Source organism: Bosea sp. ANAM02 (assembly GCF_011764485.1).
GTDB lineage: Bacteria > Pseudomonadota > Alphaproteobacteria > Rhizobiales > Beijerinckiaceae > Allobosea.
The window spans coordinates 2572877-2686486 of sequence record NZ_AP022848.1 but is presented as its reverse complement, the minus strand read 5'-3'; the positions used below and the strand labels follow the sequence as shown (position 1 = coordinate 2686486).

Annotated in this window: 106 protein-coding genes and 1 pseudogene (2 of these 107 only partly in view); 75 read left to right on the top strand and 32 right to left on the bottom strand. The window is 67.3% G+C overall.

What is annotated here, in order from left to right; all coding sequences use genetic code 11:
* From OCUBac02_RS12975 to OCUBac02_RS12940, 8 genes are all read left to right on the top strand, one after another.
* A protein-coding gene (locus OCUBac02_RS12975) for a GAF domain-containing protein (protein ID WP_047576679.1) crosses the window boundary here: on the top strand, positions 1–18 show its 3' end. Its footprint begins 471 nt before the window's first position; the window shows 18 of its 489 coding nt (coding positions 472–489); its start codon lies beyond the left edge, outside the window; the stop codon is at positions 16–18.
* Between the two features lie 40 nt (positions 19–58).
* A complete protein-coding gene (locus OCUBac02_RS12970) occupies positions 59–1294 on the top strand; it encodes a metal-dependent hydrolase family protein (RefSeq protein ID WP_173046127.1) in 1236 nt (411 codons plus the stop codon).
* Positions 1295–1401: 107 nt separating this feature from the next.
* Complete coding sequence (locus tag OCUBac02_RS12965) at positions 1402–2055, top strand: hypothetical protein (protein ID WP_173046125.1); 654 nt, start codon at positions 1402–1404, stop codon at positions 2053–2055.
* On the top strand, positions 2055–3290 hold the full coding sequence (locus OCUBac02_RS12960; RefSeq protein WP_173046123.1) for a DUF4350 domain-containing protein: 1236 nt from the start codon (positions 2055–2057) through the stop codon (positions 3288–3290). The genes OCUBac02_RS12965 and OCUBac02_RS12960 overlap by 1 nt, the downstream gene beginning before the upstream one ends.
* Positions 3259–4215 (top strand): AAA family ATPase, encoded by a 957-nt coding sequence (locus OCUBac02_RS12955; RefSeq protein ID WP_047575463.1) that lies wholly within the window; start codon positions 3259–3261, stop codon positions 4213–4215. The genes OCUBac02_RS12960 and OCUBac02_RS12955 overlap by 32 nt, the downstream gene beginning before the upstream one ends.
* Entirely contained in the window at positions 4212–5525 is a 1314-nt protein-coding gene (locus OCUBac02_RS12950; RefSeq protein ID WP_173046121.1) for a DUF58 domain-containing protein, read from the top strand. The genes OCUBac02_RS12955 and OCUBac02_RS12950 overlap by 4 nt, the downstream gene beginning before the upstream one ends.
* Positions 5526–5572: 47 nt before the next feature.
* Positions 5573–6580 carry a stage II sporulation protein M gene (locus OCUBac02_RS12945; protein ID WP_244638915.1) on the top strand — a complete coding sequence of 336 codons (1008 nt, stop codon included), beginning with the start codon at positions 5573–5575 and terminating at the stop codon, positions 6578–6580.
* Positions 6564–7469, top strand: a complete 906-nt coding sequence (locus tag OCUBac02_RS12940; protein ID WP_173046115.1) for an RDD family protein — start codon at positions 6564–6566, stop codon at positions 7467–7469. The genes OCUBac02_RS12945 and OCUBac02_RS12940 overlap by 17 nt, the downstream gene beginning before the upstream one ends.
* Positions 7470–7497: 28 nt before the next feature.
* Here the strand turns inward: OCUBac02_RS12940 and OCUBac02_RS12935 are convergent, their stop codons facing one another.
* On the bottom strand, positions 7498–8244 hold the full coding sequence (locus OCUBac02_RS12935; protein WP_173046113.1) for a hypothetical protein: 747 nt from the start codon (positions 8242–8244) through the stop codon (positions 7498–7500).
* Between the two features lie 138 nt (positions 8245–8382).
* Between OCUBac02_RS12935 and OCUBac02_RS12930 the strand changes: the two genes are divergently transcribed.
* The 6 genes from OCUBac02_RS12930 to OCUBac02_RS12905 all read left to right on the top strand — a co-directional run bounded on the left by OCUBac02_RS12930 (position 8383) and on the right by OCUBac02_RS12905 (position 17759).
* The gene (locus OCUBac02_RS12930) at positions 8383–9759 is read left to right on the top strand and encodes an ABC transporter substrate-binding protein (RefSeq protein ID WP_244638913.1); all 1377 of its coding nucleotides are present in this window, start codon (positions 8383–8385) and stop codon (positions 9757–9759) included.
* Positions 9756–11696: an ATP-binding protein gene (locus tag OCUBac02_RS12925; RefSeq protein WP_173046112.1), complete on the top strand. Its 1941-nt coding sequence runs from the start codon at positions 9756–9758 to the stop codon at positions 11694–11696. Before OCUBac02_RS12930 ends, OCUBac02_RS12925 begins: the two co-directional genes overlap by 4 nt.
* Positions 11693–13048, top strand: coding sequence for a sigma-54-dependent transcriptional regulator (locus OCUBac02_RS12920; RefSeq protein WP_173046109.1), 1356 nt, complete (start codon positions 11693–11695; stop codon positions 13046–13048). Before OCUBac02_RS12925 ends, OCUBac02_RS12920 begins: the two co-directional genes overlap by 4 nt.
* Before the next feature lie 365 nt (positions 13049–13413).
* Positions 13414–14751, top strand: a complete 1338-nt coding sequence (locus OCUBac02_RS12915) for an ABC transporter substrate-binding protein (protein WP_173046107.1) — start codon at positions 13414–13416, stop codon at positions 14749–14751.
* A gap of 186 nt (positions 14752–14937) precedes the next feature.
* Entirely contained in the window at positions 14938–16659 is a 1722-nt protein-coding gene (locus OCUBac02_RS12910; RefSeq protein WP_173046106.1) for an ABC transporter permease, read from the top strand.
* A 2-nt stretch (positions 16660–16661) separates the two neighbouring features.
* Positions 16662–17759: an ABC transporter ATP-binding protein gene (locus OCUBac02_RS12905; RefSeq protein ID WP_173046104.1), complete on the top strand. Its 1098-nt coding sequence runs from the start codon at positions 16662–16664 to the stop codon at positions 17757–17759.
* A 221-nt stretch (positions 17760–17980) separates the two neighbouring features.
* Here the strand turns inward: OCUBac02_RS12905 and OCUBac02_RS12900 are convergent, their stop codons facing one another.
* From OCUBac02_RS12900 to OCUBac02_RS12885, 4 genes are all read right to left on the bottom strand, one after another.
* Complete coding sequence (locus tag OCUBac02_RS12900; RefSeq protein ID WP_173046102.1) at positions 17981–19585, bottom strand: hydantoinase B/oxoprolinase family protein; 1605 nt, start codon at positions 19583–19585, stop codon at positions 17981–17983.
* Entirely contained in the window at positions 19585–21636 is a 2052-nt protein-coding gene (locus OCUBac02_RS12895; protein WP_173046100.1) for a hydantoinase/oxoprolinase family protein, read from the bottom strand. Before OCUBac02_RS12895 ends, OCUBac02_RS12900 begins: the two co-directional genes overlap by 1 nt.
* Positions 21637–21651: 15 nt before the next feature.
* Positions 21652–22491 (bottom strand): PfkB family carbohydrate kinase, encoded by an 840-nt coding sequence (locus OCUBac02_RS12890; RefSeq protein WP_173046098.1) that lies wholly within the window; start codon positions 22489–22491, stop codon positions 21652–21654.
* A 210-nt stretch (positions 22492–22701) separates the two neighbouring features.
* Positions 22702–23715: an SIS domain-containing protein gene (locus tag OCUBac02_RS12885; protein WP_173046096.1), complete on the bottom strand. Its 1014-nt coding sequence runs from the start codon at positions 23713–23715 to the stop codon at positions 22702–22704.
* A gap of 86 nt (positions 23716–23801) precedes the next feature.
* Between OCUBac02_RS12885 and OCUBac02_RS12880 the strand changes: the two genes are divergently transcribed.
* Together OCUBac02_RS12880 and OCUBac02_RS12875 are read left to right on the top strand one after the other, a co-directional pair.
* Positions 23802–24677 (top strand): GntR family transcriptional regulator, encoded by an 876-nt coding sequence (locus tag OCUBac02_RS12880; RefSeq protein WP_173046094.1) that lies wholly within the window; start codon positions 23802–23804, stop codon positions 24675–24677.
* 55 nt (positions 24678–24732) lie between these two features.
* Complete coding sequence (locus tag OCUBac02_RS12875) at positions 24733–26058, top strand: NAD(P)/FAD-dependent oxidoreductase (protein WP_465247783.1); 1326 nt, start codon at positions 24733–24735, stop codon at positions 26056–26058.
* Between the two features lie 135 nt (positions 26059–26193).
* Here the strand turns inward: OCUBac02_RS12875 and OCUBac02_RS12870 are convergent, their stop codons facing one another.
* Positions 26194–27720 (bottom strand): ABC transporter substrate-binding protein, encoded by a 1527-nt coding sequence (locus OCUBac02_RS12870; RefSeq protein WP_173046090.1) that lies wholly within the window; start codon positions 27718–27720, stop codon positions 26194–26196.
* Positions 27721–28128: 408 nt separating this feature from the next.
* Here OCUBac02_RS12870 and OCUBac02_RS12865 point away from each other — a divergent pair, with 408 nt between their 5' ends.
* From OCUBac02_RS12865 to OCUBac02_RS12815, 11 genes are all read left to right on the top strand, one after another.
* The gene (locus tag OCUBac02_RS12865) at positions 28129–29001 is read left to right on the top strand and encodes a transporter substrate-binding domain-containing protein (RefSeq protein ID WP_173046088.1); all 873 of its coding nucleotides are present in this window, start codon (positions 28129–28131) and stop codon (positions 28999–29001) included.
* Between the two features lie 230 nt (positions 29002–29231).
* On the top strand, positions 29232–29900 hold the full coding sequence (locus tag OCUBac02_RS12860; RefSeq protein ID WP_047578998.1) for an amino acid ABC transporter permease: 669 nt from the start codon (positions 29232–29234) through the stop codon (positions 29898–29900).
* A gap of 4 nt (positions 29901–29904) precedes the next feature.
* Entirely contained in the window at positions 29905–30540 is a 636-nt protein-coding gene (locus OCUBac02_RS12855) for an amino acid ABC transporter permease (RefSeq protein ID WP_047579000.1), read from the top strand.
* Positions 30541–30552: 12 nt separating this feature from the next.
* On the top strand, positions 30553–31365 hold the full coding sequence (locus tag OCUBac02_RS12850; protein WP_173046086.1) for an amino acid ABC transporter ATP-binding protein: 813 nt from the start codon (positions 30553–30555) through the stop codon (positions 31363–31365).
* A 7-nt stretch (positions 31366–31372) separates the two neighbouring features.
* Positions 31373–31861: a RidA family protein gene (locus OCUBac02_RS12845; RefSeq protein ID WP_173046084.1), complete on the top strand. Its 489-nt coding sequence runs from the start codon at positions 31373–31375 to the stop codon at positions 31859–31861.
* A gap of 41 nt (positions 31862–31902) precedes the next feature.
* Positions 31903–33102: an aminotransferase class V-fold PLP-dependent enzyme gene (locus OCUBac02_RS12840; RefSeq protein ID WP_047579009.1), complete on the top strand. Its 1200-nt coding sequence runs from the start codon at positions 31903–31905 to the stop codon at positions 33100–33102.
* Positions 33103–33184: 82 nt separating this feature from the next.
* Positions 33185–34708, top strand: coding sequence for an ABC transporter substrate-binding protein (locus OCUBac02_RS12835; RefSeq protein ID WP_173046082.1), 1524 nt, complete (start codon positions 33185–33187; stop codon positions 34706–34708).
* A gap of 61 nt (positions 34709–34769) precedes the next feature.
* Entirely contained in the window at positions 34770–35711 is a 942-nt protein-coding gene (locus tag OCUBac02_RS12830; RefSeq protein WP_173046080.1) for an ABC transporter permease, read from the top strand.
* Positions 35711–36583 carry an ABC transporter permease gene (locus OCUBac02_RS12825; protein WP_173046078.1) on the top strand — a complete coding sequence of 291 codons (873 nt, stop codon included), beginning with the start codon at positions 35711–35713 and terminating at the stop codon, positions 36581–36583. Before OCUBac02_RS12830 ends, OCUBac02_RS12825 begins: the two co-directional genes overlap by 1 nt.
* Positions 36584–36585: 2 nt before the next feature.
* The gene (locus OCUBac02_RS12820) at positions 36586–37791 is read left to right on the top strand and encodes an amidohydrolase/deacetylase family metallohydrolase (RefSeq protein WP_173046076.1); all 1206 of its coding nucleotides are present in this window, start codon (positions 36586–36588) and stop codon (positions 37789–37791) included.
* 96 nt (positions 37792–37887) lie between these two features.
* Positions 37888–38730 (top strand): IclR family transcriptional regulator, encoded by an 843-nt coding sequence (locus OCUBac02_RS12815; protein ID WP_173046074.1) that lies wholly within the window; start codon positions 37888–37890, stop codon positions 38728–38730.
* A gap of 121 nt (positions 38731–38851) precedes the next feature.
* Here OCUBac02_RS12815 and OCUBac02_RS12810 read toward each other — a convergent pair whose 3' ends face one another.
* From OCUBac02_RS12810 to OCUBac02_RS12795, 4 genes are all read right to left on the bottom strand, one after another.
* Entirely contained in the window at positions 38852–40192 is a 1341-nt protein-coding gene (locus tag OCUBac02_RS12810) for an HlyD family type I secretion periplasmic adaptor subunit (protein WP_173046072.1), read from the bottom strand.
* A gap of 287 nt (positions 40193–40479) precedes the next feature.
* A complete protein-coding gene (locus tag OCUBac02_RS12805) occupies positions 40480–42561 on the bottom strand; it encodes a type I secretion system permease/ATPase (RefSeq protein WP_173046070.1) in 2082 nt (693 codons plus the stop codon).
* Between the two features lie 43 nt (positions 42562–42604).
* On the bottom strand, positions 42605–44602 hold the full coding sequence (locus tag OCUBac02_RS12800) for a hypothetical protein (RefSeq protein ID WP_173046068.1): 1998 nt from the start codon (positions 44600–44602) through the stop codon (positions 42605–42607).
* A 132-nt stretch (positions 44603–44734) separates the two neighbouring features.
* Positions 44735–45553, bottom strand: a complete 819-nt coding sequence (locus tag OCUBac02_RS12795; protein ID WP_173046066.1) for a hypothetical protein — start codon at positions 45551–45553, stop codon at positions 44735–44737.
* A 584-nt stretch (positions 45554–46137) separates the two neighbouring features.
* On the opposite strand from OCUBac02_RS12795, the pseudogene OCUBac02_RS27625 reads away from it, so the two are divergent.
* Together OCUBac02_RS27625 and OCUBac02_RS12790 are read left to right on the top strand one after the other, a co-directional pair.
* A pseudogene (locus tag OCUBac02_RS27625) lies at positions 46138–46296 on the top strand (transposase); the annotation flags it as partial.
* A 39-nt stretch (positions 46297–46335) separates the two neighbouring features.
* Positions 46336–46809: a hypothetical protein gene (locus tag OCUBac02_RS12790; protein WP_244638911.1), complete on the top strand. Its 474-nt coding sequence runs from the start codon at positions 46336–46338 to the stop codon at positions 46807–46809.
* A gap of 127 nt (positions 46810–46936) precedes the next feature.
* Here the strand turns inward: OCUBac02_RS12790 and OCUBac02_RS12785 are convergent, their stop codons facing one another.
* Positions 46937–47386 (bottom strand): hypothetical protein, encoded by a 450-nt coding sequence (locus tag OCUBac02_RS12785; protein ID WP_173046062.1) that lies wholly within the window; start codon positions 47384–47386, stop codon positions 46937–46939.
* A 44-nt stretch (positions 47387–47430) separates the two neighbouring features.
* On the opposite strand from OCUBac02_RS12785, the gene OCUBac02_RS12780 reads away from it, so the two are divergent.
* Positions 47431–48012 carry a hypothetical protein gene (locus tag OCUBac02_RS12780; protein ID WP_047581025.1) on the top strand — a complete coding sequence of 194 codons (582 nt, stop codon included), beginning with the start codon at positions 47431–47433 and terminating at the stop codon, positions 48010–48012.
* A gap of 81 nt (positions 48013–48093) precedes the next feature.
* Here the strand turns inward: OCUBac02_RS12780 and OCUBac02_RS12775 are convergent, their stop codons facing one another.
* Positions 48094–49404 carry an amidase family protein gene (locus OCUBac02_RS12775; RefSeq protein WP_173046060.1) on the bottom strand — a complete coding sequence of 437 codons (1311 nt, stop codon included), beginning with the start codon at positions 49402–49404 and terminating at the stop codon, positions 48094–48096.
* Positions 49405–49637: 233 nt separating this feature from the next.
* Here OCUBac02_RS12775 and OCUBac02_RS12770 point away from each other — a divergent pair, with 233 nt between their 5' ends.
* The 4 genes from OCUBac02_RS12770 (at position 49638) to purU (ending at position 55297) form a co-directional block, all read left to right on the top strand.
* Positions 49638–51098 (top strand): NAD-dependent succinate-semialdehyde dehydrogenase, encoded by a 1461-nt coding sequence (locus OCUBac02_RS12770; protein WP_173046059.1) that lies wholly within the window; start codon positions 49638–49640, stop codon positions 51096–51098.
* A 14-nt stretch (positions 51099–51112) separates the two neighbouring features.
* Complete coding sequence (locus OCUBac02_RS12765; RefSeq protein ID WP_173046057.1) at positions 51113–51883, top strand: DeoR/GlpR family DNA-binding transcription regulator; 771 nt, start codon at positions 51113–51115, stop codon at positions 51881–51883.
* 74 nt (positions 51884–51957) lie between these two features.
* The gene (locus OCUBac02_RS12760; RefSeq protein WP_173046055.1) at positions 51958–54375 is read left to right on the top strand and encodes a GcvT family protein; all 2418 of its coding nucleotides are present in this window, start codon (positions 51958–51960) and stop codon (positions 54373–54375) included.
* 16 nt (positions 54376–54391) lie between these two features.
* Positions 54392–55297: a formyltetrahydrofolate deformylase gene (gene purU / locus OCUBac02_RS12755; RefSeq protein ID WP_173046053.1), complete on the top strand. Its 906-nt coding sequence runs from the start codon at positions 54392–54394 to the stop codon at positions 55295–55297.
* A 97-nt stretch (positions 55298–55394) separates the two neighbouring features.
* Here purU and OCUBac02_RS12750 read toward each other — a convergent pair whose 3' ends face one another.
* Both OCUBac02_RS12750 and pbfA read right to left on the bottom strand, forming a co-directional pair.
* Entirely contained in the window at positions 55395–56405 is a 1011-nt protein-coding gene (locus tag OCUBac02_RS12750) for a 2-hydroxyacid dehydrogenase (RefSeq protein ID WP_173046051.1), read from the bottom strand.
* 11 nt (positions 56406–56416) lie between these two features.
* Positions 56417–57778, bottom strand: coding sequence for a (R)-1-hydroxy-2-aminoethylphosphonate ammonia-lyase (pbfA, locus tag OCUBac02_RS12745; protein WP_173046049.1), 1362 nt, complete (start codon positions 57776–57778; stop codon positions 56417–56419).
* Between the two features lie 143 nt (positions 57779–57921).
* Here pbfA and OCUBac02_RS12740 point away from each other — a divergent pair, with 143 nt between their 5' ends.
* Positions 57922–58791, top strand: coding sequence for a LysR substrate-binding domain-containing protein (locus OCUBac02_RS12740; RefSeq protein WP_173046047.1), 870 nt, complete (start codon positions 57922–57924; stop codon positions 58789–58791).
* Between the two features lie 185 nt (positions 58792–58976).
* Here OCUBac02_RS12740 and OCUBac02_RS12735 read toward each other — a convergent pair whose 3' ends face one another.
* The 7 genes from OCUBac02_RS12735 to OCUBac02_RS12705 all read right to left on the bottom strand — a co-directional run bounded on the left by OCUBac02_RS12735 (position 58977) and on the right by OCUBac02_RS12705 (position 67644).
* Positions 58977–59708: a metallophosphoesterase family protein gene (locus OCUBac02_RS12735; protein WP_173046045.1), complete on the bottom strand. Its 732-nt coding sequence runs from the start codon at positions 59706–59708 to the stop codon at positions 58977–58979.
* Positions 59709–59718: 10 nt separating this feature from the next.
* Positions 59719–61434 (bottom strand): putative 2-aminoethylphosphonate ABC transporter permease subunit, encoded by a 1716-nt coding sequence (locus OCUBac02_RS12730; protein WP_197933267.1) that lies wholly within the window; start codon positions 61432–61434, stop codon positions 59719–59721.
* The gene (locus tag OCUBac02_RS12725) at positions 61431–62576 is read right to left on the bottom strand and encodes a putative 2-aminoethylphosphonate ABC transporter ATP-binding protein (RefSeq protein ID WP_465247782.1); all 1146 of its coding nucleotides are present in this window, start codon (positions 62574–62576) and stop codon (positions 61431–61433) included. The genes OCUBac02_RS12730 and OCUBac02_RS12725 overlap by 4 nt, the downstream gene beginning before the upstream one ends.
* Before the next feature lie 78 nt (positions 62577–62654).
* Positions 62655–63674, bottom strand: a complete 1020-nt coding sequence (locus tag OCUBac02_RS12720; protein ID WP_197933266.1) for a putative 2-aminoethylphosphonate ABC transporter substrate-binding protein — start codon at positions 63672–63674, stop codon at positions 62655–62657.
* Between the two features lie 106 nt (positions 63675–63780).
* Positions 63781–65232, bottom strand: coding sequence for a phosphonoacetaldehyde dehydrogenase (gene phnY, locus OCUBac02_RS12715; RefSeq protein ID WP_173046043.1), 1452 nt, complete (start codon positions 65230–65232; stop codon positions 63781–63783).
* A 1-nt stretch (position 65233) separates the two neighbouring features.
* Complete coding sequence (gene phnA, locus OCUBac02_RS12710) at positions 65234–66481, bottom strand: phosphonoacetate hydrolase (RefSeq protein ID WP_173049541.1); 1248 nt, start codon at positions 66479–66481, stop codon at positions 65234–65236.
* A 17-nt stretch (positions 66482–66498) separates the two neighbouring features.
* Positions 66499–67644 (bottom strand): 2-aminoethylphosphonate--pyruvate transaminase, encoded by a 1146-nt coding sequence (locus tag OCUBac02_RS12705; RefSeq protein ID WP_173046041.1) that lies wholly within the window; start codon positions 67642–67644, stop codon positions 66499–66501.
* 108 nt (positions 67645–67752) lie between these two features.
* Between OCUBac02_RS12705 and OCUBac02_RS12700 the strand changes: the two genes are divergently transcribed.
* Positions 67753–68631 carry a LysR substrate-binding domain-containing protein gene (locus OCUBac02_RS12700; RefSeq protein ID WP_052232431.1) on the top strand — a complete coding sequence of 293 codons (879 nt, stop codon included), beginning with the start codon at positions 67753–67755 and terminating at the stop codon, positions 68629–68631.
* A 61-nt stretch (positions 68632–68692) separates the two neighbouring features.
* Here the strand turns inward: OCUBac02_RS12700 and OCUBac02_RS12695 are convergent, their stop codons facing one another.
* Together OCUBac02_RS12695 and OCUBac02_RS12690 are read right to left on the bottom strand one after the other, a co-directional pair.
* Positions 68693–69334: an NrsF family protein gene (locus OCUBac02_RS12695; RefSeq protein ID WP_173046040.1), complete on the bottom strand. Its 642-nt coding sequence runs from the start codon at positions 69332–69334 to the stop codon at positions 68693–68695.
* 85 nt (positions 69335–69419) lie between these two features.
* Positions 69420–69992: a sigma-70 family RNA polymerase sigma factor gene (locus OCUBac02_RS12690; protein WP_082009869.1), complete on the bottom strand. Its 573-nt coding sequence runs from the start codon at positions 69990–69992 to the stop codon at positions 69420–69422.
* Between the two features lie 155 nt (positions 69993–70147).
* Between OCUBac02_RS12690 and OCUBac02_RS12685 the strand changes: the two genes are divergently transcribed.
* The 17 genes from OCUBac02_RS12685 to OCUBac02_RS12605 all read left to right on the top strand — a co-directional run bounded on the left by OCUBac02_RS12685 (position 70148) and on the right by OCUBac02_RS12605 (position 87597).
* Positions 70148–71038, top strand: a complete 891-nt coding sequence (locus OCUBac02_RS12685; protein ID WP_173046038.1) for a CE1 family esterase — start codon at positions 70148–70150, stop codon at positions 71036–71038.
* A gap of 72 nt (positions 71039–71110) precedes the next feature.
* Entirely contained in the window at positions 71111–72760 is a 1650-nt protein-coding gene (locus tag OCUBac02_RS12680; RefSeq protein WP_173046036.1) for a thiamine pyrophosphate-binding protein, read from the top strand.
* The gene (locus tag OCUBac02_RS12675; RefSeq protein WP_173046034.1) at positions 72760–73956 is read left to right on the top strand and encodes an OpgC family protein; all 1197 of its coding nucleotides are present in this window, start codon (positions 72760–72762) and stop codon (positions 73954–73956) included. Before OCUBac02_RS12680 ends, OCUBac02_RS12675 begins: the two co-directional genes overlap by 1 nt.
* Positions 73957–74025: 69 nt before the next feature.
* Positions 74026–75423, top strand: coding sequence for a tetratricopeptide repeat protein (locus tag OCUBac02_RS12670; protein ID WP_173046032.1), 1398 nt, complete (start codon positions 74026–74028; stop codon positions 75421–75423).
* 20 nt (positions 75424–75443) lie between these two features.
* Complete coding sequence (locus OCUBac02_RS12665; RefSeq protein ID WP_173046030.1) at positions 75444–75929, top strand: hypothetical protein; 486 nt, start codon at positions 75444–75446, stop codon at positions 75927–75929.
* 12 nt (positions 75930–75941) lie between these two features.
* Positions 75942–76412 (top strand): YHS domain-containing (seleno)protein, encoded by a 471-nt coding sequence (locus tag OCUBac02_RS12660; protein WP_173046028.1) that lies wholly within the window; start codon positions 75942–75944, stop codon positions 76410–76412.
* Between the two features lie 286 nt (positions 76413–76698).
* The gene (locus OCUBac02_RS12655; RefSeq protein ID WP_173046026.1) at positions 76699–77787 is read left to right on the top strand and encodes a LacI family DNA-binding transcriptional regulator; all 1089 of its coding nucleotides are present in this window, start codon (positions 76699–76701) and stop codon (positions 77785–77787) included.
* Between the two features lie 153 nt (positions 77788–77940).
* Entirely contained in the window at positions 77941–78093 is a 153-nt protein-coding gene (locus OCUBac02_RS12650; protein WP_156134464.1) for a hypothetical protein, read from the top strand.
* 1 nt (position 78094) lies between these two features.
* Positions 78095–79750, top strand: a complete 1656-nt coding sequence (locus OCUBac02_RS12645; protein ID WP_173046024.1) for an FGGY-family carbohydrate kinase — start codon at positions 78095–78097, stop codon at positions 79748–79750.
* Entirely contained in the window at positions 79747–80475 is a 729-nt protein-coding gene (locus tag OCUBac02_RS12640; RefSeq protein WP_173046023.1) for an SDR family oxidoreductase, read from the top strand. The genes OCUBac02_RS12645 and OCUBac02_RS12640 overlap by 4 nt, the downstream gene beginning before the upstream one ends.
* A gap of 156 nt (positions 80476–80631) precedes the next feature.
* Positions 80632–81453 (top strand): metallophosphoesterase family protein, encoded by an 822-nt coding sequence (locus OCUBac02_RS12635; RefSeq protein WP_173046022.1) that lies wholly within the window; start codon positions 80632–80634, stop codon positions 81451–81453.
* 94 nt (positions 81454–81547) lie between these two features.
* Positions 81548–82735: an ABC transporter ATP-binding protein gene (locus tag OCUBac02_RS12630; RefSeq protein WP_173046021.1), complete on the top strand. Its 1188-nt coding sequence runs from the start codon at positions 81548–81550 to the stop codon at positions 82733–82735.
* Positions 82736–82737: 2 nt separating this feature from the next.
* Positions 82738–83661 (top strand): carbohydrate ABC transporter permease, encoded by a 924-nt coding sequence (locus OCUBac02_RS12625; RefSeq protein ID WP_047580221.1) that lies wholly within the window; start codon positions 82738–82740, stop codon positions 83659–83661.
* Between the two features lie 110 nt (positions 83662–83771).
* Positions 83772–84536 (top strand): carbohydrate ABC transporter permease, encoded by a 765-nt coding sequence (locus OCUBac02_RS12620; protein ID WP_465247781.1) that lies wholly within the window; start codon positions 83772–83774, stop codon positions 84534–84536.
* An 81-nt stretch (positions 84537–84617) separates the two neighbouring features.
* Positions 84618–85886 (top strand): ABC transporter substrate-binding protein, encoded by a 1269-nt coding sequence (locus tag OCUBac02_RS12615; RefSeq protein ID WP_173046019.1) that lies wholly within the window; start codon positions 84618–84620, stop codon positions 85884–85886.
* 80 nt (positions 85887–85966) lie between these two features.
* Entirely contained in the window at positions 85967–86809 is an 843-nt protein-coding gene (locus tag OCUBac02_RS12610; protein WP_173046018.1) for a phosphodiesterase, read from the top strand.
* Positions 86806–87597 carry an inositol monophosphatase family protein gene (locus tag OCUBac02_RS12605; RefSeq protein WP_173046016.1) on the top strand — a complete coding sequence of 264 codons (792 nt, stop codon included), beginning with the start codon at positions 86806–86808 and terminating at the stop codon, positions 87595–87597. The genes OCUBac02_RS12610 and OCUBac02_RS12605 overlap by 4 nt, the downstream gene beginning before the upstream one ends.
* Positions 87598–87608: 11 nt before the next feature.
* Here the strand turns inward: OCUBac02_RS12605 and OCUBac02_RS12600 are convergent, their stop codons facing one another.
* The gene (locus OCUBac02_RS12600) at positions 87609–88559 is read right to left on the bottom strand and encodes a sugar-binding transcriptional regulator (protein WP_173046014.1); all 951 of its coding nucleotides are present in this window, start codon (positions 88557–88559) and stop codon (positions 87609–87611) included.
* A gap of 195 nt (positions 88560–88754) precedes the next feature.
* Between OCUBac02_RS12600 and OCUBac02_RS12595 the strand changes: the two genes are divergently transcribed.
* Positions 88755–89822 carry a zinc-dependent alcohol dehydrogenase gene (locus OCUBac02_RS12595; RefSeq protein WP_173046012.1) on the top strand — a complete coding sequence of 356 codons (1068 nt, stop codon included), beginning with the start codon at positions 88755–88757 and terminating at the stop codon, positions 89820–89822.
* Positions 89819–90019, top strand: coding sequence for a hypothetical protein (locus tag OCUBac02_RS12590; RefSeq protein WP_173046010.1), 201 nt, complete (start codon positions 89819–89821; stop codon positions 90017–90019). The genes OCUBac02_RS12595 and OCUBac02_RS12590 overlap by 4 nt, the downstream gene beginning before the upstream one ends.
* Before the next feature lie 12 nt (positions 90020–90031).
* On the opposite strand, the gene ssb is transcribed toward OCUBac02_RS12590, so the two are convergent.
* From ssb to OCUBac02_RS12575, 3 genes are all read right to left on the bottom strand, one after another.
* Positions 90032–90580, bottom strand: coding sequence for a single-stranded DNA-binding protein (ssb, locus tag OCUBac02_RS12585; RefSeq protein WP_173046008.1), 549 nt, complete (start codon positions 90578–90580; stop codon positions 90032–90034).
* Between the two features lie 145 nt (positions 90581–90725).
* Positions 90726–91583, bottom strand: a complete 858-nt coding sequence (locus OCUBac02_RS12580) for an ABC transporter permease (RefSeq protein ID WP_244638908.1) — start codon at positions 91581–91583, stop codon at positions 90726–90728.
* Positions 91580–92575, bottom strand: coding sequence for an ABC transporter substrate-binding protein (locus tag OCUBac02_RS12575; RefSeq protein WP_173046004.1), 996 nt, complete (start codon positions 92573–92575; stop codon positions 91580–91582). Before OCUBac02_RS12575 ends, OCUBac02_RS12580 begins: the two co-directional genes overlap by 4 nt.
* Positions 92576–92845: 270 nt before the next feature.
* Between OCUBac02_RS12575 and rpiB the strand changes: the two genes are divergently transcribed.
* The 11 genes from rpiB to OCUBac02_RS12520 all read left to right on the top strand — a co-directional run bounded on the left by rpiB (position 92846) and on the right by OCUBac02_RS12520 (position 102666).
* Entirely contained in the window at positions 92846–93295 is a 450-nt protein-coding gene (gene rpiB, locus OCUBac02_RS12570) for a ribose 5-phosphate isomerase B (RefSeq protein ID WP_173046002.1), read from the top strand.
* Positions 93296–93352: 57 nt separating this feature from the next.
* Complete coding sequence (locus tag OCUBac02_RS12565) at positions 93353–93694, top strand: hypothetical protein (RefSeq protein ID WP_173046000.1); 342 nt, start codon at positions 93353–93355, stop codon at positions 93692–93694.
* An 87-nt stretch (positions 93695–93781) separates the two neighbouring features.
* On the top strand, positions 93782–94312 hold the full coding sequence (locus tag OCUBac02_RS12560) for an ureidoglycolate lyase (RefSeq protein WP_173045998.1): 531 nt from the start codon (positions 93782–93784) through the stop codon (positions 94310–94312).
* 718 nt (positions 94313–95030) lie between these two features.
* Positions 95031–95918, top strand: coding sequence for a LysR substrate-binding domain-containing protein (locus tag OCUBac02_RS12555; RefSeq protein WP_348521631.1), 888 nt, complete (start codon positions 95031–95033; stop codon positions 95916–95918).
* A 207-nt stretch (positions 95919–96125) separates the two neighbouring features.
* Complete coding sequence (locus OCUBac02_RS12550; RefSeq protein ID WP_173049539.1) at positions 96126–96842, top strand: amino acid ABC transporter ATP-binding protein; 717 nt, start codon at positions 96126–96128, stop codon at positions 96840–96842.
* Between the two features lie 32 nt (positions 96843–96874).
* On the top strand, positions 96875–97756 hold the full coding sequence (gene ehuB, locus OCUBac02_RS12545) for an ectoine/hydroxyectoine ABC transporter substrate-binding protein EhuB (protein WP_173045994.1): 882 nt from the start codon (positions 96875–96877) through the stop codon (positions 97754–97756).
* A gap of 17 nt (positions 97757–97773) precedes the next feature.
* Positions 97774–98433 carry an amino acid ABC transporter permease gene (locus OCUBac02_RS12540; RefSeq protein WP_173045992.1) on the top strand — a complete coding sequence of 220 codons (660 nt, stop codon included), beginning with the start codon at positions 97774–97776 and terminating at the stop codon, positions 98431–98433.
* A complete protein-coding gene (ehuD, locus tag OCUBac02_RS12535; RefSeq protein WP_047574534.1) occupies positions 98423–99082 on the top strand; it encodes an ectoine/hydroxyectoine ABC transporter permease subunit EhuD in 660 nt (219 codons plus the stop codon). Before OCUBac02_RS12540 ends, ehuD begins: the two co-directional genes overlap by 11 nt.
* 20 nt (positions 99083–99102) lie before the next feature.
* Positions 99103–100263, top strand: coding sequence for an amidohydrolase (locus OCUBac02_RS12530; RefSeq protein ID WP_173045990.1), 1161 nt, complete (start codon positions 99103–99105; stop codon positions 100261–100263).
* A gap of 84 nt (positions 100264–100347) precedes the next feature.
* Complete coding sequence (locus tag OCUBac02_RS12525) at positions 100348–101532, top strand: trans-sulfuration enzyme family protein (RefSeq protein WP_173045988.1); 1185 nt, start codon at positions 100348–100350, stop codon at positions 101530–101532.
* A 111-nt stretch (positions 101533–101643) separates the two neighbouring features.
* On the top strand, positions 101644–102666 hold the full coding sequence (locus OCUBac02_RS12520; protein ID WP_173045986.1) for an amino acid ABC transporter substrate-binding protein: 1023 nt from the start codon (positions 101644–101646) through the stop codon (positions 102664–102666).
* A 102-nt stretch (positions 102667–102768) separates the two neighbouring features.
* Here the strand turns inward: OCUBac02_RS12520 and OCUBac02_RS12515 are convergent, their stop codons facing one another.
* Both OCUBac02_RS12515 and OCUBac02_RS12510 read right to left on the bottom strand, forming a co-directional pair.
* A complete protein-coding gene (locus tag OCUBac02_RS12515) occupies positions 102769–104145 on the bottom strand; it encodes a PleD family two-component system response regulator (protein ID WP_173045984.1) in 1377 nt (458 codons plus the stop codon).
* An 18-nt stretch (positions 104146–104163) separates the two neighbouring features.
* Positions 104164–104532, bottom strand: a complete 369-nt coding sequence (locus OCUBac02_RS12510; protein WP_047574547.1) for a response regulator — start codon at positions 104530–104532, stop codon at positions 104164–104166.
* Positions 104533–104664: 132 nt separating this feature from the next.
* Here OCUBac02_RS12510 and OCUBac02_RS12505 point away from each other — a divergent pair, with 132 nt between their 5' ends.
* Both OCUBac02_RS12505 and OCUBac02_RS12500 read left to right on the top strand, forming a co-directional pair.
* Positions 104665–104955 (top strand): DUF3572 domain-containing protein, encoded by a 291-nt coding sequence (locus OCUBac02_RS12505; RefSeq protein ID WP_047574544.1) that lies wholly within the window; start codon positions 104665–104667, stop codon positions 104953–104955.
* Positions 104952–106301 (top strand): DNA polymerase IV, encoded by a 1350-nt coding sequence (locus OCUBac02_RS12500; RefSeq protein WP_173045982.1) that lies wholly within the window; start codon positions 104952–104954, stop codon positions 106299–106301. Before OCUBac02_RS12505 ends, OCUBac02_RS12500 begins: the two co-directional genes overlap by 4 nt.
* Here OCUBac02_RS12500 and OCUBac02_RS12495 read toward each other — a convergent pair.
* Entirely contained in the window at positions 106258–107103 is an 846-nt protein-coding gene (locus tag OCUBac02_RS12495) for a cell envelope integrity EipB family protein (RefSeq protein ID WP_047574551.1), read from the bottom strand. The two genes, OCUBac02_RS12500 and OCUBac02_RS12495, sit on opposite strands and share 44 nt — an antisense overlap.
* 194 nt (positions 107104–107297) lie before the next feature.
* Here OCUBac02_RS12495 and OCUBac02_RS12490 point away from each other — a divergent pair, with 194 nt between their 5' ends.
* From OCUBac02_RS12490 to OCUBac02_RS12460, 7 genes are all read left to right on the top strand, one after another.
* On the top strand, positions 107298–107771 hold the full coding sequence (locus OCUBac02_RS12490) for a RidA family protein (protein WP_047573584.1): 474 nt from the start codon (positions 107298–107300) through the stop codon (positions 107769–107771).
* A complete protein-coding gene (locus OCUBac02_RS12485) occupies positions 107771–108550 on the top strand; it encodes a glycerophosphodiester phosphodiesterase family protein (protein ID WP_173045981.1) in 780 nt (259 codons plus the stop codon). Before OCUBac02_RS12490 ends, OCUBac02_RS12485 begins: the two co-directional genes overlap by 1 nt.
* The gene (locus OCUBac02_RS12480; RefSeq protein WP_173045980.1) at positions 108547–109785 is read left to right on the top strand and encodes a GNAT family N-acetyltransferase; all 1239 of its coding nucleotides are present in this window, start codon (positions 108547–108549) and stop codon (positions 109783–109785) included. Before OCUBac02_RS12485 ends, OCUBac02_RS12480 begins: the two co-directional genes overlap by 4 nt.
* Positions 109778–110674 (top strand): 2'-5' RNA ligase family protein, encoded by an 897-nt coding sequence (locus tag OCUBac02_RS12475; RefSeq protein ID WP_244638906.1) that lies wholly within the window; start codon positions 109778–109780, stop codon positions 110672–110674. Before OCUBac02_RS12480 ends, OCUBac02_RS12475 begins: the two co-directional genes overlap by 8 nt.
* A gap of 89 nt (positions 110675–110763) precedes the next feature.
* A complete protein-coding gene (locus tag OCUBac02_RS12470) occupies positions 110764–111192 on the top strand; it encodes an HIT family protein (RefSeq protein ID WP_173045979.1) in 429 nt (142 codons plus the stop codon).
* 62 nt (positions 111193–111254) lie between these two features.
* Positions 111255–111725, top strand: coding sequence for a carboxymuconolactone decarboxylase family protein (locus OCUBac02_RS12465; protein WP_173045978.1), 471 nt, complete (start codon positions 111255–111257; stop codon positions 111723–111725).
* Positions 111726–111744: 19 nt separating this feature from the next.
* Positions 111745–112638 carry a sigma-70 family RNA polymerase sigma factor gene (locus OCUBac02_RS12460; protein ID WP_173045977.1) on the top strand — a complete coding sequence of 298 codons (894 nt, stop codon included), beginning with the start codon at positions 111745–111747 and terminating at the stop codon, positions 112636–112638.
* Positions 112639–112819: 181 nt separating this feature from the next.
* Here the strand turns inward: OCUBac02_RS12460 and OCUBac02_RS12455 are convergent, their stop codons facing one another.
* Together OCUBac02_RS12455 and OCUBac02_RS12450 are read right to left on the bottom strand one after the other, a co-directional pair.
* Positions 112820–113179 carry an AzlD domain-containing protein gene (locus tag OCUBac02_RS12455; RefSeq protein WP_052232616.1) on the bottom strand — a complete coding sequence of 120 codons (360 nt, stop codon included), beginning with the start codon at positions 113177–113179 and terminating at the stop codon, positions 112820–112822.
* Positions 113176–113610: the 3' portion of an AzlC family ABC transporter permease gene (locus OCUBac02_RS12450; RefSeq protein ID WP_173045976.1), read on the bottom strand. 288 nt of this gene lie beyond the right edge of the window; the window shows 435 of its 723 coding nt (coding positions 289–723); its start codon lies off the right edge, out of view; it ends in the stop codon at positions 113176–113178. Before OCUBac02_RS12450 ends, OCUBac02_RS12455 begins: the two co-directional genes overlap by 4 nt.

The following is a 113610-nucleotide window of genomic DNA, read 5'->3' as shown; positions in this document are numbered from 1 at the left end:
GCCAACAAGGCCGCCTGATCCCGTTTCCCCGACGCATCCTGACTGAAGGAACATGCAAGTGGCTTCCACCCTGTTCACCAATGCCCGCATCGTCGACGGCTCGGCGCCGGAAGCGGGCGCGCCCGTCAGCGTCCTCGTCGAGGGCAGCACCATCCGCGAGGTCGGCAAATCCGTAACCTCGGCCAAGGCCAAGGTCGTCGATCTCAAGGGCAGGACGCTGATGCCCGGCCTGATCGACGCCCATGTCCATGTCGTGGCCGGCGTCGCCGATCTCGGCGCCAATTCCCGCCTGCCGGATTCGCTGGTCACCGCCCGCTCCTTCGGGATCATGCGGGCGATGCTGATGCGCGGCTTCACCACGGTGCGCGATGTCGGCGGCGCCGATTTCGGCCTGAAGCAGGCGACGGAGGAAGGCGATTTCCCGACACCGCGCCTCGTCATCTCCGGCAAGGCGCTGAGCCAGACCGGCGGCCATGCCGATTTCCGCGGCCGCTATGACGACCGCCCGAGCGTGATCGAGCGCCATCGCCTCGGCGCGCTCGGCCGCATCTGCGACGGCGTCGACCAGGTCCGCCGCGCCGCGCGCGAGGAGCTGAAGGGCGGGGCCGACTTCATCAAGATCATGGCCAATGGCGGCTGCGCCTCGCCGACCGACCCGATCCATTTCCTCGGTTTCTCCGTCAGCGAACTCGAGGCCGTGGTCGAGGAAGCGAGGATGGCCGGCACCTATGTCTCGGCCCATGTCTATACCGACGACGCCATCCGCCGCTGCGTCGAGGCCGGCGTGCATTCGCTGGAGCATTGCAACCTGATCAAGGCCGAGACGGCGAAGCTCGCGGCCAGCAAGGGCGCCGTCGCGGTTCCGACGCTGGTGACCTATGACAAGCTGGTCTCGGACGGGCCGAAGCTCGGCTTCCCGCCGGATTCGGTCGCCAAGGTCGATGTCGTGCGCTCGGCCGGCATGGAATCGCTCGCCATCATGAAGAAGGCCGGCCTGACCATGGCCTATGGCAGCGACCTGCTCGGCGAGATGCACAAGTACCAGTCCGAGGAGTTCGTGATCCGCGGCCGCGCCCTGCCGGCCCACGAGGTCATCGCCTCGGCGACCCATGTCGCGGCCAAGCTCCTGAGGATGGAAGGCCTGATCGGCACGGTCGCGGCCGGCGCCCATGCCGACCTGATCGTCGTCGACGGCGATCCGCTGAAGGACCTCTCGCTGCTGACCCGACAGGGCCGGCACATGCCTGTCATCATGAAGGGCGGCACCTTCATGAAGCGCGCCAGCCTGAACTGACGGCACCAGGCCGGCGGGGCCCCTCGCCCCGCCGCGCATGCCCCGGCTATGGCGCGACGGATTTCTTCGCCATACTGGCTTTCGGCCGCATGCGGATTCGAAAGCCTGTGAAGCGATTGCCTGTCCCGCTCGTTGCATTCTGCGCCGTCGCGCTCGGCGGCGTGGCGCGGGCGGCCACCGATGCGGGCGAGATCGTCAGGCAGGCTGTCCGCCGCCACGACATCCAGACGCAGATGCCCGCCCCCGAGGCGAAGGCGGCGAGCTGGCTGGACTGGCTGAAGTTCGACATTTCGGCCGACATGGCGCGCCTCCTGCTCTGGGGCGCCGTCATCATCGGCGTGGCCGTGACGATCTGGTCCCTGCGCGACAGCCTGCCGGCCTTCAGCCGCTCGCGCCGGATCAGGGCGGCGGACCTCCCGGCCGGCTCGTCCGATGCCTCCGCCCGGATGAACGAAGCGCAGGTCGAAGCCGACGACCTCGCCAGCCGGGGGCATTATGGCGAGGCCATGCATGTGCTGCTGCTGAATAGCCTCGCCGAGATAAAACTCCGGCTCGGCACCAGCTTCGCGGTTTCGCTGACGAGCCGGGAGATCCTGCGCAAGGTCTCCCTGCCGCAGGCGGGAAGCGGCGCGCTCGGCGCCATCGTCCGGTCGGTCGAGCAGACCTATTTCGGCGGAAGGCCGGCGGGGCAGCAGGATTATCTCGGCTGCCGGCAGGAGTTCGAGACGCTGAAGCGCTCTCTGGCGACGGGAGCAGCCTGATGGCGGCAATGACCTTCCAACCGCGCGTCCTCGCAGCGCTCGCCGCGGCGCTCTGCACCCTCTTCGCGGCATCGCTGCTGCTGACGGGAATGGGCGGGCGCGAGGCGGCGGGCCTCGCATCCGGCGCCAACAGCTATTCCAATTCCGCCGTCGGCCATCTCGCCTTCCACGACCTGCTCGATGGCCTGGGCTACCGGACGCTGCGCGCCGAGGACCGGCCCCTGGAGGCGATCGGCGAGAGCGGCGTGCTCATCCTCGCCGAGCCGGCAGGCAGTCTCGCCAGCGACGAGAACCGCAACAAGCTCGGAACCGCCGGCCGCATCCTGCTCGTCCTGCCGAAATGGACCGTGCGCCCGGGCGAGCGGCGCAAGGACTGGATCGGCCACGCGGAGCTTGCGCCGGTGCTGCGTGTACAAGCCGCGCTCAGCGCGGCGGTCAGTGGCGGCGATATCGTCCGGACCAAGCCGCCTACGTCCTACAGCAAGGTGATCACCGCGGCTGACCCGACCGTGCAGGGCGAGCTCCAGCTCATCAAGGGCTCCAACCTCACGCCGCTGATCTCGACCCCGGACGGCATCCTGCTCGGCGAGTTGCGACAGGGCAATCGCCGGACGCTGGTGCTGGCCGATCCCGACCCGATCGAGAACCACGGCATCGGCAAGGGCCAGAATGCCGCCTTCGTACGCGACATGGTCGCAGCCTTGGCCGATGGCCGGAGCCGCACGCTGGTCTTCGACGAGACCATCCACGGCTTCCGAAGATCGCCACCCAACCTGCTGAAATTCCTCTATGAATTCCCGTTCAATCTCGTACTTGCCCAGATCGTCGCAGCGATCGCATTGCTGCTCTGGGCGGCGATGGGACGCTTCGGCGCGCCCCTGCCGGCGCCGCGCCGGCTCGATGCCGGCCGGCATGCCCTGATCGGCAATGCCGCAGCTCTCGTCGACTATGCCGGGCACCATGCCGCGATCCTGCAGCGCTATATCGCGATGACGCTGCAGGACGCCGCGCGGGTCTTGCGCGCGCCGGCCGGGCTCGAAGGCGCTGCGCTGACCGCATGGCTGGTGCAGGCGTCCGAGGCGCGCGGCATCGACCCGAAACCGCTCGCCGGGCTGGCCGACAACCCAGTGGCCGGCTCCCGCAATCTCGCCTCGCTGCTTGCCGCGGCGCAGGCGCTCCATCACTGGCGCAAGGACATGCCGCATGGAACTCCGCGACGTCTCGACGATCACTGAAGGGCTTCGCGGCGAAATCCGCAAAGCCGTCGTCGGCCAGGACGAGGTCGTCGAGCTGATGCTCGTCAGCCTGCTCTGCGGCGGGCATGTCCTGCTGGAGGGCGTGCCGGGCACGGCCAAGACGCTGCTGGCGCAAAGCTTCGCGGCCGGGCTTTCGCTGCGCTTCGGGCGCATCCAGTTCACGCCGGACATGATGCCGGGCGACCTGCTCGGCACCAATCTCTTCGATTTCCGCACCAGCAGCTTCAACCTGACGCGCGGCCCGATCTTCACCGACATCCTGCTTGCCGACGAGATCAACCGCACGCCCCCCAAGACGCAGGCCGCGCTGTTGCAGGCGATGAACGAGCGCAACGTCACCATCGACGGCACCACCCATCCGCTGGGCGAGGCCTTCATGGTGGTGGCGACCCAGAACCCGATCGAGCAGCAGGGCACCTATCCGCTACCCGAGGCGCAGCTCGACCGCTTCCTGTTCAAGATCAACCTCGCCTATCCCAGCCGCGAGGAGGAATTCGCCATCGTCGCGCGCCATGGGCACCGCGCCGCCATGCCGAAGCTCGCGGAGTTCGGCCTCGCCTCGGTGGTCTCGGAACAGCACTTGCTGGCGGCGCGCGCGCTGGTCGGCGGGATCGCGCTCGGCGAGCCGCTGGTCGGCTATATCGTCGATCTCATCCGCGCGACGCGCGAGCACCCGGCGATCGAGACCGGCGCCTCGCCGCGCGCCGCGACGATGCTGGCCTCGGCCAGCCGGGCGCGGGCTGCGACGCAAGGACGCGACTTCGTCATCCCCGACGACGTCAAGGGCATCGCCCTGCCCCTGCTGCGTCACCGGATCGTGCTCGCGCCCAATGCCGAGATCGACGGCCTGGTCGCCGACAAGGTCATTCTCGAACTGATCGACCAGGTCGCCGTGCCGCGATGATCAGGCCGACACCGCGCGCCGTCCTGCTCTTCGGGGCGACCGTGCCGGTCGCCATCGGCCTGCTGATCCATGACCCGGCGCTCTGGCCAATCGCGCTCGATCTCGGCCTGTTCGTGCTGGCGCTGATCGGGCTCGACGCCCTGCTCTGCGTCCGGCCGTCGCGATTGGCGCTCACGGTCGATGCCCCGCCGCGATTATATATCGGCAGCGAAGAGCAATTGAGCGTGAGCGCCGGCATCGAGGGCGCATCAAGGGCGGTCGCGATCCAGGTCCTGCCCGAACAGAGCGGCGATACCGCGCCGCCCGAACCTGCCCGGCTGGAGGTTCCGCCGGGAACGGTGGGCATGGTCACGCTGCCGATCCGGCCGCTCCGGCGCGGACGGATTGTCATCGAGGCGCTCTGGCTGCGCTGGCACGGGCCGCTCGGCCTCGCCGGCCGGAGCCAGCGCCGGCCGCAGGCGCTCACGATCGATGTCGTGCCCGATATCCGCGGCATCGCCTCGGCCGCCGTGCAGTTCTTCAGCCGCGATGCCATCGATGGCATCAAGGTCCAGCGCCAGAAGGGCGAAGGCACCGAGTTCGAGGCCCTGCGCGACCATGTCCAGGGGCTCGACAACCGCTTCATCGACTGGAAGCACTCGGCCAAGCATCTCAAGCTGCTGTCGAAGGAATTCCGGATCGAGCGCAACCACCAGATCGTGCTCGCCTTCGACACCGGCTACCTGATGGCGGAGCCGATCGACGGCCTGCCGCGCCTCGACCACGCGATCCATGCCGGGCTGTTGCTCGGCTGGGTCGCATTGCGCAGCGGCGACCATGTCGGTTCGTTCGGCTTCGATGCACGCATCCGGCAATATCTCCAGCCCTCGCCTGGCCGCAGCGCCTTCGCCCGGCTCCAGAACGCATCGAGCCAGCTCGGTTATCGGGCCGAGGAGACCAATTTCACGCTGGGCCTGGCCGAGCTGAACGCTCGCCTGAAGCGCCGGGCGCTGGTCGTCCTGTTCACCGAGTTCATCGACACCACGACGGCGGGGCTCCTGCTCGAAAGCCTCCAGCGCATGGCCAATCGCCACGCCGTGATCTTCGTCACGCTGCGCGACCCGCTCTTGGCCGATATCGTCGAGGCCGAGCCCGCGGGCTTCCGGCCGGTCGCCGAGGCGGTCGTCGCGCGCGACCTGCAGCGCGAGCGCGCGGTGGTGCTGGAGCGACTGGCGCGGATGGGCGTGCATTGCCTGGAGATTCCGCCGCGCGGCCTCGCCGTCGGCCTGGTCAACCGCTACCTCACCATCAAGCAGAGGGGGCTGCTATAGAACCGAACAGCGCCTCGACGGCGGCTCCGCCGCCCCCGGTCGCGACCGTGACGCTGCGCAGCGCCGAGTTCCGCCGCAACCGCGAGACGGCTTGGCGCGTGCTCGACGATCTCGTCTCGCGCGTCGAGAAGAAGGGCCTGTCGCGTCTCTCGGCCGCCGAATTGCAGGAACTCCCCCTGCTCTACCGGACAGCCGCCTCCTCGCTCTCCGTCGCCCGCTCGATCGCATTAGACCGCAACCTGATCCTCTATCTCGAAGGACTGGTGCTGCGCGCCTTCTTCGTCGTCTACGGCCCGCGCATCGGCGTCCTCGAAGCGCTCGGAGGCTTCCTGAAACACGGCTTCCCGCAGGCCGTCCGCGGCGCGGGCTGGCATATCCTGCTGGCGACGCTCGCCATCGCGGCCGGCATCGCCATCGGCTACCTGATGGTGTTGCCGAACGAAGCCTGGTTCAGCCTGCTCGTGCCCGAGAGCATGGCCGGCGGGCGCGGGCCGGCCAGCACCGCCGAGCAGTTGCGCCGGACCGAAATTTTCGCACCCTGGCCGGGCTTCGTCGATTCCTTCGTGGTCTTCGCCAATTTCCTGTTCCGCCATAACGCCACGATCGGGATCATGACCTTCGGGCTCGGCGTCTTCGGCGGCGTGCCGACGCTGCTGCTGCTCGGCTACCAGGGCGTCGTGCTCGGGGCCTTTTTCGCACTGCACTCCAATCGCGGCCTGCTCGTCGACTTCATCGGCTGGGTCTCGATCCATGGCGTGACCGAGATCGGCGCGCTGATCCTGTGCGGCGCCGGCGGGCTCGTCATCGCCGAGAAGATCCTGTTTCCCGGGCGCTACAATCGCCTCGACAGCCTCGCCATGGCCGGCAAGGCGGCGGCCGGGCTCGCGGGCGGGGCCGTGCTGATGCTCTTCGTCGCGGGACTCATCGAAGGCGGCCTGCGCCAGCTCATCGCCTCGACGCCCTGGCGGCTCGCGATCGGCGCTGCGACGGGCGCGCTATGGGCCGCCTATTTCCTCTCCAGCGGCAGACGCGGACGCCATGGCCCAGCGACTTGACCGCATCAACCGTCTGCTTGACGGCATCACCCGCAACCGCCGCGAGATCACCACGCCGGAGGGCGTGACGCTGGAGGTCGATGTCGCCAACCACGGCGAGCGACTCGTCGCCTTCCTGATCGACTTCCTGTTCTGGATGCTGGCGACCGTCCTGCTCTTCCTCGTGCTCGGCCTGACGCTGCTGCACGGCGTCACCGGCTCGGTCACGGTCACGGTCGTGCTGTTCCTGTCATTCCTGCTCAGGAACCTCTACTTCATCCATTTCGAGCTGCAGAGCCAGGGCGCGACGCCCGGCAAGCGCATCGTCAACCTCAAGGTGATCGACCGCAGCGGCGGCCCGCTCCTGCCCGGCGCGATCGTCGCCCGCAACCTGACGCGCGAGGTCGAGATCTTCCTGCCGCTCGGGCTGTTCTTCGCCGTGCCGAAGATCGGGGTTGGAGCGGAATTCTGGACGGCGGCGAGCTATTTCGGCTGGGCGGTCGCGCTCTCTGCCCTGCCGTTCTTCAACCGCGACCACCTGCGTGCCGGCGATCTGATCGCCGGGACCATGGTCATCTCCGTGCCGCGCCGGGCGCTGCTCGCCGAGCTCGCGGAGGCGCAGAGCCGCTTCGTCTTCAACCGCAAGCAGCTCGACGCCTATGGCGCCTTCGAATTGCAGGTTCTGGAGGAATTGCTGCGCAGGCCGCCCTCGCCCGACACGCAGATGATGCAGGACCAAGTCTGCGAGAAGATCCGCCGCAAGATCGGCTGGGAAGAAGCTATCCCGCCGGCCGAGACGCTCGATTTCCTGAAGGCGTTCTACACGGCCGAGCGCGCGCATCTCGAACGCGAGCAGCAGTTCGGCCGCTACCGCGCCGACAAGAACGAGCCGGCCGCCACCGGCCCGTGAGGACCGATGGCGGCACGGCCGGTTGCGGTCAGTCGAAGACGCTCGTCAGCGTGTCGAGGTCGATGCCTTCCTTCGCCACCCGCAGATCGTGATAGATCACCGCCGCCAGCACTGCGCCGAAGGCAGTCGAGACGACTTGCCAGGCGAAGCTCAGAGTCTGCCCGACGAAGCCGGCGCCGCCGATCCGCGCGAGCACGAGCACGCCGACCAGCGAAATCACGACGACGAGCAGGAACAGTCCGAAGATCTGCCAGCGATAGCCCCTGGTCAGCGCGACGCTGCGCTTGATGCTCGCGCTCACGCCCATCTTCTCGATGACGCATGCGGGAATGGCGACATAAAGCATACAGCCGATGATGACGCCCGGCACCACGAACAGCAGGAAGCCGAGACCGGTCGCAAGGCCGACCAGAATGCCGACGCCGATCACGGGAATGGCGCGTGCCAGCCCGATCCGCAGGGAGTCGCCGATGGTGAAGGGCTGCTGGCGCATTTCCTGGAAGGCGCCGTAAAGGCTCGTCGCCTGTGCCACGGTCTGGAGCACGAAGGTCAGCAATCCCGTCAGCATCGCGCCGAAGGCGATGCCCGACGGCGCGGGCGCGCTCGACGACAGCGCACCCAGCGTCAGCAGGAAGATGGGGATCATCGGGACGAGCGCCAGCAGGACGAACTTGCCGAACTGGCGCCGGAGGACCGCGAAGGTCTTGTTCATCACCGGGCCGATGCGAAACTGGCCCGGTGCAGCGGAAAATCCGCCGGTCGATGTGCTGCTCATGAGGAACCCCGCCGCGAATGAGGCCGAACTGTGGCACGCCCGGCGCAGAGGCACAATCGACGGGAACGAGGGGTGCGGGCTGTTCGCATGCGACCCACCAGCCTAGCCGGGCCGCCAAGCCGGCTATATGACGGTCGGATGGGTCGTTACGCCGTCACGATCAGGTTCGTCCTCCTCGCCGTGCTGGCCTTCGGCTGGCCCGCCGGCGGCATGGCCGAGGGCCGGCGCGTCCAGATCATCACCTCGTTCCCGCCCTCCTTCTTCGAGCCGTTCCGCAGCGCCTTCCGGAAACGGCATCCCGACATCGCCGTCGAGGTGGTGCAGCGCAAGACGACGGCGGCGGTAATCGACATCCGCACGCGCAAGCGGCCGGAGGCCGATCTGTTCTGGGCCTCGGCGCCCGACGCCTTCGAGCTGTTGAAGCAGGCGAACCTGCTGGCCCCGGTGCGGCCGCGCCGGACCGGCGCGCCGGAAACCATCGCCGGCTACCCGGTCAACGATCCCGGCGGGCGCTATCTCGGCTTCGCCGTCTCCGGCTACGGGCTGGTCTACAACCCGGCCTATCTGGAGGCGCGCGGCCTGCCGGTGCCGCGCAACTGGGCCGATCTCGCAGCACCCGTCTATGCCGGCCATATCGGCCTGACCTCGCCTGCCCGCTCCGGCACCACGCATCTGATGGTCGAGGCCCTCCTGCAATCGCTCGGCTGGGAGCGCGGCTGGGCGCTGTGGTCGGCGATCGGCGGCAATCTCGCGACGATCACAGCGCGCAGCTTCGGCGTGAATGCCGGCGTTGCCCGCGGGCGCTTCGGCATCGGCATCTCCATCGATTTCCTGACCGAAGCCAATGCGGCGGAGGGCGAAGGCAACCGCTTCGTCCTGCCCGGCGAGACGCTGTTCGCGCCGGCCAGCATCGCCAGGCTCGCAACCTCGCCCAATCCGAAGGAGGCCGAACTCTTCATCGATTTCGTGCTCTCGCCGGAAGGCCAGAGGATGCTGCGCGAGCCCCGGATCGGGCGCCTCGCCGTCTCGCCCTCGGCCTATGGCCCGGACGAGACGCCGCCCCATCTCGCGGCGACGGATGGCTTCTTCAACCACGCCGGCTTCGATGCCGGGCTCTCGGCCGGGCGCTACGAGCTGGTCAACCTGATCTTCGACGAGTGGATCACCTTCCGCCGCACCGATCAGGCCAGGCTCTGGCGCAGCCTGCAGACGATGGAAGCGGCGCTGCTCACGCGCCCCGACGCGCAGGCCGCCAGCTTGCTGACACAGGCACGGGCGGCGCTGACGCAGCCGCCGGTCTCGGTCGCGGAACTTGGAGAGCCCGGGCGGTTCCGCAACCTCGTCCGCGTGCCGCGCGGCCTGCCCCTGCCCGAGGACCAGGCGCGGGTCGAGGCCGATATCCGCAACGCGATCGCGGCTCGCGCCGCAGAGGCGAGCGACAGCCTGCGGCAGGCGGCCGAGCGGCTTGCGGCCCTGGGCTGGCGCGACGAGAGCCTGACCGGGACCCGCCCATGACGCCTGCCCTGCCCAGGCGCCGCTTCGGCATCGGCGGCCGGTTGATCGCGGCCTTCCTCGGCGTCGGCCTCTTCGCGGTCGGCGCCGGTGTCGTCGGCGTCATCTCCTATGAGCGGCTCAGCAAGGAACTGGCGGCGATCGCCCGCGAGCATCTGCCGGGCCTCGCCTCCGCCGCCAGGCTCGCCGAAGCCAGCGCGCGCGTCATCGCCGGCATGCCTGAACTGGCCAGTGCCGAACGTCGCGACGGCTACGAGCGCGGAAGGCGCGTGGTCGACGAGCGCCTGAGCGAACTCGACAAGGTGCTGTCGGAGCGGGCCGGCGCCGGCTTCGATGCGCGGTCGCTGACCGCCGTCGCGGCCGAGATCAGGCGCAATCTCGGAGCGATCGACGACGTTTCGGGGCGGCGCTTCACATTGGCCGAGCGCATTCGCGGCGTCAGCGAGGAACTGCGCTGGCTCCAGGCCGACCTGATCGACGAGATCGAGCCGCTGACCGACGATGCCCGCTTCAACATCGACACCGCACTCGGCCGGAGCGGCAGCGAAGCGGCAGCCGCCAAGCCCAACACGATCCGCGAGGAGACCCGCAAGAGCGAAGCGCTGATGACGCTCAACGCCCAGGCCAATCTGATCGTCGGCCTGTTCGGGAGGCTTGGCGCCGTTCAGACCCGCGAGGACATGGAGCAGACCGGCCATGTCATCGGCGAGGCGGTCGACCAGCTCGAGATCGAGGCCAAGGCGCTCGCCGGCTGGCCGGACACGATCACGGTCAGGCAGATCACGCAGCGCCTGGTCGGGCTCGCCGACACCACGACGGGCCTGCCCGGTCTCAAGCGCTCCGAGCTTGCTGCGCTCGCCGACGCGCAGCGGCTGATCTCTGAAAGCCGCCGCCTCGTCACGCAGCTGGGCACGCTGGTCTCGCAGGAGGTGCAGCGGACCGAAGCGATCGCGAAGGAGGCCGCCGACCGGTCGGCGCAGGCGATCCGGCTCGGCCGGAACCTGCTGCTCGCCATCGCCGCGGCGTCGCTGCTGGGGGCTCTGCTGATCGGCTGGTTCTATGTCCGGCGCCATCTGGTGGCGCGCCTGCGCATCCTGACCGAGGCGGCGACCAGCATCGCCAGCGGCCAGTCCTCGGCGCTGCTGCCGAAGGCGGGCAATGACGAGCTCGGCGACCTCGCCCGGGCGCTCGCCGTCTTCCGGCAGACCCGCGACGACCTGATCCAGGCGGCCAAGCTCGCCGCGCTCGGGCAGATGGCGGCGGGTCTCAGCCACGAGCTCAACCAGCCGCTCGCCGCGATCCGCTCCCACGCCCATAACGGCGCGCTGCTGCTGGAGCGCGGCCGGCCCGAGGAGGCGCAGAAGGCGATCGGCCGTATCCAGGCGCTGACGACGCGCGCGGCCGACCTGATCGCGCATCTCAGGCGGTTCGCCCGCAAGCCCGGCGTGGTTCTAAACCCGGTCTCGGTCGGCGATGTGATCGAGACCGCCCTTTCGCTGTTCGAACCGCGTTTCGAAGCCGAGCGCGTCACGCTCACGCGGGAGCTGCCGGCCGGACGCCTCCATGTCCATGCCGAGGAAATCCGGCTGGAGCAGGTGCTGGTCAATTTGATCGCCAATGCGCTTGACGCCATCGCCGGCATGGAGGGCGCCGCCATCGCGATCGGTGCACGCCGGAATGGCCACAGGGTCGAGATCTGGGTCGCCGATAGCGGCCCCGGCATCGATCGGGCGCATCTGGAACGCATCTTCGATCCGTTCTTCACCACCAAGCCGGTCGGCTCGGGGCTCGGCCTCGGCCTTTCGCTGTCCTACAACATCATCAAGGATCTCGGCGGCACGCTCGCGGTCGCCGAAACCGGCCCTGCCGGCACCCGCTTCCTGATCACGCTCGAAGGGACGACAGCCCACGTCATGGCCCCGCTGGAAATCGACGCATGAGCGCTCCCAAGATCGTCCTCGTCGATGACGATGCCGAGGTGCTGGAAGCCTGGCGGCTGACGCTGGAACTCGAAGGCTTCGCGGTCATTGGCAGACGCTCCGCCGATGCCGCGCTCGTAGAACTCGGGCGGGACGCTTCCGTCGTGCTGGTCAGCGATGTCCGCATGCCCGGCCGCGACGGTTTCGGGCTGCTCGCGGCCGTGACCGCGATCGATGCCGAGATCCCGGTCGTGCTGATCACCGGCCATGCCGATGTTCCCATGGCGGTGAAGGCGATCCGCGAAGGAGCCTGGGATTTCGTCGAAAAGCCGGCCGATCCGGTCCGCCTGATCGAGACGATCCGGCGCGCCAGCGAATACCGCCGGCTGATCATCGAGAACCGCTTGCTCAGGGCCGGCGCCCACACCGAAGACCCGTGGGCCGCCCGCGTCGTCGGGCATTCGCCGGCGGTCGCGCGCCTGCGCAGCCGGCTCGCCCTGCTCGCCGATGCCGATACCGACGTGCTGCTCTTCGGCGAGACGGGCACCGGCAAGGAGGTCGCGGCCCGCGCGCTGCATGACCTCGGAAATCGCCGCGCCGGGCGCTTCGTCGCCGTGAATTGCGGGGCGATCCCCGAAACGATGATCGAGAGCGAATTGTTCGGGCACGAGGCCGGTGCCTTCACCGGCGCGCGCGACCGGCGGATCGGCAAGATCGAGCATGCCAGCGGCGGCACGCTCTTCCTCGACGAGATCGAGTCGATGCCGATGGCGGCGCAGGTCCGTCTCCTACGCGCCCTGCAGGAGCGGCGGATCGAGCGCCTCGGCTCCAACAAGGAGATCGCGGTCGATATCCGCATCGTCGCCGCGACCAAGACCGACCTCGCCGCGCTCGCCAGGACCGGTGGCTTCCGCGAGGACCTGGTCTATCGGCTCAACGTCGTGACGCTGCGCCTGCCGCCCTTGCGCGACCGGCGCGAGGACATTCCCCTGCTGTTCCAGCACTTCCTCGCGCTTGCCGCCGCGCGCGTCGGCCGCTCGGCCCCGCCGCTCGGGCGCGACCTGCTCCAGCGCCTGACGCGGCAGGACTGGCCGGGCAATGTCCGCGAATTGCGCAACGCCGCCGAGCGCAGCCTGCTCGGCATGGACGAGGATTTCGAGGACGCCGTTGCCGGTGCCACGGCAGCCGATGTCGCCGAGCGCACGCTGGAGGAGCTGGTCGCCATCGCCGAGGCGGAGGGCATCGGAGCCGCACTGAAGCGCCACAACGGGCGCATCGGTGTCACCGCCGCGGCACTCGGAATCACCCGCAAGACGCTCTACCTCAAGATGCGCCGCTACGGTTTGAGTGGCGCCGCGGCGCTCGCGGACTGAAAGTTGAAAGCTTGCGTTTGGGGGATTTTCCTCGGAGCCACGCGGGTCATCCCGGGCTTGACCCGGGATCCATTCCGGAGCGCTTCCGATCAAGGTTCCGGAATGGATCCCGGATCTCCGCTGCGCTCCGTCCGGGATGACCCGCGTCTTATGTTCGGTACGTCCTCGACGTCACCGGATGTTACCGTAATGACCCATCGGGGGTTCGAGCAGGTTACCGCTGCGCCCCCGAAATGGGGTATCTGACGACCCCTCCTCCCGAATTCCGCAAGGAAATCAACGCCGCCGACACTTGGCATCACCGTTGCTGAGACAAGGGCATCGACCTCGACGTCGACCCAAAAAATCCGCTTCGGGAGGAAGCCATGTTGAATCGTCGGACCGCGCTTGCGGCCACTCTCGGCCTGTCGCTGAGCGCCTCGTTTACGGCCATCGCTCTGGCACAGGCGCCGGCCGGCAAGGTCACGGTGGTGACCTCCTTCTCCAAGGACGTCACCGATCCCATCAAGAAGGCCTTCGAGAAGGCCGTTCCGGGCGTCACGCTCGAAGTGCAGAACCGCAACACCAATGCCGGCGTGAAATATGTCGAGGAGACCAAGGCAAACAACCAGGTCGACCTGTTCTGGGCCTCGGCGCCAGACGCTTTCGAGGTGCTGAAGGGCAAGAAGCTGCTCACCGCCTACAAGCCCAAGGCGACCGGCATACCCGAGAAGATCGGTTCCTATCCGATCAACGATCCGCAGGGCTTCTATTTCGGCTTCGCCGCCTCCGGCTATGGCATCATGTGGAACGACCGCTATGCCAAGGCCAACAAGCTGCCCGAGCCCAAGGAGTGGCAGGACCTCGCCAAGCCGGTCTTCTACGACCATGTCGCGATCGCGGCGCCGTCGCGCTCCGGCACGACCCATCTGACGATCGAGACGATCCTGCAGGGCGAGGGCTGGGACAAGGGCTGGCGTACCATCAAGGAAATGGCCGGCAATTTCCGCGCCATCAGCGAACGCTCCTTCGGCGTGCCGGAGCAGGTCAATTCCGGGCAGGTCGGCGTCGGCATCGTCATCGACTTCTTCGCCTTCTCGGCCCAGGCCTCGGGCTTCCCGGTCAAGTTCGTCTATCCGAGCGTGACCACCGTGGTCCCGGCCAATGTCGGCATCGTCGCCAACCCGCCGAACAAGGCCGCGGCCGAAGCCTTCATCGAGTTCCTGCTCTCGCCGACCGGCCAGGAGGTGCTGCTCGAGCCCGGCATCCGCCGCCTGCCGGTGAACCCCACCGTCTACGCCAAGGCCGGCGCCGACTATCCGAACCCCTTCACCGATCCGCGCTTCCAGAAGATGATCGGCTTCGACGTCGACAAGTCGGAAGGCCGCAGCGCGGTCGTCGACACGCTGTTCGACCAGCTCATCTCCTTCCAGCTCGACGGGCTGAAGGGCGTCAACAAGGTGCTGCACGAGGTCGATGCGGCGCTCGCCAAGAAGCCGAACGACAAGGCCAAGGCGCTGGCCGAGGAAGCCCGCGTGCTCGTCGCCGCCATGCCGGTGAGCGAGGCGCAGGCCGCGAGCGCGGAGCTGCGCGGCGCCTTCACCGGCGGCAAACAGAAGGGCGCCCGCCAGGCCGAGGTCGAGGCGCAATGGGCGAGCTTCGCCCGCGACCACTACGCCAAGGCCAAGGCCAAGGCCGAAGAGGCGCTCCAGGCGGCGAAGTAAGCTCGCGCGTGTCATCCCGTGCGCGCTGCAGCGTGAAGCGCTGCGGCGCAGACACGGGACCACGCGACCAGCAGGCGCCTTCTTCTGAAGTGCGACCAGCAGGCGCCTTTTCCTGAAAACGGTCCCGTGTCTGCGCAGCGGCATCTGCATGCCGCGGCGCGCACGGGATGACACCCGGCACCCACCATGACAGCCATCCCGACCGCAACGGCCTCGCGCCGCCCCCGTCGCATCGCCGGCACGCCCGGCCAGATCGCGCTGGCGCTGGCGATCGCCGCCTTCCTCCTGATGTTCCTGGTGCTGCCGGTGGCGACGGTGATCTATGTCGCCTTCACCGAGAAAGGCACATCGACCTTCACGCTGGTGAACTTCTACGATTTCGTCCGCACCGAGCTGTTCATGCGCTCGTTGTGGAACTCGTTCTATGTCTCGGCGATGTCTGTGGTCTGGGCTTCCGTCTTCGCCCTGCCGCTGGCCTATCTGACGACGCGCTTCGTCTTCCGCGGCGCGGCGATCGTCCAGACGCTCGGCTTCCTGCCGCTGATCATGCCGCCCTTCGTCGGCGCGGTGGCGATGCAGCTCTTCTTCGGCCGCAACGGCTCGGTCAACCTGCTGCTCGACGACTGGTTCGGCTTCAAGATCGACTTCATGGAGGGACTGAACGGCGTCATCTTCGTCCAGTCGGTCCATTATTTCCCGTTTATCCTGATCAACCTCTCGGCGGCGCTCCGCAATGTCGACCGCGCCATGGAGGAGGCCGCGCAGAATCTCGGCTCGTCGGGCTTCCGGCTGTTCCGGCGCATCGTCTTCCCGCTGGCGATGCCAGGCTATCTCGCCGGCGCCTCGCTCGTCTTCGTCAAGGTCTTCGACGATCTCGCGACGCCGCTCCTGCTCAACGTCAAGGACATGCTGGCCCCGCAGGCCTATCTGCGGGTGACCTCGATCGGCATCGCCGACCCGATGGGCTATGTCATCTCGGTCGTGCTGATCGTCGCTTCCGTGCTGGCGATGTGGCTCTCGGCGCGGGCGCTGAAGGGCCGTGACTACGCCACGACGCAGCGCGGCGGCGGCGGCCTCGCCAAGCGGGTGATGACGCCGATGGAGGCCGTGTTCGGCTATGGCATCGTCATCCTGATCCTGGGGCTGGTGCTGGCGCCGCATCTGGGCCTGCTGCTGCTCTCCTTCGCGACGATCTGGTCGTTCTCGCCGCTGCCAGACGCCTATACGGTCGCGCATTACGGCCGCGTCTTCGGCGAGAGCTCGGTCTATATCAAGAACACGCTGATCTACGCGACGATCGCGGGCGGCATCGACGTCGTGCTCGGCGTGGCCATCGCCTATCTGGTGCTGCGGACCAGGCTGGTCGGCCGCGAGTGGCTCGACTGGATGGCAACCGCGGCGCTCGCCATCCCCGGCGTGGTGCTCGGCATCGGCTATCTCCGAACCTTCTACGGCATCACCCTGCCGGACGGGACGCCACTTGCCGCGCTCTGGATCACCATTGTGCTGGCGCTGGCGATCCGGCGCCTGCCCTATGCCCTGCGCGCCTGCTATGCGGCGCTCCAGCAGATCTCGGTCTCGCTCGAGGAGGCGGCCGAAAACCTCGGGGCCACCAAGGCGCGCACGGTCCGGCGCATCGTCGTGCCGCTGATGGCGGGCGGCATCCTTGCCGGCTTCGTCACCTCGTTCTCGACGGCCGCCGTCGAGCTCTCGGCGACATTGATGCTGGTGCAGTCCAACTCGGACGCGCCATTGGCCTACGGGCTCTACGTCTTCATGCAGTCGGCGGCGGGGCGCGGCCCCGGCGCCGCGCTCGGCGTCGTCGCGGTGATCCTCGTCGCGGCCTGCACCTTCCTCTCCCATCTCATCATCGAACGCAGCCAGAAGGCCAAGGGAATGGGCCACTGATCATGAACGCGACCGTCTCCCTGACCACGCCCGCCGTCGCCGTCGACATTGAAGGCGTCAACCTGTCCTACGGCACCAACCATGTGCTCAAGACCATCGATCTGGCGATCAAGCCCGGCGAGTTCTTCGCCTTCCTCGGGCCGTCCGGCTGCGGCAAGACCACGCTGCTGCGCCTGATCGCCGGTTTCAACCATGCCGATACGGGCGAGGTCCGGATCGGCGGCAAGCCGATCACCGACCTGCCGCCTTGGAAGCGCGATGTCGGCATGGTCTTCCAGTCCTATGCGCTCTGGCCGCATATGACGGTGCGCCGCAACGTCGCCTTCGGACTGGAAGAGCGCGGCGTAAAGCGCGCCGAAGTCGAGCGGCGCGTCGAGGCGGCTTTGGGCCTCGTCGGCCTCGCCCATCTCGCGGAACGGCGGCCCTCGCAGCTCTCGGGCGGACAGCAGCAGCGCGTCGCGGTGGCGCGCACCGTCGCGGTCGAACCCAAGGTGCTGCTGCTCGACGAGCCGCTCTCCAATCTCGACGCCAAGATGCGCGTGCAGGTGCGCCGCGAATTGCGCGACCTGCAGCAGCGCCTCGGCCTGACCACGATCTTCGTGACCCATGACCAGGAGGAGGCGAACACGATCTGCGACCGCATCGCCGTGATGAACGACGGCGTCGTCCAGCAGGTCGGCACGCCGATGGAGCTCTATGAGCGGCCGGCGAACCTGTTCGTCGCCGGTTTCCTCGGTACGGCCAATATCCTCGGCGGCAAGCTGACCGGCAGCGGCGGGACCCGGGTCTTCGAGATCGAGGGCGGGACGCGGGTTCCGGTCCCGGCTGAAGCGAATGTTCCAGAGGGCGCCAAGCTGGTCTTCCGGCCGCAGCATGCCAGCCTCGGCGATGCGGGCGCGGCGGGGGATGGGATGCTCGCCCTGCCCTGCACCGTCGCCAATCGCGAGTTCCTCGGCGCCAGCGTGCGCTATGGCGTCCGCATCGGCACGACGGAGGTCGCGGTCGACGTACCTTTCCAGTCCGGCAGCGGCTTGTTCGAGGTCGGCAGCGGGGCGACGCTCAGGCTTTCGTCGCATGCGTTGCTGTGGCTAGCGGCTTAGAGGCTGCTGATTTTGTGCGGAACCTCGGCGTCATTCCGGGGCAGGCCGCAGGCCTGAGCCCGGAATCCAGAACCGACGCCCTTAGATAACTGGGTTCGCGGGTTCGGCGCCTTTCGCATCAACCGCATCGGTTCTGGATTCCGGGCTCAAGCGCTACGCGCTTGCCCCGGAATGACGGCGTGCCTCTTCCGGAACGGGGATGACGTTGGGAGCTCCCAACTTCACCCCCGCTGCTCGGCCTTGTCTCTGGCCCGCGCCTCGGCGCTGCGCTCGGCCGCCGGGCCGTAGCCGCCGGCGCCGGGCGTGATGATCTCGACGATCTGGCCCTTCTCCAGCGTGCCGTCGCCCTTAAAGAAAGGCACGACGCCCTCACTGAACGAGAACGAGCCGCCCTGCCCCTCGCCACCGCCGGCCAATCCCCAGGGCCGCGAGGTCAGGCGCGAATTGTCGACGCTCAGCCGGCACGGCGCCTCGGCCCGGTAGACGCGGCGCAGGCCCATGCCGCCGCGCTGGCGGCCGTCCCCGCCGGAACCATCAACCAGCTCGTAGCGCAGCAGGGTCAGCGGATATTCCAGTTCCAGCGCCTCGACCGGCAGGTTCGAGGTGTTGGTCATATGGACATGGACGCCGTGGAGCCCGTCCTTGTTGGTGCGGGCGCCGGAGCCGCCGCCGATCGTCTCCAGATAGACCCAGAGCTCGCCGCTGCCGGGCTGCTCGCCGGCGAAGGTCGCGGAAGCGACCGCGCCCGAACAGGCGGCGATCACCCGATCCGGCACCGCCTGCGCAAGCGCGCCATGGATCAGGTCGACCACGCGCTGGCAGGCCGCGATGCGGCCGTTGACGGCGGCCGGATGGACGCAGTTCAGAACCGTGCCTTCCGTCGCGGTGACGGTGAGCGGTCGCGCCAGCCCCGCATTGGGCGGAATGGTCGGGTCGGCCACGGTCTTGACCGCGTAATACACGGTCGAGAGCAGCGCGGTGTATACCATGTTGAAGCCCGCGCGCATCTGCGGCGGCGAGTCGAAGGCGAGCGTCATCTCCTCGCCCGCGACGGTGATCGCGACGGAGAAGGTCAGCGGCTCGTCGATCTCGGGATTGTCGAAGGAATCGGAGAAGCGATAGGTGCCGTCGGGAATCGAGGCGATGCCGGCGCGCATCTTGCGCTCGGCATAGTCCTGCAAGGCCTTGCCGGCGGCGAGCACGGTATCGCGGCCATATTTGTCGCAGAGCGCGCGCAGGCGCTCGACGCCAAGGCGGTTCGCCGCCATCTGGGCGCGGAGATCGGAAAGGCGCTCACGCGGGACCTGGCAGTTGAGCAGGATCAACTCCTGCACGTCCTTCATCAGCACGCCGCCGTCATAGAGGCGGATCGGCGGGATACGCAGGCCCTCCTGGTAGATATGGGCGTGACCGCGATCGGCGAAGTCCGAGTGGTGCGCGGTGTTGACCGCCCAGGCGATCATCACGCCCTCGTGGAAGACCGGCTCGGCCAGCACGATATCGGGAAGATGCGTGCCGCCACCCTCATAGGCGTCGTTGCCGATGAAGACGTCGCCCGGCCTCATATCCGCCACCGGATGACGCTTGAGGATATGCGGGATGATGCCGATGAACGAGCCGAGATGCATCGGGATATGCTCGGCCTGGCAGAGCGTCCGGCCCTCGACATCGAAAAGCGCGGTCGAGCAGTCGCGGCGCTCCTTGATGTTGGTGGAATAGCTCGCCTTGACCAGGGCCTCGCCCATCTCCTCGGCGATGGAGGCGAAGGAGGAGCCGATGACCTCGACGGTGATCGGATCGACGCTGACGGATGCGGTCGCGGTCATCACGGCATCTCCAGGATCAGGTTGAGATAGGGCTCGACCGTCGCGGTCATGCCCGGCAGCAGCACGGTGGTCGAATCCATCTGCTCGACGATGGCCGGCCCGGCGAAGCGGTTACCGGATTTGAGCTTGTCACGGTCGTAGATCGGGCAGGCGACGAAGCCGCCGGCCTCGGGGAACCAGACCTCGCGGCTGCCGACGATGGCGTGCGAGGCGTCAGGCCCGGCATCGGGCTGCGGCCGGAAGGCGGCCTTGGGCACGAGGCCGACCGCCTCGACACGATAGGTCACGAGCTGGACCGCCTCGCCTTCGGCGACGAAGCCGTAGAGGCGCTTGTGGGCGGCGGCGAAGCCCTCGGCCAGCGCGCTAGTGGTCGCGGGCGTGATCGGCCCGTCCGGCACGTCGATGGCGAGCTCGTAGTTCTGGCCGTGATAGCGCAGGTCGGCCGTGCGCTTCAGCCGGCGGTCGGCCGAGGCGACGCCCTCCTCCGCGAACCAGTGATCGGCCTGTTCCTGCAAGGCGACGAAGATCTCCGCCATGTCAGGCACGAGCGCCTCGGAAAGTGTCGCAAGCCGCGTCGTGGCGAAATTGGCGCGCAGGTCGGTGAGCAGCAGGCCGAGCGCGCAGCCGATGCCGGGATTGCGGGGCACGACGATGCGCTTCATGTCGAGTTCGCGCGCGAGCCGCGCGGCGTGCAGCGGCCCTGCCCCGCCGAAGGCGACCAGCGCATAGTCGCGCGGATCATGGCCGCGCTGGACGCTGATGACGCGGATCGCCTTGGCCATGTTGGCGGTGACGACGGATATGATACCCTGCGCCGTCGCCATCAGGTCGAGGCCGAGTTCATCTGCCAGCCGGCCGATCGCCTGTTTCGACAGGCTCTGGTCGATCGGCATGCGGCCGCCGAGCAGATGCGTGGGGTTCAGGGTCTGGAGCACGACATTGGCGTCGGTGACGGCGGGCTCGGTCGCGCCGCGTCCGTAGCAGACCGGGCCGGGATCGGCACCGGCCGAGCGCGGTCCGACCTTGAGCAGCCCGCCGGAATCGATTGCGGCGAGCGAGCCGCCGCCGGCACCGACCGTATGGATGTCGAGCATCGGCGCCTTGATCGGGTAGCCGTGAACATTGGCCTCCGAGGCGAGCTTGGCCTCGCCGTCGTCGAGCAGGGCGACGTCCGAGGAGGTGCCGCCCATGTCGAAGGTGATCAGGTTGGGGATACCGATCATCGCCCCGATCGCCTGCGCCGCGACCACGCCGGTCGAGGGGCCGGACAGAACCGTCCGCACGGGCAGGCGCGCCGCCATGTCGAAGCCGATGACGCCGCCATTCGACTGCGTCAGATGCGGAACTGCCTTGAGGCCGAGGTCCTTCAGGCGGTCGGCGAGGCGGCGGATATAGCCCTGCATGACCGGGCCTAGATAGGCGTTGACCACGGCGGTCGAGATGCGTTCGTACTCGCGGAATTCGGGCGCGACCTCATGCGAGGCGCAGATGAAGGCCTCGGGGAATTCCTCGCTGACGATGCGCTTGGCCGCCTCCTCATGCTCCGGCCGGACGAAGCCGTAGAGGAAGCCGATGGCGACTGCCTTGACGCCTTCCCCCTTCAGCGCCCGCGCGGCCTGACGCACGGCCGCTTCGTCCAGCGGCGTCTCGACCGTGCCGTCATGGCGGACACGCTCGGCGACGCCGAAGCGCAGGTCGCGGGTGACCAGCGGCGGCGCCTTGTCCGCCTGGAGATCGTAGAGATCCGGCCGCTTCTGCCGGCCGATCTCGATCAGGTCGCGGAAGCCTTCGGTGGTGATCAGCCCTGTCTTCACGCCGCGATGCTGGATCAGGGCATTGGTGCCGACCGTGGTGCCATGGCCGAAATAGGCGATATCGGCAGGGCTGGCGCCGACGCGCTCGACCCCTTCCTGCGTGCCGCGCGCAATGGCGCGGGAGGGATCGTCGGGCGTCGACGGCACTTTCCAGACCGCGACCATGCCGGTCGCATCCTCGAACAGGCAGATATCGGTAAATGTGCCCCCGGAATCGATTCCGATCCGCCACGCCATCTCTGTCTTCCTCCCTCAGATCACCGGCACCTCGGCAGCAGGCGCCCACGCGACGCCATGACCGAAGCCGCCCTGATAGCCGCAGACCTGCGCCGCCTGTTCGGCACCCGCCGCAAGCGCCGCGGCGATGCCGGCTCCGTCGAGTATGGCCAGCAGGCAGGCGGCGATGAAACCGTCACCGGCGCCGAGCGTATCCACCACGGATGCAGAGCTGGCCGGCTGTTCGTGGAGGCGGCCGTCGGCGAGCGCGAGAGCGCCCTTCACACCGCGCGTCGCCACGACCATCCCTGCACCCCAGCCGGAGCAGCGCTCCATCAGTGTGCGACACTCCGCGTCGGAAGCTGACGGGTGCGACAGGAAGGCGATGTCGACGCTCGGCAGCGTCGCGGCGAGGTTCTCGTCGCTCCAGCGTTCGGAGAAGTCGTAGGAGAGACTCCGGGCCGCAGCCCGGACGATCGGCAGGGCATCGCCGAGTTCGCTGTAGATGCTGGAATGGACGAGGTCGAAGCTGGCGATATAGGCACGGTCCGCGGCGTCGATGGCGCCCCATTCGCCGCGCACCCCGCGCTCGGAGCGCAGGAAGCGCCGGTCCTGCCCGTCATGGCCGATGAAGGCGCGGGCATTGGAGCCCGGCCTGATGCGACAGCGAGCGGTGTCGACACCTTCCGACCGCAGGGCGTCGACGATATGCATGCCGGCTTCGTCCGAGCCCAGGCAGCCGAGATAGCCCGTCTGCGCCCCGAGCCGCCTTGCCTGCACCGCGACATTGACCGCGTTGCCGCCGGGAAACTGAAGACCGCGGTCGACATAAGTGTCGACCGTGTTGTCGCCGAGGCCGAGCAGGCGGTGCTTCATCAGGCCCAATCCCCCATCGCCGAGAAGGATACCGAGCCCTCATCCTGAGGAGGCCCGCAGGGGCGTCTCGAAGGATGTTCCAGATGGTTCGGGAGCCTTCTGGAGCATCCTTCGAGACGCCATTCCCAAGGGAATGGCTCCTCAGGATGAGGGCTCGAAAGATGTCCAGTCAGACACTTGGCACGAGGGCGGGAGGGGGTCACGGGCGCCTCAATACGCCACCTTCCACATGTAGCGGCGGGTGGTCAGGGGCTGGTTGCGCAGCACGGATAGATGCGCCGAGAAGCGCTTGAGCGCCGCCTGCAGGATATAGGGCGCGACGATCGGGCGGATATCCGGGTCGATGCCCTTCATCGCGAAGGCGCGGGAATCGTAGTTCATCACGCGCCCGGCATAGGTATCGCAGAACGTGACGACCCGCTCCATCAGGGGCCGGCTCGGATCCTCGCCGGTGATCAGGATCAGCGGCGTCTGCTTGTCGACGATCTCGAAGGGGCCGTGGAAGAACTCGGCCGCCTCGATCGGGTAGCTGTGCAGCCAGAGCATCTCCATGAGGATGCAGACGCCGAAGACATAGGCCGTGGTAAAGCCCGGCCCCGACGCGACATGGTAGATGCGGTCGTCTCCGGCATAGGTCACGGCGTCCGCTGCGGCGCGAGCCTCGTTCTGCTGGGCCGCGTCGCACATCGCCGCCGGCAATGCGTCGAGCGAGGACAGCAGCTTGTCGCCGAGCGGCCAGCCTTCCTTGGCGGCCATCAGGCCACCGATCAGCGCCTGCATCAGCATGAACATCGCGGCAAAGGACTCGCTGGTATCGCCGACGAGGAAATGGCGCGGCACAGCCTGGGCCAGCGGCTTCTCGCCATACTGGCTGAAGGCGACGACCCGGCAGGGCTTGCCGTTGAGGAAATGCGCGGCGGTGACGGTCTCCGGCGTCGTGCCGGACTTGGAGGCCAGCAGGATCAGCGTCCGCTCATTCAGGCGCGGCGGATCGATCGCCATGAACTCGGCCGGGAAATAGCGCCGGACCTCGATGCCCGGCGAATAGCGCTCCAGCCAGTACTGGATGCCGAGCATCGCCCGGTTCGCCGAGCCGCAGGCGATGAGAAAGATGCGGTCGATCTTCGGGGCCAGTTCCTGCCCCAGCGCATAGGCCTGCGGCAGCGCGGCGCGGGTCGGCTCCAGCCCGGACAGAACGGCGTCACGGTCGAAGGCGAGGGACATGGACGGGCTCCCGAGCGGGCTTTAAACTGGGCAGCAGAATTGGTATACACCAATTCCATATACCAATCACTGTCAAGCCTGTTGAGATGCCGACCAAACGCCCCTCCCGCCCTGCAGCGCTCCGCGACCGCTTCGCCCTCAAGACGAAGAAGGCGCCGCGGCTCGGCCTCCGACAGGGACGGACGTCGAAAGGCATGGCGACCGACGCGCAAGGCCAGCCCAACCTGCTGAGGGGGGTGAAGCCGATCTATGTCGAGGTGCAGGACTACCTCCTCGACCTCATCGGCGGGCCGGATTACGGCCCCGGCGATCGCATCCCCTCCGAGCGGACGCTGGCCGACGCGCTCGGCATCAATCGGATGACCGTGCGCAAGGCGATCGACCGACTGGTCGAGCGCAATGTGCTGGAGCGCAACGGCACCAGCGGCACGCGCATCCCGCTGGTGCAGGTGTCGCGGCCGATCGATGCGTCCGCCTCGCTCGGTATCACCCGCATCATCCGCAATGCCGGCGGCGAGCCCGGCAGCAAGCTCCTGCATTTCGGCGAGGAAGGCGCGAGCGAGAGCATCGCCCAGCGCCTTGAACTGGCGCCCGGCAGCACGCTGATCATGGCGCGGCGCCTGCGCAGCGTGAACGACGAGGCCTTCTGCATCGAAACCAGCTATCTGCCGGCCGGCAGCGTGCCCGGCCTGTCGGCCGAGGACCTCGTCTCCGGCCAGTCGCTCTATGAGTTGCTGCGACAGCGCTACGGCATCGAGATCAGCATCCGCGACCGCGAGATCAGCGTCGGCACCGCGACCGAGCAGGAAGCGCGGCTGCTGGCGCTGGCGCCGGGCTCGCCGACCCTGGTGCTGCGGATCGTTGCGCGCGACGGTGAAGGGCGGCCCGTCGAGTACATGCGCTCGGTCAATCACCCCCATCACGTCGTCTTCCGCAGTTCCGCGCCGCCTGTCCCCGCCTGAGCTGAGCCCCCCATCACCAGCCTTCCCGCCTCTCCCTCCCGCCGCCGGAGCCATCCTGATGGGCATCACCATCGAGACCATCGAACCGGACCCGACCCTGCCCGCTTCCAGCGACGTCGTGGTCATCGGCGGCGGCATCATCGGCATCAGCACCGCTCTTTTCCTGGCGCGCGAAGGCGTTTCGGTCACCGTCTGCGAGAAGGGCGAGGTCGGACACGAGCAGTCCGGCCGCAACTGGGGTTGGGTTCGCGTCATGGGGCGCGACCCCGGCGAGATCCCGCTCGGCCTCGAAAGCATGCGGCTCTGGGAGGATATGGACCGGCTCGTCGGCGGCGATACCGGCTTCACCCGCTCCGGCATCGTCTATGTCGCCGACACGCCCGCCAGGCATGCCGAACAGGAGGCCTGGCTCGAGCATGCGAAGACCTACCAGCTCGATACGCGCCTCCTGAGCACGCGCGAGATCGATACGGTCCTGCCCGGGGGAAAGCGCGCCTATGCAGGCGCGATGTTCACACCGAGCGATGCCCGGGCCGAGCCGCAGAAGGCTGTGCCGGCGATGGCGCGGGCGCTGCGCCGCCATGGCGGCACCGTTCTGACGCGCTGTGCCGTACGCGGCATCGAGACGGCAGGCGGGCGCGTCGGCGCCGTCGTCACCGAGCGCGGCCGGATCGCCTGCCAGCGCGTCGTGCTGGCGGGCGGCGCCTGGTCGCGCCTGTTCCTCGGCAATCTCGGCATCGACCTGCCGGCGCTCAAGGTGCTGGGCTCGGTGTTCCGGACCGAACCGCTCGACGGGCCGCCAAGCCATGCCGTCGGCGCTTCCGACTTCGCCTTCCGCAAGCGGCAGGATGGCGGCTACACCATTGCCCATCGCGGCGCGAGCGTGGCCGAGATCGTGCCGGATAGTTTCCGCCTGCTGTTCGATTTCCTGCCGTCGCTGGTGAAGCAGCGCCACGAATTGCGGCTGAGCCTCGGCGAACGCTTCCTTGAGGAGGTGCGCAGGCCGAGGAGCTGGTCGCTCGATCAGGAAACGCCGTTCGAGCGCAACCGCATCCTCGATCCCAAGCCGTCCGAGGCGATCCTGCGGGAAGCGCAGCACAATCTCGTCGCAGCCTTCCCGGCCTTCGCAGGCCTCAGGATCAGGGAGAGTTGGGGCGGGCTGATCGATGCCACGCCAGACGCCGTGCCCGTCATCGGCGAGGTGCCGCGCCTGCCGGGCTTCTTCCTCGCCACCGGCTTCTCGGGCCACGGCTTCGGCATCGGCCCCGGCGCCGGGCGCCTGATCGCCGATCTCGTCAGCGGCCGCACGCCGGTGATCGATCCCCGGCCCTTCCGGCTGGAGCGTTTCGCCCGGCTGGAGCGGACGACGCGGGCGGGGTGAGTGTTTCGTCGCTGCTGAAGCGCGCCGTCATGCTCGGGCTTGACCCGAGCATCTCATGTCGCGGAGGCTCTCGCGCCTCTTCCGGGAAGAGATTTTCGGGTCAAGCCCGAGAACGACGCGCTTTGCCGCAGGCAGCTATGCCAGCGCCGCCTCGTCCAGCGAATAGGCCGAGAAGAAATTCGTCCCGCCCGGATAGCATTTGAAGCCCTCGAGCCCCTTGACCATGGCGTAGCCCTGCGAGCGCCAGGCGAGGCCGACCATCGGCGCCTGCTCCAGGGCGACCTTCTCCAGCTCGGCATAGATCGCCTTGCGCTTCACCGGGTCGAACTCGGCGCGGCCCTTGGCGAAGAGCGCGTGAATCTCGGGCGTCGGGATCTGCCAGCTCCGGGCCATGCTCGGCGGCAGCTCGCCGTCGAGCAGCGGCGCGAGGCCGTCGGGGTCGTTATTGTCGGGAGTCGTGCCCTGGATCATGAAGTCGTAGCGGCCCTTGCCGGCGAGATCGACGCGCGCGGCCCAGTCCGGCAGGTTCAGCGTCACCTGGATGCCGATCTCGGCGAGATTGGCCTGCACGACCTCGGCGGTCGACTTGTGCATGCCGTATTGCGCGGTCGAGAGCAGCGTGCAGGCGAAGCCGTTCGCCATGCCGGCCTCGGCCATCAGCTTCTTCGCCTTGGCCGGGTCGTAGTTCCAGAACTGCGAGCGGCCCTTGTCGAAATAGGGACTGCTCGACGGGATCGGGATGCCTTCGAGCTTGCTGCCACGGCCGAAGAAGGCGGCTTGGACGATGTCCTCGCGCCGGACCGCATGGGCCACCGCCTGGCGCAAACGCACGTCCTTGAACGGCCCGGCGCCGCCATTGAAGTTCAGCCCCATGAAGGGGCCGTCGGCCGCGACGAGCCGCAGGCGGGCATCCTTCTCGATCGTGGCCATCGACTGCCACGGCACATATTCGATCAGATCGACATCGCCGGCCTGGAGCGCGGCGACGCGCAGGTTCTCGTCGGCATAGGCGACGAGCTTGACACCGTCGAGCTTCGGCAGGCCGGGCTTGTAGTACTTGTCGAATTTCGCGACCTCGATCGAGGCGCCGCGCTCCTGCGCCTTCAGCACGAAGGGGCCGGCGCCGACGCCGAGCCCGGCTCGGCCCTCGATCGAGTCCTTGGCGATGATCGGCATATGCGGGCTCGCGAGCCAGACCGGCAGCGTGACCGTCGGCTGCTTCATGACGATGCGGACCGTGCGCGTATCGGGCGTCTCGATGCGCTCGACGCCGCCGAACTCGGCCTTGAGGAAGGCGGTGGAATTGGGCGCGGCGACCTGCTCCAGCGTCCATTTCACATCCTCGGCCGTCACCGGCTTGCCGTTCTGGAACGTGGCCTCGCGGAGCTTGAAGACCCAGGTGGTGTCGCCCTCGCGGGCCCAGGATTCCGCAAGCTCCGGCCGGACCTCACCCTTCTCGTCGAAGCCTGTCAGGCCGCGGAAGATCAGGAGCTTCACCGTCAGCGCCGCCGTGCCGGTATGGAGCCAGGGCTGCAGGCTCGGCGGGAAGCTCGACAGGCCGAAGCGCAGCACCTTGCCCGCGGCTTGAGCACGGGCCCTGAGGCCCAGGAGAGGCAGGGCTGCACCGGCGGCGAGCACAGTACGGCGAGAGACCGGCACCATCGAATACCCCTCCCAATTCTGGCGGCTTGAATGGCCGAGAGGGCAGAATGATTTGGTATATACCAGATTGTCAATGCTTCCCACGGATCGCATCGCGAGGGCATGACCATTCGGCAGTTGCAGGCGCTGCTGCCCGTTGGAACCGACGCGAGGCAATCAGGATCGTTCTGCCGCAATGCGAAAAAACGTGCCGCCCTGCAACGCCACCGGATTCAGGCCCGACGGTTGCCCGGAGACATCGCCGCGCCACGCCGGCTGCGATGAGCGGCGCGCCTGGTATACACCAAAATTCGGAGCCTCGTTCCGCTGCCCTGGCGCTTGACTTCGAGGCGAAAGCCTCACTAGCATCCCTTACTACAAGATACATTCTGTAATTATGGATTAATCTTGCAAAGAGGGGTATCGCCAATGAGCGACACGGATGAAGGCAAGAGGCTTCTGCTGAAGGGTGGACTGGTCGGCGGCCTCGCATTGGCCGCGGCGGCGAGCACGGCGCGGGAGGCCGCGGCGCAATCCGCGCCGAACAGCCTGCTGCGCACGGTGCTCGATCGCGGCAAGCTGATCGTCGGCACGGGCTCCACCAATGCGCCCTGGCACTTCGAGGACGAGAAGGGCCAACTCGTCGGCATGGACATCACCATGGGCCGGATCCTGGCCAAGGGCCTGTTCGACGACGCCAGCAAGGTCGAGTTCGTCCGGCAGGACGCGGCCCAGCGCATCCCCAACATCAATACCGGCAAGGTCGACATCGTCATCCAGTTCATGACCATGTCCCCGGCGCGCGCCCAGCTCATCGCGTTCTCGCGCCCCTATTATGTCGAGGGCATCGCCTTGCTGACCCGCCCGGACAGCGACAAGAAGAGCTTCGACGCGCTGCTCAAGGCCGGCTCCTCGGCCCGTGTCTCCATCCTGCAGAATGTCGATGCCGAGGCCTCGGTCAAGAAGGTTCTGCCGCAGGCGACGGTGATGCAGCTCGACAGCCAGGCCAACGTCATCCTGGCGCTGGATTCCAAGCGGGCGGACGCGGCCGCGGTCGATCTCTCCACCGTCTGGTGGCTCGCCAAGCGCCATCCCGACAAATATGCCGATGCCGGCAAGTCCTGGAACACGATGCTCTACGGCGCCGGCATGAAGCAGGGCGACCCGGACTGGGTGCGCTTCGTCAACACCACCTTCGACATCGCGATCTTCGGCCACCAGAACGAGCTCTACGACGCGGCGGTGAAGGAGTATTTCGGCGCCGAACCGCCGCAGCGCCAGCCCGGCCTGCCGCGCTTCTGATCGTCCCATGCTTCGTAGACGGAAGGGCGCGCCCGCGCCCTTCCTTCCCGGCGCTAGAGCCTATCTTGTTGTGCTGGAAACGCGGGTCATCCCGGACGCAGCGAAGCGGAGATCCGGGATCCATTCCGGAACGCTTTCGATCTAGGTTCAGGCATGGATCCCGGGTCAAGCCCGGGATGACCGCGTGTTTCCATCAGAACCTGAATTGATCCAGGCGGATCCTCGGGACCATGGCGAACTACCATTTCAACTTCGCGATCGTCTGGCGCTATGCCGGCAAGCTGTTCGAGGGGCTGCTGCTCAGCCTCGAACTGGCGGCGGTGAGCATCGCGATCGGCATGGCGATCGGCCTCGTGCTCGCGCTGATCAGTCTCGACGGCCCGAAATGGGCGCGCCCGCTGATCGCGGCCTATGTCGAATTCGTCCGCAACGTGCCGCTGCTGCTGCTGGTCTATCTCGTCTTCTACGGCATCCCCAGCGCCATCGACCTGCAATATGACGCCGTGACCTCCTTCGTCGCCACGCTCTCGATCTATTCCGGCGCCTATCTCGTCGAGGTCATGCGGGCGGGGCTGGAGGCCGTGCCGCGCGGGCTGGTCGAGGCCGGCAAGTCGATCGGGCTCACCCCGATGAAGGTGCTCTGGCATGTGCGCCTGCCGACCGCGATGCGCATCGCCCTGCCCTCGCTCTCCAACACCTATGTCTCGCTGTTCAAGGACACCTCGATCGCCTCCGCCATCGCCGTGCCGGAGCTCGCCTATGGCATGCGCTGGATCGAGACCCAGACCTTCCGCACGGTCGAGGTCTATCTGCTGGCGACGCCGATCTACCTGATCACCAGCTACGCCATCCTGCTGCTACTGCGCCTGGCCGAACGGCGCTACGCGATCGCGCGGTGACGGCATGGCGACGCTGATCCAGACCCTGCCCTTCCTCGTCGACGGCCTGCTGACGACCCTGCTGGTCTCGGCCTGCGTGATCGTGCTGTCGCTGATCGTCGGCCTGCCGCTCGGCTGCGTGCTCGCCTTCGGGCCGCTCTGGGCGCGTGCGCCGATCCGGCTCTATGCCGATTTCGTGCGCGGCGTGCCGATCCTCGTGCTGCTCTATTTCGTCTATTACGGCCTGCCGGCGATCAAGGTGAATCTGCCGAGCCTGCTCGCAGCGATCGTCGCGCTGACGGCGTTCAAATCGGCGCAGATCATCGAGATCACCCGCGGCTCGTTCCAGTCGATCCCGACCGGCCAGACGGAAGCCGCCAAGGCGATCGGGCTCACCCTGTTCGACCGCTTCACGCATGTGCTGGCGCCGCAGGCCGTGCGCCGTTTCCTCCCGCCCTTCGTCAACAGCGTCGTCGACACCGTGAAGGGATCCTCGCTGGTCTCGCTACTGGGGATCGTCGACCTGATGCTGTCGCTGCAGCAGGTGATCGGGCGCACCCATGTGGCGCTGCCGCTCTATCTCATCGGCGCGCTGATGTATTTCGCCATCAACTTCCCGCTCTCGGCGCTCAGCCGCCGGCTCGAGAAGCGCTTCGTCTGAAAGGAGGCATCCATGGCCGAGACGGATGCCCGTGCTTCCGCCGCGACGCCGGTGATCGCGATCGAGGGGCTGACCAAGTCCTTCGGCGCCAATCAGGTGCTGAAGGGTGTCGATCTCACCGTCGGCAAAGGCGAGGTCGTCGCGATCATCGGCCCCTCCGGCAGCGGCAAGACCACGCTGCTGCGCTGCATCAACTTCCTGGAGGAATATGACGGCGGCTCGGTCCGGATCGACGGCACCGAGGTCGGCTATCGCGACGGCGAGGGCGCCCGCAGGCGCCGCAACGATCGCGAACTCGCCGCGATCCGCGTCGATGCGGCGATGGTGTTCCAGCAGTTCAACCTGTTCCCGCATCTCACCGCCGCGCAGAACATCATGCTCGGCCTGATGAAGTCGCGGGGGCGCTCCAAAGCCGAGGCGCGCGCCATCGCCGAGAAATGGCTCGCCCGTGTCGGGCTTGCGGCCAAGGTCGATGCCATGCCCTCGCAGATGTCGGGCGGCCAGCAGCAGCGCGTCGGCATCGCCCGCGCCGTCGCGATGGAGCCGAAGGTGCTGCTGCTCGACGAGATCACCTCCGCGCTCGACCCCGAGCTCGTCGGCGAGGTGCTCGCGGTGGTGCAGGAACTCGCCGCCGAGGGCCGCACCATGATCCTCGTCACCCATGAGATGGCCTTCGCGCGGGACGTCGCCGACCGCGTCGTCTTCACCGACCAGGGCCGGATCGTCATCGACGCGCCGCCCGCAAAGGTCTTCGGAGAGCAGCCGCATGAGCGGCTGCGCTCCTTCCTGTCACGTTTCGCCGGGTTCCGTCCCGATTCGGCCTGAGGAACCCATGAACGCTGTCCTGTCCACCCTCCCCGACACCACGCCCTACCAGCGGCTGGCGAAGCTCGGCCTCGCGCTGCCGGAGCTGCCGCGGCCGATCGGGAATTTCGCCACCCATGTCCAGGAAGGCGGCCTGATCTACCTCTCCGGCCAGGGGCCGACGCATGAGGACGGCCGGCTCCATACCGGCAAGGTCGGCCGCGACGTCAGCGTCGCCGAGGCCTATGAGCATGCCCGGCTGACCGGGCTCAACCTGCTCGCCGTGCTGCATGAAGCGCTCGGCGATCTCGGCCGCGTCAGGCGTGTCGTCAAGCTGCTCGGCATGGTCAACGCCACCCCAGAATTCAGCGACCATCCCGCCGTCATCAACGGCTGCTCCGACCTTTTCGTCGCCGTGTTCGGCGAGGCCGGAAAGCACGCCCGTTCGGCCGTCGGCTTCGGCTCGCTGCCCCGCCAGATCACCGTCGAGATCGAGGCGATCGTCGCCGTTTCATGATCGGGGCCCAAGCCCCACTGCCCGTTTTCCAGGAGAACACCATGTCTGCTTCCGATATCCGCCCGTCGCTGGGCCTGCGCCCCGTCATCAACGTCTCGGGAACGATGACCTCGCTCGGCGCCTCGATCGTCGTGCCCGAGGCGATCGCGGCGATGACGGCGATCCTGCCGCAATTCGTCGAGATCGACGATCTCCAGCGCAAGGCCAGCGCCGTGATCGCGCGGCTCTGCGGCAGCGAGGCCGGCTTCGTCACCGCCTCCTGCTCGGCCGGGATCACGCTCGCGATCGCCGGCGCCATGACCGGCGACGATCTCTATGCCGTCGAGCAGTTGCCGGATGCCAGCAACCTTCAGGACGAGGTCGTGATCATGATGGGCCATATGGTCGGCTATGGGGCGCCCGTCGATCAGGCGATCCGGCTCGCCGGCGCAACGCCGGTCGTCGTCGGACAGGCCACCAGCGCCCGTGCCTACCAGCTCGCCGGCGCGATCACGGAGCGGACGGCTGCGGCGCTCTATGTCGTCTCGCATCACACGGTGCAGTATGGGCTCATGCCGCTCGACGAGTTCGCGGCGGTCTGTCACGAGCATGGCGTGCCGGTGATCGTCGACGCGGCCTCCGAATACGATCTGCGCGGCTTCCTCGAAGCCGGCGCCGACATCGTGCTGTATTCCTCCCACAAGTTCCTGGGCGGGCCGACCGGCGGCATCGTCGCCGGCCGCAAGGACCTCGTCCGCGCCGCCTTCATCCAGAATGGCGGCATCGGCCGCGGCATGAAGATCGGCAAGGAAAGCGTGCTCGGCACGATGGCCGCGCTGGAGGCCTGGGAGAAGCGCGACCATGCCGGCATCAGGGCCCGCGAGCAGCGCGCGCTCGATCTCTGGCTCGCCCGCTTCACCGAGCGGCCCGGCGTCACCGCCGTGATCGAGCCCGACCCGACCCATAACCCGCTCGACCGGATGAAGCTCTCGATCGATCCCGAGCAGGCGCATATCACCGCCTGGGACCTCGCCGATGCGCTGGCCCGCGGTGACCAGCCGGTGATCGTCCGGGATCACGAGGTCGAGCACGGCTATTTCTACCTCGACCCCTGCAACCTGCATCCGGGCCAGGAGGAGATCGTCGCCGAGCGCATCGTTTCCGAACTGGAGACGGCGCGGCGCAGCAACACGATCATTTCAAGCCCGCTGATCGAACGCCGCAACCGGCGCGCCGCCTCGCTGGCGAAATGGCCTGACTGATCGGCACCAACGTTGACGTTTACCGCCCAGTAATATTCTGTTATTGGGAACTCTAATACATAATAAGAGAATGTGAGGGACTATGAAACGCCTGCTCGGATGCCTGCTCGCCTGCAGCCTGCTCACCGCTCCGTCCCTGGCCACGGCTCAGGAGGCGGGCGGGATCGCCACGATCGCGACCGTCGGCGAGCCGCCGACCATGGACCCGATGGTCTCGACCGCCGACCTGGTCGGGACGATCACCCAGCATGTCTTCGAGACGCTCTACACCTTCGACAAGAGCTGGAAGGTGACGCCGCTGCTCGCGGACGCGCTGCCCACCATCAGCGCGGACGGCAAGCAGTATACGATCGCGCTCAGGGCGGGCGTGAAGTTCCATGACGGCTCGGACCTCACCGCCGAGGACGCCGTCGCCTCGCTGAAGCGCTGGATGAAGCTCGCCTCGCGCGGCAAGCAGGCGGCGGGCTTCATCGAGAGCGTCGAGGCCGCCGGGCCGAGCTCGCTCAAGATCACGCTGAAGCAGCCCTATGCGCCGCTGATGTCTCTGCTCGCCTTCAACAACTCCGCGGCGATCATCATCCCCGCGAAGAAGCAGGACGAGCCGATGAAGGACTTCATCGGGACCGGCCCCTACATGCTCAAGGAGCGCAAGCCCGACCAGTATATCCAGCTTGTCCGCTTCGCCGGCTACAAGCCGCGCGAGGGCGCCGGCGACGGCTATGGCGGGGCGCGGAAGCCTCTGCTCGACGAGGTCCGCTTCGTGCCGGTTCCGGATGCCAATACCCGCATCGAGGCGGCGGTCTCCGGCCAGTATTCCTATGTCGATTCGCTTCCGGTGGAATCCTTCGACCGGCTGAAGGGCGCAGCCTCGCAGCCCGTGGTCCTGAAGCCCTTCGGCTACCCCGTCTTCGTCTTCAATACCGCCGAGGGCGCGGCCAAGAACCTGGCCGTTCGCAAGGCGATCCGTACCGCGCTGAGCATGGAGGACATGCTGGCGGCGGCGTTCGGAACCAAGGAATTCTACGCGCTCGACGGCAATATCTATCCGCCCGGCTATGTCTGGAACACGGATGCCGGCGTCGCCGGCAACTACAACCTCGCCGATGCCGACAAGGCCAAGGCCGCGGCGAAGGCCGCCGGCTACAAGGGCGAGCCGATCCGCATCCTGACCAGCCGCCAGTACGAATTCCACTACAAGATGGCGCAGGTCGCGGCCGAATATCTCAAGCTCGCCGGCTTCACCGTCGATCTGCAGGTCGTCGACTGGGCGACGCTGACCCAGCGGCGCACCGACAAGGCGCTCTGGGAGATCTACATCACCCACAGCCCGTTCCTGCCGGAGCCGGCGCTGATCGGCTCGCTGTCGACCAGCTCGCCCGGCTGGTGGGACACCCCCGCCCGCAAGGCCGCCGTCGATGCCTTCACCTCGGAGGCGGATCCGGCCAAGCGCGCCGCGCTCTGGGCCAATGTGCAGAAGACGATTTATGACGAGGTGCCCTTCATCAAGATCGGCGACTTCAACGCCCTCTCGGCGAAATCCACCAAGCTCGACGGCGTCGTGCCGGCGCCCTGGCCCTATTTCTGGAACGTCACCCTCAAGAAATGATCCCCCTCGCCACCCGGCCGCCTGATCGCGGGCGGGTGGCGGGCAACGAGACGGTCAGGTCATGCTCGGCTACATCCTTCAACGCCTCTCCGGCATGATCGCGGTCATGCTGCTCGTCGTCACGATCGTCTTCGTGATCGTGCGCGTCACGCCGGGCGATCCCGCCGCGGTGATGCTCGGCCCCGAAGCGACCGCGCAGGACGTCGCCGACCTGCGCACGCGACTTGGCCTCGATCGCTCGATCCTCTCGCAATACGTGATCTATGTCGGGCAGTTGCTGCGCGGCGATCTCGGCCAGTCGATCTTCCTCAACATGCCGGTGACCGCGGCGCTGATGGATCGGGCGGAGCCGACCTTCTTCCTGACGCTGCTTTCGCTGGCGATCGCGAGCGTCATCGCCCTGCCGGTCGGCATCTATGCCGCCTACCGGCGCGGCTCCTTCGTCGACCAGGCTGCGACGACGCTAGCCATGCTCGGCGCCAGCATCCCCGGCTTCTGGCTCGGCCTCATCCTGATGCAGGTCTTCGCGGTGCGCCTGGGCCTGCTGCCGGTCTCCGGCTATGGCGGCCCCGATACCAGCCTGCTCGAACGCATCAGGCACCTGATCCTGCCGGCGGTGGCGCTCGGGCTCGTCTCCTCGGCGCTGATCATGCGCTTCACCCGCGCCTCGATGCTCGACGTGCTCGGCGACGACTATATCCGCACCGCCCGCGCCAAGGGCCTGGGCGAACAGAAGGTCGTTCTCAAGCATGCGCTGAAGAACGCGCTGATCCCGATCCTGACCGTGCTCGGCCTCACCGCCGCCGTGCTGATCTCCGGCGCGGTCGTGACCGAGACCGTGTTCGGCCTGCCCGGCGTCGGCAACCTCGTGGTCTCGGCCGTGCTCCGGCGCGACTATCCGGTGATCCAGGGTGCGCTGCTCGTGATCGCCGGCCTGTATGTCCTGATCAATTTCGCGATCGACATGCTCTACCTGCTGGTCGATCCAAGGGTGCGCTACTGATGACCGACCTCGCTCCCGACGCACCGGCGCCGAACCGCGGCCGGACCTTCCTGCGCGATCTGCTGAAGCGCCGCATGGTGGCGATCGGCCTCGCGATCCTGATCGTCTTCGTGCTGCTGGCGGCGCTGGCGCCGCTGCTCGCGCCCTATGCGCCGGGCAAGCTCTCGATCGTCAACCGGCTGAAGCCGCCCTCCGGCGTCTACTGGTTCGGCACGGACGAGTTCGGCCGCGACATCTTCTCGCGCATGCTCTATGCGGGCCGGCTGTCGCTCTCGGTCGGCGCCGCCGTGGTCGTGCTGTCCTCGCTGATCGGCGTGACGCTCGGCCTGATCGCCGGCTTCTTCAAGCGGCTGGATACGCCGATCGCGCGCCTGATCGACGCGATGATGGCCTTCCCCGACATTCTGCTGGCGATCGCGCTGGTCGCGGCGCTCGGCCCCTCGCTGATGACGGTCATCATCGCGCTCTCGATCGTCTATGCGCCGAGGCTCGCGCGCATCGTGCGGGCCGCGACGCTGGTGATCCGCGAATTGCCCTATGTCGAGGCGGCGCGCGCCTTCGGCAATTCGACCGCGCGGATCATGGTCCGGCATGTCCTGCCGAACATCGTCTCGCCGATCACGGTGCAGGCCACCTTCATCTTCGCCAGCGCCATGCTGGCCGAGGCCGGGCTCTCCTTCCTCGGGCTCGGCGTCAGCCCGGACATCCCGACTTGGGGCACGATGATCTCGTCCGGCCGGCAATATATCGGCCAGGCCGACTGGATGACCTATTTCCCCGGTCTCGCCATCGTGCTCGCCGTGCTCTCCCTGCAGATGGTGGGCGACGGCCTGCGCGACCTGCTCGATCCGCGCCTGCGGAAGGACCTCTGAACATGAAGACCGCCACGCGGCAGCCGCAGCTGATCGCCAATGTGAAGCCGGTCGCCTTCGGGCCGGCGATCCCGGCCACGGCCACCGACATTCTGGTCGGCGGCGACGGCAGGATCGCCGCGATCGGCGCAGGCCTGGCGGCGCCGGCCGATGCCGGGCGGATCGACGGCAAGGGCGCCTTCGTCTCGCCGGGCTGGATCGACCTTCACGTCCATGTCTGGCATGGCGGAACCGACATCTCGCTCCGGCCGAGCGATTGCGGGGCCGAGCGCGGCGTCACCACCATGGTCGACGCGGGCTCGGCCGGCGAAGCCAATTTCCACGGCTTCCGCGAATATGTCATCGAGCCGGCGCGCGAGCGGATCAAGGCCTTCCTCAATCTCGGCTCGATCGGGCTCGTCGCCTGCAACCGCGTGCCGGAACTGCGCGACATTGGGGATATCGACCTCGACCGCATCATCGAATGCTATGAGGAGAACAGCGAACATATTGTCGGCCTCAAGGTGCGGGCAAGCCATGTCATCACCGGCTCCTGGGGCGTGACGCCGGTCAAGCTCGGCAAGAAGATCGCGAAGATTCTCAAGCTGCCGATGATGGTCCATGTCGGCGAGCCGCCCGCCCTCTACGACGAGGTGCTGGAGATTCTCGGGCCGGGCGACGTCGTCACCCATTGCTTCAACGGCAAGGCCGGGTCGAGCATCCTGGAGGACGAGGACCTGTTCAAGCTGGCGGAGCGCTGCGCGAGCGAAGGCGTGCGGCTCGATATCGGCCATGGCGGCGCCTCCTTCTCCTTCAAGGTGGCGGAAGCCGCGATCCAGCGCGGGCTGATGCCGTTCTCGATCTCGACCGATCTGCACAACCGCTGCATGAACTTCCCGGTCTGGGACCTGGCGACGACGATGTCGAAGCTGCTGTCGGTCGGCATGCCCTTCGACGCGATCATCCAGGCCGTGACCCATGCGCCGGCCTCGGTGATCAAGCTCGACATGACCGACCGGCTGACCGTCGGCGAGCGCGCCGATTTCACGATCTTCGACCTGATCGACGGCGATCTCGAAGCGACCGATTCCAATGGCGACGTCTCGCGCCTGACCCGGCTGTTCGAGCCGCGCCACGCGGTGATCGGCGCGGAGGCGATCGCTTCCAGCCGCTATGTGCCGCGTCCGCGCCGGCTCGTCCGGCACAGCCACGGCCTGTCCTGGCGTTGACGAAACGCCCGGCAAGGGAGAGAGGTTGGCCCCGATGGAAACCGAAGCGGGGCGATGCCGTTTGAAACGGTACGCGGCAGGCATGAAAGCCCGGAAATGAGCAAAGCCACGACGATGCCAGTCAAGGGAAGCGAGGCGGAGGCCGCAACGCCGCGGCGCTCGCGCGTCAGCGGCATCGACCGCGCCGTGCAGATCCTCGACCATCTCCAGCAGGAGGGCCGGGCCCAGACCGCCTACGAGGTCGCCCGCGCGATCGGCGCACCGCTCTCGACGGTCTATGCCATCGTCGAGGACCTTCTCGACAAGAATCTGCTGGCGCGCTCCGGCGATGGCGGCGTCTGGCTCGGGCCGCGGCTCTACCATTACGGCCTCGCCTATGCGCGCGATCTCCAGGTCATCAATGTCGCGACGCACGAGATGCATGTGCTGGCGCGCGAGGTCGGCGAGACCGTGCAGATCTGCGGCCGCGACGGCGGCATGATGGTGGTCGAGGCGATGGCCGAAGGCCCCGGCCATTTCGTCATCACCTCCCGCGTCGGCACGCGCGTGCCCCTGAACTGGACGGCTTCCGGCCGATTGCTCGTCGCCGGGCTCGACGAGGCCGAGCGGACCGCCCTCTTCCGCAAGAGCGCCAAGGCCTCGCCGACCGGACGCGCCGTCACGGACACGGCGCTTCTGCTGGATCAATCACGCGAGGCCCTCGCCACGGGCGTGTGGATCCAGGCCGGTGAATCGGACTACGCGGTCGCCTGTATCGCAGCGCCCGTGCTGGACGAGGCCGGCGCCTGCCCGATCACCGTGTCGATCGTGCTGCCGGAGTTCCGCGTGACCGAGGAGCATGCGAATTTCGTCGAGGCGGTGAAGGACGCCGCCCGGCGCATCGAGGACAAGCTCGGCTGGCGTCCCGGCCATCTCACCGCGGGCCGCAAATATGGCTAGCTGCCGCGCGATGGAAACGCGGCGGCTCGGACGGCGCACAGTTTCCCTGGCGCGGGGAGCACCAGGGAAACCGCCGTCCCGACCGGCCTGAGGGCGATCATGCCGGTCGACGCGCCGGACATCAGGTCTCGCGGAAGGCGCGGGCCATGCTGTCCTTCAGCGGCTGCATCAGATACTCGAAGAACGTGCGCTCATGCGTCTGGATATAGACGTCGGCGGGCATTCCCGGCGTCGGCTGGAAGTCGGGGATGGCGGCCACGCCATTTGGATCGAGACGGGCGCGCACGACATAGAGATCGGGAACGCCGGGATAGGCGCGCTGCTTCTCGTCGGGCAGCGCATCGGCCGAGATGTAGATGACGCGCCCGCTGACCATGGGCGTGACGCGCTGGTTGAGCGCGGTCAGCCGCACGCTGGCGAGCTGGCTGTGCTTGATCTTGTCTATGTCCTGCGGGCGCACGCGCGCCTCGATGATGAGCTCGTCCTGCAGCGAGACGATCTCCATGATGTTCTTGCCGGCTTCGATCACGCCGCCGGAGGTATGATAGCGCAGCTTCACCACCGTGCCCTTGACCGGAGCCGTGATGCTGGATCGGTCGAGCACGCCCTTCACCGTGTGGATACGCTCCCGCACGTCGTTGAGCTCCGCGCTGACTTCCTGGAACTGGTCCGAGGCGAGCTTCTGCGCGTTCTTGCGGACGCCGTCGATCTGCTCGACGGAACGTGCGATGCGCTCGCGGGCGTCGCCGATGTCGCCGGTGATGCGCCCCGCCTCGCCGGCGAGATTGGCCGCCAGGCGCTGCAGCGAGAGCACTTCCGGCTTGCGGATATAACCGCGCTGCAGCAGCGCCTGCTTGCCCTCCAGTTCCTCCTTCAGCAACTGCGACTGCTTCTCGACGCCGGCGAGCTGCACCTTGCTGCCGGCGATCTTCTCTTCGAGCGCGTCGATGCTTTTCTGATGGGCCGCGATCTCGCTGGCCAGATTGTTGCGCCGCGCATGGAAAGCCAGGCGCTGTGACTCGAACAGGGCGGCGATGTCGGGGTCGTCCCGTTGTGCGACCAGATGCTGCGGCCGGGTGAAGTCGTTGAGGCCGACGATCTCCGCCTTGAGCCGCGCCTCGATCATCTCGAGGCGGTAGAGCTTGAGCTCATGGCGCCGCAACTCGGCGCGGGCCGAGGTATCGTCCAGTTTCACCAGCGGCTGGCCGGGTGAGACGACATCGCCCTCGCGCACGAGGATCTCGCGGATCACGCCGCCTTCCAGATGCTGGATCGTCTTGTTCTGGCCGGTGGTCACGAAAACGCCGGTGGCGATCACCGCGCCGGCGATCGGCGCCGTGTTGCCCCAGACCCCGAACCCCATCACGGTGATGCCCATGATGACCAGGCCGCCGATCGTCGCCGATCGCGTGCTGCGCGGCACATCGGCGTACCAGGGCTGCGACATGGGCTGAACGCTCATTTCCCCACTCCCCTCGCTAAGAGCCCCTAACAAAACCCGGAGGGGTCTCGACGCCGGCAATTCGTCCGCTCCGCCAGAAGCGGGGTGCAGCCGATACCGTTGGTATCGGCAAGCGCCGCGACGCCGCGGGCGGTCGAATTCCCGGCGCCGAAGGTGGGCTTTGGAGGGCCGCCTGCGGCGTCGGAGCGACTTGCCGATATCGATGGATATCGGCTGCGCGCTCCTTATGGCATTCGGCTCCTCCAAGGCCCATCGAGACCACTCCGGGTTTTGTTAGGGGCTCTTACTCACTGCGGCCGCGGCGCACCGCCGTCGATGCTGCGCTGACCGACGATCATCGGCAGGATCTCGTCGCGGGCGCCGATCGCCTGCACCGCGCCGTCCTTGATCATCATGATCTTGTCGACGCTGCGCAGCAGTGCCGGACGCTGCGTGACGGCGATCACGGTCATGCCGCGGTTCTTCGCGCGCTGGAAAGCGCGGGCGAGAGCAGCCTCGCCCAGCACGTCGAGATTGGAGTTCGGCTCGTCGAGCACGACCAGCCGGGGATTGCCGTAGAAGGCCCGCGCCAGGCCGAGTCGCTGCTTCTGCCCGCCCGAAAGCGGAGCACCGTCGATGCCGATCTGCGTCTCGTAGCCATGGGTGAACTGCGCGACCATCTCATGGATATCGGCGATCTCGGCCGCCTCGAAGACATCGGCGTCGCAGGCATCCTCCCGCATGCGGGCGATGTTGGCCTTGATCGAGGCCGGAAAGAGCTGCACGTCCTGCGGGAGATAGCCGACATTCTCGCCGAACTGGCGCGGGTCCCAGTTGCGCTGCTCCATCTTGTCGAGGCGCACGGTGCCGGCGGTCGGCGCGATCGAGCCGACGAGCATGCGGGCGAGGGTCGACTTCCCGCAGCCGGAGGCGCCGACGATGGCGAGCGAGTCGCCGGGCTCGAGACTGAAGCTGATGCCGTTCAGGATGACCTTCTTGTTCGGCGGCGGCACATAGAGGATGCGCTCGACGTCGAGACGCCCCTTCGGGCTCGGCAGCTTCAACCGGTCGAGATTGAGCGGCGACGCCTGCAACAGCGCCTTGACTCGCTGGAAGGCGGCTCGCGCATGGATGAAGCTGCGCCAGCCCTCGATCGTGCCCTCCATCGGAGCCAACGCACGACCGGCGACGACCGAAGAGGCAATGACCATGCCGCCGGTCAGCTGGCCTTCGAGCGAGAGCATGGCGCCCCAGCCGAGCATCGCGACCTGCGTGCCCAGGCGGAAGAATTTCGAGACGCCGGTCATGAGGATGTTTCGGTCCTGAGCGCTGACCTGCGCCTTGAGGGATTCCGCCGTCTCGCGGCCCCACATCAGCACGCCTTCGGGAATCATGCCCATGGCGTTGATCACCTGCGCGTTGCGTGACATCGCCTCCGATTGCAGGTTCGCGCGCGTCGTGAAGGCGCTGGAGCGCGCAAAGGGCACGGCGGTGAACTGCTGGTTGAAATAGGCGATGACGAAGAGAACGATCGCCGCAACCGTGACGATGTAACCCAGATGCGGGTGGATCAGGAAAACAGCCAGCAGATAGATCGGCGCCGTCGGCGCGTCGAGCATCGTCAGGATCACGGGGCCCGTCAGGAAGCTGCGGATCTGCTGGAGATCGGCCAGCGTCTGGAATTCGCGGTTGGAGCCGGTCTGCGCGGCCTTGGCCGCGGCGGCGAGCACCGGGCCGCCGAGCCGGCTTTCGACATCGACCGCCACGCGCATCAGGATGAAGCGGCGCACCATGTCGAGCAGCACATGCGCGCCGATCGCGACCATGACGATCAGCGACAGCATCATCAGGGTATCGAGGCTGCGGCTGGTCAGCACACGATCCGACATCTGGAAAAGATAGACCGGCACGGCGAGCACCAGCGTGTTCACCACGACGGAGAACACCGCCACGATCGCCAGATTGTGCCGGGCGCCCGCAAGGCCAGGGCCGAGAACCTGCTTGAAGTCGCGATCGCCGAGGCGCTGCTCAATCGGCGTGCCGCGCCCCGAGCCACCACCGCCGCCTCCCCCGCCGCCACCACGGCCCTTGCCGCCGCGATCACCGTCATGAGCGGTCTTGGGCGGCTCGGATTCCGGCCTCGGGCGCAGCGGAACCGGCTCGGGCGGTGACTGGCTGTCGCCGCGCGCATCGGCGCGGGTGGTGGTGGCGCCTGCCGAAGACGGGGGCGGATCGACTGGCGGCAGGGCGACGCGGCTGTTGCTGTTGGCCGTTGCCGCGGGCGCGACGCTCGCCAGCCCGACGGCCTGCGGCAGACCATGCAGGCGCAGTGGCGTGGAGCCGGCTGGAGCCGGTCTGACTGGCGGTGTTGCTTCGCTCTTCTCGCTCATGCCCCGTCCCCGTCTTTGTCTTGCCGCGTCTTTTTCTTGCGCTTCAAACCATGATGCTCGACGTCAGGTGATCCTGCTGGGGATCGACGGTCTGCACGGGCGGGCAATCCGGCTCCGGCTCCTGTGCGGCGTTCTGGGCGAAGGCGACGAGCTCCGGCACCAGCGTGGTCGTGTCATGGATCGTGACGGTGTCGCTGTCGGTGACGATGTTGGTCTGGATCAGCACGGCCTCTTCGTAAGCGTCGCCGCCGAGATAGTTGGAGGTCGAGAGGAGACCGGGATCGACGATGACCGCTTCGTTGAGCGCGCTGTTGCCGCCGGCCGCGACGCCCTGCTCGGTGCCTTCTTTGGCACTGGCCTGGATGCTCTGGTCGCCATCGATCAGGAAGTTCACCTGCGTGATGACGTTGACGTCGTAATAGTCGCCGGAAACGTAAAGGATATTCAGCGTGCCCGAGGCGCTGCCGTAGAGCTGCCAGTCGGCATCGGGAATGAGGATGGTCGCGCCATCCGCCAGCAGGTCCATCAGGTCGTGATGGGCACCGAGCATCGGCTTGAAGGCCGGCGCATCGTAGGTTTCGATGGTGGCCTTGTTGGTCAGGCTGTTGAGACCGGTCGTGACCGTCGTCTCGCTGCCGTCGCCGCCGGTGCTGAAGAGCTTGGCGGAATCGGGGTCGAGCATGATGTTGTACTGGTAGATCCAGTCCGCCCGGTGATAGTTTCCGCCGATGATGATGATGTCGTAACTGTCGACCCCGAAGACCTTGGCCAGGTTGATCTGCAGGTTCGAACCCGTCCCAAGGTTGAAATAGGTTCCGCCCTCTGCCTGCACCGTCCGGTCGTTGTCGTCGAGCCCGTTGAACTGGACGATCGACTTCACGTCGTAGAAGTCCCCGGACATCACGTCGACGACCCAGTGTGGTGTGCCCGTGGCGCCGCGCACAGAGATCGTCGATTCATGCGTGATGAACTCGGCGATGTTGTGGACCTCGTTGCCTGCGGTCTTCGCGAGCGGCGAAAGATCGCCGGCGACGGCGATGTCGACATGGTCGTTGTCGACCAGGATGTTCACCTGGACGATGCCGCGGCTGTAGAAATAGTCACCGCCGACCATCATCGAGCCGACGGCCTCGTTGGCGTCGACGATGACTGCGGCATTCACCTGTGCATTCAGGCCGGTTTCGGCGATCGTCGCGACGCCTCCCGTCGGAGCGGCGAGATCGAGCTTCGCCTCCACCGCGTGCTCGACCGGCGCATCGTCGGGCGTCTCCTGCGGCCGCCACGGCGCGATGTCGAGCGATGTCGGCGCGTAAGGGTCGGGAGCGTTGGCGACACCGTCGACGATGCGCCCTTCCGGCGCCGTGCCCGTCGCGCGGCCGTCAGGATAGGGGCTGCCGGTTTCGGCCCAGGCCGCGTCGCGGCCGGAAACCATCGCGACGACGCTCTCGGTCCCGAACTGGAGGGCCGTAGTCATATCGGGAATGCCATCCGGCACGACATCGTTCGCTTCGCCGATCAGCGCGGCGAAGCGATCGGCAAGCTGCCATTCCTCGGGAACCACGACGCTGCCATCGGCATAGCGGATATCGTCCGAGGTGATCAGATCGCGGTCGCTCGCGACATTGGCCTGGCGGATCTGAATCAGGTTCTCGACGCCGCCGTCCTTGTATTCGACCGAGATCACACGCGACGGCGCGCGCAGGCCGATGCCATGCTCTTCGACTTGAAACGGGACGGGCTTCAGCGGCGGCGGCAGGGACGGCAAGGCCCGGCCCGGAAGACCGAACCCGGCCGGCGACAAGGCCTGGCCCAGGCTCGACTGCGGATGGGCCGCCAGCGGCTGCGGGCTGGCAGTCGGAAGCGAGACCAGCTCGTCGAAAGCAAGGCCTCGAAGCGGCTCGCGCATAAAATCGGGCGCGTCGAGCGGGAGCGCCGGAGGCGGATCGCCATCATAGAAGACGGGCGCGCGCGCCACAGTGTCAGCGAGATGCAGATAGCCGATGAAATGCCAGATGGTCTCGGTAATGCCGCCAGCTTGCATGGCACGATCCTCCGCTGCGTCCGGCTCGCGCCGGGCGGGAGAAGTCCATACGCATGTCGCGCATGAGAAACGGAATGCCAGAGCGAAGACCGCGCGGGGGGAGCCCGCGCGGTCCGCTTGTCTGGCCAGGTCTTACAGGGAGTCGTACGCGTCCCCGGCGACCATCGTCACATCGACCGAGTTGAACTGGATGTTCGCACCCTGGACGATCGACTGGGTGAAGGCTTCCTGGTTGACGCTGGCGGAAGCCGTGGCCGCAGCAGCGCCACCGAAGTCGCCGTCATCGCCGCTGAGCGAGCCGATGCTGGCGGTCGCGTTGCCACCCGTCGCGCCGGCAGTCATCGTGAAGTCGCCGACCGAATTCGGATCGGAGCCGCAGGGATCCCAGCAGCACGCATCCGACAGGCCGCCCGCACTGTAGCTCACGCTCGGGCTGGACAGAACATCATTATCGGTCAGGTTGTTGACCTGGTCGAGATTGAACGCGTTGCCCGTCGAGACCGACTGATAGACGACGTCGGGCATGATGATCGAGTTGCTGATCTGGCTGATCGTCTCGATGTCGATCGTGTCAGGATCGATCGGGCCGGCGGGGGCCGGCGGCTCGCTGGCCGCATCGACATCGACCTTCACATTCACGTCGACACAGGTATTGACGTGATTGTCGATCTCGTTGCCGATCTCGTTGTAGTTGACGTTGCCATTGGCATTGAGATTGCCGTTGCCGTTCAGGTTGCCGTTACCGTTCAGGTTGCCATTGGCGTTCCAGACGTCGGTCTCGACGGCCTGCCCGGCGTACTGGCCGGCATATTGCGACTGGCCCTGGGACTGACCCTGACCCTGACCCTGGCCTTGACCCTGCAACTGGGCCTGGAGTTCGGCCTGACCCTGAAGCTGGCCCTGAGCCTGGTTGCCGTTGTTGTGCTGAGGCTGCTGCTGAGGATGACCCATGATACGCTCCTGTTGCTCAGGAGACATCGCTGCTTGCCGGTTCCGCGCCTCTCTTCTGCGCTGCGCGTACCGTCATGAACGACGTCGATTGAATGAAAACGCATTGATTTTCGGAGTCTGGCAGCGCCGATGCGGCGAGGCCCCCTCCACGCTCCGAGGCTGGCCCGGAGCGAAGCTGACTAAATCATTGGCCTTCCTCCCATTGCTCTCAGTGGAACATCTGTTCCGGCCGAGCCCTGGCATTATGTTCTTGTTCCAAAGCCAGCGAACGGAACGAATGTCGAAACTGTAGATATGTCGCGCTATCCTTGGTCAACTCTTCGCGTTGACAACAATAATCGCAACAATACTCCTTCGAGACCGGCAACGATCCCGCCATACTTCACTGCCCAAAGGCAGCCATTAAGGATTTTTAACCTGTTGCTACCTTGGGTGATCTTTTTGTTCCCAAGAGCGCAACCTGTTGCTATAAACAGCCACGACGCACCCGATGCGTCAACATGAAGAAAATTTACCCTGCGTTAACACTTTATTGACTTTTATCGACCCAGGGTTACCCCGCTGCTGAGCGCCGGAGACTGGCTATGCCGTGTACCGTCCGCCTGCATGACGAAAGAGCGGCCTTCCGCTCGCTGGAAACGCTGATCTGGCGTGATGGGCCGGTTTGTCCCCATTGCGGGGAAAGCTCCCGTCTCGGCCGGCTGAGCGGTTCAAGCAGTTCGGTCGGCACCTGGAAATGCTATGCCTGCCGCAAGCCCTTCACGGTGAGGCACGGCACGCTCTTGCAGAACAGTCATGTTCCGCTGCATGTCTGGCTGCAGGGGATCTATCTTCTCGTATCGAGCCGGCAGCGCCTGAGCTCCCAGAAACTCGGGCAGATCCTCGGCATTTCCTCCCGCGCGGCATGGACGCTCAAAGGCAAGGTCGCGGCAAGGCTCGACACGGCGGACGAGCCCGCCGAGACGCTGCAGGCGAAGACCTGGCCGCCGCTGGATCTGACAGCGCCGCAGGAGGAGACATCGCCGTCTCTGCCTGGGCAAGCGACGTGCCGGGCGCGCTACGAGCGCTTTCTGGAGGCTCTCGACAATCTGTCCTCACCTTGCAGCGATGTGGCGTTCTTCCATGCCCTGCACCATTTGCTGTCATCCACATCTTCCCCGCGCGCGGCGGGCGGCGCGAACGCCGAAGGCCAGCAGCTCGAGCTCAGCCTGTTCGAGGGGCCGAAGCGGCAGATGGGAGGCTGCGGCGGGCGCTGACGCAAGACTACGGCGCTCTCTCGCCCATCCGGTCACCAGCGCGCTCCAACGCTTCGCCAAGGCTCGAACCATGCGTCCATGCTCTTGCTTCGCCGAATTCCCGATACCCGTTTCGGTCGTGACCCCGTCAGGGCCTGTCCCGAGCACGCGCGAGCAGATGGCCGACATGCTCGTCCCAGAGCGAGACGAGCACCGGGTCCGCCGCCGCGCCGCCATCCGGGTCGCCGGCCTGGCCCGACATCGCCTCCAGGAATGCGGCAGCGCCGCCGACGCCGGCAGCGAAAGCCGGATCGTCACGGCTGCTCCACAGGCAGATTTCCTCGCCGATCAGCTCAGGGCCGATCCCGGTCACCCCATTCAGGACATCCGCCTGCACCGCCGCGAGCGCATGGCTGCGCATCGGCCCGCAGGCGCGTTGCGCGACCAGGGTGACAAGTGTCGCGAGGAAGCCGATGATCTGCGGATGAAGCCAGTCGCCCGCCTGCAGTCCGTCGCCGCCCGGCACTTCGCGCAGAAACGGATCGAGGGTGGCCTGAGCCAGCCTCCGTGCCCTGCGGATCTTGAGCAGCTCGAACATGGCGTCTCTGCCTGCTCCGAAACCTCGCCCTGAAGGGGGTGCCCATGCGCAGGCCCGCCAAGGGATCATCGGTCCTGCCGCCCCGCCCGGATTTCGACGCGCTGGGCCTCGTCTCCACGCGGCGCTCCTCTCCGCGCAGGCTAACCTTCATGACCCTGGCAGGCGACCTGAATCTTGCATGGTCGAACGACGAGAGCCTGTTCATCTACCTGCTGATGCTGCTGCTGCGCACGGACGAGCGGGCGGCCGCCATCGTCTTCGCCACGCTGAACACGACGCGCGCGCGGCTCGACCTGGTTCAGCGCCTCGCCAAGATCGCGCCGCTCGAAAAGGCGGTGCGCGGCGAGCTCAACGACATCGTCGAGCGCTTCTCGGCCGCGACGCGGCTGCGCAACGATCTCAGCCACGCGACCTTCGTTATCGATGCCGAGGGCGAGATCACCCATACACAGCACATGAAGGTCGAGGAGAGCCGCGGCAACCTGCGCTTCGGCCTGCGCAAACCCGTCGACGACGATCGGCTGGAGGAGATCGCCCGCATGATTCAGGACCTGCACGCGCTGAACCGGCGGATCTGGGACCTGATGCCAGTCCTGGAAGCGGCAATGACCAGCCCGGAGAAATAGGTCGCGGAATCCGTACGGCGGTCGGGACGTCATTCCAGCGGAACCGGAGAGGCCGGATATCCGACCTCCCCCGTTCAACCCTCACGTACTGGCGAGCGCCGCCTCGACGCTCGCGGCCATCGCGAGCAGCGCATGGTCGGCGCCGCGCCGGCCGATGAGCATCATCCCGACCGGCAAAGCGCCGGCCGGGACCGGCAATGGCAGCGACAACGACGGCGTGTCGAGCAGGTTGCCGACACGCGGATTGCGCAGCACAAGGCCATTGGCATGGTGGAAGCCGGCATCGTCCGCGACCGATGCGAGGAGCGGCGCCCGGATCGGGGTGGTCGGCAGGAGATAGACGGTATCGTCGGTCATCGCAGCTTCGAAGACCGCGACCGCCGCGGCGCGCCGGCGCTGCATGCGGACATAGTCGACGCCGAGGATGCCGGCCCCGAGTTCGATGCGGGCGCGCGTCTTGGGGTCGACCTCTTCGAGGCTGGTGACGCCGAGATCGCGCAGGGTCGCGCCAAGCTCGATCGACGGAAAACCGCCGATCCCGTCGAGCGCCGCCAGGGCATCGAGGCTCGCGTCGAGCGAGCCGTCCTCAACCGCGAGCCCGGCGCGGCGCAGCCGCTCCAGCCCGGCCTCGAAAGCCTCGGCGACCTCGCTCTCCATCGCATCGAACAGGCGCCCGCGCGCGACCACGAAGCGGGCCTGAGGCCGGGACGCCAGCGGTGCCGGCGCCTCTCCCGCCAGAACGGCGTCGGTCAGGGCGCAATCGGCGACGCTACGGGCGATCGGACCGACCGTATCGAGCGTGCTGGAGAGCGAGAAGGCGCCGGTCGTCGGAACACGGCCGGAGGTCGGCTTGAAGCCCACCGCGCCGGTGAGGGCCGCGGGGATGCGGATCGAGCCGCCGGTGTCGCTGCCGATCGCGATCTCCGCCATGCCGTCGACCACCGAGACGACGGCGCCCGAGGACGAGCCACCCGGCGCGCGGCTGCGATCATGCGGATTGCCGGCGACCGGATCATGCGAATTGGTGCCGAGCGCCGAGAAGGCGAATTCCGTCATCTGCGTCTTGCCGACGATGACGGCACCGGCGGCGCGCAGACGCTGGACGATCGGCGCATCGGCCTTCGCCGGCGGCTGGCGGCGCAGGACGGCCGCGCCGGCACGCGTGGTCTCGCCCGCGACGTCGAACAGGTCCTTGATCGAGACGATCCTCCCGTCCAGCGGCCCCAGCGGCTTGCCGGCCTTGATACGGTCGTCCGATGCATCGGCCTCGCGCCGCGCCGACGCTTCATAGAGCGCCGTGAAGACCCTCCCGCCTTCAAGCCCGGGGGCGCGGATCAGGGCAAGCGCCTGGTCGAGGCGCGCCGCGGCGGAGGGGCGGGAGCTTTCGGTCATCGGAACACCTTTCTCGAGCCACGACGCCGACGATCAAGAACCTGCGATCAGCACCGGGCGGAATCGGTGCGAGCGTATCTGCTGCAACCGCGCCGTAAATGGCTCTTGTTCACATTGCGTCGATCGGCAGCTAGAACTGATCCGCGAGATTCCACAGGCGGAACCTCGCGACTTTGGCGTGTCTTGCGGCAAGGCACGCAGCCGTGCCTCCCGCATTTCCGAAAGGCTGAACCATGTCCCAGTGGAGCGATTTCAAGCGCGACGCGATCCTCGTCGGCGGGCGCTGGCTGGACAAGGCGTCGGGCGGGACGATCGACGTCACCGATCCGGCGACCGGCAAGTCCATCGGCACGGTTCCCTCGGCCGGGGTCGAGGAGACGCGCGCCGCGATCGAGGCCGCGCATGCCGCCTTCCCGGGCTGGGCCGCCAAGACCGCGCAGGAGCGCGCCGTGCTGCTGCGCAGGCTCGCCGACGAAATCCTCGCCAACCAGGACGCGCTCGCCGAGCTCCTGACCCGCGAGCAGGGCAAGCCGCTGGCCGAGGCCAGGGGCGAGGTCGGCATGAGCGCGGCCTATGTGCTCTGGTTCGCCGAGGAGGCACGGCGCGTCTATGGCGACGTCATCCCCTCGCCCTGGGCCGACCGGCGCATCATCGTGACCAAGCAGCCGCTCGGCGTGGTCGGCGCGATCACGCCCTGGAACTTCCCCTCCTCGATGCTGGCCCGCAAGATCGGCCCGGCTTTGGCCGCCGGCTGCACCGTCGTCGCCAAGCCCGCCTCGCAGACGCCCTATTCGGCCCTTGCCTGGGGCATCCTCGCCGAGAAGGCGGGCATCCCGGCCGGCGTCGTCAATGTCGTGACCGGTGATGCTCGCACCGTCGGCGGCGAGCTCACCGGCAATCCCCTCGTGCGCAAGATCACCTTCACCGGCTCGACCCCGGTCGGCAAGGTGCTGCTCAAGCAGGCAGCCGAGACGGTCAAGAAGGTCTCGATGGAGCTCGGCGGCAACGCGCCCTTCATCGTCTTCGACGATGCCGATCTCGACCGCGCGGTCGAAGGCGCGATCGCGGCCAAGTTCCGCAATTCCGGCCAGACCTGCGTCTGCACCAACCGCTTCTATGCGCAGGCCGGCATCTACGACGCTTTCGTCGAAAAGCTCGCGGCCGCGACCCGCAAGCTCAAGCTCGGCTCGGGCCTGGAGGCCGGCGTGACGCAAGGCCCGCTGATCGACGAGAAGGCGCTCGCCAAGGTCGAGGAGATGGTGGCAGACGCCAGGGCCAAGGGCGGCACTGTCGCGACCGGCGGCAAGCGTTCCGAGCTGGGCCTCAGCTTCTACGAGCCGACCGTGATCGCGGGGGCGACCGGCGCCATGCAGTTCGCGCGCGAGGAGATCTTCGGCCCTGTCGCCCCGGTCTTCCGCTTCGAGACCGAGGAAGAGGCGCTGCGCCTCGCCAACGACACCGAATACGGGCTCGCCTGCTATTTCTACACGCGCGATCTCGGCCGCACCTTCCGGGTCTCGGAAGCGCTGCAATACGGCATCGTCGGCGTGAACGAGGGGCTGGTGACCACCGAGGTCGCACCCTTCGGCGGCGTCAAGGAATCCGGCCTTGGCTCCGAGGGCTCGAAATACGGCCTGCAGGATTATCTCGACGTGAAATACACCTGCATCGGCGGGATCGGGGCCACGGCCTAGCCGGTCCCGCCGCCATGACACGCGACATCGCAGCGCGGCGGCACAATGCCATCCTGGCGCAGCTCGACGAGACGGGCTCCGTCACGGTGGAGGAGCTGGCGCAGGCGCTCGACGTCTCGCGCGAGACGATCAGGCGCGATCTCAAGGCGCTGTCGGCCGGGAGCCTGCTCTCCATCGTCCATGGCGGCGCGATCCGCAACGAGCGCTCGGAAGCCTCCTTCGCCAGCCGCCGCACCGTGAACCGCACCGGTAAGGAGACGATCGCCGCTCTCGCGGTCTCGCTGATCGGCGACGGCATGACGGTCCTGCTCGATTCCGGCACGACGACCGAGGCGCTGGCCCGTGCCTTGGCCCGGTCCGACCGCAAGCGCCTGATCGTGCATACCACTTCTTTGGAGAATGCCCGGCTCGTCAGCCGGTTGGGTGGCGCCCGCGTCTTCCTGATCGGCGGCGAGTTCGATCGCAACGAGGACGCGACCACCGGCCCGCAGACGCTCAGGGCAATCGCGCGGCTCTCCGCCGATTTCGCCTTCGTCAGCGTCGGCGGCGTCGATCCGGACGGGCACCTCACCGATTATACCCGCGCCGGCGCCGCGACCCGGACCGCCCTGCTGAATGCGGCGGAGCAAGGCTTCCTCATGGCCGACAGCAGCAAGTTCGGGCTCGTCCTGCCCAGCCGCATCGGCGGCGACAAGCCTTGCGCCGGGCTTCTGGTCGATCAGGCTCCGCCCGCTGCGCTCGCGGCGAAACTGGCCGAACAAGGGGTTCGGATTCACATCGGATAATTTGCCCGATTTTGTGGTTTTTTGTTGTTTTACGATTTAGCCACGCTAAGCTGCCTTCCATCGCGGAGGCGCTCATGTCCATCCCCACCCAATCCCGTGTCGTCATCATCGGCGGCGGCATCATCGGCTGCTCGGTCGCCTATCACCTGACCAAGCTCGGCTGGCGCGACGTGCTGCTGCTGGAACAGGGGCGCCTCTCCTCCGGCACGACCTGGCATGCGGCCGGCCTCGTCGGACAGCTCCGCAGCCAGTCCAGCATGACGCGCCTGATCCGCTACTCGACAGAGCTCTACGCTTCGCTGGAGAACGAAACCGGCTTGGCGACGGGCTGGAAGCGCTGCGGCTCGGTCTCGGTCGCGCGCACCGAGGAGCGCATGACGCAGCTCCGCCGAACGATCTCGGCAGCGCGCGCGCAGGGCGTCGAAATCGAGGAGCTGAGCCCGCAGGAGGCCGGCGATAAATGGCCGGTGATGCGCGCGGACGATCTGGTCGGCGGCGTCTGGCTGCCCGGCGACGGCAAGGCCAACCCCTCCGACATCACGCAGGCGCTGGCGCGCGGCGCCCGCAGCGGCGGCGCGACGGTGCGCGAAGGCATCCGCGTCACCGGCATCGAGACGGATAAGGGCCGGGTCAAGGCGGTGCAGACCGATCAGGGCCGGGTCGAATGCGAGGTTCTGGTGATCTGCGCCGGGCAGTGGTCGCGCACCATCGGCCAGATGTGCGGCGTCTCGGTGCCGCTGCATTCGGCCGAGCATATGTATATCGTCACCGGCAAGATCGCCGGCGTCTCTCCCGACCTGCCGGTGATGCGCGATCCCGACGGCTATATCTATTTCAAGGAGGAGGTCGGCGGGCTCGTCATGGGCGGGTTCGAGCCGGACGCCAAGCCCTGGGGCATGGACGGCATCCCCTACCCGTTCGAGTTCCAGCTCCTGCCAGACGACTGGGACCAGTTCGGCATCCTGATGGAGAACGCGCTCCAGCGCGTGCCGGCGCTGGAAACCGCCGAGATCAAGACCTTCCTCAACGGCCCCGAGAGCTTCACACCGGACAACAACTTCCTGCTCGGCGAGGCGCCGGAGGTGGCCGGCGTCTATGTCGGCGCCGGCTTCAACTCGATGGGCATCGCATCCGCCGGCGGCGCCGGCCGGGCGCTGGCCGAATGGGTCGTCGCGGGCGAGGCGACGAGCGACCTCTGGCCGGTCGATATCCGCCGCTTCGCCGATTTCAACAACAACCCGGCCTGGCTGAAGGACCGCATCAAGGAAACGCTAGGGCTGCATTACGCCATGCCCTGGCCGAACCGCGAGCTCGATACCGCCCGGCCCTTCCGGCGCTCGCCGCTTTATGACCGGCTGGCGGCCAAGGGCGCCGTCTTCGGCTCGAAGATGGGCTGGGAACGCGCGAACTATTTCGCCCGGACCGAAGACGAGCGCACGATCGGCTATTCCTTCGGCCCGCAGAACTGGTTCGAAACGGTAGCAGTCGAGCATCGCGCCTGCCGCGAGGCGGCCGGGCTCGTCGACATGTCGAGCTTCGCCAAGTTCCTGCTGCAGGGCCCGCAGGCCGAAGCCGCCCTGCAGCGCCTCGCCGCCAACGACGTCGCCGTGCCCGTCGGCACCTCCGTCTACACCGCGCTGCTCAATGCGCGCGGCACCTTCGAAAGCGATCTCACTGCCGCCCGGATCGCGCCCGATACCTATCTCCTGCTCACCGGCACGGCACAGGCGACGCGCGATGCGCACTGGATCAGACGCCAGTTGCCCGAAGGCGTGATGCTAACGGACGTAACCGCTTCCTATGCGGTGCTCTCGCTCGCCGGGCCGAAGGTCCCCGAGATTCTGGCCCGCCTCTCGCCGACCTCCTTCGACTTCGCCGATTTCCCGACCAATGCGATCCGCAAGGTCACGATCGGCTATGCCACGACCTGGGCCTGCCGCCGCTCCTATCTCGGCGACGGCTTCGAGCTCTATGCGCCCGTCGAGTTCACCGCGGCGATCTATGACGCGCTGCACGAGGCCGGGGCCGATCTCGGGCTGGTGGATGCCGGCTACTACGCCGTCGACTCGCTGCGCATCGAGAAGGGTTTTCGCGCCTGGGGCCGCGAACTGACGCCGGACGTCAATCCTTACGAGGCCGGGCTCGGCTTCGCGGTGAAGCTCGGCAAGGGCGAGTTCCTCGGCCGCGAGGCGCTGGTCGCCGCCAAAGCGGCGCCGCGCACCAAACGCCTGATCGCTCTTGTCGGGCCGCGCCCGAACGGGCAAATGGCCTGGGGCGGCGAAGCGATCCTGGCGGATGGCAAGCCGGTCGGCGAAATCACCTCGGCGGCCTTCGGTGCGAGCCTCGACGGCATCGTGGCGCTGGGCTGGGCTTCGGGCGACCAGCCGATCGATCAGGCCTGGCTCGATGCCAGGAGCTGGTCTATCGACCTCGCCGGCACCACAGTTCCGGTCAGCGCGAGCCTCGCGGCGCCGCTCGACCGCAAGGCATGAGCAAGACGACGAGACCATGACCGAGGCCCATTCCGCGCATGCCCCCGCCCTCGGGCGGGACTTCAGGGTGCAGAAGCCCGACCGCATCCTGACCTTGTCCTGCGAGGACCGGCCGGGCATCGTCCATGCCGTCAGTGGCGTGCTCTACCGCCATGGCTGCAACATCCTGGAAAGCGCGCAATTCAGCGATCCGCGCGACGGCCGCTTCTTCATGCGCGTCGCCTTCGCGGCCGGCGAGCGCTTCGACGAAGCCGCGTTCAAGCGCGAGTTCGATGGCGTCGCCGGCACCTTCCGCATGGACTGGGACGCGATCGACGCCGCCGCGCCGGCGCGCGTCCTGCTGATGGTTTCGCGCTTCGGCCATTGCCTGAACGACCTGCTGTTCCGGCAGGCGACCGGCAATCTCAACATCGAAATCCCGGCCATCGTCTCCAATCACCGTGATTTCGAGGCGCTGGCCAAGAGTTACGGCATCCCGTTCCACCACCTGCCGGTGACGCCCGCGACCAAGGCCGAGCAGGAGGCGCGCCTGCTCGAGATCGTCGCCGAGACCAATTCCTCGCTGGTCGTGCTCGCCCGGTACATGCAGGTTCTATCGAACGACCTCTGCCGGGCGCTGGACGGGCGGGCGATCAATATTCACCACTCCTTCCTGCCGAGCTTCAAGGGCGCCAAGCCCTATCATCAGGCCTATGATCGCGGCGTGAAGCTGATCGGCGCGACCGCGCATTACGTCACGCCCGATCTCGACGAAGGCCCGATCATCGATCAGGATGTCGGCCGCGCCGATCACTCGCTGGCGCCGGACGACCTGGTCAGCGCCGGGCGCGATATCGAGGCGGTGGTACTGGCGCGGGCGCTCCGGCTGCATATCGAGCGCCGCGTGATGCTGGCCGGCCGCCGGACGGTGATCTTCCGGTAAGACCTGACCGCTAAACGGACCCGTTCCGTCATTCTGGGGCAGGCCGAAGGCCTGAGCCCGGAATGACGGCGAGGTTCTCTCCGAACATCCCCGGCCCTCAGGCGAAAATAACGTTCCGCGTCTGCGCCCGCAGGCGCGGATCATGCGAGCGGATCTGGACCGGCTTGCCGTCTAGGATCTCGAAGCAGCGCGCCAGCGTGTCGTCGGAGAGGCGCCGCATCGCCTCGACCGTGAAGAAGGTCAGGTGCGGAAACAGGATCACGTCGTCGCGGCCGAAGAGCGGGCTGAGCGGATGCCCGTAACGGGCGAGCGGCTCCTGGCTGTAGACGTCGAGCCCGACGCCTCCGAGCCTCCCCGCCAGCACGGCCTCGACCAGCGCCGCCTCGTCGATCAGCGCACCGCGCGAGACGTTGACGAGGATCGCGTCCGGTTTGAGGCAGGCGAGTTCGGCCCGGCCGATGATGTGACGGGTCGCCTCGTTCAGGACGCTGTGCAGCGAGATCAGATCGCATTGCCCAAGCATGGCGTGGAGGTCATCGACCTTCTCGATTCCGGCCGCCGCCATGGTCGCGGCATCGACATGCGGATCGTTGCCGAGGACCCGTGCGCGGAACCCCTGCCCTGCCATCCGCGCCATGCTGCGCCCGATCTTGCCGGTGCCGACCAAGCCCAGCGTCGCGCCGGCGATGTCACGGCCGAGCCAGCGCTGAGCCGGCCAAATCCAGCCCTCGCGACCCATGGTGTGGCCGATCTCCGGCAGGCGCTTGGCGAGCGCTATCATCAGGGCGAAGGCGCCCTCGGCGACCGTCTCCTCGGCATATTCGGGCACGTTGACGACGGGGATGCCGCGCGCAATCGCGGCCGGAATGTCGATCGCGTCGATGCCGACGCCGTATTTGACGATGCCCCTGAGTTTGGGCGACGCTGCGATCACCCGCGCGGTGACCGGCGTGTAGCACATCAGCAGCAGGTCGGCGTCGGCGACCTCCCGCATCAGCGCCTCCTCGGAAATCCCGTCGGGAAGCGTGACGAGCTCGACGCCGCGGGCGCGAAGCCCGGCATCGATCTCCGGGCATTCCAGCTCCCGGTCGGTGCGGACAGCCTTCATCATTGCCTCCGTCAGCCGGCCAGGATCGCCTGCTCGACGATGCCGAGCGCGCGTTCGAGATCGGCCCGCGCGATCACCATCGGCGGCGACAGGGTCAGCACGTTGCCCTGGCTGATCTTGAAGCTCAGGCCCCCTTCCAGGCAGCGGTAATAGACCCGCTCGGCCAAGGCATTGTCTGGTGTCCAGGCATCGCGATCGGAGACCAGCTCGATCCCAAAGAGCAGGCCGCGCCCGCGCACGTCGCCGACGGCCGGGCAGCTTGCGCCGAAATTCCGCAAACGCTCCATCGCATAGGCGCCGAGTTCGGCGGCGCGCTCCGTCAGCCCCTCCTCGCGGATGATGTTGATGGTCGTGAGCGCCGCGCGGGTCGTGACCGGGTTCTTTTCGTGGGTGTAGTGGCCGATCGCATAGCCGCCGGCGACATCGAGATCGCGCCGCGCCACCACGGCCGCAATCGGCAGGATGCCACCGCCCAGCGCCTTGCCGAGCACGACCATATCGGGCTGCACCTCGTCATGCTCATGGGCGAAGAAGCACCCGGTCTTGCCGAGCCCGGTCGGGATCTCGTCGAAGATCAGCAGCGTGCCGTGCCGGTCGCAGGCCTCGCGCACGCTCTTCCAGAAGCCGGGCGCCGGCGGATAGGGCGTCGCCCGCATCGGCTCGGCGACGACCGCCGCGACATCCCCTTCCCGCGCCAGCACATAGGAGATCATGCGGGCGCAGGCGCGCGCCGAATCCGCCAGATTGTCATGGCCATAGGCGCAGTTGCGGCTGCCCCAGGGCGCGACATGCTCGGCGCCCGGCAACAGCGGCCCCGCAATGCCTGAACGGAAGGTCGCCTCGCCGCCGACGCTGGAGGCGCCGAATCCGGCGCCATGGAACGCGTCCCAGAACGACAGGGTCTTGAAGCGGCCGGTCGCGGCGCGGGCGAGCCTGAGCGCCACCTCGATCGCATCCGAGCCGCCGGTGGTGAAAAGCACCTTGCCGAGATCGCCCGGCGCCATCCGCCCGAGCGTCTCGGCCAGTTCGACCGCCGGCTCGCAGGTGAAGCGGCGCGGCGCGAAGCAGAGCTCGTCGATCTGCGCCTTGATCGCCTCCTTCAGGCGCGGATGGCCATAGCCGATATGGTGGACGCTGTTGCCATGGAAATCCATGTAGCGGCGCCCCATCGTGTCCTCGATCCAGATACCCTCCGCTTTGGCGATCGCAGTGAGGCACGGACTCGACAGGCTCTGATGCAGGAAGGCGGCGGAGTCGCGCGCCAGCAATGCGCGGGTTCCGGCGTCGCCGATCCCGGCCGACCAGCCGCTGCGCGCCGCGGAGGTATTGGATTCGCCTTCGGTATGGACGATGGCTGCGGTTTCGGCGCGCATGGCAGGGCCTCGGTTCGCGCCGGCTGGGCGCTGTCGAGGCTCACAATGGCCGCGGCCGATCGATCTGAAAAATCGCTATTTCATATCCAAGTATAAATTTCGGCGATATCATTCCGGATCGACTTTTCGAGGCTTCGTTCGCCATGCGTCATGTCCAGCTCCGCGCCTTCCATCAGGTCGCGCTGTCCGGCGGCTTCTCGAAGGCGGCGCTCGCGCTCAATCTCACCCAGCCGGCGATTTCGGACCAGGTCCGCAAGCTGGAGGAGGAATACGACGTCGCGCTGTTCAGCCGCCGCCATCGTCAGGTCGTCCTGACGCCGGCCGGCCAGAGGCTGCTCGCCGTCACGCATCGCCTGTTCGGAGCCGAAAGCGAGGCGCTGGAGCTGCTGCAGGAAGAGCGCTCGCTGCGGACGGGGACGCTCCGGATCGTCGCCGATTCCGTGCATCACGTGCTCGACGTGCTCACCGCCTTCCGCGCGCGCCATCCCGGCATCCAGGTTTCGATCGCGCAGGGCAATACCGGCAGCATCGTCGAGACGCTGATCGGCTACGATGCCGAGATCGGCGTGCTCGGCGAACTCGCCGACGAGCGGCCTTTCGAGGTACTGCCCCTCAACGTCTCGCCGATCATCGCCTTTGCCGCGAGGAGCCATCCGGCGGCGGCGCGTCCGGCGCTTTCATTGCAAGACCTGGCGGCTTGGCCGCTGGTCATGCGCGAGCGCGGCTCGCGCACGCGGCAATTGCTGGAACAGCAAGCAGTGGAACAAGGCCTTGCGCTGAGCTACGCGGTCGAGGCCGAGGGGCGCGAGGCAGTGCGCGCCATCGTGACGGCGGGCGGCGGCATCGGCTTCGTCTCGGCGGCGGAGTTCGGCGAGGACGATCCGCGGCTTACCCGCATCCCGCTCGACGGGCCGCCGCTCCCGATGCACGAGAAGCTGATCTGCCTGCACGAGCGCCGCAACAGCAAGGCCATCCAGGCCTTCTTCGCGCTGGCGCGGTCCCTGCGCGGGTAGCAGTCAGCTCTCTTCACCTCTTTGGAACAGCCCTCATCCTGAGGAGCAGCCGAAGGCTGCGTCTCGAAGGATGTTCCAGGAGGCTCCAAGACATCTGGAACATCCTTCGAGACGCCGTTCCCCCGGGAACGGCTCCTCAGGATGAGGGCTGCGAGGAGGCACAGTGTCTCGGCGTCGCGTTGGTTCTATGGAAGCGCCCTTCCCGTCCGCAATGCATGCGCCCAGTCGGCGCGCCCATTCTGCTCGGCACGACGCGCCGCTTGAGCCCAGTCGTAGGCAACGAGGTGATGCTCGATCGCGATCTCCGCGCCGAGCGTGACCACGGCAAAGCGGGCATGCGGCATGCCGCTCTCGGAGACATGGACCGGGTTCGTGTCGCGATAAGCCGGATTGCCGACGCTGCCGGGATTGAGCACGATCGCGCCCGATGCAAGCCGCGCCGCGCGCGGCAGATGGCTGTGCCCGCAAAGCATCAGGGGCGCCGCCCGCCCGGCGAGGCGCTGCTCGATCGTCGCGATCGGCGACGGCACGAGATGGCCGTCATGCACCTCTTCCATCAGGTAGGTTTCGTCATGGTCCGGCGTGGCGTGAAAGCAGAGCGCGCCTTCCACGGTGATCTCGACCGGCAGGCCGGCGAGCCAGGCGCGGGCTTCCCGATCGAGCGCCTGCCAGGCGTAGCTGTCCGACTCGCCGAGTCCCAGGGCCGAGGCCGCACCCAGCGCCCGGTCGTGATTGCCCCTGACATGGCTCATGCCGCGCGACCGCAGCAAGGCTACCGCTTCGGCCGGCCAGAGCGGGCCGGAGGCACAGTCGCCGAGATTGACGATGCGGTCCGGCGTGAGCGCATCGAGCCTCGCGAGCACGGCTTCGAGCGCCGGCAGATTGCCATGAATGTCGGCGATCACGCCCAGGCGCATACGCGGTCTCCTAGCGCTGGCGCCATTGCTGCAGGCGGCCGAAGACCAGATGATCGAGGCCGACATGGATGAGCTTCACGGCGATGGCCGTCGCCATGATGACGCTCGCCATGCCGGCGGCCGAGGCCATCGCGCCGGCCTCGTCCATATGGACGATCGCGATCGAGGCGAGCTTGGTGTCGGCGCCGTAGAGGAAGATCACGGCGGAGACCGTGGTCAGCGCGTTGACGAAGACATAGACCGCGATGTCGAGGATCGCCGGCAGGCAGATCGGCGCCGTCACGCGGCGGAACGTCGACCAGAACGGCACCTTGAGCGAGGCCGAGACCGACTCGAACTCGCCGTCGAGCTGCTTCAGGCTGGTCAGCGCCGTGATATGGCCGACCGTGTAGAAATGCGCGACGGTATTGATCACCAGGATCGCCAGCGTCCCATAGAGGAAGCCGAGCGGGTTCCAGCCGGCATTGTAGAAGAAGACGTAGCCGAGGCCGAGCACGAGACCGGGCACCGCCATCGGCAGCATCGCCAGGAACTGGGCGAAGGCGCGCAGACGCGGGAACAGCTTCACCTTCTCGATTAGATAGGCTCCGGTGAAGATCAGCGCGGTGCCGATCACCGCCGTCAGCGAAGCCAGCAGCAGCGAATTGCGATAGGGCCCCCAGCCATCCGGCTCGACCGTGGAGAAGTCGTAGTTGCCGAGCGTCAGCGAGAGGTTATAGGGCCAGTATCTGACGAAGGAGCCCCAGAAGGCGACGGCATAGGGGCCGACCATGGCGAGCGCGATCAGGCTGACGAAGCCGAGCAGCGCGAGGTCGCGGCGGCGATCCGGCCTGGGGATGTAAGGCACGGCGCGGGCCGAGAGCATGGCGCTCTGCCGCCGCTGCACGATTCGATCGACGAAGAAGGCGATCACGGCCGGCACAAGCAGGATGATGCCGACGACGGCGCCCATCGGGAAATTCTGCTGGCCGACGACCTGCCGGTAAGCATCCGTCGCCAGAACGCTGAACTGCCCGCCGATCACCTTGGGGATGCCGAAATCGGTGATGACCAGCGTGAAGACGACGAAGGTCGCGCTGATCACGCCGTAACGTGCGCCCGGCAGGGTGATGGTGTGGAAGATGCGCCAGCGCGAGGTGCCCATGGCGTCCGCCGCCTCGCGCAGGCGTCCGTCCGAGAGCGCCAGCGCCGTGACGAGGATCAGCATCGCATGCGGGAAGCTGTAGAGCGCCTCCGCCGCGATGATGCCGACCGGGCCGTAGAGCGACGCGCCCATCATCCAGGATTTCAGGATGCCCTGGTTGCCGAAGAGATAGATCAGCGCGAGGCCCGAGAGCAGCGAGGGCGCGAAGACCGGGATCATCGCCGCGGCATAGAAGGCGCCCTTCGCCGGAATGCAGCTGCGGCGCAAGGCATAGGCGTAGAGGAAAGCCAGAGGCACCACGATCGCCGTGGTCGCGCTGGCGACGAGCAGGCTGTTCAGCAGCGAATGGAACAGCGCGGGCGTCGTCGCGTAGCTGACGAAATTGGCGAGGCCGACGAATGTCCCGTCCGTATCCTCCAGGCTCTTGGAGAGCAGAGCCCAGAGCGGCAGCGCGATGATCAGCACCAGCACCGCGCAGAGCGCCAGGATAAGCGCGCCGGCGACATGGCGTTCGCTGATCCGGACCGGCGCGGCTTTCGCGGAAGCGTCGGTCATCGGCAGGGGCTGCGCGAGATCGCTCATCGTCCATCCCCGGCAAAGACATGCAGGGCCTCGGGCGGAAAGGCGACGGCGCGTACCTGCCCCGGGACGATGCCGAGATCGCGCATGGCATTGGTCGAGAAATCGGCGGCGATGCGGGTCGCGCGCGAGCCGGTCGGCTGGAGATCCGCACGGCAATAGGAGCCGAGGAAGGCCAGTTCCCCGATCGTGGCCTCGAACCGGTTCGGGGTGTCATCGCCGATGCTGCGGGTGCGGACTTCCTCGGGGCGCATCGCGAGCCTCACCGGCGTGCCGACGGCGAAGGGCGCGGCATTGGCGACGACGAGGTCGAGCTCATCGACCCGCACTTTGCCAGGACCGGTCACGATCGCGTCCATGAAGGTCATGTGCCCGACGAAATCGGCGACGAAGGGTGTCGCCGGGCGGCGGTAGATCTCCTCGGGCGAGCCGACCTGCTCGACGGCGCCGTCACGCATCACCACGATGCGGTCGGCCATGGCCAGCGCCTCCTCCTGGTCATGCGTCACCATGATCGTGGTCACGCCGAGGCGCTGCTGCAGCGCGCGCATCTCGTCGCGCAGCCGCACGCGGACCTTGGCATCGAGCGCCGAAAGCGGCTCGTCGAGCAGGAGCAATTCCGGCGCGGTGGCGAGCGCGCGCGCCAATGCCACGCGCTGCTGCTGTCCGCCCGAAAGCTGGACCGGATATTTCCTGCCCTGGTCAGGCAGGCCGACGAGCGTCAGCAGCTCGTTCACGCGATTGGCGATTTCGCCACGGGAACGGCGCCGGTTGACCAGCCCATAGCCGACATTGTCGGCCACGGTGAGATTGGGAAAAAGTGCATAGGACTGGAAGACGATGCCGAAATCCCGCTCGGACGGGCTGGCATGCGACACATCGCGACCGCCCATATGGATCGTACCGCTATCCTGAAGATCGAGCCCGGCGATCGCGCGCAGCAGCGTGGTCTTGCCGCAACCGGAGGGGCCGAGGAAGCAGACGAACTCGCCGCGATGGATGTCGAGATCGATGTCGCGCAGAGCCCGGAACGCGCCGAAATTCTTGGCGACCTGGCGGATCGAGAGAAATGGGGTCGCTGGGGACATCGTGGTCTTGGACATCGTGCCGGCCTTCATCTGAACGGGCAGAGACCCGACCCGCAGCAGCAGCGGGACGTCGCGTTGCGTCTTGCACAGACCATGCCGCCGACCTCTCTGACGGGCCGGCGGCATGGCGTAGGCTCAGTTCTTCGGCGCGGCCTTGGACTCGTAGCGCTTCGACCATTCGGCGAGCACGCGGTCGCGGTTGTCGGCCATCCAGCCGAGATCGTTCTTGATCATGCCGGCCTCGGCATTGGCGGGGTAGTTCGCCGGCTTGGTGCCGACGCCGGGCGCGGCGACGACCGCATAGGTCTTGGAGTAGAGCTCGTTGGCGCCCTTGGTCGTGGACCAGTCGGCGATCTTCTTGGCGAGCGCGAGGTTCTTGGAGCCCTTGACGATGGCGCTGGCTTCCATCTCCCAGCCCACGCCCTCCTTCGGGATCACGACCTCGATCGGCGCGCCCTTGGTCTTCTCGGAAGCGCCGCGCATGTCGAGGGCCAGCCCGATCGTGCGCTCGCCGCGCGCAGCCTGGACGCAGGGCGCCGAGCCGGAATGCAGATAGGCACCGATATTCTCGTGCAGCCCGTCCATGAACTTCCAGCCCTCGGCCTCGCCCATGCTCTGCAGCCAGCCGGCGACCATCAGGTAGCCAGTGCCCGACGACGCCGGATGCGGCATCACGATCTTGCCCTTGAAGGCCGGATTCAAGAGGTCCTTCCAGGAACTGGGAACGGCCACGCCCTTGGCTTCGGCGGTATTGTAGCAGACGACGCCGAGATAAGCGTCCATGCCGGTCCAGGTATAGGGCTCCTTGCCGTCGCGGAAGACCGGCTTCAGCGCGTCGGCGCCGGCGGGCTTGTAGGTTTCGAGGAGGCCCGCCTTCTCGAACATCAGCAGGCTCGACGCCGCCAGACCCATCACCATGTCGGCACGGGGATTGTCCTTTTCGGCCAGGAAGCGCGCGGTGATAACGCCGGTGGAATCGCGGACCCAGACGACTTCAGCTTCCGGTACGGCCTTCTCGATCGAGGCCTTGAATGGCGCGAGCTGGTCGTTCTCGAGGGCGGTGTAGACGGTCACCTTCGTCTTCTGCGCCTGGGCGACGCCCGGAAGCGCGAGCGCCATGGCGCCGATGACGCAGGAAGCAAGCCAGTTCTTCATGTTCTCATCCCCTCTTTTGTGATCGGTTTGAACGCTCTTTCGACGTTTCTTCCCCTGACAGACAAAACGCAGGCGGATCGCTCCGCCTGCGTTGGCTTTTCTTGTTTCACGCGGTCCAGGGCATCGACCACGTCTTGACGTTGGTGAAGGATTTCATGGCCTCGACGACGCCCTCCTTGTAGCCGAGGCCGGAATCCTTGATGCCGCCGAAGGGAGACATCTCGATCCGGTAACCCGGCACCTCCCAGAGATTGACCGTGCCGACTTCCAGATCGGCGACGAAGCGCTGGATGTAATCGTAGCGGTTGGTGCAGATGCCGGAAGAGAGACCATAGGCGGTGGAGTTCGAGATCCGGATCACCTCGGCGATGTCGTCGGGCACGCGGATGATCGGGATCACCGGGCCGAAGGTCTCCTCATGCACCAGCTCGCAGGTGTAGGGGATCCTGTCGACCACGGTCGGGTGGAACAGAGCCCCTTCCGCCCGCTTGCCGTAGAGCACCTCGGCGCCCTTGGTGACGGCGTCGTCGACGCGGGCCTGGAAGAGCGCGGCCGAACGGGCGTTGATGACGCAGCCGACATCGGTTTCCGGGTCCATCGGATCGCCGCATTTCAGCTTCTTCGCCTTCGCGACGACGAGCTTGGAGAAGGCGTCGGCGACGCTCTCAACCACCAGGATCCGCTTCACCGCCGTGCAGCGCTGGCCAGAGTTCTTGGTCGCGCCGGTGACGGCGAGCTCGGCCGCCTTGTCGAGATCGGCATCCTCCATGACGATCAGCGGGTCGTTGCCGCCAAGTTCGAGCACGATCCGCTTGTAGCCTGCCTTGTCGGCGATGTGCTTGCCGACGCGGACCGAGCCGGTGAAGGTCACCAGATCCGCGTCGGGATCGGTGATCATCGCATCGCCCATGGTCGAGGGGTTGCCGGTCACGACCGAGAGCATCTCCGGCGGCAGCCCGGCCTCGTAGAGCACATCGGCCAGCGCCAGCGCGGTCAGCGGCGTCAGCTCCGTCGGCTTGAGGACGAGGCGGTTATTGGTCGCGATCGCCGGGGCCAGCTTGTGGCTGACCATGTTGAGCGGGTGGTTGAACGGGGTGATCGCCGAGATCACGCCGAGAAGCGGCTGGCGCGTCGTGAAGATCTTGCGTGCCTTGCCGTTCGGCGAGATGTCGCAGGAGAACATCTCGCCATCGTCCTTGATGGTGAGCTGCGCCGCGAAGGACCAGACGTCATAGGCGCGGCTGGCCTCATAGAGCGAGTCCTTCCAGCACAGGCCGGCTTCCGCCGTGATCAGCTTGGCGAAGAGCTCCTTGCGGTCGCGCAGCAATTCCGCCGTCTTCTGCAGGATCTGCTGGCGCTCGTAGCGCGAGAGCTTCGGCTTGAACGCCTTGGCCTTGGCGAAGGCCTCGCGCACATGCTCGGGCCGGGCGGCCGGGATCAGGCCGACGACGCTGTTGTCGTAGGGATTGTGGACCTCGACCATGTCGTCGGTCGTGACCAGCTTGCCGGCGATGCGCATCGCCTCGCGCCGCACCGGCGGCTTCACCGTCGCGTTCATCTCAGTTCACCAGGTTCAGGGCGACGTCGAAGACGTCGAAATTGCGGAGCGTGCGGCCCTGCGGCACCGTGATCGGCCGGTTGGCGATCATCGGCACGCGCTGCTCGGTGATGCCGCCATGCGAGCGCAAAGGCTCGGTCAGGCCCGAGAGATCGTGCCTGTCCGGCGAGGTACCGATGACCTTCTGGCGGGTCGAGACGACGACGACATCGCCGATCCGGTCGGCCGGCAGTTCGAAGCGCTCACAGGCTTCGGCCGAGGTCACCGCCAGCGCGATGCCGTCGAGGCCGGAGATGCGGGCGGCGACCTCTTCCTGGCTGGCGCCATCCGGCAGATAGACCGTAGCGAATGAACCGAGCGCGCCGTGGTGGACCACGTAGGGGTCGGTGATCGGCAGGATCACGCGCATCGTGCCCTTGCCGTACCACTCGTCCATCAGGCTCTGGAGATAGACGACATCCGGCTCGCCATTGGCGAGATGCTTGTCGTTCATGCCGTGATCGGCGGTGATGACCAGCGTGCAGCCGAGGGCGTCGAGCTTGCCGACATAACCGTCGAACATGGCGTAGAACGAATCCGCCATCTCCGAGCCCGGCCCGGCTTTGTGCTGCACATAGTCGGTGGTCGAGAGATACATCAGGTCCGGCTTGAAGGTCTCCAGCAGCTTGACGCCGGCGGCGAAGACGAATTCCGAGAGATCGGCCGAGTAGACCGACGGCACCGGCATGCCGACGAAATCGAGTACGTTCTCGATGCCGTTCTCCACCTTGTTGGCCTTGTCGGCTTTCTCCGAGGAGAAGGCGATTGCCGAGCCGGAGGCGAAGTCCAGGCCCTTGCCGAGCAGGGTGCGCAGCTTGTCCTTGGCGGTCACCATCGCGACCTTGAAGCCGGCCTTCTGGAACTCGGCCAGGATGGTCGGCGCCCGCAGGAAGCGGGCGTCGTTCATCATCACCTCTTCCTTGGCCTCGCGGTCGTAGAAGAAGTTGCCGGCGATGCCGTGCCAGACGGGCGGGCGGCCGGTGATGATCGAGAGGTTGTTGGGGTTGGTGAAGCTCGGGATCACCGAATAGGCATGGGTGCTGGCGCCGGTCTTCATGATCCGGTCGAGATTCGGCGTCAGGCCCTTGGCGCTGGCGGCCTCGATATAGGCCGGCTCCGAGCCGTCCATGCAGATCACCACCGTCGGGCGTTGCGGACGGGCATATTCGCGACCGTTCGCAACGACATCCGAGCCGATCTTCGTGTGCATCGTCATCTCGGGGCTCCTTACGCGGCCGACTTCAGGCCGACGCCCATCTCATCGAGGACATCCGACACCGTGGCGACGAAGGCGCGCATGTCCTGCGCGCCGAGCGCACCGATGCAGCCGATGCGGAAGCTGTCGGCGACCGTCAGCTTGCCGGGATAGATGACGTAGCCGGCATCCTTCAGCGCGTCGTAGAAGCGCTGGAAGACGAAGTTCTTGTCCTCCGGCATGTGGAAGGTGACGATGATCGGCGCCTGCCGGGCCGCCGGCAGCAGCGTGCGGAAGCCAAGCCCTTCCATGCCCTCGATCAGGATGCGAGCGTTCTCGGCATAGCGCTCGCCACGGCCCGCGACGCCGCCCTCGGCCCAGAACTCCTGCAAGGCCGCGTGGAAGGCGACGATGACATGGATCGGCGGGGTGAAGCGGTACTGGCCGGTGCGCTCGAAGCCGGCATTCTGGTCGTGGAGATCGAGAACCAGCGTGGTGGCATTGCCCTTGGTCTCGGCGAGCGCGCTCTTGCGGGCGATGACGAAGCCGAGGCCGGGCACGCCCTGGATGCACTTGTTCGAGGAGGCGGCGACCGCGTCGAAATAGACCTCGCGGCTGTCGAGCGGCAGGGCGCCGAAAGCGCTCATCGAGTCGACCAGCAGGCGCCGGCCATGGCGCTTGGCGAGCGCGGCGATGGCTTCGACCGGGTTGCGGATGCCGCTGGTCGTCTCGCAATGGACGGTGAAGATATGAGTGATGGCGGTGTCCGCCACCAGGATGCGGTCGACCTCGGCAAGGTCGGGCGGCGTGTCCTCGGCGGTCTCGTGCACGGCGACGGCGCGGCCGGCGATCTCCAGGATGCGCCTGGCGCGCTGGCCATAGGCGCCGTTGATCAGGACCAGGATCTTGCCGTCGCGCGGCACGAAGGTGGTCAGCATCGCCTCGACGGCGAAGGTGCCGGAGCCCTGCATCGGCACGGTGACGAAATCATCGCCGCCATGGATGATCTTGGGCAGCTCTTCCAGGACCGCCTTGTTGATCCCGACGAAGGTCGCGTCGCGCGAGCCCCAGTCATGCACCATCGCTTCCTTGATGGCCTTGCTGGTGGTCAGCGGTCCGGGGGTCAGGAGGAGCGGATCACCGGTTTCGGAGGATGCAGGGCGGCGGGCCTGGGCCATGACGGTCTCGCGATATGTTGCGGCGGATGACCCGGACGCTAGGACCGCGATTGACATAGGTCCAATACATCGTTTCCATATCTTCCATAGACAGGATCTATGGATTAGATGGCTATCAGCTATTCCGGCCTCGCGGCCTTCCACGCGGTCGCCGAGGCGCAGAGTTTCACCGGCGCCGCCAGGACGCGTCATGTCAGCCAGCCGACCCTCTCCGCCCAGGTGCGCGGGCTGGAAGATGCCTATGGTGTGAGGCTGTTCGACCGCGCCGGGCGGCAGGTGAAGCTGACCCCGCTGGGGCAGAGCCTGTTCGTGGTCACCGCGCGGTTGTTCGCGGCGGAGGACGAGGCGGAATCGCTACTTGCCGGCAACCGCACATTGCAGCGCGGCCATCTGCGGATAGCGGCCGACAGCGCCACCCATGTCATGCCGGCGCTCGCCCGGATGCGCGAGCGCTATCCCGGCCTGACCTTCTCGCTGACGATCGGCAATTCCTCGGAAGTCGTCGACCAGATCATGGACTTCGCCGCCGATGTCGCGATTACGGCGCGGGCCAATTCCGACCCGCGTATCCACAGCGTCCGGCTGCGCTCCGACGATCTCGTCGCCTTCGTCTCGGACCAGCACGAACTGGCACGGCACGACCAGATCCCGATCGAGGCCTTCGCCGGGCAGGACATCGTGCTGCGCGAGCGCGGCTCGATCACGCGCGAAGTGTTCGAGAGCCGGCTTTCCACGGCTGGCATCAAGCCGGCCAACCTACTGGAGGTACAGTCGCGCGAGGCAGTTCGCGAGGCCGTCGCCTTCGGCTTCGGGATCGGCGTGGTCTTCGCGGCCGAGTTCAAGCCGGAGGCCGGCCTGAAGCGAATAGTGATCACCGGCGCCGATTTCGATGTCGGCGAATACATCGTCTGCCGGGCCGAACGCCAGCGCCTGCCGCTGGTGCGCAGTTTCTTCGAGATGGTTCAGGACGTCATCGACGCGCGCTGAGACCGGGAGGCGGCGCCCGAAAGAGCCCGCCCCCGGCATAGGGGGCTCGGCGGGCCCACACTCACCAGCGCAGGAAACGCGGCAGGATCAGTGCCCCCAGCGTCGCGACGATCGCGACCGCCAAGGAGTACCAGGCCGCCAGGAAGGGCGCCGTGTCGTCCGGGCAATGCAGACTGTAGGCAATGATCGCCAGCCCTGCCGAAGCGAGGCCGGCGCAGGCCCCCGTCAGCGTGCGGTCGACCGGGGCGCCGCGGCGTGCCAGCATCAGCAGCAGGCCGAGCGGCAGCAGCGCATAGAGCGGCACCGCGATCAGGCAGGCGCGCCAGTTGCGGCCGAAGATCAAAGTGCTCCACTGCTCGGCCGGCGCCTGAGCCAGCGTCGCGAGAGCCCAGCCGGCCGCAACCACGAGGGGCACCGCAATGATCGGCAGGCGCCGCGCCGGCTCCAGTCCCGGCCGCAGGCTGCTCTGGAACAGCGCGAGCGCGATGGCGGCGATGCTGGCGCCAAACAAGGCTTTCGCGATGACGGGCAGCGTCATCCAGACTCTCGCCAGGTCGGGCCGGGTTCCGAGCGTGAGCAGGAGCAGCCCGACCGTCATCGCCAGCGCCGCGAGGGCGCTGAGCCAGGTCGCACGGCGCAGCCAGCCGGTATCGACCGGCCGGCTGCTGGCGCTCATCAAAGTGATCAGATCGTCGGTCTGCATGTCCAGATCTTCGAGGATGTTCCGGCTTGTTGGAAGTTCGCGGAGAGCCGGCGAAAGGTTACACGTCCTGGATGCGCGGGCTGCCTCATGGCGTGGCCCTGCGTTTCGACAGGAATTTGGCCATCGCCTGCAGGCCGCGATGGATCGCGACCTTGGCCGCCGTCTCCGTCATTCCGGTGCTTTCGGCCGCCTCGGCGATGCTGGCGCCCCGGAGCTTGACCTGCCCGATCAGCAGGCGCGTGCGCTCCGGCAGCGCGGCCATGGCCCGCTCCAGATCGAGCCGCGCCTCGGCGGCGCCGGTCTCCACCGGGCCGGCCAGTTGGTGCGCCTCGTCATCGAGCGGCAGGGCACCGGCATGGCGGCCGGACCGGCGCAGATGGTCGACCAGCTTGTGGCGCGCGATGGCATGGGCCCAGGCGGTCACCGGGCTCGCGGCGTCATAGGTGTGGCGCGCGAGATGCAGCGCCAGCAGGGTTTCCTGCAGCACATCCTCGGCCTCGCTCGCCTCGCCCCGGCCGGCGCGGACCAGCATCTGGCGCAGATAACCGCGCAGCCGCACGCTGATCGTGTCGAGAAACAGGCGATAGGCCGCCGCGTCGCCGGCAAGCGCCGCGAGGAAGATCGGCCGGAGTTGGGTTTCGAGCTCGTGCAGCGACACGCCTTGCGCTTCTTCGGAAGAGGATTCGCAGATCGAACCCGTCGCATGGCGGGCGCAGGCTCACAAGCCCGCGATGGCGAGGTGAATCGGCTGCGGAGCCCGGCTACGCTCGCGCGGGAGCATCGGGGCTTCAGCCCGCGACGGAGAAATCGCATATGGCGGCAAGGCAGAAGCTCGTCGGCGCGCTGGCCGGCTTTTTCATGGCTTCTGCGGCCTTCGCGCAGGCACCCGGCCTTCCCGATCCCGACAACCCCTGCCCTGCCGAACGGGGGTGCAGCGTGGCGAGCGGCAGCTATCGCGTCATGCTGCCGCCGCAGGCTGCGGCGGGGCGGCCGGTCGGCGCCATCATGTATTTCCACGGCTATCAGGGTTCGGCCGAGGAAGTGATCGCAGATCCGATCTTCGCCGCGCTCGCCCGGCGCCTCGGGGTCGCGCTGATCGCGCCGGACGGTGCCGGCCGATCCTGGTCCTATCCCGGATCGCCGGCACGCAACCGCGACGAGTTCGCCTTCGTCGCACAGGTGCTGGACGATGTCGTCGCGCGCTTCCCCATCGATCCCAGCCGCATTCTCGCGAGCGGCTTTTCGCAGGGCGGCTCGATGGTCTGGTATCTCGCCTGCCGCATGCAGCGGCGCTTCGCCGCCTTTGCCCCGATCGCCGGCGCCTTCTGGGAACCGCTGCCCGCGACCTGCGAAAGCCCGCGTCCGCCGCTGATCCACGTCCATGGCACGAAGGATATGACGGTGCCGCTCGCCGGCCGCACGCTCCGCTCCGGAGCGCGGCAGGGCGATGTCTTCAGGAGTCTCGCGATCATCGCCCCGGGCGGCTGCACCGCCGGCTGGGCCGGGAGCACGCGCGCCGCTTCAAACGCCAACGAACTGACCTGCCGCATCGCGACCGGCTGCGGCGGCCCCGCCCGGCTGGAACTCTGCCTCCATCCAGGCGGCCACGAGGTCGCTGCCGCCTGGATCGAGCGCGCCTGGCGCCTCACGATGACCCCAGGCTCACCCGTCGCCGCGGGTCGCGCCAGCCTCACGTCTCCGTGATCGTGTAACCAAACGAGCGCCCCGCGCGATCTCTCCACCACAGCCGCTGCAGCGGCGAAGCGGAGAGAGACGATGCGCCACGAACGGATAGCGGCCGCGGAGCCGGCCGAAACCCGTCCGGAAGACCTCGCGACCGGCGCCGATCTCGTGGCGGCACAGCTCGCGGCGGCCGGCGCGACCCACGCCTTCGGCATCCCCGGCGGCGAGGTCCTGGCGCTGGTCGATGCGCTCGAACGCGCCGGCATCCGCTTTGGCCTAGCGCGCCACGAGAACGCCGCGGGTTTCATGGCGGAAGGGCTCTGGCATGCCACCGGCGCCCTGCCCGTGCTGGTCGCGACGCTCGGCCCCGGCGTCGCCAATGCCGTCAATGTCGTCGCCAATGCGCAGCAGGATCGCGTGCCGCTGGTCTTCGTGACCGGCTGCGTCGACCAGGCCCTGGCCGAGAGCTACACGCATCAGGTCTTCGATCATCAGGCCGTGCTGCGCCCGCTGGTCAAGGCGAGCTTCCAGGCCGCACCCGGCACCGAGGATCTCGTCGCCGCCAAGGCCGTCGCGCTCGCCCGGAGCGGCCGGCCAGGGCCCGTCCATATCGACCTGCCGATCTCGGTCGCGGAAGCCCGCACGCCGCGCCGCGCGTCGCCGGCCATCGCGACAGCCGCTCCTTCCGTCCCCGCCGATATAGGTCCCGCGCGGGCGCTCATCGCCGGCGCCGAGCGGCCGCTGGTCATCGCCGGGCTCGACCTCGTCGATCGGGACGGCGGGGCCGCGCTCGACCGTTTTCTGGCCGCCACCGGCGCGCCGCTGCTCACCACCTACAAGGCCAAGGGGCTGCTGCCGGAAACCGATCCGCGCGTGATCGGCGCGGTCGGCCTGTCGCCCCGGGCCGATGCGATCGTCCGGCCCCTGATCGAGGCCGCCGACCTGATCGTGCTCGCCGGTTACGACCCGATCGAGATGCGGCAGGGCTGGCGCAATCCGTGGCCGGCGGACAAGCCCGTCATCGACATCGTCGCCGAGCCGGTCCAGCACGGCATGCATCATTCCAGGCTGCTGCTGGAAGGCGATGTCGGCACGATCCTGACACGCCTGTCCGACGGACCTGCCGCGAAGGCGGCCTGGCCGGATCGCGAACCGGCCGCGATCCGCCAGGCCTTCCGTTCCGCCTTCGCCGCTCCCGCGAGCTGGGGTCCGCATGCCGTCTTCGAGACTCTGCGACGGGTCGCACCTGCCGGGACGGTCGCGACGGCCGATTCCGGCGCGCATCGCATCCTGCTCAGCCAGATGTGGGACTGCGACGGGCCGCGTCGCCTGCTGCAATCGAGCGGGCTCTGCACCATGGGCTGCGCCCTGCCGCTGGCGACGGGCGCCGCGCTCGGCTCGGGCCGCCCGGTGCTGTGCTTCGTCGGCGATGCCGGGCTCGAGATGGTGCTGGGCGAACTGGCGACGCTGCGCGACCTCGGCCTGCCGGTGATCGTCGTCGCATTGGTCGACAGGGCGCTCGGGCTGATCGCGCTGAAGCAGCACCAGCTCGGCCTGGCCCGCGCCGGCGTCGATATCGGCGAGACGGATTTCGCTGCGGTCGCCCGCGCGATGGGCGGGCATGGCGCGACGATCGACGATCGCGCGACGCTCGCCCGCGAAGCGGAGGCCGCCTTCGGGCGCGACGGCTTCACGCTGCTCGCCTGCCGCATCGATGCCTCCCGCTACGAGGGAGCCTTCTGATGGCCCCGCTCCCCGCCGCGCCGGCGAAACGTCCTCGCGACGAGAGGCTCGACCTCTTCCGTGGCCTGACCATGCTGATCATCTTCGTCGCCCATCTGCCCGACAATAGCTGGAACGGCTGGATTCCGGCGCGGTTCGGCTTTTCCTCGGGCGCCGAGCTCTTCGTCTTCTGCTCCGGCATCGCCAGCGCGCTCGCTTTCGGCGGCGTTTTCGTCCGGCGCGGGCTTGCGATGGGTACGGCCCGCATCGCCTATCGCATCTGGCAGGTCTACTGGGCCCAGATCGGTCTCGTCCTCGGCCTGGTCGCATTGGCGGCGACGCTGGACCGGGTCTTCGGCCTGGCGGAAATCGCCCGCCAGTTCGCGCCGCTGCTGTCCGATCCGGAGCGGGCGCTGTTCGGCCTCGTCACGCTGACCTGGCAGCCCGACTATCTCGACATCCTCCCGATGTATTTGGTCATCCTGGCGCTCGTACCGATGATGATGCTGGCGCGCCGCTTCCATGATGCGCTGCCTTTCCTGATCGCCGCGGGGCTCTACATCGCGGTCTGGGCGACTGGCCTCAACCTCTCCGGCAATCCGTGGAGCGGTGCCGGCTGGTTCCTCAATCCCTTCGCCTGGCAATTCATCTTCTTCATCGGCTTTTTCATCGGCATGAAATGGCTGCCGGTGCCGCGGCTCGGCGACCGGCGCCTGATGACGGCTGCAGCGCTTTTCGTCCTGGTCTCCCTGCCGCTCTCCTTCTGGGGCATCCTCGAACACTGGCCGCTGGCGCAAGCGACGCGCGACCTCGTCATCCCCGCCAGCGAGAAGACCGACCTGCATATCCTGCGCGTGCTGCATTTCCTGGCGCTCGCCTATCTCGTGCTCAGCCTTCTCGATCCCTGGCGGGATCGGCTCGACCGCGGCGCGGGCCACCTGCTGATCCTGATCGGACGGCAGTCGCTCGCGACCTTCCTGGCGAGCGTGGTGCTATCCCGCCTGCTCGGCACGGTCGCCGACATGGCCGGCCGCGACGAGGTTCTGGTCGCGCTGCTGAACCTCATCGGCTTCGCGCTGATCCTCGCCACCGCGCTCGTGGTCGGCTGGTTCAAGAGCGCGCCCTGGGCCGGTCCGGGCCGCAAGCCTCTCGCCGAGCCGCGCAGCGACCCGGTCGCACAGGCCGCGCCGACAACACGGGTCCGTGAAGCGAGTTGAACGCCGCTTGATCGATCCGCTGCGAACTCCCTGAAGAGCGCCCCCCGTGGCGCGGCAATGGAGCAGACCATGTCTTACGCCGTCCATCACGATCTCTCCGGCGACCGGATCAGCGTTGCGAACGAGGCCGCGCGCCTCGCCTGGAACGACATGCTCGAAGCGCTGATGGCCCATGCCGCGGCGACGCCCGAGCACCTCGCCCGGACGCTCGCCGCCGATCCCGATTTCGCGCTCGCTCATGCCGCCAAGGGACTGATGCTGCTCTCGCTGGCCCGCGCCGAGCTTGTCGCTCCCGCCCGCGACTGCCTCGTCAAGGCAAGGGCGGCTACGCTTCTGCGCCCTGCGACGCGGCGCGAGACGATGGTCGTCGAGGCCCTGGCATTCTGGCTCGACGATGCCCCGCGCCGGGCGGCCGAGCGGCTGGAGGCGATTCTCCTCGCCCATCCCTTCGACGTGCTGGCACTCAAGCTCTCGCACGGCCTGCGCTTCATGCTCGGCGACCAGACCCAGATGCTCGCGACGCTCGACCGCTTCGCGCCGGGCTTCGGCGAGAGCCATCCGCTCGCCGGCTTCGTCCATGGCTGCCATGCCTTCGCGCTGGAAGAGCGCGGCTTCTATGCGCAGGCCGAGCATGCCGGCCGCCGGGCCGTGGCCTTGAGCCCGCGCGACGCCTGGGGTCGCCATGCCGTCGCCCATGTGCTGGAGATGACGGGGCGGACCGACGAGGGCATCGCCTGGCTCGGCGACGGTCGCGCCATCGCCCATGCCAACAATCTGCGCTTCCACATCTTCTGGCATCTCGCGCTGTTTCGGCTGGAGCGCGGCGAGACCGCCGAGGCGCTGCGGCTCTATGACGAGGAGATCCGGGCCGAGCCCACCGACGACTATCGCGACATCGCCAATGGCGCCTCGCTGCTGGCCCGGCTCGACTATGCGGGCATCGATGTCGGCGACCGCTGGGAGGAGCTCGCCGCCAAGGCCGAAGGACGCATCGATGACGGGCGCCTCGTCTTCGCCGACCTGCATTATGCCCTGTCGCTGCTCGGCGCCGGCCGGACCGACGGGGCGGAGGCGATTGCCCGCAGCCTGATCGAGGATGCGAAAGCCCATCCGAGCGGCGAGCGCCGCGACGCTGCCCGCAACGGCGCCTTTGCGGCCTTCGGTCTGATCGCCTTCCACGAGGGCGACTATGACGAGGCCGTCCGCCTGCTCGGCTCCGCCCGCAACGGCCTGATCGCGATCGGCGGCAGCCATGCCCAGCGCGACCTGTTCGAGCAGGCCTATGCCGAGAGCCTGATCCGCGCCGGCGCGCATGAGCGCGCCGCGGAAGTCCTCGGCGAACGGTTGAGGCGTCGCGGCGGCTCCAATCTCTTCGCAGCCCGGCGGCTGGCGCAATTGCGCGGCCGCGGCGCCGGCCGGCTCGCTGCGCTGGCCGTCGCCTCCACCCCGCTCGCCATCGCCCACTGACCTCGGAAAGCACCCCTGCCATGACCACCACGACCATGACCCGCAGCTTCGCGCTGCCCTCGACCCGCACCGTGATCAATCTCGCGCTGGGTGGGTTCGCCGGGCTCGGCTTCTGGGAGTTGTTCTCGGCCGTGCCCACCGCCTGGTTCGCCGAATATCCGCTGGAGCCGCCGGAACTGGTGAAGTCGCTCTTCTTCCACCAGCTCGGCCTGACGCTCTCGACCCCGACCGCCAAGCTGCTGCATTTCGTCACCGGCTTCCTGTTCTATCCCATCGGCTACTGGATCCTGACGCGCTGGGTGAAAAGCTTCGGCATGCCGGCGGATGGCTGGATCTGGGGCGTCATCACCTATTTCATCGCGCTGGCCTTCTTCGCGCCGCTGGCGGGGCAGCATTTCCTTCTGAACGACGTGCCGCGCCTCTCCTTCATGGGCCTCATTGGCCACGCGATCTACGGCTATCTCGCGGCCTATGTCTTCGAGGCGCTCGAAGTGCGGCGTAGCTGAGGGAGCGGGATCATGCTGCAAAGACGCGCCTTCATCGGTCTCGCCGCAGCCATGCTGGTCGCTGCGAGCGGCGCCGGGGCCGAGACGCCGCGCCGGGTCAATACGCTCGGCTCCGCCGACGGCATCGCGATCCGCGGCTACGACCCCGTCGCCTATTTTCGCGACGGCGGCCCGCGCCTCGGCAAGCCCGAGTTCTCGGCCCGCCATGGCGGCGCGATCTGGCGTTTCGCCAGCGCCGAGCACAAGGCGCTGTTCGAGGCCGATCCGGCGCGCTACCTGCCGGCCTATGGCGGCTTCTGCGCCTACGGGACATCGCGCGGCTATCTCGTGAAGATCGAGCCGGAAGCCTGGTCGATCGTCGATGGCAGGCTCTATCTGAATTACGACCTCGGCGTGCGGAAGACCTGGCTCGCACGAACGAAGACCTATATCGCCCGTGCCGACGGCAACTGGCCCGGCTTATCGGAGTCGCTGACCGACTAGCGCTTGCTGTCCGACGACGACCCGGAATCCATGCCGGAGCTTTCAAAATCAAAGGTTCTGGTACGGATCCCGGCTCTGCGCTTCGCTTCGGCCGGACGACATCCGCTCGCGCAGGAACGCAGCGATCTCAGAGCCAAACCCGGTTCGCCGCGCCGGCTTCCGAAGCTTCCTCGAGGCCTCGCGACACCGGCATCAGATCTGCGGCATGCCTGCGTGCGAAACACGGCTTGCAACGAAGCAGCCAGCCTGTTAAACGTTTTTCTGCAAAACGTTTAACAGGCTTTCCATGGACAATGGACGCGTCACGATCCGGGATGTCGCCGCTCGCGCGGGAGTGTCCACCGCGACCGTCTCGAACGTGTTCAGCGGCAACAAGCCGGTAAATGCCGATCTGCGCGAGCGCGTCCTGAAAGCCGCCGACGAGCTGGCCTACCAGGTCGATCGGGCCGCCTCGCAATTGCGCTCGGGCCAGGCTCGCGTCGTCGGCGTGCTCGTCCCGGATCTCGACGACGTCTTCTTCACCTCGCTGGTCTCACAGCTCGAACTGCTCGCCCAGAAGGACGGCTACGACATCCTCGTCGCGAGCTCGCGCGACGATCTGGGGCTGGAGCAATCACGGCTGCGCACCCTCCTGGCCTGGCGCCCGTCCGGGCTGATCGCGGTGCCCTGCTCCGACGCGGTGCCCGGTGCCCTGCGCGGTGAGATCGGCCGCCTGCCGATCGTCTTTGCCGACCGCGTGCCGCCCGAGGGTTCAGTGGTCGACACCGTCGCGATCGACAATCGCGAGGCCGGCGAGATCGCCGCAAGGCATCTTCTCGCCAAGGGCCATCGCGATATTCTCGTCGCCGCTTCCAGCCTCGCAATCTCGCCGATCCGCGAACGCGTGCGCGGCGCCTGCGAACTGATCCGCGGCACGCTGGAGCGCGAGCCGACCGTGATCGAGCTCGGCTCCAATGCCGATCGCGGCGCGGCAGCCTTCCGGCACTGGCTCGAAAGACACAAGCAGCCGAGCGCCGTCATCGCGCTGACCAATGTCACCACGCTGAGCACGCTCTCGGCGCTGGGGCGGATGCGGATGGATATCCCCGAGGCCGTCTCGGTCGTCGGCTTCGACGACTATCCCTGGATGAGCGCCCGCAGGACCGGCCTGACCGCGATCCGCCAGCCCCTTGCCGAAATCGCGGAAGCGGCCTGGAGCCGCCTGCGGGCCCGCATGTCGGGGAACCCGTCGCCGCCGACCCATTCCGTGCTGCAGGCGAGCCTGCAGGCCCGCGATTCCGTGCGCGACCTGGCCATCGCGGCGGAGCGCGCCAACAGTCTCGACCCGCATCTCGATCAGGAAAGGCCGGCTGCCTCGCCCAAGGCAGTGCACTGACGAAGACAGCCTGCGGACGCCCAGGCGTCCGAGCCGCCGGGCCGATAGAGCCCGGAGCATGAGAAATTCTGGAGGCAACGCGTGCGACCTCGACGATCGAAACGATTATTGTCTCTGCTTGCGCCGGTGCATCTGCTCCTCCCGAGCATGATCTTGCCGTCGTGGCTCCATGCCGTCTGGCTGAGCCTGAACACGCCTGGCTCCGGCCAGGCGCTGCGCTTCGTCGGCTTGCAGAACCGCTGGCGGGTCCTCGCCAATCCCGGTTTCCACGGCGCGCCCTGGCCGCCGAACCGCATCGCCGCCTGAGATGGCAGGTCATTTCATCGGCATCGATGTCGGCACCGGCAGCGCCCGGGCCGGCATCTTCGACCGGGCCGGGCGGATGCTCGCGACGGCGAGGCGCGATATCGCGCTCTATCGCGATGGGTCGGATATCGCCGAGCAGTCGAGCGCGGATATCTGGCGGGCCGTCTGCGCCAGCGTCCGCGAGGCGGTGGTTGGTGCCGGACTGCATCCCGACGACATCGCCGGACTCGGCTTCGACGCGACCTGCTCGCTGGTCGTGCTCGGGCCGGGCGGCGAGCCCCTCCCCGTCGGCCCGCATGGCGATGCCGGCCGCGACATCATCGTCTGGATGGACCATCGCGCGCTCGACCAGACGGAGCGCATCAACGCGACCGGGCATCCCGTCCTGGCCTATGTCGGCGGCACGATCTCGCCGGAGATGGAGACGCCGAAGCTGCTCTGGCTTCGGGAGAACCTGCCGGCGAGCTATGATGCCGCCTGGCAGTTCTTCGACCTGCCGGATTTCCTGACCTGGCGCGCCACCGGCTCGCTGGCGCGCTCGACCTGCACGGTCACCTGCAAATGGACCTATCTCGCCCATGAAGGGCGCTGGGATGCGAGCTATTTCCGGCAGATCGGCCTTGGCGATCTCGCCGATGACGGTTTCGCCCGCATCGGCACGGAGATCGTTCCGGGCGGCACGGCCCTCGGCAACGGGCTCACCGAACAGGCCGCAGCCGAGCTCGGCCTGAAGCCCGGAACCGCCGTCGCCGCCGGGCTGATCGACGCCCATGCCGGCGGCGTCGGCTCGGTCGGCGTGCGCTCGCCGCACGGGACGGCGCTGACCCGCATGGCCTATGTCTTCGGCACCTCGGCCTGCACCATGGCGAGCAGTGTCGAGCCGATCTTCATTCCCGGCATCTGGGGACCTTATTTCTCGGCGATGGCGCCGGGCCTCTGGCTGAGCGAAGGCGGGCAATCCGGCGCCGGTGCGGCCATCGAGCAATTGATCGGCTTCCACCCGGCAGCGCCCGAGGCACAGCGCCTTGCCGAGGCAGAGGGGCTCTCGCTGCCGGACTGGCTCGCGGCGCAGGCAGGCCGGCATGCCGCCTCGCCTTCGGAGGCGGCCCGTCTCGCCGGCGAGATCATCGTCGTGCCGGATTTCCTCGGCAACCGCTCGCCCAATGCCGATCCGCAGGCGCGCGCCGTGATCGCCGGGCTCGGCATGGAACGCGATCTCGACCATCTCGTCGCGCTTTATGTCGCCGGCCTCACCGGCATCGGCTACGGCCTGCGCCAGATCATCGAAGCCAGCCGTGCCAAGGGCGCGATCATCGAGGCGATCGTGCTCAGCGGCGGCGCCGGTCGCCATCCCCTGATCCGGCAACTGCTGGCGGACTGCTCCGGGCTGCCGCTGCTGGCGCCCGACGAGGTCGACCCTGTCCTGCTCGGCTCGGCCATGCTCGCGGCGACGGCCGCGAAAGCCTTTCCCGACCTCGGCGAGGCCATGACCGGGATGGCGCCGGGTGCGGCTGTCTTCGCGCCGGCCGGCGGCGACATCGCCGGCCTGCATGCCCGGCGCCTCGTCGCTATCGAAACGCTCCAGGCGGCCGGCCGCACAGCCCGCGAGCTCATGCGGCCCGCGCGCCATCAAGCTCTCTCGGAGACCCCGACGTGAACCAGGACCTGACCGGAAAGACCGCCGCGATCACCGGCGCAGCCTCGGGGATCGGCCTCGCCTGCGCCAAGCGCCTGCTCGCGGCCGGGGCGCGCGTCGTGCTCGTCGATCGCGACGGCGAGGCTCTGGCTCGGGCCTGCGCTCCGCTCAGCGCCAAGGCCGTCCCGCTCGTCATTGATCTGTCGGATGCCGCTTCCGTGGCGGGCATGCTGCCCGCAATCCTCGACAAGGCCGATGCGCTCGACATCTTCCATGCCAATGCCGGTTCCTATGTCGGCGGCCCTGTCAGCGAAGGCGATCCCGATGCCTGGGACCGGATGCTGAACCTCAATATCAACGCAGTCTTCCGCAGCATCCATGCGGTGCTGCCGCATATGATCGAACGCAAGACCGGTGACATCCTCGTCACCAGTTCGGTCGCAGGTGTCGTCCCCGTGGTGTGGGAGCCCGTCTACACCGCCTCGAAACATGCGGTACAGGCTTTCGTCCACACGCTGCGCCGGCAGGTCATCCCGCATGGCCTGCGCGTCGGCGCCGTCTTGCCCGGCCCGGTGGTGACCGCGCTGATCGCCGACTGGCCGCAAGAGAAGCTCGACGCCGAACGCGCCCGCGGCGGCCTGATCGAAGCCGAAGAGGTGGCGGAGGCCGTGCATTTCATGCTGACGCGCCCGCGCAACGTCACGATCCGCGATCTCGTCATCCTGCCGCAGAGCACGGATATCTAGCCGGCAACGGTCTCCGGCGGCAACGAGGTAAACGAACGCTTAAAATACAATTGTGTCATCAAACATTCATTTGTATGGTCCAAGGCAAAGCCGCTGCCCGGCGTTCGCGCCGGGATGAGACGGTCGCCCGATGAAGTGGCGAATTCCGGAGGGGACATGCAGCGTATCGTGCAGATTTCCGACACGCATCTGAGTCCGACCAAGCGGCATTTCGCCGATAACTGGGCGCCATTGACGGACTGGCTCGCCGCGCAGGCGCCCGACCTCGTCATCCATACCGGCGACGTCACGGTCGACGGCGCGGACGTGGACGAGGACATGCGCCATTGCCGCGCCCTGCTCGACACGCTGGGCGCGCCGGTGCTCAGCATCCCCGGCAATCACGACGTCGGCGAGGCCTATCATCCGCATCAGCCGGTGAACGAGGCCCGGCTCGGACGCTGGCGCCAGCATCTGGGCGAGGATTTCTGGATCCGCGACATCGAGGACTGGCGATTGATCGGCCTCAACGCGATGCTGTTCGGCAGCGACGAGGCCGAGGAAAAGCGCCAGCTCGCCTGGCTCGACCGGCAGATCGCGGAAGCGCAGGGCCGGCGTCTCGGCTGGTTCCTGCATCGCCCGCTTTTCGTCGAGGCGCCGGACGAGGGCGACATGGGCTACTGGAGCGTGCCGCCGTGGCCGCGCGCGCATCTGCTCGATCTCGTGCGGCGCCACGAGGTCGCCTTCGTCGCGAGCGGCCATCTGCACCGCGCGCATGACTTCACGGTCGCCGGCACGCGCTACATCTGGGGGCCGTCCTCCGGCTTCGTCGTCGGCCCCGAACTGCAGCCCGGCATGGCCGGCACGACCACGCTCGGCGCGGTCTCCTACGCCTTCGACGGGCGGGATTTCACGGCCGAGATCCACGAGATATCCGCGCTCAAAACCCTCTGGATCGACGACGTGATCCACGAGGTCTACCCGCCGCGCGCCGCCTGAACGCCTCCCCCGGCCGCCTGCGGGCGCCGGCAAGATACGCGCAACCAAGACACGCCCAACGAAGAGCCCGCAGGGCCGCAGAAAGGCGAACGCCATGGCCAAGGTCACATTGTCCTCGATCGCCAAATCCTTCGGCCCGACGAAGGTGCTGGGCGGCGTCGATCTCGACATCGCCGATGGCGAGTTCCTGACGCTGGTCGGCCCGTCCGGCTGCGGGAAATCGACCCTGATCCGGATCATCGCCGGGCTGGAGCATCAGGATGGCGGCAGCGTCGCAATCGGCGGCAGCGGCGTCGACCATCTGCGCCCGCATGAGCGGCGCGTCGCCATGGTGTTCCAGTCCTATGCGCTCTATCCGCATATGAGCGTCGGCGCCAACATCGCGCTGCCCCTGACGATGTCGCGGCTCAGGCTCTGGCAGCGCCTGCCGCTGCTGCGGCAGCTCTCTCCCCAGCGCCGGGCGGTCATGCGCGGCATCGAGGCGGATGTCGCGGCGGTCGCGGCGCAGCTCCAGCTCGACCATCTGCTGTCGCGCAAGCCGGCCCAGCTCTCCGGCGGCCAGCGCCAGCGCGTCGCACTCGGCCGCGCCATGGTGCGCAATCCCGACGTCTTCCTGATGGACGAACCGCTCTCGAATCTCGACGCCAAGCTGCGCGTCCATATGCGCACGGAGCTCGCCGAGCTGCACAAGCGCCTCGGCGCGACCTTCATCTACGTCACGCATGACCAGGTCGAGGCGATGACGATGTCCGACCGCGTCGCCATGATGGATTCAGGCTCCGTGCTGCAGCTCGGCACGCCCTCGCAGCTCTACGAGAAGCCGGCCTCGCTCAAGGTCGCGCAGTTCATCGGCAGCCCGGCGATCAACCTGCTGCCGGCGACGGTCGCGCATAGCGGACGCATCGAGCTCTTCGGCCGCCCGCTGGCGCTCACCGTCCCGCTCGCCGCGGGACAGGCGGTGACGCTCGGTATCCGCGCCGAGGCGCTCACTCTTGTCCAGGGCGAGGCCGGCGGCCAGGGCCGGGCCTGGTTCTCGGCCCGCCTGCGGCGCAAGGAGAATCTCGGCTCCGAATACATCCTGCATTTCGATCTCGCGGGGCGGGACGCGGCCGGCGTGACGATGCGGGCGACGCCCGCCGCAGCGGCCGGCGTGAACGAGGCCGCCGAGGTCACGCTCGGCTTCGACGAGGCGGCCGCGCATGTCTTCGCCGCCGATGGCGAACGCATCGAGCCGTGCGGGCAAGGCACCGCGACCGGCTCCGTCGTGCCGCTGAGGGCCTGAGCATGACGCTCGCCCTCACATCATCAGCCGGCTTCGCCCCCGTCACGCGCCGCAGGCTCTGGATCGAGCGCGTCACCGGGCTCGGCTTCGCGCTCCCGGCCTTCGCCCTGCTCCTGCTGACGATCCTGCTGCCGCTCGCCGTCCTGCTCTGGCTCAGTCTCACGAACTACGAGTTCGGCGGCGTCGACATGGACTGGGTCGGCCTCGCCAATTTCCAGAAGGCGCTGGCCGATCCGATCATCCGGCGCTCGCTGGTGAACACACTGCTCTATGTCGCCATCGTCGTGCCCGGCGGCGTGCTCGGCGCCCTGCTGATCGCCGTCCTGGTGCATCGGCGCAAGCGCACGCGCTCCTTCTACGAGGTCGTCTATTTCCTGCCGGTGACCTCGACGCTGATCGCGATGGCGACCGTCTGGCAATTCCTGCTCCACCCCTCGCTTGGCCCGGTCAACGGCCTGCTGAAATGGCTGGGCATCGGCCCGGTCGCCTTCCTCAGCGAGCCCTCGACGGCGCTCGCGACGCTGGCGGTGATCGGCATCTGGCAGCTCATCGGCTTCAACATGATCCTGTTCCTCGCCGGGCTGACCGCGATCCCGCGCGATCTCTACGAAGCCGCCGATATCGACGGCTGCTCCAGCGGGATCGATCGCTTCCTGACCATCACCTGGCCGCTGCTCGGGCCGACGACGATGTTCGTCCTGGTCACGACGATGATCACCGCCTTCAAGATATTCGACACGGTGGCGGTGATGACGCGCGGCGGGCCGATCGGCTCCACCGAGGTGCTGCTCTACAACATCTATCTCGAAGGCTTTCAGTATTTCCACACCGGCTATGCCGCGGCGCTGACCTTCATCTTCCTCGCTTTCATCCTCGTCTTCTCGGCCGTGCAGACCTTCGCCCTCGACAAGAAGGTGCACTACTGATGACCGATCTCGCGCTCCCCGCCGCCCAGGTCACGCCCGTCCATTCGGTGCTGCGCCGCTTCGTGACGCTGGCGCTGATCCATGGCGTGCTGATCGCCGGCGCGATCTTCATGCTGGCGCCCTTCGTGTGGATGCTGGTGACCTCGATCAAGCCGCCGGCCGAGATCTTCAGCGCCGAGATCTCGCTCTGGCCGAAGCAGTTCTACGGCCTGCAGAACTACGGCTTCGCCATGGAGAAGGCGCCGCTGCTGCGCTTCGCGCTGAACGGCGTCATCCTCTGCGGCGGCATCCTGATCGTGCAGCTCCTCGTCGCCATCCCTTGCGCCTATGCATTGGCGAAGCTCGACTTTCCCGGCCGCAATGCGCTGTTCGTGCTCGTGCTGCTCGGCCTGTGCATCCCCGTGCAGGTGCCGGCGATGCCGCTCTATATCGCGCTCGCCCAGCTCGGGCTGCTCAACACCTATTTCTCGATGATGGTGCCGTTCTTCCTCTCGGTCTTCGCCATCTTCCTGTTCCGCCAGTTCTTCCGCAGCTTTCCCGACGACATCATCAACGCCGCCCGGCTCGACGGCATGAGCGAGTTCGAGATCGTCTGGCGCATCGTCACGCCGAGCGCCTGGCCGGCGATCGCCGCCTTCTCGGTCTTCTCGGCCGTCGCGCACTGGAACGATCTCTACTGGCCGCTGATCGTCATCTCCGACGCCAAGCTCGCGCCGCCGCCGCTCGGCATGATGTTCTTCGCCGATGCCGAGACCGGATCGAATTACGGCGCGCTGACCGCCGCCGCGACCATCCTCACCGCACCGCTCGTCATCGCTTTCCTCGTCGCCCGGCGCCGGTTCATCGACGGCATCACCATGACCGGGGTGAAGTAGCCGGCGGCAGCGCCGCCCAAAGTTCAGGCCTGAAGCAACTGCAACCCGACAGCCCCGCTGTCCCTGCCAAGGAGATCACGCATGAAACCTCTCGGCAAAATTCTTGCCGCAGCGGCATTGACCCTCGCTGCCTCGACGGCCGCGAAGGCGCAGGTCACGCTCGACGTGCTCTATGCCTTCCCGGCCTTCGCCAAATTCCACGAGCCGATCGCCGCGGAATTCATGAAGAAGCACCCGGACATCAAGATCAACTTCCGGGCGCCGGCCGCGAGCTATGACGAAGGCCATCAGGCCATGCTGCGCCAGTCCGTCACCAACCAGCTGCCGGACGTCTATTATTCCGGCTTCCACCTGCTGACGGAGCTGGTCGAGACCCTCGACAAGCGCAAGCAGGTCGTCGATCTCGGCCCGCTGCTCAAGGCCGAGCCGGAAGCCTGGCGCAAGGCCAATTATTCCGACGCGCTGCTTTCGCTCGGCCAGGTCGCCGGCAAGCAGGCGGGCCTCGCCTTCAACGCCTCGACGCCGCTGATGTATCTCAATGCCGAGCTTGTGAAGAAGGCCGGCGGCAACCCCGACAAGATGCCCGACAACTGGGCCGACACGGTCGCGCTCGCCAAGAAGATCAACAGCGGCGACACGGCCGGGCTTGCCTACAACATCCATGACTGGCCGGATGACTGGCTCTGGCGCGGCATCATCCAGCAAGGCGGCCATACCCTGCTCGATGCCAGCGGCAAGAAGGTCGCCTTCGGCGGCGATGTCGGCCTGAAGGCGCTGACGACCCTGCGCTCCTTCGTCACCGAAGCCGGCATGCCGCTGATCGACTGGGATCAGTCGCGCCAGCAGTTCATCGCCGGCAAGATCGGCATCTTCTTCGACACCCCGGCCCGGCTCCGCCAGGTCACCGATCTGGTCGGCGACCGCTTCACGCTGAAGACCGCGCTCTTTCCGATCGACGACAAGGCCAAGGGCACGCTTCCGACCGGGGGCAACGCCGCGATCATCACGGCCAAGGATCCGGCCAGGCAGAAGGCCGCCTGGGAGTTCGTGAAGTTCGTCACCGGCCCCGAAGCGCAGAAGATCGTCGTCGAGACCTCGGGCTACATGCCGACCAACCTGCGGACCGGCGAGGACGCGTTCCTGGGCTCGTTCTACAAGGACAACGCCAATTTCCGGACCATCAACGGGCAGGTCAACCGCGCTTCGCCCTGGCAGGGTTATCCGGGCGGCAACTCGGTCCGCATCTGGCGCCAGCAGCGCGAGGTCGTCGCGGGCGTGATGCGCGGCGAGATCCAGCCCAAGGCCGGCATCGAGCGGATGGTGTCCGAGACCGAAGCCCTGATGAAGTGAGCGGCGGCGCTGCCGCGCTGCCTCGCCGCCCGGTTTGGACCGGGCGGCAACCCCTTTCCTCACGACGGGACGCACCCGCGATGATCATCGCCCAGCTCAGCGACTTCCATGCCCGCCCGCATGGCAATCCCGCCTATGGCATCGTCGAGACCAATGCGGCGATCGAGCGGGCCGTCGACGAGGTCCTGAAGCTGGAACCCCGGCCCGATTGCGTGCTGGTCACGGGCGACCTCTCCGATTGCGGCCTGCCGGAGGAATACGGCATCGTCCGCGCGGCGCTGCGACGCCTGCCGATGCCGGTCTACGTCATTCCCGGCAATCATGACCGCCGCGACAGCTTCTCCGGCGAGCTGCGACCCGATCACCCCTATCTGCCGCAGACGGGCTTCCTGCATTACGCGATCGACGATTTCCCGGTCAGGCTGATCGGGCTCGACACCGTCGTCGCCGGCGAGGATGGCGGCGAGATCTGCACCGCCCGCGAAACCTGGCTTGCCAAGCAGCTCGCGCAGGGAGAGGGCAAGCCGACCGTCATCTTCATGCATCACCCGCCCTTCCCAGTCGGAGTCGACGGCATGGACGTCATGCCCTGCAAGGTCTCGCCGGGTTTCGCCCGCCTGATCGCCGATCATCCCGAGATCGAGCGCGTGCTCTGCGGCCATTATCACCGGCCGATCCAGCTCCGCTTCGCCGGCACCATCGGCTATGTCGTGCCGGGCACCGCCCATCAGGTCGCCCTCGATCTCAGGCCCGGGACGGAAAACAGGTTCGTCATGGAGCCGCCGGCGCTGGCGCTCCATGTCTGGAAGCCCGGTCTCGGGATGGTCAGCCATCTCCAGCCGATCGGCGACTATGGACCGCGCCGGGATTTCGTGCTCGACCCCGCCTATCCCGGAAAGCCGCAAACGGTGCCTGCCCGATGACCGAACCCCGCCTTCTCGCCCTGCTCGACCAGGCCGACGCTCTGGCCCGCCGCGCCGGCCAGGTGCTCGTCGAGATGCAGGGTGCCGAGCTTGGCGTCACCCGCAAGGAGCTGAACGACGTGGTCACGGCGGCCGATCTTGCCTCCGAACGCCTCGTCATCGACGGCCTGCGCGCCCTGACGCCCGAGGCTGCCATCCTCTCGGAGGAGGCCGGATTCAGCGGCTCGGAGCAGGCCCCGCGCTGGATCATCGACCCGCTCGACGGCACGGTGAACTACGCCTCCGGCCTGCCCTGGTTCTCCGTCACCATGGCCTATCAGGAACAGGGCCGCACCGTGCTCGGCCTGACCCATGCGCCGCTCGCCGGGCTCTCAGCACGCTTCGCCGAGGGCGGCGTCGCGACGGTCGACGGCCGGCCGGTACGCGCTTCCGCCACGAAGCGCCTGAGCGACGCCGTCGTCTCGATCTGCCTGACCTCGCATTACAGCACCGAGGATGCGAACCGGACGAGCGCTGTCATCCGCCGCCTCGCCGGCCTGTGCCGCGGCGTCCGGGTGATCGTCTCCGGCGGGCTGGAGATGTCGCTTGTGGCGGCCGGGCGGCTCGACGCTTTCATCGGCCTCAAGGCGGATATCGTCTCCCACGCCGCGGCGATGCCATTGGTGCGGGCAGCGGGCGGCAGGGTGACGACGGTCGACGGCCAGGATTCGCGCGACGAGGACCTGGAGAAGGTCGTCAGCAACGGCCTGATCCATGAAGAGTTGCTGCAGGCGATCCGCAGCGCCTGAGGCATTGGCCGTCAGGCCGGCGCCGGGCTCTCCAGCACGGCAGCCGCCGCATCCTCGTCCGTGATCAGCACCGAGGCGAGCTTGCCCCGCAGCGTTGCCGCAATGACCTCCGCCTTGTTGGTCCCGCCGGAGGCCAGGATCACGGTCGGGATCCGGCGCAAGGCGTCCAGCGGCAGCGCGATGGCGCGGCGGTTGATCGGATGCGCGATCGCCTGGCCGCTGCGATCGATGAACTGGCCGAGCATGTCGCCGACCGCGCCCGCTTCGGCGAGCTCGACAGCGCCGACATCGCCGGGCAGCCCGTAGCGCACCAAGAGCGAACGCTCGCTCAGATCGCCGGCGCTGAGGATCGCGACATCGGTCGCCCTGATCCGGGCGAAGGCGGCCTCGAACACATCCTGCGCCAGGATGGTATCGCGCGATTGCGGGGCGCCGGCATAGATCGGCGCCGCCAGATAGTGGCATTGCGCCTGCCAGAGCCGGGCGAAATGGCTGGCGATCTCGAAGGTGTTGATCTCGATGCCATAGGTCAGCCCGCCCATCATCGAGGTCACCGCGAGATCGCGGTATTGCCCGGGGCGGATATGGCGGATGGTCTCCCTGAGGGTTCCGCCCCAGCCGACACCGAAGACGCCGGACGGCTTCTCCTCGATGATCCGCGAGACGAACTCGCCGGCGGCCTTGCCGATCTGCGCCGCGACCTGGTCGGGATCGGCGGGGCTGGGCACGACGACCGCGTCCTTCAGCCCGAACCGCGCGATCAGCGCGCGCTCGAGCCGGACGCAGCTTTCCAGGCGGGAATTGATCGTGATGTTGACGAGGCCGCTGCTGCGCGCCTCGACCAGCAGCCGGTTGACGCGCAACCGCGTCATCTTCAGCCGCTCCGCGATCTCCGCCTGGGTCAGCCCTTCCATGTAGTAGAGCCAGGCGGCTCTGACTTGCGTCTGCGGTTCCTCCGGCATGGCGGTATCCTGATGCGGTGGGCTTGCACCTGCGGCGGCGCGGCGGCATTCGGCGAGGGCTTCGAAGCTGGCTTACATCGCTTTCAGGCCATCCCACAACGTGCAGTGGCCACGCGGTTTCACGCTTGACGTAAACCAATGTAAATCAGAAAATACATTTGTCGAAAGCCTTTCGCGAAACCAGCGCCGACCTCCATGTCCCATGCCGTCTTCCTCCACGCCGCGGGCGATGCCCGCGTCGCCCCGTTCAATCTCCGCGAGGGCGCGCCGGGCGAAACCCTGCTCGACGTCGCCGCCGTCGGGCTCTGTGGCAGCGACCTGCATTATTACAAGGACGGCGGCATCGGCTCGGCCGTGATCGCGGCGCCCTTCGTGCCCGGTCACGAGTTCAGCGGCTGGCTGACCGAGGATCTGCCGGAACTCGGCCTCGCGCGCGGCGCGCTTGTCGCCGTCGATCCCAACCAGGCCTGCGGGCAGTGCGAGCATTGCCGCAGCGGCCATCCCAATCTCTGCCCCGAAGTCGTCTTCATCGGGGCTCCCCCGCATGACGGGGCGATGACGGAGCGGATCTGGGTGCCGAAATCGCAGGTCGTGCCGGTGCCCGACACGTTCTCGCCGAGCGAGGCGGTGATGCTCGAGCCGCTCGGCGTCGCGATCCATGCGGTGGATCTCGCCAGGCCGCGCCTGCTCGAACGCGTGGCGCTGATCGGCTGCGGTCCGATCGGCCTCCTGATCCTGCAGGTGCTGCGCACGGCCGGCGTCGGCGAAATCCTCGCTTGCGATCCGCAGCCGCATCGCCGCGAACTGGCGCTGAAGCTCGGGGCGGACAAGGCCGGCGCCGGCGTCGCCGACATCGCCGCATGGACGAAGGGCGAAGGCCTGCCATTGGTGATCGAGGCGACCAACGCCCCCGAGGGTTTCCGCGACGCGATCCGTGCCGCCCGCATCGGCGGCCGCGTCGTGCTGGTCGGCATCCCCGACGGCGACAGCTATGTGATCCCGGCCGCGGAGGCCCGCCGGCGCGGGCTCAACATCAAGTTCTCGCGCCGGATGGGCCATGTCTACCCGCGCGCGATCGCGCTGGTGGCGCTCGGCAAGGTCAATGTCGAGGCCGTGGTCAGCCACCGCTTCCCGCTCGCCGAAGGACCCGCCGCCTTCCGCCGCCATGCGGCGAATGAAGATGGTATGGTCAAGAGCATGATCTATCCGGGCGGCCTGCCTGACACGAGCACCGCTGAACCCGCGCCACAGGCACCGATGTGACCTATATCGGCATCGACCTCGGGACGTCCTCCATCAAGGCCGCGCTGCTCGACGACCGCCAGCGCCTACTCGCCACCGCGACGCGGGAACTCGCCGTGGCCCGCCGCGCCTTCCCGGACGATGCCGCCCCGTCCTCGCCTGTCAGGCACCCGCCAGAACGGAGCGGTCCATTCAAGGCGTCACGCGGACGGTCGTGATTTCCACGCTCCTTAGAACGGGATGTCGTCGTCGAGATGACTGGAGGACGAACGGCCGCCGCCGCCGCCGCCCGACATCGCCGGCTGGCGCGAGCCGCCACCACCACCCATCGCACCGGAGCGGCCGAAGGAGCCCCCGCCGCCTGATCGGTCGTCCATGTAGCCGCCGCTGCTGCCGCCACCTTCGCCATATTCGTCGGAGCCACCCTGGCGGCTGTCGAGGATGGTGAGCTCGCCGCGGAACCGCTGCAGCACGATCTCGGTCGTGTACTTCTCGACGCCGGACTGGTCCTGCCATTTCCGGGTCTGGAGCTGCCCCTCGACGTAAATCTTGGAGCCCTTCTTCAGGTACTGCTCGGCCACCTTCGCCAGGTTCTCGTTGAAGATCACGACCGAGTGCCACTCGGTGCGCTCCTTGCGCTCGCCGCTCTGCTTGTCGCGCCAGGTCTCGGAGGTGGCGATCCGCAGATTGACGACAGGCTCGCCGCTGCCGAGGCGGCGCACTTCGGGATCGCGCCCGAGATTGCCGACCAGAATGACCTTGTTGACGCTACCAGCCATGACAGGCTCCGTTTCCTGCGCACTTCACACAAACCGGCCTCGTGACCGGAGCCGAACCTTATCGGCCAGTTCAGGCATTATCAATGATGTTCCTGCTTTGTTCAAGTGCGTTCAGCCTGGTTTTCCCCCGCTGATTCGTTGAGCCTCAGCGCGGCGGCTGCCGCGCGCCGAGAACCGCCTGCGCCATCCGGTCGAGCAGTACCGCGAGCAGGACGATGCCGAGCCCGCCGACGAAGCCGAGGCCGGGATCGGCCCGTTGCAGGCCGAGCAGCACGACCTCGCCCAGCCCCTTGGCGCCGATCATCGAGGCGACCACGACCATGGCCAGCGCCATCATGATCGCCTGGTTCAAGCCCTGCAGGATCGTGGGGCGGGCCAGCGGCAATTCGATCAGCCAGAAAGCCTGCCGGGGCCGCAGGCCCAAAGCCCGCGAGGCCTCGACGAGCCCGGCATCGACGCCGCGTAGGCCGAGTTCGGTCAGGCGCGCGAAGGGCGGCAGCGCGTAGACCAGCGTCGCGACCAGCGCCGGTGCGCGCCCGAGCCCGAGCAGCATCGCGACCGGGATCAGGTAGACGAAGCTCGGGATAGTCTGCATGAGGTCGTAGAGCGGCGCGAGCGCCTTTCCCAATCGCGGCAGGCGCGCCGCCGCGACGCCGAGCGGCAGGCCCAGCAGCACGACGAAGACGACGGCGATAATCACCAGGGCGAGCGACTGCATGGCCTCGCCCCAGACACCCAATCCCGCGAGAGCCAGCGGCAAGGCGGCCATCGCCAGCGCGAAGCCGATCCGCCGCGTCGCCAGCCAGGCGCCGGCCGCGACAGCCAGCACGAAGGCCGGGATCGGGACATACTGGAGCAGCGTCTCGACGAGACGGACCGGCGCCGTCAGCATCGCACCGAAACCGTCGAGCCTGTCGCCATAGCCGGTGACCAGCGCATCGACCGCGTGATTGACTGCGCCTTGCAGCGCCTTGCCGATATCCGGCACCGAACCGGTCGTCACAGGCTGGCGGCGACCTTGCCGGCGATATCGGCCGGCAGCCATTTCTTCCAAATCTCACCCTGCGTCTTCAGGAAGACGAGCGCCTGCTGCTCGGGCGTCACGCCCTTTTCGCGCGCTTCGGCCAGCATCTTCGAGGTCACGTCGCTGGTCGTGCCGTAGCTCTTGAAGAAGCTGGCGAGCTGGGGCGCCTTCTTGGCGAAGTCGATATTCGCGCCGATCACGACCTTGCTGGTCGGATAGGCGGTGGCGCGCTTGGGGGTGTCGCTGGCCTTGAGCTCGGCCCAGACGCCCGCATCGAAAGGCGCCTCCTCCAGCTTGAGGAGGTCATAGGCGCCGAGCAGCCAGCTCGGGCCCCAGTAGTAGAACACGACCGGGCGCTTGCGCTTGAGCGCGGCCTCGATCGCGGCGACGAGCGCCTCGCCCGAGCCGCCGCGCGTATTGGTGAAGTCCTCGGCGAGGCCGTAGACCGCGAGCTTCTTGGTGTTGATGCCCTCGCAGACCCAGCCGGCGACGCAATTGTAGAAGCGCCCCTTCTCCGGCTCCTCCGGATCGGCGAACAGGGCCTTGTAGCGCTTGAGGTCCTCCGGCTTCTTCAGGTCCGGCGCCTTGGCGTCAGGCCCGGAAACGAGATAGCGCGGCACGAACCAGCCTTCGCTCGCATCCGGGAATGTCGTGCCGAGCGGTTCGACCTTGCCGGCCTCGGCCGCCTTGACCCAGGCATCGACCGGGTTCGCCATCCAGATTTCCATGACGATGTCGACATCGCCCCGCGCAAGCCCATTGACCAGCGGCGCGATCACGCCGGGAACGCGCTCAACCTTGCAGCCGAAGCCGCGCTCGGCGATCGCGCCGGCGACGGCTGTGTGGAAGGCTGCCGAATCATAGTCGAGCCCGGCGATCTTCAACGGGCGATCGAGTTCGCAGGCCATGGCCGACGCGCCGAGGCCGAAGCCGAGGGCAAGGGTTGCTGCTCCAAGAAGGGCCTTCATCATCGTCGCTCCCCCAGGTCTCTCATGGCTGGCGCCACCGGCGCCTGTCGCACGGGCAGCTTGCGTTGAAACGCAGGACGCGGCGAATTGATCCGGCCCGGCTCCTGCAGCAACATCGCGCATGTCGGGCCGTGAAGCGATGCACGACCCTGTCAGCATCCGTCAGGACCGTGCGCGTCTTCGTCCGGCGCCCGTGGCGCATTGACGGAACAGGATGCCTCATTCACCACGGTCGAGCCAGCCCATAACCTCTCGAAACAGGACGCCGCCGCCGTGACCGCCGATAACCGCATCGTCCTTTCCAGCGACCACGCCGCCATCCCGCTCCGGCAGGTCATCGCCAGACATGTGGCGGCGCGGGGCTGGGTCGTGGCCGATATCGGCCCGGTGACGCCGGAAAGCACGCCCTATCCGAGACATGGCGAAGCGGCGGCCCGGATGGTCGCCTCCGGCGAATGCCGGCTCGGCATCGTCCTGTGTGGCACCGGCCAGGGCATCATGATGGCGGCGAACAAGGTCAAGGGCATCCGCTGCGGCGTCTGCTCCGACACGTTCTCGGCCCGCATGATCCGCGAGCACAACGACGCCAACATGCTGTCGCTCGGAGCCCGCGTGGTCGGCGAAGGGCTGGCGCTCGCGATCGTGGATGCGTTTCTCGACGCCACGTTCGAAGGCGGCCGACATGCGGCGCGCGTCGAGATGATCGCGGTGCTGGAGAGGTAGCACGGCCCGCGTCGGGCGGCCGCTGGACAGGCATTCCGGCGCGCCGCAAGATGGCCCATGCGGTTCACCAGATGGGATTACGTCGCATTCCCCTTCCTCGCGGCCGCCGGCATCGGGGTGTTCTACGGTGCCATACGACTCGTGGGCTATTTCGGCCTCGGCGTGATCGGCCTCGTCATCGTCTTCATCGTCATCCGCATGGACCTGGAGAAGGACGGTCCGAGCGGTGTCGACCCCTCCGGGATAGCCGAGCAGTTCAAGGCCCGCGACCGCATGTCGAGGGCGGAGAAGGCGGGACTGTTCGCGGAGCAGCGGATGCGCCTGCAGCCGCAGTTCGTTGCGCTCGTCGTCGGGACCGGTTTCATGATCCTCGGTTTCGGCATGCATTTTCTGCTTTAGGGCCTGAAAGCAGGCGCTGTCGCCGGCGCGCTTCGTTGTTTCCGCCCGATCCACCGCCCCGATAGATCACCAACGCAAGATCACGGAATGAGCATAGCATCCCCCTCCCCGCGCGCTCTCGAGATTCAGCCGGTCACGAACGACACCTTCGCCCCTTTCGGCTGGATCATCGCAGCAGGTGAGTCCGGCCGCGCCGCGAACAACGGGACGGCGCAGCGGCATGACGTTCACGCTCATCCGGCGGCTGACGTCCGGCCCGGATCCAGCTTTGTGACGTCGATCTTCGAGGCGAGGCGGCAGCCCCCGACCTCCACCATCACCATGCTTGAGCGGCATGTGAATTCGATACAGCTGATCATGCCACTCAACGGGTCCGGCCATATCGTCATCGTCAGCCAGACCCGGAAAGATGGCATGCCCGACCTGTCGACCCTGGCCGCGTTCTCGTTTTCCGCGGCGCAGGGAATGGTCTATCGCCGCGGGCTTTGGCACCACCCGATCATGGCGACCGGCTCGGACGCCCGCTTTCTCGTCCAGTCCTGGCAGAACGGCACCGAGGCCGACTGCGAGGTGCTCGCCATCGCCCCCTGCAGATTGTCGGCGGTCGACGAGACCTGAAGCAGTCCGCCGCCGGGACAGCCAAGCCGCCATCCCGCGGTCACGCATCCGCGACGGCTGTCGTCGGCGTGCCACCGGCATCGCGAGATGGCTTTCGGTCGACGCGAAGCGGCAACGGGCGAGCTTCGAGCGATGGGGAATGGAACCGGCTCAACCGGCGACAGTCGCCGGCCCGAAAGCTTCCCCCGAAATTCTCATGGTGTTCCACAAGTCGAAAGCCGCTCAACCTTTTGCGGGACCGTCAATTTCCGGATCGCGAAAGGAACCTTGACCCTGTTCTTTAAGCTTAGTCGGTAGGGTTAACGATCGATGAACAGGCCCGACCGGTCGGATTTGATTGATTCGGATGCGTCGCATTGTAGAGATTGTGCGACGCAGCGATCCCCGAGATCGCTCCCCTATGCCCCTCGGGTGCTCAGGTCCGCCGCATCTCCTGGGAAACCGAAGGGCTCGGCCGGTCGGCGACGGATTTCTGGCCTCCTCAGAACCGCTGCCGGCCGGCCACCTCGCGTTGCAGCGTTCCGACTGATCGACATCCATGCGAATACTTGACGCGGGACACCGCTTCCCTCTCCAGGTTCGTCAAACCGGGCAAATAACCGTTCACGTCCCGACTCCGACGCGTTCCGGCTTTACGGCTGAAGCACGCGTTGGCAGATAGGGGAAGCGCGCCCTGGCATGATGTCGTGAGCCGGGGTTCGACCAGACTGCGCGAGGCATGTCGAACTTGAACAGCCGTCAGATCGAAGTCTTCGCTGCCGTGATGAAGGCGGGAACGGTCTCGCGAGCGGCCGAGATTCTCGGCGTGACGCAGCCCGGCGTCAGCCGCCTGATCGCGGAGCTCGAAAAGTCGCTGGGCTTCGCCCTGTTCGACCGGGTGCGCAACCGCATCGTCCCGACGCCGGAAGGGCGAACCTTCTTCGCCGAGGTCGAGGCCAATTTCCGCGGCATGGACCGGCTGCGCGCCAGCGCGGCCCGCATCCGCGACTATGGCGCGGGCCAGCTCCGGATCGCGACGCTGTCGGCGCTCAGTTCCTCGATCGTCCCGAATGCCGTGCTGCGCTTCCGCAACCTGCGCCCCGACGCGACCGTGACGCTGATGGTCCTGTCCTCTAGGGACGTCAGGGACGGCGTCGCCTCCGGCATCTACGATGTCGGCCTGGCCGCCGACGAGATCGATGTCACGGGCGTGGTTCATCAGGTCTTCGTGCAGCCGCGCGCGCTCTGCGCCATGCCGCTCGGCCACCCCTTGGCCGAGCGCGAAACGATCGGCCCGCATGATCTGTCCGGCGTCGATTTCGTCGCCTATGTCCCGGAGGACCGCGCCCGGCAGCGCTTCGACATGATCATGTCGGAAGCCGGAGCGCCGCCGCCGCGCGTCGTGGTCGAGACGATCTATGCGGCGACGGTCTGCGCGCTGGTGGCGCAGGGCGTCGGCGTCGGATTGATCAGCCCCTACGCGATTGCAGGCCACGATCAGAGCCAGCTCGTGCTGCGCCCGTTCGAACCGCCCGTGCAGAGCCGCAGCTTTCTCATCCTGCCGCCGGACAGGCCGAAATCGCAGCTCGTGCGCGACTTCATCGACTGCCTGATGGAAGCACGCTGAACCCATAACAACGCGGCATCGAGTTATGCCTCGGCTCGAATTGCGCGGCGTCTCCCCCCGGCTATCCTCCCTTGAAACGCGCCAGAGACGCGATTTCGAGGGGTATCGATGACATTACCGATGCAGCAGGCCGTCGGGCCTGCCAGCGATGACGCACGTCCCGCTGCGCTGAAGCCGACTGCGCTGAACACGGCGACGGCGGTGGAAATGATCGGCGTGAACAAGTGGTATGGCGAGTTCCACGTTCTGCGCGACATCAACCTCAAGGTCGAGCGCGGCGAGAAGCTGGTGATCTGCGGCCCGTCAGGCTCGGGCAAGTCGACGATGATCCGCTGCATCAACCGTCTCGAGGAGCACCAGAAGGGTCAGATCATCGTCGACGGGACGGAGCTGACCAACGATCTCAAGAAGATCGACGAGATCCGCCGCGATGTCGGAATGGTTTTCCAGCACTTCAACCTGTTCCCGCATCTGACGATCCTGGAGAACCTGACGCTGGCTCCGATCTGGGTGAAGAAGATGCCCAAGAAGGACGCCGAGGAGATCGCGATGCACTATCTCCAGCGCGTCAAGATCCCCGAGCAGGCGGCGAAATATCCGGGCCAGCTCTCGGGCGGCCAGCAGCAGCGCGTGGCGATCGCCCGCTCATTGTGCATGAGCCCCAAGATCATGCTGTTCGACGAGCCGACCTCGGCGCTCGATCCGGAGATGGTCAAGGAGGTGCTCGACACCATGGTCTCGCTGGCCGACGAGGGCATGACCATGCTCTGCGTCACCCACGAGATGGGCTTCGCCCGCCAGGTCGCCGACCGCGTCATCTTCATGGATGCCGGCCAGATCGTCGAGATGAACACCCCCGACGAATTCTTCAAGAACCCCCAGCACGAGCGCACAAAGCTCTTCCTCTCCCAGATCCTGCACTGAGCAGGTCCAACCTTTCCGGATCGGAGATCGTCATGACCGCCATCTCGCGCCGCCGCCTTTCCCTCCTCCTGGCGGGTGCCGCCACGGTGCTCTCGGCCTTTAGCGGCCCGGGGTCTTCGCAGGCGCAGGCTCAATCCGAATGGGCTGGCAAGAAGCTCGTCGTCGGCATCCATAACCGCACGCCCTGGGCCTATCGCGACAAGGACAGCAAGGTCGTCGGCATCCATCCCGACGTGATCCGCGCCGTCTTCGCGCCGCTCGGCGTCAAGGATTTCGAGTTCGTCGTCTCCGATTTCGGCGCGATGATCCCGGGCCTGCTGGCCGGGCGCTTCGACATCATCGCATCCGGCGTCGCGATCACGCCGCCGCGCTGCGAGCAGGTGCTGTTCAGCGAGCCGGACGTGGCCGTGGGCGACAGCCTGCTGGTCAAGAAGGGCAATCCGTTGAACCTTCATTCCTACGAGGATATCGCCAGGAATCCGAAGGCCCGGCTCGCTGGCGGGCGCGGATCCGAGAATACCAAGAATGCCATTGCGGCGGGCGTCCCCGAAGCGCAAGTCTCGCTCTTCCCGAACAACGAAGCCGCGGTCAGCGCGATCCTTGCCGACCGCGCCGATGCCGCGACGTTGTCGGTGCCGAGCGCCATCGGCGTCATCGAGGAGCAGAAGGTCGCGGGGATGGAGCGCGCGCTTCCGTTCAAGGGCCTGATCAAACCGAACGGCCAGCCGGCCAAGCTCTATACCGGCACGGTCTTCCCCAAGAGCAGCGCCCGGCTGCGCGACGCCTACAATGCCGAGCTCGCCAAGCTGCGCGCCAGCGGCGGCCTCAAGCCGATCATGGAGAAATACAACTTCACCGCCGACGACGATGCCGGCGCCATCACCACCGCGCAGATCTGCGCCGGCAACGGCTGAACGTCGCGGCCGGCATCATGAGCTTTCTCGAAGTCCTCTCGGGCATCTTCCAGGGGTTGAACGTCACGCTGACGGTGACGGTGCTCGGCATGCTCTATGCCGTGCCCTTTGCCTTCGCCGCCGGCATCGCCCAGCATAGCTGGCGCGGCCTCGCCTATGGCGCGATCACCGCCGTCATCGAGTTCTGGCGCTCGACCTCGGTCGTGATCCTGCTCTACGGCTTCTACTACACGCTGCCGTCCTTCGGCCTGCGGCTCTCGGGCATCACCGTCGGCGCGATGGTGCTGGGCCTGCATATCGGCGCCTATGGCAGCCAGGCCGTGCGCGGCGCGCTGCAGGCGCTGGACAAGGGCCAGAGCGAGGCCGGGCGCTCGCTCGGCCTGCGCGGCTGGCAGATCCTGATGCTGATCGAATTGCCGCAGGCGCTTCTGGCGATGGTGCCGACCTTCATCAACCAGTTCATCCAGCTCGTGAAGGGCACGGCGCTGGTCTCGCTGGTGACGCTGACCGACATGACCTTCCGCGCCAAGGAGATATCGCAGCTCTTCTACGACCCGCCGAAGGTCTATTTCGCGCTGCTCGTCGCCTATTTCATCCTGTGCTATCCTGCGACAATCGTCGGCCGCTGGGTCGAGCGCAAGGTCGGCGCCGGACGGAAGCTCGACCATGCTGTTTGACCTCGCCTTCGCCCTCTCGACCGTGCCGAAAATCGTCGGCGCGCTCTGGACCTCGATCCTGGTCGCGCTGCTGAGCTGCGTCGGCGCCTCGCTGCTTGGCTTCTCGCTGGAGATCGCGCGGCGCAGCAACCGGGTGATGCGCTATGCGATGCGCTTCCTGATCGACTTCATCCGCTCGACGCCGCTGCTCGTGCAGCTGTATTTCTTCTACTTCGTGCTGCCCTCCTACGGCATCAAGCTGCCGGCGCTGGCCATCGGCGTCATCGCGATCAGCATCTATTACAGCGGCTATCTCGCCGAGGTCTTCAAGGCCGGCATCGACGGCGTGAAGCCGGGCCAGTTCGAGGCGGCGCGCGCCCTCGGCCTGAAGCGGCTCCAGACCGTCGTGCTGGTGATCGCGCCGCAGATGCTGCGCAATATCGCCGCGCCGATGGGCAACTACTTCATCGGCATCTTCAAATCGACGCCCTATCTCGCCGCCATCGCCGTCTACGAAGCCTTCGGCGCGGCGCTCGACATCTCGTCCGACACCTTCCGCTACACCGAGCCGATGGTCGTCGTCGGCGCCATCTTTCTCGCCATCGCCCTCGTGCTCGCCTGGCTCGTCAGGCGCCTGGAAGAGCATCTCCTCCTCTCCGCGAAACGCTGATCTTCATCGACGGAACGATCATGGATACCACCCTCCTCCCGCGGCTGACCGCATGGCGCCGCCATCTCCACGCGCATCCCGAGCTTTCCGAAAAGGAAGCGAAGACCTCGGCCTTCCTCCAAGAGCGGTTGCGCGAACTCGGTATTCCCTTCGAGGCGAATGTCGGCGGCACCGGCATCGTCGCGACGCTCTCGCGGCCGGGCTCCAGCCGCTCTATCGGCCTGCGTGGCGATATCGACGCCCTGCCGATCGCCGAGCGCAGCGACGCTCCCTACGCCTCGCAGACACCCGGCGTCATGCATGCCTGCGGTCATGACGGCCATTCGGTCGCCCTGCTCGGTGCCGCTGCGATGCTCGCCGCCGATCCCGACTGGACAGGCACCATCCAATTCATCTTCCAGCCGGCCGAGGAGAACGGCGCCGGCGCCAAGGCGATGATCGCCGACGGACTGTTCGAGCGCTTCCCGATGGAGCGCATCTTCGCCTTCCACAACTGGCCGGGGCTGGAGGCTGGCACCGTCGCTGTCCATGACGGGCCGGTCATGGCGGCCGGCGGGCGCTGGCAGGTGACGCTGCATGGTCTCGCCGGGCACGCCGCGATCCCGCACCAGACCCGCGATCCGATCCTGGCGGCGGCCCATCTGATCATGGGCCTGCACAGCATCGTCTCGCGCAATGTCGATCCCTGCGACGCTGTCGTCCTCTCGATCGGCCAGATCCATGGCGGTACGGTGAGCAACCAGATTCCCGAGAGCGTCACCCTCCAGGGCACGCTGCGGACCTACCGGCCGGAGGTGCGAGAGGCCGTCATCAAGCGCATGGAAAACCTGATCACCGGCACTTGCGAAGCCTATGGCATGCGCGCCGATGTCGAGATCCTCTCGACCGGCCGGGCGATCATCAATACCCCCGCCGAGGTCAAGCTTGCGGTGGCAGCGGGCGGAGCCATCGGCGCCAAGGTCCGGACCGACTTGCGGCCGAGCACCACCGGCGACGATTTCTCCTTCCTGATCAAGGACAGGCTCGGCGCCTATGTCTGGATCGGCAACGGCCCGGCCGGCCCCGACGGCGAACTCCACAACGCCCGCTACGACTTCAACGACGCCATCCTTCCGGTCGCGATCGACTGGATGCACGAACTCGCCAAGCGCGCGCTGAAGGATGAGCCCCCGAAGCCATGACCGTGCGGCATCGCTCGATACCGATCGACGGATTGTCCCGTTCTGTCAGCAGCTTGAATATCGACCCGATAAGGGAAGCCGACCATGCATGACCTGACGCTCTGCGTTCACCACCCGGCCGTCAACGAGGAGGGCTATGCCTCCCTCGCCGTGCCGACCCACCGCGCCTCGACCATCGTCTATCCCGATGGCGCGAGCTTCATGGCCCGCAAGTATCGCGGTTTCGACGGGTATACCTATGGGCTGCACGGCACGCCGACGACCCGCACGCTGGAAGCGCAATTGACGATCCTGCACGACGGCGTCCGCACCGTGCTCGTGCCCTCCGGACAGGCGGCCGTGACCATCGTCATGCTGTCGGTGCTGATGCCCGGCGACAAGGTGCTGATCCCCGATCATGTCTATCCGCCGGTGCGCAGCTTCTGCGCCGAATATCTGGCCCCGCGCGGCATCGCCTATGGCGTCTACGACCCGCTGATCGGTGCCGGCATCGCCGATCTCATCGACGAAACCGTCAAGCTTGTCTGGGTCGAGTCGCCCGGCTCGAACACGATGGAGGTGCAGGACGTGCCGGCGATCGCGGCAGCCGCCAAGGCCAAAGGCGCGCTCGTCGGCTGCGACAATACCTGGGCGACGCCGCTGATCTTCAAGCCGCTGGAGCACGGCGCCGATTTCGCCTGCGAGGCGCTGACGAAATATGTCGGCGGCCATTCCGACCTGCTGCTCGGCTCCATCACCGTCAGGGACATGGCCTTGCGCCAGAAGCTGAAGGAAACCTTGCGCGGCTTCGGCGTCGGCGTCTCGCCGGACGAATGCCAGCTCGCCTTGCGCGGTATCGAGACCATGGGCCTGCGCGTCGCCCATATGGGCAAGGTCTCCGAGGACTTCGCCCGCCGGCTCGTCGATCACCCGATGGTCGAGCGCGTGCTGCATCCGGCTCTGCCCTCCTGCCCGGGGCATGAGATTTGGAAAAGGGATATGGGTCGTTCGTCCGGCCTGTTCAGCCTCGTGCTGAAGCCGGTCGACGACGACATCATGAGCGCGGCGCTCAGCGCCTTGCGCGTCTTCGCGATCGGCGCATCCTGGGGCGGCACGCGCAGCCTCGTCGCCCCGCAGGCGATTGCGCAGGACCGGACCGCCACGGCCTGGGCCGCGCAAGGCCCGTTGCTGCGCATTAGCATCGGCATCGAGGAACCCGGCGAGCTCTGGGCCGATCTGAGCCGGCTGTTGTCGGTCCTCGGAAAGGCCACGACGACCAAGGCTGCCTGACAGGAAGAAGCATCGATCCTGCGATGACGACACGGCGCGAGGCTCGCGCCGTGATGGGGAGGATTTTGCCCGAAGGCAGCATTTCAAACACAACAAGGAAGGGGAATGACGATGAAGATGCCTAATCTTGGTCTGGGCGCGATCCTCGCTGCGGCCTGCCTCCTCGCGCAACCCGCCGCAGCAGACACGCTCAAGGCGATCCGCGATCGCGGCAATATCATCTGCGGCACCAGCACCGGTGTCGCCGGCTTCTCGACTCAGGATGCCAACGGCCGCTGGCAGGGCTTCGACATCGACATCTGCCGGGCCTTGGCGGCTGCAATCTTCAACGACACGGAGAAGGCATCCTTCGTCCCATTGACTTCGAAGGATCGGCTGATCGCCTTGCAGACCGGCGAGATCGATGTATTGCCGCGCACCACGACATGGACGCTGGCGCGCAACACCGGACAAGGCGTCACCTTCACCGGCGTGAACTACTATGACGGCCAGGGCTTCATGGTGCCCAAGAAATTGGGCGTCGCCACTGCCAGCAAGCTCGACGGCGCCTCGATCTGCGTCGCGCAGGGCACGACGAGCGAACTGAACCTCGCCGATTATTTCCGCCGCACGAAGATGAAATACGAGGTCGCCGCCTTCGGCACCGCAGAGGATGCGCTGAAGGCCTACGAGTCCGGGCGCTGCGACGCCTACACGACCGACGTATCCGCGCTTTCGGCCAATCTCCTGAAGTTCAGGGACCCGGGCGACCATGTCGTACTCCCCGAGGTCATCTCGAAGGAACCGCTCGGCCCCTGGGTGCGCAGCGGCGACGATGCCTGGTTCAATCTCGTGCGCTGGACCCTGTTCACGCTGATCAATGCCGAGGAGCTCGGCGTGACCAAGGCCAATGTCCGGGAACTGGCGGAAACCTCCGCCAATCCCGAAATCCGCCGTTTCCTCGGTAAGGATGGCAAGTTTGGTGAGGCCCTCGGCGTGACCAACGATTGGACCGTGCGGATCATCGCCGCCGTCGGCAATTACGGCGAGAGCTTCGAGCGCAATCTCGGCAGGAGCTCGCCGATGAAGCTCCAGCGCGGCCCGAATGCGCTCTGGACCGAGGGCGGTCTCCAGTACTCCCCGCCGTTCCGATGAAACATGCCGTCACACCGCCCTGAGCGGGGTGACGATCAATGACCCGTCGGCGTCGAGGACATCGCAGCCTCGACGCCGAAGGCCTTCGGCGCCGGAAGATCGTTACGCCGCGCTGGCGACGATCACGCGATTGCGGCCATTGGCCTTGGCCCGGTAGAGCGCATCGTCCGCGCGCTTCATCATGTCCGCGGAGGAGGCATCGCCGGCACGGCGGTTCGAGACGCCGACCGAGACGGTCACCTTGATGTCGCGCGTGTTGTTCTGGACCGCGAAAGGTGTGCTCTCGACCCGCTCGCGGATGCGCTCGGCGACGCGATAGGCGGCATCGCGGCCGGTATCGGGCAGCACGACGACGATCTCCTCGCCGCCCATGCGCGCGACGAGATCGATGCCGCGCGTGCAGGCGCGGACCCGGTCGGCGAACTCGCGCAGCACCTCGTCGCCGGCATCATGCCCCCAGCTGTCGTTGACCGACTTGAAATGGTCGATATCGAGCACGAGCAGCGAGAGCGAGCGGGCCCTGAGCGCCGACTCGTCGAACATCACGGCGAGCCGGTTGTCCATGAAGCGGCGGTTGTGCAGCCCGGTGAGCTGGTCCATCACCGCCATTTCCATCGAGGACTGCACGCTGTCGCGCAGCCGCTCGGTGAAGCGCTTGCGGCGCACCTGGGTGCGCACGCGCGCCAGCAATTCGTTGCGGTCGATCGGGCGGACGAGGAAATCATGTGCGCCGATCTCAAGGCCGCGCAGGATGCGCTCGCGGTCCTCCAGCTCGCCCATCAACAGCACCGAGACGTTGCGCGTACGCTCCAGCGAGCGGAGCTGGCTGCACAACCGCAACCCGTCCTGACCTTCCAGACCGAGACTGATGATCACCGCGTCGAAATCGCCCTCGGCGGCGCGTGTCACCGCCTGCTGGGCGTCGCTCTCGATCTCCACCGCATGGAACGCCGAAAGCGCGCTCTGCACGCGTTCAGCGGCGCTGGGACGATCCTCGATCACGAGGATGCGGCCGTTCAGGCCGGTTTCGGCCGCTGCCGTCGCCAGCGGATCGGCGATGCCCAGGCGGACGGAGGCGACCGCGCGGCTGCGCAACTCGTCGGTCATGGCCTTCAGCCGGGCGAGGCTGCGCACGCGGGCGAAGAGCGCGGTATCGTCCAGCGGCTTGGTCAGGAAGTCGTCGGCGCCGGCATCGAGCCCCTGCAGGCGGTCGCGCGGCTGGTCGAGCGTAGTGACGATGACGACCGGGATATGCGCGGTCGAGGGCGCGCCTTTCAGGCGCCGGCAGACCTCGAAGCCGTTCATGCCCGGCATCATCACGTCGAGCAGGACGATATCGACCTCGCCGCGCTCGCAGAGCGCGATCGCATCGCGCCCGTTCGTCGCCGTGACCACGCCGAAATACTCGGCCGATAGCTTGGCTTCGAGCAGCTTCACATTCGCAGGGATGTCGTCGACGACGAGAACACGGGCGGTCATGAAAAGGCTTTCCGCGGCTCAGGCCGCGCCGGCATAGGTGCGGACGGTCTCCAGGAACTTCGCGACCGAGATCGGCTTGGAGAGATAGGCCTCGCAGCCGCCCTCCCGGATCCGCTCCTCGTCGCCCTTCATCGCGAAGGCCGTGACCGCGACGACCGGGATCGCCTTGAGGTCGTCATCCTCCTTGATCCATTTTGTGACCTCGAGTCCGGAAACCTCCGGAAGCTGGATGTCCATCAGGATCAGCGCGGGATGATGCGTCCGCGCCAGCTCGATCGCCTCGATGCCGTCCGACGTCTTCAGCGTCGCATAGCCATGGGCTTCGAGCAGATCGTTGAAGAGCTTCATGTTGAGCTCGTTGTCTTCGACGATCAGAACCGTCTTCATCGGGCCGCCCTTCATTCGCGCCGGGAAGGCTCACGCCGATGGCGGGCTTTCCAAATTGGCGGCGTCGTTCGATGATTGCGTAACACGCGAGCAGTTGACGAAACGCAAACCGGATACGCGACTCAAGACCCCATGATACGACGACCGACCACCGACGAGGCCGAGGCGCTCGCACTGCAGGCGCTCGCCTTCCTCGCCTCCGAACCCGAGCGGATCGAGCCCTTTCTGAGCACGACCGGCCTTAACCCGGCCAATCTGCGCCAGGCTGCCGGCGAACCCGGCTTTCTCGCCGCCGTGCTCGACCATATCGGCTCGAGCGATTCGCTCCTTCTGGAATTTGCCGGAAATTTAAGGCTGAATCCCGAAATCGTCGCCGATGCCAGGCGCGTCCTCGCCGGGCCGGAGCCGGACGATTTCTCTTGAGCACGGGCGCGCCCTCGCCTCGCTGGCTCTGCCGCGACTGCCTCGCGGATCACGACTCATCTGGACCAGCGAAACGCTGCCCGGCCTGCGGCTCGCCGCGCCTGCTCAGCCATGTCGAGCGGGATGCCTTGAGCCTCGCCCATATCGATTGCGACGCCTTCTACGCCACGATCGAGAAGCGCGACGATCCGAGCCTGCAGGACAAGCCGGTCATCGTCGGCGGCGGCAAGCGCGGCGTGGTCTCGACCTGCTGTTATATCGCCCGCACCTATGGCGTGCGCTCGGCCATGCCGATGTTCAAGGCGCTGAAGGCCTGCCCCGAGGCGATCGTGGTCAAGCCGAACATGGCGAAATATGTCGCGGTCGGACGGCAGGTCCGCCAGCTCATGCGCGAACTCACGCCGCTGGTCGAGCCGCTCTCGATCGACGAGGCCTTCCTCGACCTCTCCGGCACGGAACGCCTGCACCATGCCAGCCCGGCGGTGACGCTGGCGCGCTTCGCGAAACATGTGGAGGCCGAGCTCGGCATCACCATCTCGGTCGGCCTGTCCTATGCCAAGTTCCTCGCCAAGGTCGCCTCCGACCTCGACAAGCCGCGCGGCTTCTCGATCATCGGCAAGGCTGAGGCCGTGTCTTTTCTCGCAGGCAAGCCGATCAGCCTCATCCCCGGCATGGGCCCGGCCGGCGTGGCGAAGCTGGCGGAAGGCGGCTTCAAGCTGATCGGCGACCTGCGCGAGGCGCCCGTCGACAAGCTCTTCAAGCTCGCCGGCAAGGACGGCCCGCGCCTTCGCAACCTCGCCAACGGCATCGACCCCCGTCAGGTCACGCCCGAGCGGGAGACCAAGAGCGTCTCCAGCGAAACCACGCTCGATGTCGACCTGGCCCGCTTCGAGGAGTTGGAGCCGATCCTGTGGCGGCTTTGCGAGAAGACCTCGAAAAGGCTGAAGGCGCAGGAGCTTGCAGGCCGGACCATCACCCTGAAGCTGAAGACCGCCGACTTCCACATCATCACCCGCGCCGCACGTCTGCCGGAGCCGACGCAGCTCGCCGCGCGCCTCTTCACGGCGGGGCGCGACCTGCTCAAACGCGAATGCAACGGCGCGCATTATCGCCTGATCGGCATCGGTGCGAGCGATTTCAGCCCGCCCGAAGCCGCCGACCATGGCGATCTCGCCGACACCGCGACGCCGCGCCTGAAGGCGATGGAAGGCGCGCTCGACAAATTGCGCGCCCGCTTCGGCGACGAGGCGATCGGCAAGGGACTGAGCCTGCGCCTGCCGCAGCGCCGCTCTTCGGAGCCCGCTATTTCGCGCAAGGCTCCTGAGGAAGAAGATCCAGACGCGTGAGCGTGCCGCGCAACGAGAAGGTGCCGTAATCGAGCCGGATCGCGCCGGTGACGCCGTTCTCGTAGAGCTCGAAATTGATGCTGTAGGCCGGCGTCGATTCGCCCGAGCCCGCCTTGAAATAGGAGATCGTCACCGGCCAGCGCGCGAGCTTCTCGAACTCTGGGCGCTGCAAGGGCTTCTCGGACGGCTCGGCCTCGATCCGCTTCCCGATGATCGAGAGCGTGTCATAGGCCTCCTTGCCGGAATTCGCGCCGTCATAGAGGCGCACGCTCAGCGTTTTCTGCCCCGCGCGCGCGGCCTGGATCACGGCCTTCATCTGCGCGTTCGGAAACAGGGCGTCGCGGCTCTCGCGATGTGTCTCGACCTTGGGCTGGCGCAGCTTCACCTCATAGCCGCTGCCGCTCTTCTGCGCGGTGCCGTCGACCGTATCCGGCTTGTTGCCGCCCGCCGTGCTTTCGGTCTTGAAACGATAATTCGCGCCGTCGCCGGCCTCGAAACTGGTGGTTCGGGCATCGATCAGGCGCGGCCCGGCATCGGTGCCGAGCTGCGTCACCTGCCGGAAGGACAAGGCATAGCCCTCGCAGGCATCGCCGGTGAACTCGAAGGCGATGCGGCCCTTCGCGGTCTCGATATTGCCTGACGGCTTGGTGCTGTCGAGCACGAGGTCGTAGACGGCGCGATGCGGCGCCAGAACCACCCGCTCGGATGCCGTCTGCGCCCGGGCCGGCATTGCGGCCAGAACCAGCACCCCCGCTAAAACCCCGCTCGCCAGGGTCGCGAGCTTCGAGACTGTTCCGTTCATGCGCCGCCTGTCCATCATGGCCTTCGTCGAAATCTAGGTGCATCGCGGCAATGGCGCAAACATGGCGAAGGGACTCTCCTGCCCGGCGTATCCGCCCTGCCCGCCCGGCATGCCGCGATGCTTGCGGGGGCCGTCCGCATCGGCCATGAAAGGCCTGCCCGAAGGCACCCTGCCTCGCTCGCGGAGCCAAGATCATGAATGCCGCCGATACCCGCCTCGCCGAACTCGGCATCACCCTGCCGACCCCGGCCGCGCCCATCGCCAACTACGTGCCCTATGTGATCACCGGCAACCTGCTGGTCATCTCGGGCCAGCTCTGCTTCGGGCTCGACGGCAAGCTCGCGGACAAGCACAAGGGCAAGCTCGGCGCGGAGATCTTCAACGAGGCCGGGCTTGAAGCCGCCCGCCTCTGCGCCATCAACGTTCTCGCCCAAGCCAAAGCCGCCCTCGGCGGCGATCTCGGCCGCATCACGCGCTGCGTCCGCCTCGGCGGCTTCATCAATGCGGCCCCGCATTTCTCCGCGCTGCCGGCAATCATGAACGGCGCATCCGACCTGATGGTCGAGGTGCTCGGCGACGCGGGTCGTCATGCCCGCTCGACCATCGGCGTCGCCGAACTGCCGGCCGATGCCGCCGTCGAGGTCGAAGCGATGTTCGAGATCGCCTGATGTCCGCAGGGTCTATCAAGCCCTCCGGCCGGCCCGATCTGGGCTGGCTGGTGGCCAAGCCGATCGCGCATCGCGGCCTGCATGACCTCGCGGCCGGCGTGATCGAGAACAGCCCCTCGGCCGCGACCGCTGCGATAGCCGGCGGTTTCGGCATCGAATGCGACGTCCAGCTCACCGCCGATGGCGAGGCGGTCGTCTTCCACGATTTCGTGCTCGATCGCCTGACGGGCGAGACCGGCGCCGTCGTCACCCGCAAGGCGGCAGAGCTCGGCGCGATCACGCTGAAGGGCTCGGGCGACCGCATCCTCACGCTCCCGGCCTTCCTCGACCTGATCGGCGGGCGCGTTCCGCTGGTGATCGAGATCAAGAGCCGCTTCGACGGCGACCTCAAGCTCACGAAGCGGACCGTAGAGGTTGTCGCGGGCTACAAAGGCCACCCGATCGTGATCAAGTCCTTCGATCCCGCGATCGTGACGGCCTTGCGTGAGCTTGCCCCCGAGGTTCCGCGCGGCATCGTCGCGATGAACGCCTATGATTATGGCGATTACGACAAGCTCTCGGCCGAGAGGAAACATGCCCTCGCCAATCTCCTGCACTTCACCGAGAGCCGGCCGGATTTCATCTCCTGGAAGGTCACCGATCTCGACAGCGCCGCGCCCTATCTCTGCCGCAACGCGCTGGGCCTACCACTGATGAGCTGGACGGTACGCACGCCGGAGGAACGGCAGCGGGCCGCGGCCATGGCCGACCAGATGGTCTTCGAGGGTTTTCGCCCTTGAGCGAAGCGGGGAACGGCGATCTCACCGTTCGTGTCGCGACCTCGCTCAAGGCCGTCCCCGCCGGCGCATGGAACGCCTGCGCCAATCCTTACGCGCTGGGGGATGCCATCTCGGCGTCCGCCACGCCGCCCAGCGATCCCGCGCTCGACCGGGACAATCCCTTCGTCAGTCATGAATTCCTCATGGCACTGGAGGAGAGCCGCTGCACCGGTGGCCGTACCGGCTGGTCACCGGCCTATCTGCTGGTCGAGGACGAGGTCGGCCAGTTGCTGGCTGCAGCGCCCAGCTTCCTGAAGAGCCACAGTCAGGGCGAATATGTCTTCGACCATGGCTGGGCCGATGCCTATGAGCGCGCCGGCGGGCGCTACTATCCGAAGCTCCAGGTCGCCGCCCCCTTCACCCCGGCCACCGGCCCGCGCCTGCTGGTCGCCGACACCCCGCGCGCCGACGAGGCCCGCGCCGCCCTGATCGGTGGGCTGGAGGCCCTGCGTGGACACACGCAAGCCTCCTCGGTCCATGTCACCTTCGCGCAGGAACCGGATATTGGCGCGCTGAAACAGGCCGGCTATCTCGAACGCAACGACCTGCAGTTCCATTGGCAGAACGAGAGCTTCGGCAGCTATGACGACTTCCTGGCGACGCTGGCCTCACGCAAGCGCAAGGCACTGAAGCGCGAGCGGCGCGAGGCGCTCTCTGCCGGGATCACGATCGATGTCCTGTCGGGCAACGACCTCACCGAGGCGGTCTGGGACGATTTCTTCTCGTTCTACGAGGATACCGGCTCGCGCAAATGGGGCCGGCCCTATCTCAACCGCGCGTTCTTCTCGGCGGTCGGCGCGGCGATGGGCGAGCGGATCGTACTGGTGATGGCGAAACGTGCCGGGCGTCATATCGCCGGCGCCATCAATTTCCGCGGCGCCAACACGCTCTACGGTCGCAACTGGGGCTGCATCGAGGATCATCCCTTCCTGCATTTCGAGGTCTGCTACCACCAGGCCATCGACTATGCGATCGCGCACGGCCTCGCCCGCGTCGAGGCCGGCGCGCAGGGCGAGCACAAACTCGCACGCGGCTACCGGCCGGTCATCACCCGCTCTCTGCACCATATAGCCGATCCGGGCCTGCGCCGGCCCGTTGCCGCCTATCTCGCGCAGGAGCGCGAGCAGGTCGCGGCGGCCCGCGAAGCGCTCGCAGCCGAAAGCCCCTTCCGCAGGACGGAAATCGCTGATGACTGACGAAGCCGTCAAACACGCGCGCCCCCATCCTGAGGAGCTGCGCAGCGGCCTCTCGAAGGATGCTCCAGATGCTTCCGGAGCCTCGACGAACATCCTTCGAGACGCCGCTCCCGACGGAGCGGCTCCTCAGGATGAGGGCTCGGGTCGATCAATATCGTTCTGCGAGGATGATGAACTCGGCTATCGCCGTAGCCTCACCGATTTCACGAGCCCGCTGACGCTCGACGAGAGCTACCGTCTGGCGCATCTGCCGCTGGTCGCACCCGCGCATCCCGGTGTCGTCGCCCGGCGCGAGGGCAAGTTCTACGAGATGGGCCGCCACCCGGCGGTCTATTCGCTGGTTCTGCCGGTAGCGGACACCGCCCTCCGCTCTTCGCACGCCTTCCTTGCGCTGGAGGCCGAGCTGAAGGCCACACCCTTCGCCGGCAAGATCGCCTGGGACATCCTGCCGAAACGGCAGGACCGCCTGCATGCGACGGTCTGCGGCTCGCTGAGCCTTGCCGAGCCTCCCACGATCTCCGGCGAAACGCGCAAAGCCCTGCGCAAGATCGAGCCCTTCACCGTTGAACTGCGCGGCATCTTCTCCGGCAACGTCAATCGCGGCCGGCTCTATCTCCCGGTCTATCCGGAGAAGCGCGTCGGCCGGAATATGTTGCAGGAGGTCCAGGCCGCCTTCGGCCGGGCGCCGGGCGATCTCTGGCTGATCGGCCTCTACAACCTCACCGACGATCTCGACGCCAACGAGACCGCGGCGCTGGCCGAGATCGTCGCGCGCTGGTGGAGCAAGCCGCTGCTCCGCCTCACCGTGACGGAGCTGCAGGTCATGGGCGCAAGCGACGACCTCGTGCTCGACGCCCATGTCGAAACGGTGCTGCCGCTCGGCGCCTGAGGCACAGCCGGCAGCCGGTCCGCGGCCTTGACGCCCCGCCCGGCGCGCCGCAGCTTGCGCCGACCCTTTTCGATCCTGCCGGACCCGCCATGACCGCCTATGATCCCTCGAACGTCTTCGCCAAGATCCTGCGCGGCGAACTGCCCTCCCACACCGTCTACGAGGATGACGAGACGCTCGCGATCATGGACATCATGCCGCGCGCCGACGGCCATGTGCTGGTGATCCCGAAGGCGCCCTGCCGCAATGTCTTCGACGCCCCGGCCGATGCGCTGAAGGCGGTGGCGCTGACCACCCAGAAGCTGGCGCGCGCCGTGAAGGCCGCCTTCTCGGCCGAGGGCGTCACCATCCAGCAATTCAACGAGGCAGCCGGCGGGCAGGTCGTGTTCCATCTCCATGTCCATGTCATGCCGCGTTTCGACGGCGTGGCGCTGCGCCCGCATACCGGCGCGATGGAGAAGAACGAGGTCCTCGCCAGCCATGCCGAGAAAATCCGCGAGGCCCTGAAAAAAATCTGACGGGCCATGTCACAGCGGGGCGTGCCCGATCGTCTTGTCGTCATCAACCGATGGAGACAGTCATGAGCCAACGCCTCAACGCCTTCCAGATCGCGCCCGAAGCCTACAAGGCCATGCTGGTCCTGCAGGACTACGTCAACAACTCGGCCCTCGAACACAGCCTGATGGAGCTGGTCAAAATCCGCGCCTCGCAGATCAACCGCTGCGCCTATTGCCTGCACATGCATGTGCTCGACGCGCGCAAGGCCGGCGAGAGCGAGGCGCGCATCAACCTGCTCAATGCCTGGGAGGAATCCGAGCTCTATACGCCGCGCGAGCGCGCCGCCCTGCGCTGGACGGAAGAGCTGACCCGCGCCTCCGAGCGCAGCCCGAGCGACGCGGCCTATGCCGAGCTCAAGGAGCATTTCAGCGAGAAGGACATGGTCGACCTGACCTTCGCCATCGGCGCGATCAACACCTGGAACCGCATCAATGTCGGCTTCCGCACGCGCCACCCGGCCGACCGGCCGCGCAAGACCGAGGCTGCCGCCTGATGATACCAATCCGGCGCGCATGACGGGCGCGCCTGCCACCGCTTTCGAGGCTAACCGGTCCTACCTGACCCGTCTCGCCTACCGCATGCTCGGCTCGCTCAGCGATGCCGAGGATGTGGTGCAGGACGCATGGCTGCGCTGGCATGACTCCGCGCCGGACGCGATCGCCAACCCGCGCGCCTGGCTCGGGCGCGTGGTGACGCGGCTCTGCCTCGACCTGATGAAATCGGCGCGGCGCAAGCGCGAGACCTATGTCGGCGCCTGGCTGCCAGAGCCCCTGATCGAGACGATCGGCGCCGCTCCGAGCCCGGATGAGGCGATCGACGTGCCCTATGCGCTCCAGCTCGCGCTGGAGCGGCTGTCACCGCTGGAGCGTGCCGCCTTCCTGCTGCACGACGTCTTCGACCTGCCCTTCGCCGAAATCGCCGAGACGCTCGGGCGCAGCGAGGCCGCCTGCCGGCAGCTCGTCTCACGGGCGCGCCGCCATGCCCGCGAGGAGGACGGCCCGCGCCATCCGCTCTCGCCCGACGAGGCCAGGCGCTATGCGAAAGCCTTCTTCGAAGCCGCCCACAGCACTGATGCCACGATCCTGAAGAGCATGCTCGCCCATGACGCGATCCTGCGCGCCGATGGCGGCGGCAAGGTCAACTCCGTGCTGAATCCAATCCTCGGCAGCGACAGGATCGGCCGCTTCTTTGCCGGCATCAGCCGCCATGTCGAAAAGCAGGCGCGCGCGACGACGCACTATCAATGCGTGATGATCAACGGCTTGCCCGGCTATGTCAGCCTGGAGCGCGGCGAGACCGTGCAGGCGATGGCGCTCGACATCCGCGACGGGGCGGTCGCCGCGATCTACATCATCCGCAACCCCGACAAGCTCGGCCATGTCCGGCGCCTGCTGACGGAAGCGTAAGTGGCGACGGCCATTGTCAGGTCGTTCCCAGGCACCACGCTTGTCATTCCGGGGCTTCGCATTGCGAAGAACCCGGAACCCACGACTGGGCGAGCGGTCTGCGACGCTGCGTGAGGGGTCTCACCCGGTCCTGGGTTCCGGGTTCGCGCCTGTGGCGCGCCCCGGAATAACAAGAGTGCGCCTAGCCCGCGAACAGCCAGACGCCGCCGATCAGCACGGTTTCGCCGGCGAGCACCGCCAGCATCATCCGGCGCTTGTCGAAGAGCATGACCCCGGCTGCGGCCGCCAGCGCCGCGACGCGGAGCCAGGCCGGAGCCGCCGCAAGCACGCCGGGCGGCGACACCATCAGCTTGGCGACGATCCCTGCGAGCAGCGCGGTCGCGACCGCCCTCACCCATTCGAGCAGCGGCGAATCATTGGCAAGCCCGCGCGAGAACCCGACCGCGAGCCAGCGCCAGATCTCCGTCGGCAGCACGGCGAAGAGCATCAGCGCGAGATAGGGCCAGAGCGGCCCGTCGAGCATGGCGATCGGCTGGGTCATGCCGGCTTCCGCCTCCGTCCGATGAGGAAAGCCACGGTCCCAGCGATGAGGCCCGCGACGATCAGGTCGAAGCCGCCGCCGATGAACCGCGCCGAGATCGGCGCGAAGGCAAGCCCGAGGAGAAGCGCCGCCACATCGCCGCGATGGCGCAGGCCGGCCATCAGCGAGATCAGGAAGAACATCGGCGTCAGGCAGAGCAGGCCGGCTGCGAACGGAACCGGCAGCGCGCCGAGCAGGTAGTATCCCGCGAAGGTTCCGATCGAGCTCACCAGCATGCAGGTATTGGCGAAGCCGAGGAAATAGGCGACGCGCTGATGCGGGGGGATGCCGGGCAGGCGCCGCAAACCTTCGCTCCAGGCGGTGACGGCGACGTAATGGGCCAGCAGGAGCTGCTGCCAGACGCTCTGGCCGGGCCGGCGCAGCAGCGGCAG

Coding starts and splice junctions, on each gene's coding strand:
- OCUBac02_RS12960 (WP_173046123.1), top strand. CDS start 2,055: ATGGCGGCAATGACCTTCCAACCGCGCGTCCTCGCAGCGCTCGCCGCG.
- OCUBac02_RS12955 (WP_047575463.1), top strand. CDS start 3,259: ATGGAACTCCGCGACGTCTCGACGATCACTGAAGGGCTTCGCGGCGAA.
- OCUBac02_RS12950 (WP_173046121.1), top strand. CDS start 4,212: ATGATCAGGCCGACACCGCGCGCCGTCCTGCTCTTCGGGGCGACCGTG.
- OCUBac02_RS12940 (WP_173046115.1), top strand. CDS start 6,564: ATGGCCCAGCGACTTGACCGCATCAACCGTCTGCTTGACGGCATCACC.
- OCUBac02_RS12935 (WP_173046113.1), bottom strand. CDS start 8,244: ATGAGCAGCACATCGACCGGCGGATTTTCCGCTGCACCGGGCCAGTTT.
- OCUBac02_RS12930 (WP_244638913.1), top strand. CDS start 8,383: ATGGGTCGTTACGCCGTCACGATCAGGTTCGTCCTCCTCGCCGTGCTG.
- OCUBac02_RS12925 (WP_173046112.1), top strand. CDS start 9,756: ATGACGCCTGCCCTGCCCAGGCGCCGCTTCGGCATCGGCGGCCGGTTG.
- OCUBac02_RS12920 (WP_173046109.1), top strand. CDS start 11,693: ATGAGCGCTCCCAAGATCGTCCTCGTCGATGACGATGCCGAGGTGCTG.
- OCUBac02_RS12915 (WP_173046107.1), top strand. CDS start 13,414: ATGTTGAATCGTCGGACCGCGCTTGCGGCCACTCTCGGCCTGTCGCTG.
- OCUBac02_RS12910 (WP_173046106.1), top strand. CDS start 14,938: ATGACAGCCATCCCGACCGCAACGGCCTCGCGCCGCCCCCGTCGCATC.
- OCUBac02_RS12905 (WP_173046104.1), top strand. CDS start 16,662: ATGAACGCGACCGTCTCCCTGACCACGCCCGCCGTCGCCGTCGACATT.
- OCUBac02_RS12900 (WP_173046102.1), bottom strand. CDS start 19,585: ATGACCGCGACCGCATCCGTCAGCGTCGATCCGATCACCGTCGAGGTC.
- OCUBac02_RS12895 (WP_173046100.1), bottom strand. CDS start 21,636: ATGGCGTGGCGGATCGGAATCGATTCCGGGGGCACATTTACCGATATC.
- OCUBac02_RS12890 (WP_173046098.1), bottom strand. CDS start 22,491: ATGAAGCACCGCCTGCTCGGCCTCGGCGACAACACGGTCGACACTTAT.
- OCUBac02_RS12885 (WP_173046096.1), bottom strand. CDS start 23,715: ATGTCCCTCGCCTTCGACCGTGACGCCGTTCTGTCCGGGCTGGAGCCG.
- OCUBac02_RS12880 (WP_173046094.1), top strand. CDS start 23,802: ATGCCGACCAAACGCCCCTCCCGCCCTGCAGCGCTCCGCGACCGCTTC.
- OCUBac02_RS12870 (WP_173046090.1), bottom strand. CDS start 27,720: ATGGTGCCGGTCTCTCGCCGTACTGTGCTCGCCGCCGGTGCAGCCCTG.
- OCUBac02_RS12865 (WP_173046088.1), top strand. CDS start 28,129: ATGAGCGACACGGATGAAGGCAAGAGGCTTCTGCTGAAGGGTGGACTG.
- OCUBac02_RS12860 (WP_047578998.1), top strand. CDS start 29,232: ATGGCGAACTACCATTTCAACTTCGCGATCGTCTGGCGCTATGCCGGC.
- OCUBac02_RS12855 (WP_047579000.1), top strand. CDS start 29,905: ATGGCGACGCTGATCCAGACCCTGCCCTTCCTCGTCGACGGCCTGCTG.
- OCUBac02_RS12850 (WP_173046086.1), top strand. CDS start 30,553: ATGGCCGAGACGGATGCCCGTGCTTCCGCCGCGACGCCGGTGATCGCG.
- OCUBac02_RS12845 (WP_173046084.1), top strand. CDS start 31,373: ATGAACGCTGTCCTGTCCACCCTCCCCGACACCACGCCCTACCAGCGG.
- OCUBac02_RS12840 (WP_047579009.1), top strand. CDS start 31,903: ATGTCTGCTTCCGATATCCGCCCGTCGCTGGGCCTGCGCCCCGTCATC.
- OCUBac02_RS12835 (WP_173046082.1), top strand. CDS start 33,185: ATGAAACGCCTGCTCGGATGCCTGCTCGCCTGCAGCCTGCTCACCGCT.
- OCUBac02_RS12830 (WP_173046080.1), top strand. CDS start 34,770: ATGCTCGGCTACATCCTTCAACGCCTCTCCGGCATGATCGCGGTCATG.
- OCUBac02_RS12825 (WP_173046078.1), top strand. CDS start 35,711: ATGACCGACCTCGCTCCCGACGCACCGGCGCCGAACCGCGGCCGGACC.
- OCUBac02_RS12820 (WP_173046076.1), top strand. CDS start 36,586: ATGAAGACCGCCACGCGGCAGCCGCAGCTGATCGCCAATGTGAAGCCG.
- OCUBac02_RS12815 (WP_173046074.1), top strand. CDS start 37,888: ATGAGCAAAGCCACGACGATGCCAGTCAAGGGAAGCGAGGCGGAGGCC.
- OCUBac02_RS12810 (WP_173046072.1), bottom strand. CDS start 40,192: ATGAGCGTTCAGCCCATGTCGCAGCCCTGGTACGCCGATGTGCCGCGC.
- OCUBac02_RS12805 (WP_173046070.1), bottom strand. CDS start 42,561: ATGAGCGAGAAGAGCGAAGCAACACCGCCAGTCAGACCGGCTCCAGCC.
- OCUBac02_RS12800 (WP_173046068.1), bottom strand. CDS start 44,602: ATGCAAGCTGGCGGCATTACCGAGACCATCTGGCATTTCATCGGCTAT.
- OCUBac02_RS12795 (WP_173046066.1), bottom strand. CDS start 45,553: ATGGGTCATCCTCAGCAGCAGCCTCAGCACAACAACGGCAACCAGGCT.
- OCUBac02_RS12785 (WP_173046062.1), bottom strand. CDS start 47,386: ATGTTCGAGCTGCTCAAGATCCGCAGGGCACGGAGGCTGGCTCAGGCC.
- OCUBac02_RS12780 (WP_047581025.1), top strand. CDS start 47,431: ATGCGCAGGCCCGCCAAGGGATCATCGGTCCTGCCGCCCCGCCCGGAT.
- OCUBac02_RS12775 (WP_173046060.1), bottom strand. CDS start 49,404: ATGACCGAAAGCTCCCGCCCCTCCGCCGCGGCGCGCCTCGACCAGGCG.
- OCUBac02_RS12770 (WP_173046059.1), top strand. CDS start 49,638: ATGTCCCAGTGGAGCGATTTCAAGCGCGACGCGATCCTCGTCGGCGGG.
- OCUBac02_RS12765 (WP_173046057.1), top strand. CDS start 51,113: ATGACACGCGACATCGCAGCGCGGCGGCACAATGCCATCCTGGCGCAG.
- OCUBac02_RS12760 (WP_173046055.1), top strand. CDS start 51,958: ATGTCCATCCCCACCCAATCCCGTGTCGTCATCATCGGCGGCGGCATC.
- purU (WP_173046053.1), top strand. CDS start 54,392: ATGACCGAGGCCCATTCCGCGCATGCCCCCGCCCTCGGGCGGGACTTC.
- OCUBac02_RS12750 (WP_173046051.1), bottom strand. CDS start 56,405: ATGAAGGCTGTCCGCACCGACCGGGAGCTGGAATGCCCGGAGATCGAT.
- pbfA (WP_173046049.1), bottom strand. CDS start 57,778: ATGCGCGCCGAAACCGCAGCCATCGTCCATACCGAAGGCGAATCCAAT.
- OCUBac02_RS12740 (WP_173046047.1), top strand. CDS start 57,922: ATGCGTCATGTCCAGCTCCGCGCCTTCCATCAGGTCGCGCTGTCCGGC.
- OCUBac02_RS12735 (WP_173046045.1), bottom strand. CDS start 59,708: ATGCGCCTGGGCGTGATCGCCGACATTCATGGCAATCTGCCGGCGCTC.
- OCUBac02_RS12730 (WP_197933267.1), bottom strand. CDS start 61,434: ATGAGCGATCTCGCGCAGCCCCTGCCGATGACCGACGCTTCCGCGAAA.
- OCUBac02_RS12720 (WP_197933266.1), bottom strand. CDS start 63,674: ATGAAGAACTGGCTTGCTTCCTGCGTCATCGGCGCCATGGCGCTCGCG.
- phnY (WP_173046043.1), bottom strand. CDS start 65,232: ATGAACGCGACGGTGAAGCCGCCGGTGCGGCGCGAGGCGATGCGCATC.
- phnA (WP_173049541.1), bottom strand. CDS start 66,481: ATGCACACGAAGATCGGCTCGGATGTCGTTGCGAACGGTCGCGAATAT.
- OCUBac02_RS12705 (WP_173046041.1), bottom strand. CDS start 67,644: ATGGCCCAGGCCCGCCGCCCTGCATCCTCCGAAACCGGTGATCCGCTC.
- OCUBac02_RS12700 (WP_052232431.1), top strand. CDS start 67,753: ATGGCTATCAGCTATTCCGGCCTCGCGGCCTTCCACGCGGTCGCCGAG.
- OCUBac02_RS12695 (WP_173046040.1), bottom strand. CDS start 69,334: ATGCAGACCGACGATCTGATCACTTTGATGAGCGCCAGCAGCCGGCCG.
- OCUBac02_RS12685 (WP_173046038.1), top strand. CDS start 70,148: ATGGCGGCAAGGCAGAAGCTCGTCGGCGCGCTGGCCGGCTTTTTCATG.
- OCUBac02_RS12680 (WP_173046036.1), top strand. CDS start 71,111: ATGCGCCACGAACGGATAGCGGCCGCGGAGCCGGCCGAAACCCGTCCG.
- OCUBac02_RS12675 (WP_173046034.1), top strand. CDS start 72,760: ATGGCCCCGCTCCCCGCCGCGCCGGCGAAACGTCCTCGCGACGAGAGG.
- OCUBac02_RS12670 (WP_173046032.1), top strand. CDS start 74,026: ATGTCTTACGCCGTCCATCACGATCTCTCCGGCGACCGGATCAGCGTT.
- OCUBac02_RS12665 (WP_173046030.1), top strand. CDS start 75,444: ATGACCACCACGACCATGACCCGCAGCTTCGCGCTGCCCTCGACCCGC.
- OCUBac02_RS12660 (WP_173046028.1), top strand. CDS start 75,942: ATGCTGCAAAGACGCGCCTTCATCGGTCTCGCCGCAGCCATGCTGGTC.
- OCUBac02_RS12655 (WP_173046026.1), top strand. CDS start 76,699: ATGGACAATGGACGCGTCACGATCCGGGATGTCGCCGCTCGCGCGGGA.
- OCUBac02_RS12645 (WP_173046024.1), top strand. CDS start 78,095: ATGGCAGGTCATTTCATCGGCATCGATGTCGGCACCGGCAGCGCCCGG.
- OCUBac02_RS12635 (WP_173046022.1), top strand. CDS start 80,632: ATGCAGCGTATCGTGCAGATTTCCGACACGCATCTGAGTCCGACCAAG.
- OCUBac02_RS12630 (WP_173046021.1), top strand. CDS start 81,548: ATGGCCAAGGTCACATTGTCCTCGATCGCCAAATCCTTCGGCCCGACG.
- OCUBac02_RS12625 (WP_047580221.1), top strand. CDS start 82,738: ATGACGCTCGCCCTCACATCATCAGCCGGCTTCGCCCCCGTCACGCGC.
- OCUBac02_RS12620 (WP_465247781.1), top strand. CDS start 83,772: ATGCTGGCGCCCTTCGTGTGGATGCTGGTGACCTCGATCAAGCCGCCG.
- OCUBac02_RS12615 (WP_173046019.1), top strand. CDS start 84,618: ATGAAACCTCTCGGCAAAATTCTTGCCGCAGCGGCATTGACCCTCGCT.
- OCUBac02_RS12610 (WP_173046018.1), top strand. CDS start 85,967: ATGATCATCGCCCAGCTCAGCGACTTCCATGCCCGCCCGCATGGCAAT.
- OCUBac02_RS12605 (WP_173046016.1), top strand. CDS start 86,806: ATGACCGAACCCCGCCTTCTCGCCCTGCTCGACCAGGCCGACGCTCTG.
- OCUBac02_RS12600 (WP_173046014.1), bottom strand. CDS start 88,559: ATGCCGGAGGAACCGCAGACGCAAGTCAGAGCCGCCTGGCTCTACTAC.
- OCUBac02_RS12595 (WP_173046012.1), top strand. CDS start 88,755: ATGTCCCATGCCGTCTTCCTCCACGCCGCGGGCGATGCCCGCGTCGCC.
- ssb (WP_173046008.1), bottom strand. CDS start 90,580: ATGGCTGGTAGCGTCAACAAGGTCATTCTGGTCGGCAATCTCGGGCGC.
- OCUBac02_RS12575 (WP_173046004.1), bottom strand. CDS start 92,575: ATGATGAAGGCCCTTCTTGGAGCAGCAACCCTTGCCCTCGGCTTCGGC.
- OCUBac02_RS12565 (WP_173046000.1), top strand. CDS start 93,353: ATGCGGTTCACCAGATGGGATTACGTCGCATTCCCCTTCCTCGCGGCC.
- OCUBac02_RS12560 (WP_173045998.1), top strand. CDS start 93,782: ATGAGCATAGCATCCCCCTCCCCGCGCGCTCTCGAGATTCAGCCGGTC.
- OCUBac02_RS12555 (WP_348521631.1), top strand. CDS start 95,031: ATGTCGAACTTGAACAGCCGTCAGATCGAAGTCTTCGCTGCCGTGATG.
- OCUBac02_RS12550 (WP_173049539.1), top strand. CDS start 96,126: ATGATCGGCGTGAACAAGTGGTATGGCGAGTTCCACGTTCTGCGCGAC.
- ehuB (WP_173045994.1), top strand. CDS start 96,875: ATGACCGCCATCTCGCGCCGCCGCCTTTCCCTCCTCCTGGCGGGTGCC.
- OCUBac02_RS12540 (WP_173045992.1), top strand. CDS start 97,774: ATGAGCTTTCTCGAAGTCCTCTCGGGCATCTTCCAGGGGTTGAACGTC.
- ehuD (WP_047574534.1), top strand. CDS start 98,423: ATGCTGTTTGACCTCGCCTTCGCCCTCTCGACCGTGCCGAAAATCGTC.
- OCUBac02_RS12530 (WP_173045990.1), top strand. CDS start 99,103: ATGGATACCACCCTCCTCCCGCGGCTGACCGCATGGCGCCGCCATCTC.
- OCUBac02_RS12525 (WP_173045988.1), top strand. CDS start 100,348: ATGCATGACCTGACGCTCTGCGTTCACCACCCGGCCGTCAACGAGGAG.
- OCUBac02_RS12520 (WP_173045986.1), top strand. CDS start 101,644: ATGAAGATGCCTAATCTTGGTCTGGGCGCGATCCTCGCTGCGGCCTGC.
- OCUBac02_RS12515 (WP_173045984.1), bottom strand. CDS start 104,145: ATGACCGCCCGTGTTCTCGTCGTCGACGACATCCCTGCGAATGTGAAG.
- OCUBac02_RS12510 (WP_047574547.1), bottom strand. CDS start 104,532: ATGAAGACGGTTCTGATCGTCGAAGACAACGAGCTCAACATGAAGCTC.
- OCUBac02_RS12505 (WP_047574544.1), top strand. CDS start 104,665: ATGATACGACGACCGACCACCGACGAGGCCGAGGCGCTCGCACTGCAG.
- OCUBac02_RS12495 (WP_047574551.1), bottom strand. CDS start 107,103: ATGAACGGAACAGTCTCGAAGCTCGCGACCCTGGCGAGCGGGGTTTTA.
- OCUBac02_RS12490 (WP_047573584.1), top strand. CDS start 107,298: ATGAATGCCGCCGATACCCGCCTCGCCGAACTCGGCATCACCCTGCCG.
- OCUBac02_RS12485 (WP_173045981.1), top strand. CDS start 107,771: ATGTCCGCAGGGTCTATCAAGCCCTCCGGCCGGCCCGATCTGGGCTGG.
- OCUBac02_RS12475 (WP_244638906.1), top strand. CDS start 109,778: ATGACTGACGAAGCCGTCAAACACGCGCGCCCCCATCCTGAGGAGCTG.
- OCUBac02_RS12470 (WP_173045979.1), top strand. CDS start 110,764: ATGACCGCCTATGATCCCTCGAACGTCTTCGCCAAGATCCTGCGCGGC.
- OCUBac02_RS12465 (WP_173045978.1), top strand. CDS start 111,255: ATGAGCCAACGCCTCAACGCCTTCCAGATCGCGCCCGAAGCCTACAAG.
- OCUBac02_RS12460 (WP_173045977.1), top strand. CDS start 111,745: ATGACGGGCGCGCCTGCCACCGCTTTCGAGGCTAACCGGTCCTACCTG.
- OCUBac02_RS12455 (WP_052232616.1), bottom strand. CDS start 113,179: ATGACCCAGCCGATCGCCATGCTCGACGGGCCGCTCTGGCCCTATCTC.